The sequence below is a fragment of the Cognatundibacterium griseum genome (assembly GCF_014284195.1).
Taxonomy (GTDB): Bacteria; Pseudomonadota; Gammaproteobacteria; order Burkholderiales; family Burkholderiaceae_D; genus Undibacterium; species Undibacterium griseum.
The window spans coordinates 1-115,343 of the sequence record NZ_JACOGC010000003.1; the positions used below are offsets into that span (position 1 = coordinate 1).

Sequence of the window (115,343 nt, forward strand, 5' to 3'; positions counted from 1 at the left end):
GATTTCGACGAGTTTGGTTCCTAGTCCATTGACCAGGGCGTACACCAGTACGACGTGAAAGGCTATGACCAGCCCTATCCCCAGAAATTTCTTTCCGGGTTCTTGCTGGCGATCTGAAAAATCCATTCCGGCTGTCTCCTGTTACATTGAATACGGTAAAGCACGGCATGACGGGCACTGCCGGTCACACCGTTGTGTTGCATCGCTGATGCACAAAACTGATGTCATCCATGCTGCCTGTGTGGCTTCGCATTGCAGGGATGAGATCAATTCTGAATAAAAAAATGGCGGAGCAGAGGGCGCTCCGCCATATCAAGGCTCACTCACAAGAAGCCGTTAAGACACAGGTTTAAACAACTCAGATTTTTGCGCGGATACCAAAATAAATCTGGCGGCCGTTTTTATAGAATGCACGAGGCTGATCCGGCGTTGTGGCATAAGACTTGAGCATAGGATTATTCAGGTCTTTTCCTTCCAGAGTCAGGCTGATGTTATCAGTCAGGTTGTATCCCAGCGATGCGGATACGGTACCGACGGCATCCTGATAGATCGCAGAATTACGATCGAGACCATTCAGGAAAGCAGAGCGGTAGTTGTACTGAATACGCGCATTGAATTTGCTGTTTTCAAAATACGTACCGAGGTTGTATGAGTTTTTAGATGTGCCGACCATGCTGCAATCACCGGTTGTCGCGCAGGCAGATCCCGGTGCTTTGCCGGTTTCTTTGCCATCCGCGTAAGTGTAGTTAGCAGTCACACCAAAACCGTTACCGAAATCCTGGGTGTAGGCAAGTTCAAGACCCTTGACTTCTGCGGTCGTGTTCAGCGCTGCACTCATCTTGTAATCGGTATTGGCTTTCTGTGCGTAGTTATAGAAAGACTGTACGTAAGAACCATAAGTCACGTAGGAGTCCATCGACATATTGAATACACCGAGGGACAACATGGACTTAGGTGCAAAGTACCATTCAACACCAGCGTCAAAGTTGTTGGAACGGATTGGCTTCAGGTTAGGGTTACCACCGGAACCGGTCATCTGCGTATCGAGCAGACTCAGCGCTGCCAGCTGACCGAAGTCAGGACGCGCCATAGTACGGCTGACTGCAAAACGGCCGACCACTTTGTCAGAGATATCCACACGGAAGTTCGCGCTTGGCAGGAAATCTGTGTAGGTATTTTCTGTCACGATCGGTGCCCAGACTGCATTCTGGGAACCGTTCTCGACGTGCTCTTTGGTGCTGACAACCCGCACACCGAAATTGCCGGATACCCGCTCAGCATTGAAGTTAGCCATCGCATAGGCAGCCTGCACATCTTCCTTCACGCGGAATTCAGACTGATAAGCATGCGTATTGAAAGTCACATACTGATTTGCCCATGCTGTCACAGAGTCGCCAGTCAATGTCCAGGTGCCGTTCAGCACATTTGGCAGGCTGGAATTGAGTGTCGTCACTCCGTTCGGCGCGCTGGATGTCAGCGTACCGGCAGGGGCGACGGTACCCGCCAGGTTAGTCAGGTTACGTTCGTGCGAGGCAAAGCGCGCGCCGAACTTGATACTGTGCAGCACGTCATTACCGGTTTTGAACAAACCATCAAACTGACCGTAGGATTCTTTATCAGTCGCCGTCACGTCCGACGCCCAGCCACCGATAGGATTATTCGGACGGAAGGTCAGCTGATTAGAACCCGGCACGATGATCTGCGCAGGCTGGCTCAGGCCATACACGGAAATGCTGCCGCCAGAGTAAGCGTTCCAGACTTCATAACCGATATCGCGTGTATAACCGGTGCCTTTTGTCTGCCCCACTTTACCGGTGAAGGACAGGTCTTTGTTTGCCTTGTAAGAGACATCCAGATTGACGAAACGGGAATCACTGTAAGAGCCTGGGCGGACAGCAATATCCTGTACCGTCGTGGACATCGAAGAGCAATCCAGTCCGGTCGGGCAGGTGTTCGGCAGCGTCAGGGATGTGATGGTGTTGCCAACAATAGTCCAGGCAGATGGTGCCACGCCGTTTTTACCCGACCAGCCATTCGTCATTGCCGAATATGGCGCAAACATCATGTTGCGGTTAACGTTCGATGCTTCCAGCTTGGAATAAAAACCGCTCAGATCAAACATCAGATCCGGGTTGACCTTGTACTGCAGGTCCATCATGCCGCCCTTGGTTTCGCGTTCTTGCGAGAACTGGGCAGTACCGGTCAGCAGAGAGATATTCTTGCCGACCACTTCCGGATGCGCCTGCACCCAGCCTGAGCCATCATAGCCAGGCACCATTTTGTCCCACCACAGGAATTCCTGGCCATCGCGCAGCAGCGAACGCTTCTGGTCGAATGCCTGCACCATGATGCCCATGCTGTTGTCGTCATTTTTCCAGTTCACCAGACCACTGAGTTGCGCATTGTTTTTACCGGACAGGCTGGAACGCACGCCTTCCACGGAACCCATGGCAGACAATTGCTGCTTGAAGTCCAGCGGTTTGCGGGATTCAATGTCCACGCTACCGGCAGCACCACCTTCAATCAGATCGGCCTGAGAAGATTTATGCACCGTCACGCGGCCAATCAGTTCAGAAGGAAACAACGAGTAGCTGACGCTGCGGCCACCGCCGGAGATATTGGCCGCATACCAGTCACCGCTGGATACGGTATGGCCATTGAAGGTAGTCAGCGTCAGTGCAGATGGCGTGCCGCGCAGGGAAACACGGTCGTTTTCACCGAATCCGCCTTCGGTACCGCCGGCTGTCGCAACGTTGACGCCGGGAATGCGCTGCAGCGAATCTGCCACGTTTTTATCAGGCATCTTGCCCACGTCTTCTGCCGTGATCACCTCAACCAGCGACTCCGCATTCCGCTTCTGATTGATCGATTGTTGCAGCGATGCACGGATACCGGTCACGACCACTTCCTGCGGCTTGGACTGATCCGCCTGCTGCGCCTGCGCCGACATGGATGCGCCCAGAACCAACAGCGCCACTGCTGACGCAATGGGCGTCAAACCAGGTTTTGAATTACGTTTCATTTACTCCCCCAAGATTTTCTAAATCAATTTCAGTCTGCTGATAACCGATTGCAGCCAACATCAGAACTGATCTCTCACCGATTAAAAAACACCAACGCTTTACCACAAGACAAATCCACTTCAAATCCACTTTTGCTGAATATCCATGGTCTTACTTTTGCCGTCACTGACTTCCTGAGCATACTGAAGCAAGCGGATACAACGGGTACAGGTACTGCAAAATCCTCTTCAGAAAAGAGAACATCACAGCATCAGGCAGGTTATTTAATTATTGTCACTCCACCCTTCCCCTGTTTTCTGAGGCATCCCAGAATCATCGTGAAACTGACCGATGATGTTCAGAAAACATCGGATGAGGCTCACTTTAAGTAGCCCAAAAGTGGTTGTCAAGCGGTATCTACGTGGTATTAACAATGCCAATATTGGTATTAATTATATGTCTCAAATAATACCAATAACTCCTTGTTTTCATTTAATTATTTTGTAAATTTTTAATTTTCATTTTCAAAGTGGTCTGTTTAGTTTTCCCAACAGACGGATATGCACAGACATCCGCTGCATATCACCCGGCGGCATTTCTGCCGCATGTCCGGCGAACAGCAAAAACCTTGACTGCCACACGAATAGCGGTGCGCCTGAAGGCAGCATGCAAGTCGGCGCCAGAGCGGTCTGCGCACCGTGCCGGCCAGTATCCGGACGCATATCATGAGAAAATTTTTGCAGTGAAACAGGACTGCGCCACACCCTATCAGGAAAGCTTCATCGCACCTATATGACATTGATATTTCAAGTGGCATTAATGTGTTCTTGCAGATTAACTACAAATCAATCTGACAGAATCTGCATCGTGAATGCGCTCTCGGTTACACTGAAACTGAAACAAGACTTTTATCAGAGACCACATCATGCCCATTCACTATCTGGCGAAACTGACTTCTCCGAAACGCACCCCGCAATCCAATATGCATCTGGGCATTACGCTCGCATTTGTTGCCGGTGCCATGAATGCCGGTGGTTTTCTGGCTGTCGGGCAATACACTTCCCACATGACCGGCATGCTTTCCAGTGCAGCGGACGATCTGGTGCTGGGCAGGCTGATGCCGGCGTTTGCCGCCCTGTTCCTGCTGGTGGCCTTTGCATGGGGTGCTGCCTGCACGGCCCTGATGGTGAATTACGCCAGACGCAACCACCTGCGCTATCTGTACACACCGGTACTGTTGCTGGAAGCGACACTGCTGCTGATTTTCGGTCTGGTCGGCACGCGCCTGCAGGAACATGCCGTGGTCACCGTTTCATTCACCGCAGTCTTGCTGAGCTATCTGATGGGTTTGCAAAATGCGCTGATCACGAAAATCTCCAGCGCCGAAATACGCACCACGCACGTGACAGGTCTGGTAACGGATATCGGGATCGAACTGGGAAAACTGATTTACTGGAACAAGAACAAAGATGAATTTCATCCTGAACAGGAAATCGGCGCCAATATGCAAAAGCTGCGTTTGCATCTTCGCCTGGTCGTCGCCTTTTTTTCAGGCGGCGTACTGGGAGCGACCGGGTTCAAGCATCTGGGATTTATCTCCACGCTGCCATTAGCCATCGCGCTGATTATTCTGTCGCTGGCACCAAGTATCAAGAAGCAGCTCTATACCTGAAGCAACAAACAGGCGATCCAGCGCCAGCCTATGATACTGCGCCAAAACACCCATAAAAAAACGCCTGCATTCCGGCAGGCGTTCAGTTAGTGGCAGCAGGCTGACAAGCGCGTCGCCCGGCCTTCGTTTCAGAAGGAAGGCAAATCAGCCAGACGCGGAGTACGGCCATCTGCCGGTTCCAGATCTAGCCCCTGCATTCCGTCGGCATACCGCACTCCTGTGACTTTGGGTCCCAGTACAATGCCCTGATCGCCATTCAGTTTGATAATGACTTCATCGCCGTTCGCAATGGTATTAAGCACAGTCCCGACATCCACTTCCTGCGGCTCATCCACCATCGCAGGCGGCATCACCTGCCCGCCTTTACTGCGCCCCCAGCGTACTCTGGCAACACGTTCACCACTCTCATCAAACCGGACTGCCTCAATAAAAAATAATGCCATGATGAACCTCCTTGCCTGTTTTCAGAAAAAGCACCCAAAGCGGATTGGTATGAAATAGCCTGCTGCGGAAATATGACCTGGCTATGACATGCAAACAGCAGAAAAACTGCGTCGCACTCAATGCATAGTAGCAAAGAAAAACAGATTTTGAAGCGCGATCTACAAACTCATTTTCAAGCCCAGTCAGCAAGCGGCCCACAGCGAAGAACTCCTCTGCGGGCCGCATGGAAAGCCGCAGATGCTGCGGCAGATTGTCAGGGTTATGCCAGTTTTGCCGCGTGTTCCCGCGTCGCGTGGAACACCACGCCGGGCCAGCGTTCCTGAGTCAGTTTCAGATTGACGCCAGACGTCGCCAGATACGCCATATTGCCCGCCGCATCGTAAGCAAGATTGGCACCGGCGCTGGATTTCTCGAAGTCCGCCAGCATCTTCTTATCATCACAAGTGATCCAGCGGGCACTGGAAATGCTGGTGCCTTCAAACACTGCGTCGACGCCGTATTCATTCTTAAGACGACTGGCAACCACTTCAAACTGCAACACGCCGACCGCTCCCAGAATCAAATCACTGCTGACCACCGGTTTGAAAACCTGTACCGCCCCTTCCTCACCCAGCTGCTGCAAGCCTTTTTGCAATTGTTTGATCTTCAGCGGATTGAGAATGCGTGCAATCCGGAAAAAATCCGGGGCAAAGTAAGGAATGCCGGTAAATTGCAACATCTCGCCTTCTGAAAAACTGTCGCCGATCTGCATGTTGCCATGATTCGGCAAACCGATGATGTCGCCGGCATACGCCTCTTCCACCTGTTCGCGGGAAGACGCCATGAACGTCACCACCGATGAGACCTTAATATCGCGGTTCAGACGCAGATGTTTCAGCTTCATGCCACGCTCAAAGCGACCGGAACAGACGCGCAGAAAGGCAATACGGTCACGGTGCGCCGGGTCCATATTGGCCTGGATTTTAAACACAAAACCAGAAAAAGCCTGCTCATTCGGCTCGACTGCCCGCACTGTCGCATCGCGGTCGCGCGGCGGCGGTGCCCAGTCCAGCAGCGCATTCAGAATTTCACGCACACCGAAATTGTTAATCGCCGATCCGAAAAATACCGGCGTCTGGACACCTGCCAAAAAGTCTTCCAGGCTGAACGGATGTGACGCACCATGCACCAGTTCCACTTCCATTTTCAGTTGATCCATTTCCAGCGGGAACATTTCCTGCAAGCGTGGATTATCAATCCCTTTGATGACTTCAAATTCCTGATCGGCGCGTTCGCTGCCCGGTGTGAACAACAGGATTTCGTCTTTCAGAATGTGGTACACACCACGGAAATTCTTGCCCATGCCGATCGGCCAGGTCACTGGTGCGCACTGAATCTTCAGCACAGATTCCAGCTCATCGAGCAACTCCAGCGGATCGCGGGTTTCACGGTCCATTTTGTTGACGAAAGTGATGATCGGTGTGTTACGCATGCGGCAGACGTTCAGCAGCTTGATGGTCTGCTCTTCCACACCCTTGGCGGCATCAATCACCATCAGCGCCGAGTCCACGGCAGTCAGCACGCGGTAGGTGTCTTCCGAGAAATCCTGGTGGCCCGGCGTATCGAGCAGGTTCACCACGTGATCGCGGTATTCAAACTGCATAACCGACGATGCAACCGAAATGCCGCGCTGCTTTTCAATCTCCATCCAGTCTGATGTGGCATGGCGTCCGCTTTTACGCGCCTTCACGGTTCCCGCCAGCTGAATCGCGCCGGAAAACATCAGGAGCTTTTCTGTCAGGGTGGTTTTACCCGCATCCGGGTGGGAAATGATGCCGAAAGTACGGCGCCTTGCCACCTCGCGACGGATCAGGTCTTTCGACGGTGCATGGGAAGGCGCGGAAGGCGCAACTGTCTCCGCTGCAGATTCAGGAGTATCATCAGGAGATTCGTGAGTGGTGTTCATTGCAGATGCCGCAAAAATGGGAGAAAAACGTACAAGTTTAGCGTTTATTGGAAGGGAAGTCGAATTACCATTACAATAATGACATGTTCGCTGGAACCAAGCCGGGAAATGTCGATCAGAACATCGCCTGCCCCTGCCTCTGGCACGGGGGGTATCGTTACCGCCCATCCATAGTATTGTCATGTGGCACGACTAACATGGTCATTTTCTCAGCTCATTAATCAATTATGAAAAAGCTTTTCATCTCCCTTGTCATGACAGCTGTTGCTGCTGTCCCTGAAACCGGTTTTGCCTGGGGCGCAGACGGCCACCAGTCGGTCGGCGCGATTGCCGACACATTGCTATCCGGCACCATAGCGGGAGCCCAGGTCAAGGCCTTGCTGGGTGAGCAGACGCTGGAAAAAATGTCGGTCTGGGGGGATTGCGTCAAAGGGATTGCGCCGGAAAAAGATTTTGCCTACACCTCGGCTGGCCGTTACCCCGAATGCGCGCCGTTTGAAACCTCAAACGGTATTGCCGCTATGGCAGATTACGTCCGGCGCAATAACACCGCATGCAACCCGGCAGCCGACGAAGAAACCTGCCACAAGCAATATCACTACGCTGACGTCGCCCTGCAGCATGAGCATTACAAAACCGGTTATGCCGGCACCAGTGACCACGATATAGTTCATGCGATCCGCGCTGCAGCGCTGGTACTGCAGGGGAAACAAGCGCCAGCTCCGTTCTCCTTCAAGGACAAGCAGGAAGCGCTGGCTTTGCTGACGCATTACATCGGTGACATTCATCAACCGCTGCACGTCGGCTCCGTGTTTCTGGACGCCAGTGGCAATCTGGTTAATCCTGATGATACTGGTTATGACCATAGCAGCAATACCGTTGGCGGCAACGCGCTGCAATGTCCATGCGGGAATCTGCATTCATTGTGGGACGACCTGCCGCTGCCATACAAACGCGGCCGCATGAACGAAGCACTGGTCAAAAAAGCGCGCCTGGTTCCGCTGACACAGGGATCCCCGGAACAGTTACCGGCAGCGTGGGCTGATGATGCCATTCGTGACGCCAGAAAACTGTTTGCCGGCACGCAATTCAGCAAAAGCACACCCAATTCGCGCGGCAGCAACTGGTCCATCGCCCTGCCGCTGGAATATGAAAAAACCATGTTCTCCATGAAAGAAGACGCACTGGCCCGCGCCGGTGCGCATCTGGCGCAGATTCTGCAGGCAATCTGGCCGGAATAATTCCGCCCGCAACCGTTTAACTCATCAAGGAAAGCTATGCGTTTTACTCCATTTCGCTGGATAGGCCAAGGTTTCAGATTTCTCTGGCGCGCCCTCGATTTCAGCCGGCGGGTGTTTTTCAATCTGCTGATCCTGCTTGTACTGATCGGTGTCATCGCAGGCATGCTGACTGGCGGCACCAAAAAACTGGACGACAAGACCGCACTGATCCTGGACCTGAAAGGCACGCTGGTCGAGCAGCACTCTGGCAATGCGCGGGAAGCCCTGCTGGCAGAGGCGCAGGGCAACGCCAAGAAGACGACGCAATTGCGCGATATCCTGAGCGTGCTGGAAAGTGCTGCCAGGGATAACAAGATCAACAGTGCCGTGCTGTTGCTGGATGACATGGGCGGTGCCGGTTTGCCGATGCTGCGCGAAGTGGCCGCTGCGATAGACCGTTTCAAGGCAAGCGGAAAGACAGTGGTGGCGTGGGGTTCCAGCTTTGATCAGAAACAATATTTTCTGGCAGCGCATGCCAATGAAGTTTATCTGCATCCGATGGGCAATGTGCTGCTGACCGGATTTGGCCGCTACCGGAATTACTACCGTGATGCACTCGATAAAGTCGGCGTGACGGTAAATCTGCTGAAGGTCGGCACCTACAAGAGCTTTGCCGAGCCTTACGTGGCAAACGAACCCTCTGCCGCGGCACTGGAAGCGGAGAGTTTCCTGTACAACGGTATGTGGAAAACCTACACGGACAACGTCGAAAAAGCCCGTAAACTGCCTGCCGGCAGCATCATGCAGGGCATTAACCAGTTGCCGGAACTGATGAAGGCTGCCGGTGATGACAGCGCCAGACTGGCACTCAACCTGAAGCTGGTCGACGGCCTCAAGACGCGCGATGAACTGCGCGAGCTGATGCTCAAACGTGCAGGCAGGGATGAGCAAAACAAGACCTTCCGCCAGGTGGCGTTTGACGAATATCTGGCACGCGTCAAGCCGCGCCTGTTTGGCGATGCAGTCGGCGTGGTGGTGGCAGCCGGTGAAATCAGCGAAGGCATTGCGCCACCAGGCGCCATCGGCGGCTTATCCACCGCCAAGCTGATCCGCAAAGCACGCGAAGATGACAATATCAAAGCCGTCGTGCTGCGGGTTGATTCGCCCGGCGGCAGCGCTTTCGGCTCGGAACTGATACGGCGTGAACTGGAACTGACGCGTCAGGCTGGCAAGCCTGTCGTGGTTTCCATGGGTGACGTTGCTGCTTCCGGCGGCTACTGGATTTCCATGTCGGCGGACGAAGTGATTGCCGACGAAGCGACCGTCACCGGCTCTATCGGCGTGTTTGCGATTTTACCGACAGCGGAAAAAGCCATCGACAAACTGGGCATCCATACCGGCGGCACCACCACCACCTGGCTGAGCGATCCTTACAATCCTCTGCGTCCGCTGAACCCGCAATTTGGTGCGCTGGTACAAAGTAGCATCAATCATATTTATGCAGAATTCACCGGCAAGGCCGCTGCTGCCCGCAAAACAACAGCGGACAAAATCGATCAGGTGGCGCAGGGCCGCGTCTGGACCGGCGCACAGGCCAAAGAACGGAATCTGGTCGATACCGTCGGCACCTATCAGGATGCCCTGAAGTCTGCAGCTACCCGGGCGCATCTGGGCAATGATTACCGGGTCAGCTATATCGAGCCGGAGCCGTCAAAATTTGACCGGCTGTTTGATCTGTTCGGTGCGCAGGTTGCGCAGGTGCTGCGCGAGCAGTTTCAGGTCGCGCTGGTACCGTCCGGCATCCCGCCTGCTGCGGCGACACAGATGGCTTTCGATCTGCGCTGGCTGGCAGAGTTGAATACGCAGGGTAAGGGCTATGCAGCCATCACGCATTGCCTGTGCCGCATTAACCCCTAGCATGCATCCGGTGCATCGCGCCGTTCTGAGTCAAATAAAAACGGGGAGCCGCAGCTCCCCGTTTTTATTTACGCGCATCCGTCACGTTCAGGCAGAAACCGCCTGACGCTTTCTGGCTTCCTCATCGTACAACTCTTTTTTGGACAGTTTCCCGACCGGCGTCTTGGGTAGTTCGGCGCGGATTTCCATCGCCTGCGGCATCTCATGTTTGCCGAGTTTATCGCGTAAAAAATCTTTCAGTTCATCAAAGCTGAAAGGCGCATGTCCGGCCTTGAGTTTGATAAACGCCTTGGCGGCCTGACCCCGATAATCATCATGAATGCCGATCACGCTGACCTCTGCCACGGCAGGATGCTGGTACACCGCTTCTTCGATATTCCTCGGATACACGTTATAGCCGCCGGACAGGATCATGTCCTTGGTGCGGTCAACGATATAGACGAACCCATCCGCATCCATGTAGCCGACATCACCGGTACGGAAAAAGCCTTCCTCCGTAAAGGCATCGCGCGTGGCTTCCGGCTTATTCCAGTAGCCTTTCATGATATTCGGCCCCGACACGCAGATTTCGCCGCGCTCGCCGATGCCGGCATATTTACCTGGCTCGTCGATGCTAGCAAAGCGGAACCGGATACCCGGTGCAGGCAGGCCGCAGGAACCGGCTTTGCGTACACCGGAGACCGGCGTGAATGTGCCGGTTGGCGAGGTTTCTGTCATGCCCCATCCTTCCAGCAAGGTGCAACCTGTCAGATTCTGGAATTGCTGCAGGACTTCTGCCGGTAACGGTGCGCCGCCGGAGTTGCAGAATTTCAGCGCGCTCAGATCATATTGGCGAATGTCGGGATGATGAATAATCGCGGTGTACATAGTCGGCACACCGGGAAAAACCGTGATTTTTTTCGCCGCCAGATCCTTGACGACCGCATCCACATCGAAGCGGGTATGCAACACGATTTCCGCGCCGATATGAATCCCGAACAGCATATCCACCGTCAGCGCATAGATATGAAACAGCGGCAGCACGGCGAGCAGGCGCTCCTGTCCCGGCTCCAGCAAAGGCGGCACGGTATGGGTGGTTTCTATGATCTGGCTGCAGGCCGCTGTGAGGTTGGCGTGCGTCAGCATGGCGCCCTTAGGCAGGCCAGTGGTGCCGCCGGTATATTGCAACACGGCGATCGTCTCTGCCGGATCATCAACCGTCACGGGTGTATAGCGGCCATCGTTTGCCATCAGTTGCGCAAACGACAGGTGCTGTGCGTCGTCAGGTATCGCGCAAAGCTGTCCGGCTTTGTCCAGATTGGCACGCACAGCCTCCGGATACGGAGACATCTCTGCAATATTACCGATAATCAGTTTCTGCAGGCGGGTATGGCCGAGCATCTTTGCCATTTGCGGATACAGCATCACCATGTCGAGTGTGACCAGAAAATCGGTATGGCTGTCTTCGATTTTATGTTCCAGCACTTTTTCCGCATCCAGCGGAGAGTAATTCACCACGGTGCCGCCTGCCTGCAAAATCGCAAAAAAACTGATCACGTAATGCGGCGTATTCGGCAAAAACAGCCCCACATGCACGCCGGGCTTCACCCCCAGCTGCTGCAAGCCCGCTGTCGCACGGTCTACCAGTGTTTGCAGTTCACGGTAGCTGATGCGTTTTCCCATGAATTCCAGCGCAGGCAAATCCGGCCACTGCTGCACCGCCCGGTGCAGTAATTCCGGCAAGGAAGTGATAGGTAACGGCGCATCCCAATGCACGCCGGCGGGATAGGATAAGGTCCATGGTGTGTTGCTCATTTTGTCTCCTGATTTTTATGATTCGGAAAATAAAGCGCAATGGAACAATACTGCTGTTATATACCTTAAATATACTCAGGGGGAGTATTTTTTAAAGCCATTTATTTACTTAGTCAACCGGCCAGTTTTTCTACATACTCCCTGATTATTGAATAATTGAAGCAATTTTTCCCTGTCTGCAGAAGCCTTCGCGGCAAAGGCGAAAAGCCGGCAATCTGCCGGCTCTCCTGCACTGAAATCTTGTCTGTCAGACCCGGACATTTAACGGGGTGGCAGATATTTTTTCAGTTCCATCTTGCCGATCTGGTTTCTGTGCACTTCATCCGGACCGTCTGCCAGGCGCAGGGTGCGCGCCTGGGCGTACGCATACGCAACGCCGAAATCATCCGACACCCCGCCGCCGCCGTGCGCCTGAATCGCCCAGTCGATGACCTGGCACGCCATATTCGGGGCTGCCACCTTGATCATAGCAATTTCTTTGGCGGCGGCTTTGTTGCCAACCGTATCCATCATCTGCGCCGCATTCAGCACCAGGAAGCGCGCCTGATCGATCAGGATGCGGGCATTCGCAATCCGCTCCAGCGTCACGCCCTGCTCGGCAACGCGCTTGCCAAATGCGACACGGCTCAGCGAGCGTTTGCACATATCTTCCAGCGAGCGCTCCGCCAGACCGATGAGCCGCATGCAGTGATGAATCCGGCCAGGCCCCAGACGACCCTGCGCAATTTCAAAACCACGGCCTTCGCCGAGCAGCATGTTGGCAGCCGGAACCCGGACATTCTCAAACAGCACCTCGCCATGCCCATGCGGTGCATCGTCATAGCCGAATACCGGCAAGGCGCGCAGCACGGTCACGCCCGGCGTATCACGCGGCACGATGATCATGGATTGCTGCTTGTGACGGTTCTCATTCTGCGGATCGCTTTTACCCATGAAGATGAAAACCTTGCAGCGCGGATCATTGGCGCCGGACGACCACCATTTGCGGCCATTGATCACATAATCATCGCCATCCCGCACGATCGAGGCTTCGATGTTGGTCGCATCAGACGATGCGACTGCCGGCTCCGTCATAGCAAAGCAGGAACGGATCTCGCCGTTCAGCAAAGGAGTCAGCCATTGCGCCTGCTGCTCCGGTGTGCCATAACGCGCCAGAACTTCCATATTGCCGGTGTCCGGTGCAGAACAGTTAAACACTTCGGCAGACCACAGCGCACGCCCCATGATTTCACACAACGGCGCATATTCCAGATTGGTCAGTCCGGCGCCCTGATCCGACTCGGGCAGGAACAGATTCCACAATCCGGCTTCGCGCGCCTTCGCCTTCAGCTGCTCGACGATGCGGGTTGATTTCCAGGCATCTCCTGCCTGGCGGTTAGCGGCAATTTCTCCGAAAAATATCTTTTCGTTCGGATAAATATGTTCATCCATGAAAGCAAGCAAACGTGCCTGCAATGCCTGGACTTTAGGGCTGTATTGAAAATCCATGATCTTTCCTTTTTGGTGAAATCCGGAACGTGAAAGCAGCGCCGGTCTGCGTATTCAAAATCATTCAGCTGACCAGATAACCGCCGTCAACATTGATACAGGCTCCGGTGGTATAGCTGGATGCGGACGATGCCAGATACAGCACCGTGCCTGCCATTTCTTCCGGTTCGGCAATGCGCTTCATCGGGATTCTGGTCAGTGCTTTTTCCAGAATCACCGGATTGTGAAACAGTGCGGAAGCAAACTTGGTATCGGTGGCGCCGGGCAGCAGCGCATTGACCCGCACGCCCATTGCCGCACACTCCTGTGCGAAGGATTTTGTCATCGCAATGACTGCCGCTTTGGTGATCGAATAAATGCCCTGCAGTGCGCCGGGAATCACGCCATTCACGGATGCCACATTGATGATGCTGCCGCCGCCATTTTTTGCCATCAGCTTTGCTCCGGCAGAGCACATGAAGAAATAGCCGCGGATATTCACATCCACCGTTTTCTGGAATGCACCGACATCGGTATCCGTGATATGACCGAAGTGCGGATTGGTGGCGGCATTATTCACCAGAATATCCAGCCGGCCATGCGCGGCGATGATATCGGCAAACAGCGCATCGATCTGCGCCATTTCACCGATATGGCAGGCGCGTGCTTCGGCCTTGCCACCGGCTGCGGTGATCGCATTCACGACCGCTTCGCAGGCATCGGCCTTGCGGCTCGATACGATCACATGCGCGCCGCGCGCCGCCAGGGTTCTGGCGATGGATTCACCGATGCCGCGGCTGGCACCGGTGACCAGAGCGATTTTTCCGCTTAAATCAAACATATCCTTCATTATTTTTTCCTCTTGCCGCTGCGGCTTGGTCAGACTTCCGTTAAACGTAGGTAATTGATTGTGGGTGATTCAATACTTCGAGATGCGCAAAATTATTCAGGTAAGCCAGCGCCAGCCGCGCCGGTTTGTCGGGGGTGGCTAGTTGCAGATGCAGGCGCGTGACCGCGCTGTTAACCAACGACCAGTTCAGCTCGGAAAATTTGGCATCGGGGTAACCCAGCACATGCTGGCAAATAGCTGAAATCGTTCCGCCGGACGTAAAGATAGCGATATTTTTTGCCCCATCGGCCAAGTCAATCTGGTGTTGCAGGGCGCGGACGCAGCGCTGCTGAAACCGGTGCCAGGTTTCCGTGTATTCCTGATCAAACACGCCGGACATCCAGCGCGTGATCGCTTCTGAAAAAATATCCTGAAATGCCTGCTTGCCGTTCGGGGTATGCATCAGAAAATGTTTGACTGCCGCCGGATCGTCAAAGGCCGGCACATGCCGCGCCAGCACTTCATGGTGGTTGTATTCGTTGAATCCGGTATCGGTATGCCAGTCTGCCGTCATCAGCTGATCCTCGGCCACTCCGGCACGCTGTGCCATGCATGCCAGCGCACTCTGACGGTGACGTTGCATGCCGCCGGTGACGACACGGTGAATCTGCAAACCACGCTCTGCCCACCAGCGTCCCAGCTGCTGTGCCTGAGTCTGTCCGAGGCCGGACAGCTGGTCGTAATTCTGACTGCCAAATGACGCCTGGCCATGCCGTACCAGATAAATCTGTGCCATATTTTTCCTGTTCCGCCTTCATCTTTGTCTGAAGTGTAAGACTGTGGCTATAATTGATCAAATGAATAGTTATTATCGGATATTATTAATTTCATGCATATATCAAGAGTTGATCTGAATCTGTTCACAGTATTCGAAGCCATCTACACCGAAGGCAGCGTTACCCGTGCCAGTCAGCAGCTGCATCTGACACAGCCCGCCATCAGCCATGCTTTAAACCGGCTGCGCCAGTTGTTTGATGATCCGCTGTTTATCCGGCAAGGGCAAAACATGGTCTCAACGCCATTGGCGCGCAGCATGATTGAACCGGTACGGCAGGCATTGCGCGGACTGGAAATCACTTTGAACGAAAGCGGTAAATTTGACCCGTCGCTGGCCAGCAAGCAGTTCAACCTGGCATTGCGGGACGTATTGGAATCCACCGTCCTGCCGCCGCTGCTGGAGAGCATCACCGGGCAGGCGCCACAGATCAACCTCGCGGCAATCCAGGTAGAGCGGCGGGAACTGGTCAGCGAACTGGCTGCCGGCACGCTGGATGTGGCGATTGATATGCTGCTGCCCTTACCCAGCGATATCCGGCGCCAGCAGATTTCACGTTACACGACGGTCGTACTGGCCAGGCGAGATCATCCGGTGGTGCAAGGCAAACTTGATCTGGCGACCTACCTGCAGGCGGAGCATATTCTCGCCAGCTCACGGCGCAAGGGAATGGGGCTGGAGGATTTTGAACTGAGCAGACTGGGGCTGCAAAGACGCGTCCGGCTGCGTTGCCAGCATTATTTTGCGGCTTGCCGGGTTGTCAGCCAGACCGACCTGCTGCTGACCATGCCGGAAGGATACGCCCGCATTGCCAATGAACAGTTTGACAATCAGATTTTACCGCTGCCAATCAGCATGCCTTCGTGGGACGTCTATCTGTACTGGCATCAGAATGTGGATAATGATCCGGCCAATCGCTGGTTGCGCGAGCAGATCATGCAGGCATTTGACACGGAACCGTCAGCAACACGGCCAGCAGAATCATCAGGCTGAGCACGGCTGGCAATGTAATGAAAGTGAATGGCAGCGGCGTCCCGCCGGTCAGGAGGTTTTCTTCTCAGGCGCGTCCGGCAACAGGCAGGCGTCGATAATTTGCAGGTTATTGTCTTTGGCGAAATTCAGGACGAAATGGTAGGCCAGCGGCTCGATATCGCGTATTGCCTCATTCACGACCACAGAGCGAACGCCGTTGAGCAAAATCGGCCGCACATAAGGCGAATATTGCAGATGCGAATGCCGTCCGCCATCCGGGCTGAAGCAGGACATCGCGCCGCAAAGACGCTCCGCCCAATCGCTGGGACGGAACTGCTTTCCATCGTTGGTCAGCCCCTGAATGAAAAACTCTTTGACTTGCTGAGGATGCGTTTTTTTGGAATCGGCCATGTGCTCGGCTCGCTATGAAGCAACATTGAAAAAAGCAGGGTGCCATTATGTGACGTCCAGCTTTCTAAATACCTCAGTATTATATCTTATAGAAGACTTGCCTGAACCCTGCGATGCAGATAAATCTCAGTCACCTCATCCATGAGGCTCAGATTATTAATACTTATCCAATATAGCGTATTTACCCGCATAGTAAAGCAGCTTCAGATTTCAAAAAAATATACTTTTAATGATATTTGAACGAAGTTATTAACAATAAAAAGAGAAATAACAAAGTTGCAAATTCCAGGCATCACTTCCTGTGCGGCAGCAGCATCGCCGACAACAGACCCGATCGCCTGCTCGCCGCCCAGAGCAACAACGGCAGCGCCACTCCCAGAATCAGGCCTGCCAAGGCATTACCGGCATTCCAGTGCACGTATTTTTCCAGCACCGTGAATACTTTCCACTCGATCCAGGAATGGAAAATCAAAATAAACAGGCTGCCCTGACCAATGTAGCCGACCATCGCGGCAACTGCCGGAAATGCAGACAAATACGCAGAGACTGAAAGAACGATGTATATGCCGGAAACAGCCTGTAATGTACAGATCAGCAGACTGCCATAGTGGCGCAGATGCAGGTCTATCGTTTCATCAAAAAAATAATGCAGGGTAATGAACAGACTGAGGGCAGCCATCAGTCTGCCAGACTGCCAGCGGCTGCCGGAGACTGCTCCCTGACAGGCATAACCGGCCAGAATAAAGGCGGTGCTGATGCCGATGACATCAAGACTCCAGGGCAATCCCGGAAATCCGGTCTGTGCGTCGTTCAAGTAGGTATTCATGGCCGACCAGTCGCGCTGATCCAGCAACGCTATCCACTGCAGCACTTGCCAGCCGGCCAGCAGCAACAGAATCGCCATCAGCCAGATGCCGGCAGTTTCATAGCGGATGAAACGCTGCAGCGACGGCAGGCGCAACAGCGCACCTGCCAGCAACAATGCCAGCAACAGATGCGGCAGATACCATAAGGGGACCCATTCAATCGTATTTCCTGTCGCATAGATCATGCCGCTGAAATAGCTCAGCCAGTCCGCCTTCCCCTGCACAATACGGGTCAGCCCCCATATGGTCAGTACGGACAGATACGGCTTCAGGAGAGCTTCACTGCGGGAAATGGCAAAAGACCGCCATGCGCCACGATTCTTCAGAACCACGCCTGAAAGAAAGAAAAAAAGCGGCATATGGAAGGAAAAGATCACCCGGTACAGCTCACCATGTTCGTGGGCGACCAGCCAGTTATGGCCGAGCACCACGCAGATGATGCCCAGACCTTTGGCAATATCAATCGCCGGAGAGCGCTCAGAGTGCATATCGCCCCGGCTGGCCGTTCACCGGCAACAGAAAAAAGCAGCGAAGGAAAAATACCGGACAGAAAGACATGGATTGCCAGGATTTGCCTGCCATAAACAGTGCTTAAATCCAGACAGCGAAGGACAGCAATAACAGCAGCAGCATCCACAACAGCAGAGCGCGCCAGACCAGCCCGACGGCACTCTGCAAAGCACGCGGCGAGGCTTCTCCGCCCGGCTGGCTTTCAAGGTCGAGACTGTCTACATCCACCGCACTGGCATCCGCCTGCAGGACCATCGCTTTTTCTTCCGGCTCGCCAAGGCGAACGCCCAGCGCACCTCCGCCGGCAGACAAAATAATGCCTACCGCCTCATCGCTCCAGCGATCCGCGTAATTACGCCATGAATATACGGCATCTTCAAAATTACCCACCACAGCGAAAGCGACAGCGGTCAGGCGTGCCGGAACCCAGTCGATCCAGTAAAAAATTCTGGCGGCATACATGCCGAATTCCTCATTCTGCATATGCTCCGGCTCAGTCCAGGCCCGGGCCAGATATTCGGCCACACGGTACATCACGGCACATGCGGGGCCAACCGGCATCAGGAACCAGAAAAACACGCCGAACACATTTCTGTGCGTGGCAATCAATGCGCGTTCGACTGCCAGCCGGGAAATTTCCGACACATCCATATCACTGGTATCGCGGTGTATCCATTCCGACAGATAGCGCCGCGCAGCATCTTCGTCGCCAGAACTCAGCGCCAGCTGAATGGAAGTGAAATAATGACTGTAACGACGAAAGCCCAGAGTGAGGTAAACAATCAGCACATTCCAGGCAAATGCGGCAAACGGACTCAGTCGCAGGCAAAGCCAGTAAATCAGCGCCACGGGAACCGACAGCAAACCAACAACCAGCCACCACCCCATTCTGCCGTGCTTCACTTTACCTGCATTGAACGATGCTTCAATTCTGTTTGCCAATGCCTGTATCTGCATGTAGATAGGATTATCTGCACGCAGTGGTTTGAGTTGTTCTATCAACAGGGCAAACAGAATGGATATAAATGTCATGATTAATCTGACGCACTTCGTTTCTGACAGTGGTCATGGAAGAATTTGCTAATGCGGCAAGTGTAAACCGATTTCCGCAGATTATGAAGCTTTGTTCACCCTGCAGGAGAAGCGGAACCCATTTCATCGACACAGCGGGGATGCATCGTCATCTCAGGCACGCAGGAAATGGAACAGATTGCGCAACATGCCGGCTGTTGCTCCCCAGATGAAATACGTGTCAAAAGGCATTGCATAGAACATGCGCTGGCCGCTGCCATCCGGCATCTGAAATACACGGCGCTGGTGATGGCGTCCATCCATCAGAAAGGACAACGGCACCTCAAACACAGACGCAACCTCACCCGGGTCTGTCATCACGTCAAAGCCCGGCGCAACCAGGGAAACGACCGGACTGACCTCATAACCCGTGCCCGTGCGGTAGTCAGGCAGTCGCCCCAGCACTTCTACATGCCTGCGGTGCAAACCCACTTCTTCTTCAGTTTCCCGCAATGCGGTTTCTACCGGACTCAGGTCAGATGACTCAACCCGGCCACCGGGAAAACTGATCTGCCCGCCATGATGCTGCAAATGCGCAGCTCGCTGCGTCAACAACAAAGTCGGCTCATCACTGCGCATGACAATCGGAATCAGCACCGACGCCGGGCGAAATACCTTATTCTGCGCCAACAGCTCTTCGTTATTGAATTCAGGCGTCCATACCGGGGGATGAGAAAACCGCTGCCGCAAAAAGTCAGGCGTCAGACGTTCGGGAACAACTGCCGGTTCATTGGCAATCGAATCAACCGGCAAAGATTCAGGATCAAAAATCAGCTTGCTCACGAATCAGGCACTCAGGCAAATAATCGGAAATCAACAATATAAAAAAAGGGACGCCGGAGCATCCCTTTTTTGATGGCAATAACAGATATTACTCTGCTTTTGCAGCAACAACCTTACGTGCTGGCAACTTCTCTTTAATACGAGCAGATTTACCGGAACGCTCACGCAGGTAGTACAGCTTAGCGCGACGTACATCACCGCGACGCTTGACTTCGATCGAAGCGATCAGTGGAGAGTACAACTGAAATGTACGCTCAACGCCTTCGCCGGAAGAAATCTTACGGACGATGAAGTTAGAATTCAAACCACGGTTACGACGGGAAATAACAACACCCTCGTAAGCCTGTGCACGTTTGCGGTTACCTTCAACAACGTTGACGTTAACAACAACTGTGTCACCTGGTGCGAATTCAGGGATATTTTTGCCGAGGCGAGCAATTTCTTCTTGCTCTAATTTTTGGATCAAATCCATTTTTATACTCCGATAACCATCTTGCCGACGCTGCAGAAATCTCTGACTGATGCCCGGTAGAGGATGGGACTAAACATGCGTATGCCAGACCAGCCGGATACGCGCTTTGATTCCTGAATCAACAGGAAAACCTACAAACTGCTTAAAAACTTTTCATCGGCACGGGTAAGCAATCCCGCTGACCGCGCCGCCTGAATCAGGTCAGGACGCTTGCGCAAGCTGGCTTCCAGTGAACGCTGCCGACGCCATTTCTGAATTTCCGCATGATTCCCGCCCATCAGAACAGCCGGAACCGGCTGCCCCTCAAACACATCGGGCCGGGTATAGTGCGGACAATCCAGCAAGCCATTGACAAAACTGTCTTCCACTGCAGAAGCATCATCATGCAACACGCCGGGGAGCTGTCTGATGACAGCATCCATCAGCGCCATCGCCGGCAACTCACCGCCGGAGAGGACAAAGTCCCCCAGACTGACTTCTTCATCAACACAGCTATCCAGCAAGCGCTGATCAATCGCCTCATAACGCCCGCACAGCAATATCAGGCTGGGCATGGCGGAAAACTCCATAACCCGCTGATGCGTCAGAGGACGTCCTTGCGGCGACAGATAAACAACTCTGGACGGACTGGCGTGACGCTGTTTTGCTGCCTGAATCGCAGCCTGCAGGGGCTTTGCCAGCATGACCATGCCCGGACCACCACCGTACGGACGATCATCTACAGTACGATGACGATCCGTTGTGAAATCACGCGGATTCCACAATTGCAGCCCGCATTTATGCTGCTCAAATGCACGTCGCGTCACACCCGACTGGGTAATGGCAACGAACATCTCGGGAAACAGCGTGACAACATCAAACTGCATATCTGCCTTCTGACTTCACCGGCTTAATAATCAACACCCCAGTCAACCTGAATGGTGCGGGCAACCTGATCCACATGTTTCACAAAGTGATCCACGAAAGGAATCAGGATTTCATGTTTATGCAACTCGGTTTCAGGCACGTCGTGGGCAGCAACACGCAGAATCGGGTGCGCACCGTTGTCCATCAGATCCCGGACGATGCCGAGAGGCTGGCCTTCCAGGTTTTCTACCGACAAACCCAGCAGATCAACCCAGTAAAACTCATCTTTGCCCAGAGCAGGAAAGAGTTTGCGGGAAATACTGACTACCGCACCCTTTAATGCTTCAGCGGCACTCCTGTCAGCAACGCCAACCAGGCAGGCAACCACATCCTCGCCATGATTTTTTGCTTCGAGACGCTCTATGCTCCGCAATTCCGGCTTATTGATCCACCAGTTTTTAGCGGACAACATTGCATCTGCATCACGCGAGTAGGGACGGATTTTCACCCATCCACGAACACCAAACGCTCCTGAGATATGCCCGACAAGGACTAAATCATCAGGAACAGGCAGTTCTACCGACATCAGCGACAACGCAATTACGCTGCTGCTTTACCAGCCTGAGCAACCAGACGGGCAACTGCTGGCGACAACTGTGCGCCAACGCCTTGCCAGTAAGCCAGACGGTCTGCTGCAACACGCACTTCTTCAGCATTGCCGGAAGCGATCGGGTTGTAAAAACCGATACGCTCAATAAAACGACCATCGCGACGATTGCGGGAATCAGTTGCAACGATATTGTAGAAAGGGCGCTTTTTTGCACCACCACGAGCTAAACGAATAACGACCATAATATTTCCAAAAAATGTTCTAAACGCGGAAAAAGCTGTAGATTATAGCCCGCTTCAGAAGAAACAAGCAAGGAATATCCCACCGTAGCCCATAAAACGTGTGCATCTCAACACAAACACCCTGATTCAACTACAATCCTCGGACTGCCGATTGCAACAATTGACTTGAAATGACTCACAAAAATAAAACATTAGCAACATTTTTAGCTGTCATAACTGGCAGCCTCGGCGTTCATCGTTTTTACCTTGGAGGCAAACGCGACCCATGGGCCTGGCTGCACCTCGCCAGCTTGCCACTATCCCTGCTATGGAGCCATTATTTTTTTGGATGGCCCACCCTGCTGACCTACAGCCCGCTGCTACTCTCTTTTTTTGCCGCCCTTCTGGAAGCACTGGTGACCGGCCTCACACCTGATGAAAAATGGGATCACCGTCACAATCCGGCATCCGACCGAACCAACAACTCCTCCTGGCCGCTGGCCTTGCTACTGGTACTGACAACCGGTCTGGGCGCCACGGCACTGATTGCTGTCATAGCCCGCGCTTTCGATTTGCTTTACACAGGCGGCGCTTACGGCTGAACCGCGACAGGCAATACCTGCCAGCGAGTAATATTAAATAAAAAAATGAAAAAAATGGCCCGGCAAATTACCGGGCCATTTCACTAGGCTTCAGCTTCAGAACATATCTTCCGGCAAAGCCAGCACACCGGCACTGCCATCAACGATTGCAGAACGCAGTCCTTGCGCTGCAGACAGGATATGGTCAGCAAAAAAACGGGCTGTCGTAATTTTTGCCTGATAAAAGGCTTTATCACTGTCGCCCGATTGCAGTTTTTGTTGTGCAATCAATGCGGCACGCGCCATCTGCCAGCCACCCAGCACAATGCCTGCCAGTTTCAGGTACGGCACACTGCCCGCAAATACACCCTTGATGTCTTGCTTGAAATTCGCAACCACATAAGCCACGACATCTTCCAGCGCAGTAGAACCCGCCGCCAGTTGCTTCTGGATAGCCAGTAATTCAGGCTGATTCGTTGCTGTCAGTGCAGCTTCTGTTTCACGGATATGCGCAATCAATGCCCTTGCCGTCGCGCCGCCATCCCGTGCTGTTTTACGCCCGACCAGATCGTTGGCCTGAATTGCCGTTGTGCCTTCGTAAATTGTGAGGATTTTGGCATCGCGGTAATGCTGTGCCGCACCGGTTTCTTCGATGAAACCCATCCCGCCATGCACTTGTACGCCTGTCGATGTCACATCCAGCGACATTTCAGTCGACCAGCCCTTGACGATAGGAACCAGATATTCATACACAGCCTGATTCGCTTTGCGTGTCGCTTCATCCGCATGATGATGCGCAATATCGCTCAGTCCGGCAGCCACATACGCCAGTGCACGCGCTCCTTCTGTTTGCGCGCGCATGGACATCAGCATACGGCGCACATCGGGATGATTGATGATCGCCACAGGACCGGCGGAGCCAGCCAGATCACGCGACTGGATGCGGTCTTTGGCATACTGCACGGCTTTTTGATACGCGCGCTCTGCCACACCGATGCCTTGCATACCCACACCGAAACGGGCTGCATTCATCATGATGAACATGTATTCCAGACCACGGTTTTCTTCACCGACCAGCGTGCCTATCGCGCCGCCATGGTCACCGAATTGCAGCACCGCAGTCGGACTGGCTTTGATACCCAGCTTATGCTCAATCGATACACAGTGTGCGTCATTGCGCGCACCCAGACTGCCATCGGCATTGACCAGGAATTTCGGTACGATAAACAGGGAAATACCCTTCACACCTTCCGGCGCATCCGGTGTGCGTGCCAGCACCAGATGCACGATATTTTCCGCCATATCGTGTTCACCATAAGTGATGAAAATCTTGGTGCCAAAAATTTTGTATGTACCGTCACCCTGAGGAACGGCGCGGCTGCGCACCATCGCCAGGTCGGAACCCGCCTGTGGCTCCGTCAGATTCATGGTGCCGGTCCATTTACCGGAAATCAGATTTTCCAGATACATCGCCTTCTGCTCATCACTACCGGCTGTGAGCAAAGCCTCAATAGCGCCATCAGTCAGTAATGGGCACAGTGCGAATGAAATACTGGCTGAGTTCAGCATTTCTATGCACGGTGTCGCGACCAGCTTCGGCAAACCCTGCCCGCCAAACTCCTGCGGATGCTGCACACCCTGCCAGCCGGCCTCGCCGAACATCTTAAATGCTTCCTTGAAGCCTTTGGTGGTAAACACCTGCCCGTCCTGCCAGTAACTCGGTGCTTTATCGCCTTCCCAATTCAGCGGCGCGACCACTTCGCCAGCAAATTTGGCATTTTCTTCCAGCACCGCCTCAACCGTTTCAGGCGTGGCGTCTTCACAACCGGGTAAAGCATTCACTTCCGACAAACCGGCGAGTTCATTGATCGCGAACAGCATGTCTTTCACAGGTGCGACATATGTCATGGCATTTCCTAAAAATAGAAAAGAAAAAGGACAGAATCAGCAATGTGTCACAACAACAAAAACACTGCTGTCAATGGCGCGACAAACCACTCATTCTGTCCAGTCAGGGCCGGATAGCGGCCCGAAAGTTCACTGAAATCAGCCTAATTCAGCAACCAGCTGTGGCACGATTTCAAACAGATCACCAACGATACCGTAATCAGCAACGGAGAAAATCGGCGCTTCCGGATCTTTGTTAATCGCTACAATCGTTTTGGAGTCTTTCATACCTGCCAGATGCTGAATCGCGCCGGAAATACCAACCGCGATATACAGTTGCGGAGCAACGATCTTACCGGTCTGACCAACTTGCCAGTCATTCGGTACAAAACCTGCATCGACCGCTGCACGGGATGCACCCATCGCTGCACCGAGCTTGTCTGCCAGAGGTTCCAGCACTTTGAACGCATCTGCAGAACCCATACCGCGACCACCGGAAACGATGATTTTTGCAGCGGTCAGCTCTGGACGATCAGACTTGGCAACTTCACGCGAAACGAACGCTGATTTACCGGAATCAGCAACAGCAGCAATGACTTCAACAGCCGCAGAACCACCTGTAGCAACAGCAGCATCAAAGCCTGTTGTACGGACAGTAATTACTTTCACTGCATCGGTGGATTGCACGGTTGCAATCGCATTACCGGCATAAATCGGACGCTCGAAAGTATCTGGAGCATCGATTTTAGTGATTTCAGAAATTTGAGAAACGTCGAGTTTGGCTGCGACGCGTGGCAGGATATTTTTGCCGTAGGCAGTTGCCGGCGCCAGGATATGGCTGTAACCAGCAGCCACAGCCAGTACCTGTTCAGCCACGTTTTCTGCCAGGCCATCCGCAAAATGTGCTGCGTCGGCATGCAATACCTTACTCACGCCAGCGATCTGTGCCGCTGCTGCCGCTGCTGCGCCCGCATTCGAGCCGGCAACCAGTACGTGCACATCACCGCCGCATTGAGTCGCGGCAGTAACGGTATTTAAAGTGCTGCCCTTGAGGCCAGCATTGTCGTGTTCAGCGATGACGAGTGTAGTCATGATGTTTTCCACTTAATAAATCACCAGCTTGCGATCTGGTGAAGAAATTTGTCAATAAGATGTGATCAAGCAATCCGTGAGTGAATCAGCTGCAGTCAGCTATCAGCCAATTACTTTTGCTTCGTTCTTCAGCTTGGAAACCAGCGTTGCCACGTCAGGAACCATGATCCCTGCGCTGCGTTTTGCTGGTTCTGCAACCTTCAGTGTTTTAACACGGGAAGCAACGTCCACGCCCAGATCGGCTGGCTTGACGTTATCCAGCTGCTTTTTCTTCGCTTTCATGATGTTAGGCAGAGTCACGTAGCGTGGCTCATTCAGACGCAAATCCGTTGTCACGATCGCAGGCAAAGTCAGTGCAACGGTTTCCAGACCGCCATCCACTTCGCGCGTGACGGTTGCTTTGCCGTCAGCGACAGTCACTTTGGATGCGAAAGTCGCCTGTGGCCAGCCCAGCAATGCCGCCAGCATCTGACCCGTCTGATTGCAGTCATCATCAATCGCCTGCTTGCCCAGAATGATCAGTTGCGGTTGCTCTTTGTCAGCCAGTGCCTTAAGCAATTTCGCTACAGCCAGCGGTTGCAGCTCAGCATCAGTTTCAACCAGAATGCCGCGATCCGCGCCAATGGCCATTGCAGTACGCAATGTTTCCTGACATTGCGCCACACCGCAAGACACAGCAACGACTTCAGTCACGACACCAGCTTCTTTCAGGCGCGTTGCTTCTTCCACGGCGATTTCATCGAAAGGATTCATCGACATTTTGACGTTAGCGATATCCACGCCTGTGCCATCGGATTTGACACGCACTTTGACGTTGTAATCAACTACTCGTTTGACTGGTACCAGGACTTTCATAGTTCTGCCTTTATGAGCTAATGAGGGAATACAGTTGGTGTTGCGGAATATATTTCAATGCTTGTTCAATTTGTTGCGACACGCCGTCACGGTGCATCCGGCCGGACAAGCTGAACCGGTTACACCATACAGCCTGATCTGCCCCGTCAATCAGACAAACTCAGACCTTGTGGGCATCGTTGCGGAAATTGACGTATACGTAAATCTTAGTGATTATAAATCGAAATGAAGCGGTTTCTATATAATTTAGCACGATCGTTCCTTTTTTATCGGCATTCTGTGTAGAACTGAATACCTAATCGACACGGATTACGACACAAATTGCGACACACAATGCTTTGATGTTCCGGGGTAAATCGCAGCTTACGACCTGAAACGGAAAATAAAAAAACCCGCCAGAGCGGGTTTTTTTATTTCTCAGCCAAGTCAGCGCCGGACAATTCCGGAATTTTACTTGCGCTTGATGAAGTATTCAAATTCGTTACTGCTTTCAAGGTGGGACAATAATTCATTGCCGGTCTGTTTGGAAAACGCCTTGAAGTCTCTGACTGAACCCGGGTCGGTGGCCAGCACATGCAAAACTTCACCGGTAATCATTTCTGCCAGGGCTTTTTTGGTTTTCAGAATAGGCAATGGACAATTCAGTCCACGGGCGTCCAGTTCTTTATTGAATTGCATGATTTTTCCTGTAGCAGCAGAGAGCATAAGACCATCCGCAAAAACATCGATGCACCAATTCTACCGGAAATTTCATTGGGATGGTGCAATGCAACACACTAACAACACTTCGTTATTTTTCCGATAATTTTTTGCACAGCAATAGGGCAAAACACCCGGTTTTCCTGCGTTCAACAGATCACTCCGTGGAGCCCCAGCTCATCATTTCAGGTTCCAGACCACGGGAACGCATCCAGTCTGCCATGGCATATCCGGTCCCGGCATTCCAGGGGCGAAGTTTCTCCGGCTCAATCAGGCGATATTCCACCAACTCCTCAGACAGTCGAATCTCACCATCGGCTCTGACATGATAGGCGATAATCACTTCGTTTTTTTTAATGAACTCATAAACGCCAATCAGGTTGATGTGCTGCGCATCAAGATTGGTTTCTTCTTTTAGTTCACGCGCGATTCCCTGCTCCGGCGTTTCACCGCGTTCCATAAATCCGGTAATAAGTGCAAACGTTTTTTCTGGCCAGGCCGCATTGCGTGCCAGCAGAATTCTGCCGTCAATTTCCACCAGCGCAGCAAGCACAGGCAGAGGATTATCCCAATGCGTCCAATGTCCATCAGGGCATGCCAGCCGCAGCCTGCCCATGTCGGCGTGATCCGGACGCTGAATCAGCTCCGTAGCGCAGACCGGGCAAAAGCGGAACTCCATCAGCAGCCGCCCTGCGTAATCGCCGGCGGATTCGGATGCAGTCTGGCCATGGAGTATGTATCTGCAAAAACGCCGTGCCGCAAGGCATGGGCGCGGTGCGTTCCCTCGATCTGAAAACCGAATTTCTGATACAGATGGATCGCTGCTGCGTTGTCACAAAAAACGATCAGCTCAATCCTGAGAATGTTCAGCCACAGGTCAGCCAGCTGAATCAGCTCTTGCAACAAAGCGCTTCCGACGCCACGCCCTGCAAACGCATCGGCAACCCCCATGCCCAGCGTTGCCACATGCGCCCGCCGCTGTTTCTGTTCCAGATACAAGACCGCATTACCGGCAATCGCGCCGTCGCACAGTGCCACCAGCATGACATCTTTTGCATCCAGATTTTTCAGCCGCTCCTGCCACATGTCGACAGAAGGGTGCGGCAGCTGCAAGGTTCCGCCATACGCGCCGGAACTTGCATAGACCCGCTGAATCTGGGCCGCATCAGAAACTTCTGCGCGACGGATGTGGATCATACCCTGCCGTGAACCCAGTCAGTCACACCGGCCAATGCCGCCGCAAGGCCGGATGGATCGGTACCGCCAGCCTGCGCCATATCAGGACGTCCGCCGCCTTTACCGCCAACCTGCTGCGCCACGAAATTCACCAGATCACCAGCTTTCAGGCGGGAAGTGCTGTCAGCGGTAACGCCGGCGATCAGACTGACCTTGCCATCATTAACTGCCGCCAGAACGATCGCTGCGGTTTTCAGTTTATCTTTGAGCTTGTCCATCGTCTCGCGCAACGCAGTCACATCCGCACCGTCCAGCATTGCCGCCAGTACCTTGATGCCCTTGACATCGACGGCCTGAGCAAGCAACTCGTCACCCTGATTCGATGCCAGCCGGGATTTCAGTGCGGCCAGTTCTTTCTCAAGCGACTTCACGTGTTCCTGTACCTGGACAATACGCTGGGTCAGCTCTTCCGGCTGCGCTTTCAGCGCCGCAGCAGCCTCATTGATGCGATGACTCTGCGTCTGCACCAGCGTCAGCGCCACTTCGCCTGTCACTGCCTCTACCCGGCGGATGCCTGCTGCAACACCGCTCTCAGCCACAATTTTGAAAAGACCGATATCACCGGTGCGGGCCACATGGGTGCCGCCGCACAGCTCGCGCGAAGAGCCGATATCCAGCACACGGACTTCGTCGCCGTATTTTTCGCCGAACAATGCCATCGCGCCATGCTTGACCGCATCATCAAAGGCCATCAGCTGCGCAGAGGTCGCGGCATTTGCCAGAATTTCACGGTTCACGATCTGCTCCACCTGACGGATTTCACCAGCGGTCATCGGTGCCGTGTGACTAAAGTCGAAACGGGTTTTATCCGCATCCACCAGCGAACCTTTCTGGGCAACGTGGCTGCCCAGCACTTCGCGTAAGGCTTTATGCATCAGATGCGTGGCAGAGTGATTGCGCATTGTTTGTGCGCGCACTTCACCGGCGACTTCTGCTTTCACGTTTTGCACAATGGTCAGCTTGCCGGATCGCAGAACGCCATGATGACCGAAAACATCGGCCTGGATTTTCTGGGTATCACTGACTTCAAAAACCGCGCCATCAGTACCGGTCAGCAGACCGGAGTCGCCACACTGGCCGCCGGATTCGGCGTAAAACGGCGTCGTATCCAGCACCACAATCGCATGCTGGCCTGCCTGGACTTCATTCACCGGGCTGCCTTCGACATACAGGGCAACGATTTTCGCCTCATGCTGCAACTGCTCGTAGCCGACAAAGCGGGTCTTGTCACCGCTGTATTCAATGGCTGCTGCCATTTTGAATTTGCCGCCTTCACGCGCTTTTTTACGCTGCAATTCCATTGCCGCGTTAAAACCGGCTTCATCCAGTGTGACATTACGCTCGCGGCAGATGTCTGCTGTCAGGTCAAGCGGGAAACCATAGGTGTCGTACAGTGTGAAAGCGGTGTCGCCATCCAGATTTTTTCCGTCTTTTGCCAGCGCAGCTTCCAAAATTTTCATGCCGTTTTCCAGCGTCTCGCCAAAGCGCTCTTCTTCCTGACGGATCACCTGTGCAACGCGTTCTGCGGCTTCGGCCAGTTCAGGATAAGCGCCGCCCATTTCGCGAACCAGATCAGCCACCAGCCTGAAGAAAAACGGCTGGCTCTGTCCCAGCTTATGGCCATGGCGCAACGCACGGCGGGTAATACGGCGCAGCACATAACCGCGCCCCTCATTGCCGGGAATCACGCCGTCCACGATCAGGAAACCTGCGCAGCGGATATGATCGGCAATCACTTTCAATGAGTTGTTACCCAGATCGGTGCAGCCGGTCTCACGGGCGGCGGCCTTGATCAGATTCTGGAAAGTATCGATCTCGTAGTTGGAATGCACATGCTGCAGCACGGCCGACAAACGCTCCAGGCCCATGCCGGTATCGACGCATGGCTTAGGCAACGGATGCAGCACGCCCGCTTCATCCTTGTTGAACTGCATGAATACCAGATTCCAGATTTCGATGAAACGGTCGCCATCTTCTTCTGCTGATCCCGGAGGGCCACCCCAGATTTCCGGACCGTGATCGTAGAAAATTTCGGTACAAGGACCGCAAGGCCCCGTATCGGCCATCTGCCAGAAATTGTCGGAAGCGTAGCGCGCGCCCTTGTTGTCGCCGATACGGATGATGCGTTCTGCCGGCACACCGATTTCGTTTTTCCAGATATCGTAGGCTTCGTCATCTTCCTGATACACGGTGACTGTGAGTTTATCCGCCGGTAATTTATAAACCGTCGTCAGCAATTCCCATGCGTAATGGATCGCATCTTTTTTGAAATAATCGCCGAACGAGAAATTACCCAGCATTTCAAAGAACGTGTGGTGACGCGCGGTATAGCCGACGTTTTCCAGATCGTTATGCTTGCCGCCGGCACGCACACTGCGCTGCGCCGTGGTGGCGCGGGTATACGCACGCTTGTCCTGACCGAGAAATACATCTTTAAACTGCACCATGCCTGAGTTGGTGAACAGCAAAGTCGGGTCATTACCGGGAATCAGGCTGGACGAACGCACGCGCGTATGGCCTTTGGATTCGAAAAAGCTGAGGAATTTATCGCGGATTTCGGACGAGTTCATAGAAGATAGATCAGAGCTTAAAAAGATAACTTCTGATTATACGGTATAAAACCTGCGCGACAGCAGCCCGTATCAGGCGCTTGCTGCGAATGGAGACATTGATTGCAAAAACAGCAAAATCTCCTGTCACAGCTGATCAGAAATCTGCAGGAATCAGATCCAGCCGGTCGGTACAGAATGCATCCACACCCCAGCGCAACAGTTCCAAGGCTCTTTGCGGGTCGTTGACGGTATAACAGAACAATCCATAACCGGCATCCTTGACCTGCCGCACCAGCTCCGGCGTCAGCGATTCATGATTCGTATGCAGGGCACGGACGCCCAGTTCCTGGCACTGGCTTTTCCAGTCCGGAGTGATGCGCTCCGTCAGCCAGCCGCGTGGCAAAACGGGTGCTGCGGATTTTGCTGCTTTGAGTGCAGTGACAGAGAAGGAAGACAGCAGAGGCAGATGCCCGGCATCGCTGACCGCCACATCCGCAAACAAGGATGCGCAACAGGCGGCAACCACTTCCCCGGTCAGCGCCTCCATGCCGGGTACCGGTTTGATTTCCACATTCATCCAGATGTCGTGGTGCCGGCAAAATGCGACAGCATCTTCAAACAGCGGCACCGGCTCTCCTGAGAATTCGGCGCCAAACCAGCTGCCTGCATCCATTGCCGTCAACGCTTCTGCAGTGCTGCCTGCAACACTGCCGGTTCCGGCCAGCGTGCGGCCAAATTCATAATCATGCATCAGCACAGGAACCGCATCCTTTGATAACATGACATCAAATTCCACAGCATGAAACCCCTGCGCCAGACCGCAACGCAGCGCCGCGATGGTATTTTCCGGCGCCAGTATGCCGCCGCCGCGGTGTGCAAGAACTTTAGGATAAGGCCACATCATGCTCTCTCTGATCACAATCAATTCAAAGGATTACCGAAGATGGGTACAGCGACATCTCAGAAAACTGCTTTAGGGCATCTCCGCATACTCGATCTGACACGCGTGCTGGCAGGTCCCTGGTGCGCGCAGAATCTGGCCGATCTGGGAGCGGAAGTCATCAAAGTCGAACGCCCCGGCTGCGGCGACGACACCCGCAGCTGGGGACCGCCCTACCTGCGCGATACTGACGGTAACGATACCACGGAAGCGGCGTATTATCTGGCCGCCAACCGCAATAAGCGCTCGGTCACCGTCGACATCGCAAGCCCGGAAGGGCAGCAGATTATCCGCGAGCTGGCGATGCAATCCGATATCGTGCTCGAAAATTATAAAGTCGGCCAGCTCAAAAAATACGGCCTCGATTACGCATCGCTGAAACAGCTGAAACCGGATCTGATTTACTGCTCGATCACCGGTTTTGGCCAGGACGGCCCCTACGCCCACCGTGCCGGCTACGACTTCATCGTGCAGGGCATGGGCGGCTTCATGTCGCTGACCGGCGAACGCGACGACCTGCCCGGCGGCGGCCCGCAAAAAGCCGGGGTGGCGATTGCCGATCTGATGACCGGTATGTATGCCACCATTGCAGTCCTGACCGCACTGACCCACCGCGACCGTACTGGTGAAGGCCAGTACATCGACATGGCACTGCTGGATGTGCAGGTCGCGATGCTGGCGAACATGAACATGAATTACCTGTGCAATGGAAAGGTGCCTCCGCGCTGGGGTAATGCGCATGCCAACATCGTGCCTTACCAGACCTTCGCCACGTGTGACGGTCATATCATCGTCGCTGCCGGAAATGATGGTCAGTACAGAAAATTCGTGCAGGCAGGCGGACAACCCGAGCTGGCCGACGATCCGCGCTTCAATACCAATCCGCAACGGGTGCAGAACCGCGACACGCTGGTACCCTTGCTGGCAGAGATGGTCAAAAAGAAAAGCAAACAGGAATGGATTGCATTACTGGAAGCGGCAGGTGTTCCCTGCGGTCCGATCAACCGCTTAAACGAGGTGTTTGAAGATCCGCAGGTACAGGCGCGCGGCATGAAGATCAATCTGCCACATCCGGAAGCAACGTCCGTGAATCTGGTTGCCAGCCCCATGAAATTATCCGCGACCCCGGTCAGCTATCGCGATGCCCCTCCGTTGCTGGGTCAGCATACGGATGAGGTATTGCATCAGCTGCTGGCTTACGATGACGCCAAACTGGATGAACTCAGGTCGAAAAAAATCATCTGAGCCGCCTGCAATTGCGTGCCGGCGGGCGCATAAGCGCGGCACAGCCCGGGCAACTCGCGCCATTTCCCGGCGGGCTGGCGACACGATGACGTGTTTTATCGCATCCGGCTTGGTATGGCTGCCGCAGCCCGCTACCATCCGGAGATGACTGAATTGTGGAAGTTATCTTATGTACGGAAATACACCTTTTTTTCAACACCTGCGGGCGTTTTATCTTCGGCATACCAACAGTGCCTGGCGAACCATACTCGGCGAGATGCCCCGCTTGCTGCTGATTAATCAGCTGTGTGCCATCGTCATCATCCTGCTCGTGCGGCCTGACGGTTCGGTGTTTGAGAATATCGTGTTTTCCAACCTGATCGGCTTTTGCTGCTATGTACTGATACGTACTGGCCGGCATCTGATCTGGCCGGACAAAGAACCCGGTATGCTGGCTTTTTATCTGCTGTGCATTGTTGTGTCGCCGTTCGGTTTTATTGCCGGCGTCGCTATTTCAGCCACTATTTTTTCCTATCCGCTGGAAGAGGTGTTTTCGCTGCAGGGAAACTATGTCATCACCTTCGTATCGATGACCTGCATCATCAGCACCATCGTCGCCTGGCTATTCTGGAACCGCGCCAAGATCAATGCCTTGCATGCTCAGGCAGAGGCAGAAAAAACCCGCTATGCCTTAATTGAACGGCAGGCGATGCAGACCCAGTTACAGTTGCTGCAAGCGCAGATTGAACCGCACATGCTGTTTAACACCCTCGCCAACCTGCAGGGTCTGATTGCGATCGATGCCACCCGGGCGCAGCATATGCTGACACAGCTGATCGTGTACCTGCGTGCCACGCTATGCGCATCCCGTGCGGAAACCACCACGCTGGGACAAGAATTCACGCTGATCCGGGCTTATCTGGATTTACTGGCGATACGGATGGGAAGCCGGCTCAGCTACACACTGGATCTGCCACCTGACCTGGCAGCATTTCCCCTCCCGCCGATGTTGTTGCAGCCATTGGTGGAAAATGCCATCCGGCACGGGCTGGAACCCAAAATTGAGGGCGGTCATATTCTGGTTCAGGCCAGCAAAACAACTGGATTTCTGCGCCTGAAAATTGCCGATACCGGACTCGGTCTGCCATTCGGCTATGACGAACAGCCAGCGCCCTCTGCCGACGGTCACCATGTCGGCAATGCCAATATCCGGGAACGTCTGCAAGCCATTTTCGGCGCGAGCGCCTCGCTGACCTTAACGCCGAACCATCCCGAAGGCGTCATTGCTGAGCTGACGATTCCTTACTCCGGTTATCCTGACCCAACTTTTCACTGATGCTGATGATGAATGTCCCCAAACGCGCCCTGATCGCTGAAGATGAACCGGTATTGTCGCTGACTCTGCAGCATATGCTGCGCAGGCTCTGGCCTGAGCTGGAACTGTGCGCCGTGGTTGAAAACGGTGTTGCGGCTATTGATGCAGCGCTCAACACCACGCCGGACATCCTGTTTCTCGATATTAAAATGCCCGGCAAATCCGGGCTGGAGGTCGCTCAGGAACTGGCCGAGGAATGGCCCGAAGACCGCCCCTTTCCACTGATCGTGTATGTCACGGCTTATGACGAATTTGCGGTGGAGGCTTTTGAGCATTCGGCATCGGACTATGTGCTGAAACCGGTCACCGAAGAACGCCTGCACAAGACCATACAACGTTTGCAGGCACGTCTCGGCAACCAGCTACAACGCGCCGGTGAGCTCGACCGGGTGCTGGCACAATTGCGCCAGCTCATGCCCGGACATCTGTTGCCCGGTGTGCCGGCCAGCCCTGAAAAGCTGCGCATGATCCGCGCAGCCGTCGGTAACCATATCCGGATGATTCAGGTTGACGATGTCTTGTATTTCGAGGCAACCGACAAATACGTCAACGTCGTGACCCGTGAGCATTCTTCCCTGATCCGCAGCAGCCTGCGCGATTTACTGCCGCAGCTCGACAGCGATATTTTCTGGCAGGTACACCGCAGCACCGTGGTGAACATCCGGCAGGTGCACCTTGCCCACAAAGACGATAACGGCAAAATCACGCTGAAACTGCGTGACAGCGATGAACGGCTCACCGTCAGCAGAGTGTATGCCCACTTGTTTAAACAAATGTGATTTTCAACCAGGACTTTTTATGTCAGATACCACCGCCCTGCATTGGCAATGCGCCCGTTTCGATGAACTCAGCAATTTCCAGCTGCATCAGATTTACCAGGCGCGCAATGCCGTATTTATCGTGGAACAAAATTGCCCGTATCAGGATATCGACGGCAAAGACCCGCATTCCCATCACCTGATCGCCTGGGGCAGCGACCATCAGCTGGCCGCCTATCTGCGCATTGTTCCCGCCGGCATCAGCTTTGCCGAAGCTTCTCTGGGACGGGTTTTAAGCACGCAGGCATGGCGCGGCACAGGGATCGGTAAGGCACTGATCGCCAATGGTATCGCTGCTTTGCACAGACTGTATCCGGCAGCGCCGGTAAGAATCGGCGCCCAGGCCTATCTGGAAAAATTCTATGCCGGCTTCGGCTTTCAGACGGTGTCCGGTATCTATCTGGAAGACGATATCCCGCACATAGAAATGCTGCTGACACCCGCCGCATAAAACTGCCGGGAGCGCGCACCCGGCTTTTCCACTATAATTCTGACAAATCAATGACTTACTGAATTTTTACTATGCCGGTCGCAACACTCTCCCCTGAAACACCTTTCGTTAATATCTCGGCCTACAAATTTATCACCTTCGACGATACCGCGGAAAAACGCCAGGCCTTCATCGATAAATGCAAAGAATTAAACCTGAAAGGCACAGTCCTGCTGACCCCGGAAGGCATCAATATGTTCCTCGCCGGTTTGCGTCATGAAATTGATGCCTACATGGACTGGCTGCATCAGGACCCGCGCTTTGCCGATGTGGTGGCGAAAGAGAGTTTTTCGGACCGCCAGCCTTTCACAAAACTGCTGGTCAAGCTGAAAGCCGAAATCATCACCATGCGCATGCCGCTGATCAAGCCGGAAGAAGGCCGCGCGCCAGCCGTGGATGCGCAGACGCTCAAACGCTGGCTGGATCAGGGACATGACGACAACGGCAAGCCTGTCGTTATGGTCGATACCCGTAACGACTTTGAAGTCGACGTGGGCAGTTTCGATAACACGATTGATTACCGTATTGCGAAGTTCACCGAGTTTCCGAAGGTCATCGAAGAGCATCGCGACGAGCTCAACGACAAAACCGTGGTGACCTTCTGCACCGGCGGCATACGCTGTGAAAAAGCGGCAATCCACATGCAGAATGTCGGCTTCCAGAGCGTCTACCAGCTTGAAGGCGGCATCCTCAAATATTTTGAAGAAGTCGGCGGCGACCATTATCACGGCGACTGCTTCGTTTTCGACTACCGCACCGCACTGAATCCGCAACTCGAAGCAACCGACACCAAACAGTGTTTCGCCTGCCGCGCGGTAGTGACGCCACGCGAACAATTGTCACCGTGGTATATCCCCGGTGAATCCTGCCCGCATTGCAAAAAAGCCAGCCAGGAAAGCCACACCTGATCTGTACCTGATCACTGTGCCCATATGTTCTTAAAAAAAACACCGCAAAAAATGCGGTGTTTTTTTTACTCAAGACAAAGTCCTTTGCCGGAGACGGATACCCCGGCAAAAGCGGTGGCGATCAATCAGCGGAATTTCTGTGCCACTTCAGCGATGCGCTTGCCAAACAGTTTGGCCGTTTCCAGATCGCCGGGCAGCGGGCCTTCTTCCGGTGTGGAATCGGAAGGAGACTGCGTCATCAGGCCGCTGAAGCTGCCGACATAGTTGATGTCGTTGCGCTGGGCCGCCTTGCTGTTGGCTGGCATCAGACCGGTGCCAACCCAGATCATGGAATGCTGCTGGGACAAGGTGAACAGATAATGCAGTGTGGTCAGTTTGTCGCCGTTCATGGTCGCCGAGTTGGTAAAACCGGCGGCGATCTTGTCTTTCCATTGCTGGCTGAACCAGGGCTTGGACGAGGCATCGGCAAATTTTTTGAATTGCCAGGAAACCGTTCCCATGTAAGTCGGCGAACCGAACACGATGGCATCGGCGGCAGCCAGGCTGGCCCATTGCGCGTCGCTGATATTGCCTTCCGCGTTAATTGCAATCATTTCTGTTGTGACTCCCGCTGCGGCTGCACCGGCCTGCACTGCTTCGGCCGCCTTGGCGGTATGACCATAACCAGAGTGGTACACAATTGCTACTGTTGTCATTTCATGCTCCTAGTTGAAAGGCGGACTTGCCGCCATTAGTGAGGTAAATCAAAAACCAGCACTTCTGCCTGCTTGCCAGCAGACAAGTGCAAACTGCTTTCATCCTGTAATTTCACGGCATCGCCTTCCTGCAATGGCACACCGTTGACACTCAGTTCGCCGCGCGCCAGATGCACATACGTCAGCCGCTGCGGCGACAAACTGATGTCGGCCTGCTGATCGCCGTTGAACTGGCCGATGTAGAGCCGTGCATTCTGGCGGATAGCGACCGAATCCTGCTCTCCGTCGGGTGAAGCCACCAGCCGCAACTGTCCGTTTTTCTCAGCGGCACTGAAGGTTTTTTCGCTGTAACGTGGCGCCTTGCCCGGCACATCCGGCTCAATCCAGATTTGCAGCAGCCGGGTATGCTCTGAGGGGGAGGGGTTAAACTCCGAATGGCGCACCCCGGTGCCTGCGCTCATGTATTGCACGTTACCGGGCCGGATAGTGCTGCCATTGCCCATGCTGTCCTGATGCGCTATCGCTCCTTCCAGCACATAGGTGATGATTTCCATATTCTGGTGCGGATGGGTGCCGAATCCCATGCCCGGCGCAATCCGGTCATCGTTAATCACCCGCAGGGGGCCAAAGCCCATGTGCTGCGGATCGTAATAATCGGCAAATGAAAAACTGTGATACGACTTCAGCCAGCCATGTTCGGCATAACCGCGTTCGTGGGCGCGTCTGAAACTGATCATGATGTAATCCATTCAAAATATTTGACTTATGAACTCCAATATATACAATCACATTGGATGATATAAGGGCATTTTTTACAATGACTCATTCAAATTTATTGAATACATGAACCTGACACTGGAAGCGTTGCAGATTCTGGATGCGATTGACCGCAAAGGCAGCTTTGCTGGTGCGGCGGCGGCGCTGGATAAAGTGCCGTCAGCAATCACTTACAGCATCCGCAAGCTGGAAGAAGATCTGGATGTGCTGCTGTATGACCGCCGCGGTCACAAGGCCAAGCTGACGATTGCCGGCGAAGAGCTGCTGATGCAAGGCAGGCATCTGCTGAGTGCTGCACAGGAACTGGAAAATCACGTCAAACGCGCTGCCAGCGGGTGGGAAGCCGAGCTCAGGATCGTGCTGGATGGCGTGATCCGTTTTGATGATCTGATTCCCCTGATTCAGGAATTTGAACAACATGGCTGCGGCACGCGCATCCGGATCTCGCAAGAGGTGTTGTCCGGTGTCTGGGAAAGCATGGTGTCAGGCCGGGCCGACCTTGCCATCGGCGCTGCCCATGACGGCCCTGATGCTATCCGCATGCGCGGCGATTTTCAGTCGCGGGTGCTGGGTAATATCGACTGGGTGTTTGCCGTCGCGCCACAGCATCCGCTCGCCAGCGCAGCCGAGCCGCTGACGCCTGCCCTGCTGCAGGCGCACCGTGCCGTCGCGGTCGGGGATACCGGGCTGACTCTTCCCAGCATGACCGCCGGCCTGCTGACCGGGCAGGATACGCTGACGGTACCATCGATACAGGCCAAGCTGTCAGCACAGCTGGCAGGTCTTGGTTGCGGACATCTGCCGCGCCGCATTGCGCAGCCGCATCTGGATGCCGGAACGCTGATCGAAAAGCAGACCACCAACAGCCGGCCTGCCGGCAATAACCGCATCGTCTGGCGTACAGGCAACAAGGGAAAAGCACTGAAATGGTTTGTGCAGAAACTCAGCGACCCGATGGTACAGAAAATGCTGCTCGGCGCATAAGAGCCGGGCTATTTCACGAACGTTGAACAGTTTGATACGGATGCAGGTAACCAATCATTTTTCCCCGGCGGCAAACTACACCGGCCGGTTTGCCCCCTCGCCAACCGGCCCTTTGCACATGGGCTCGCTGGTGGCGGCGATGGCCAGTTATCTGGATGCAAAGGCACAGCACGGACGCTGGCTGGTGCGGATCGAGGATCTGGACTTTGACCGCAATGTTGCCGGAGCCGATCAGCAGATATTGCATTCGCTGCAACGTTGCGGCATGCAGTGGGATGGCGAGGTGGTCTGGCAAAGCCGTCGTCAGGCATTGTATGCCGCAGCGCTGGAGCAGCTCGGCACGCAGGTCTATCCCTGCGCCTGCTCACGCAAGGAAATTGCCGACTCCCTCCTGCGCAGCGGCGCAACGGCAGGAACAGCCGCCAGCCAGATTTATCCGGGCACATGCCGTCACGGTCTGGCCACCGGAAAAACACCGCGTGCCTGGCGTCTGCGTGTGCCGGATGGCGATGCCGCCGTATTTCGCTTTATTGACCGTCTGTGCGGACCGCAAGTGCAGAATCTGGCGAGCGAGGTCGGTGATTTTGTCCTGAAGCGCGCCGATGGCTTCTGGGCGTATCAGCTCGCGGTGGTGGTGGACGATGCCGCGCAGGGCATCACGCATGTGGTGCGCGGCGCGGACTTGCTGGATTCGACAGCGCGGCAGATGTATCTGCAGCAGTTGCTGGGGTTGCCGGTTCCCCGTTATTTGCATGTGCCCGTAGTCACCAACGCCGATGGTGAAAAGCTGTCCAAACAAACCGGTGCACTGGCCTTTGACCGCGGCGACAACGACCTGCTGCACGAAGCACTGATACCGGCAGCCCACTTCCTGGGCTTGGTCATTGGCGACCACATCGCCACCATTCCGGCATTCTGGCATGCTGCGACCTTCGCCTGGCAACGCAAGCTGGCGCAGGCCGGGCAGCCAGACCCGCACCTCGCGCCGCACGGGTCTGCCTGATACGGTCAGCAGCCAGGGCTCACTCAGTGCCCGCTGTGATGCTGCGGTTTAACGACCTGCACTTCTACTGCCGGATGCTGGTGCATTTCATGTCCGGCATGTTGCGCCTGAGCATCCGGGGTAGCGGCGCTGTCTGCGCGCACCGGCTCGCCGGGGTTGCCGTGATACTCATATGCCGCTGTTCCCGCAGGCTGGCGATACCAGCCCGGGTCCCGGTAGTCGCCCGGCTTCTGATTTTTACGGACTTTCATCACGCTGAACATTCCGCCCATTTCAAGACTGCCGAACGGTCCCTCGCCCGTCATCATCGGCAAGGTATTTTCCGGCAAAGGCATGGACATCATACCCATTTCTGCCATCCCGTTTTCCCCCATCGCCATGTAAGAAGGAATCAGCTTGCTGATTTTTTCCGCCACATCCTGCTGCTGTACACCAAGCATGGTCGGTACGCTGTGGCCCATCGCATTCATGGTGTGATGGCTCTTATGGCAGTGCAGCGCCCAGTCGCCTTCCTCGTCGGCGATCAGTTCAATCTGCCGCATCTGGCCGACACCAATATCGGTCGTCACTTCCGGCCAGCGCGCCGTTTTCGGTATGGCGCCGCCATCGGTTCCGGTGACCATAAATTCATGACCGTGCAGGTGAATCGGGTGATTGGTCATCGTCAGATTACCGACCCGGATCCGGACCCGGTCATTTTGCCGCACATTCAGGCTGTCAATGCCCGGAAAAACGCGGCTGTTCCACGACCACAGATTGAATTCGGTCATGGTGGCGATATTCGGCCGGGAAGCCCCGGGCTCAATATCGTAGGCATTGATCAGGAAGGCGAAATCGCGGTCCACTTCGGCAATCAGCGGATGCCTGCCTTTCGGATGCGTGATCCACAAACCCATCATCCCCATCGCCATCTGCGTCATTTCGTCAGCATGCGGGTGATACATGAAGGTCCCGGGACGGCGCGCCACGAATTCATAGACATAGGTTTTTCCCGGCGCTACCGGTGGCTGGGTCAGGCCGGACACGCCATCCATGCCATTCGGCAGACGCTGGCCGTGCCAGTGCATACTGGTATGTTCCGGCAGCCGGTTGGTCAGAAAAATCCTGACCCGGTCGCCCTCCACCACCTCGATCGTCGGCCCCGGACTCTGGCCGTTATATCCCCAGAGGTGGGCAATCATGCCGGGAGCCATCTCGCGTGCGACGGGTTCTGCCACCAGATGAAACTCCTTCACCCCCTGTCGCATGCGCCACGGCAGCGTCCAGCCATTCAGCGTGACAACCGGCTGGTACGGCCGCCCGGTCTCCGGCATCAGCGGCGGCATGGTATCCGGGCTTTGCCGGGTCACGGCCTCCGGTAATGCTGCCAGCGCCACCCGGCTCACGGCACCGGCCGCCAGCGCGCCGCCTGCGATTCCTGCCGTCTTAAAAAAATCTCTTCTTGAATTCATCGTTATCTTTCCTGTATCGGTATCCGCTGCGCCGGAACCATCAATGTGCGTTGTCTGATGCAGCAGCGGTGCCAGTGGCATTCACCGCCAGATTGGCCGGCGTGCCGGTCAGCTCCGCCTGCAGTGCGGCATCGGCCAGCCAGAACTGCTGTCCGGCATTGATGGCTGCGATGACGCTGGCAATTTGCTCCCGCGCATCACCCAGCAGATCAAAGACGCCGATCAGCATGCCGTTATAGCGCAGCTGATTTTCATCAGCGATGCGCTGCCGGAGCGGCAGGATTTCCTGTCGATAATGCTGCGCAATATCGTAGCTGCGCAAATAAGCGGAATACGCTTCACGCAGGCTGGATGCGGCATTGCGGGTGGTTTGCTCCAGCCGGTAACTGGCTGCCAGCGTTTGTGCATTCATCGCTTCGCGCTGCAATTGTCCGGAGTCAAAAACCGGCAGACGCACGGCCACTTCAACGCCGCGCCGGGTTTCGCCGCCAGCAGATGAAGCCGCAAATACCGTGTCGCGTTTGACTGTCAGCTCCAGGTCGGTCAGGCTGGTGATACTGTTTAAGCCTTGCTGCCGCATGGCGTTTTCAAACTGTGCCTGCGCCAGCCGCACATCGAGCCGGGTCTGCGGCGCCGTTGCTGCCAATTCTCCGGCAGCCACTGGTACGGCGGGCAACTCGGGCAAATGCGATGGCAAACGCAATTGCTGTTGCTGTGTCTCGTCCAGTCCCAGCAAGCGCACCAGCACTTCCCGAGTAGCAAGCTGCCGGTGCCGGGCGGCGGCGAGCTGGGTGACAGCATCGGCGTGAAATGCCTGCTGCCTGGCGGCCTGCAAGGCACTGAAATTGCCTGCCTTGCGCATACGTTGCGCCAGCTCCGAACCGGCTTCTGCCAGTTCACTGACTTGCTGTGCGTACAGCAAAGCCTGCTGCGCGGCGACGGCCCTCACCCACGCAGCACGGACCTGCGCCAGCCGGTCCACGACATCCATGCTGAGTTGCAGCCGGGTCTGCTGCAGACGGCTTTGGGCGACCGATTTTCGCTGCGGCAGCGTCAGCAGATCAAGCAGACCGACGCTGATCGCTCTGGCAATATCGAGCTCATCCAACAAACGGCTGCGCTCAAAGCGAAACCAGGGATTCACCGGATTGCCGCCCTGAACCGCCGCAGCGCCATCGGCCCAGTATTGCGCCAGCATAGCCTGCATGGCAGGACTGTTTGCAAGCGCCACCGACACCGCTGCCGGCTGCGTCAACTCCTGTTGCAGCAATTCGTCTGCGCTGGTGCGTAACTGCGCCATCTGGCCGGGATATTGCGCCAGCCGGAGCCGGGATTGCGTCATGGCGGCCAGATCCTGATTGATCTGGCCGATCGCCTGTTCCGGCTGAAAACTGCTGCAGGCCGTCAATAGCCAGGCAGCGGGAAGAAACCACACGGCAGAACGCCGGGTTAATGAAAACATACATCCTCGTCATAGAAAGTCCGACCTGCCTGCGACAGATCATTCAGATACTGTGTGGCGTGTCATGTTGTCACACGCCACCGTTACTCCACCGTCATTCCGTCGTTGCGGAATGGCAGTCAGAGAAGAATGATCGTGCGCAGTCTGGGCGGGCGCTCCGGCAACCGTGCCAGAGCCGGGGAAAATGCGGGAAACGCCGCACCATTCATCGCTGCCGCCAGCGAGTGCTGTGGCATGAAAAGGAGGACGCTCGTGATTGCCAGTCCGGTACAGCAGGCAGAAGACAGGTCTTTGCAATGATCTGACAAACCGGATTTCTGGTGGTGACCTTGCGTGTCTGACGGGAGGTCGCCCGAAACCAGCTGACGGTCAGATGCGGTGACGGGATGGGATGCGCCGGCGGTCTGTGACGCTTCTGCACAATGCGCCTCTGCCGCGACTGACAAGCTGCCGGCAGGAAACGACATACCGATTGCAGCAAAGCCCCGAACGGGCAGCAGCAGTATCAGCACAATCAGCAGGAGTCGCCATGGTTCTCGTTTCATGCGACGAAACTTACCATAAATCGGCGCCCCATTCCATGCACCGGATCAAACGGCAGCGCATGGCCTGCGCAACCTCAAGCAGCCACTAATCCCCAGGCCAGCATCAGCATAATGCCGCCGATCAGGCTGTCCAGTACCCGCCAGGCCTGTGGTCTGGCAAATACGGGAGCCAGCAGCCGCGCCCCGAAACCCAGTGCGGTAAACCAGATGACCGCGTTGGCGATCGCACCGCCGGCAAACCAGTATTTACCCGGACCCGGCATCTGGCCGCCGATCGCGCCCAGCAAAATGACCGTATCCAGATACACATGCGGATTCAGCAAAGTCACCGCCAGCACAGAACCGGCAGCCTGACGTCCGGTCAGCGCAACGCCGCCCCGCTCTGCCCGCAGGCTTTCCCCGCGCCATGCCGCCTGCCAGGAGCGAAGCCCATACCAGCTGAGAAACAACGCACCGCCCCAGCGGGCTGCTGTCAGCAATAACGGGCTGGCGGCCACCAGCCGTCCCATTCCAGCCACGCCCGTCAGTATCAGCAATGCTTCACAGACAATACAGATCAACACTGTCAGCGCCACATGCTCGCGCCGCAGCCCCATGCGCAGCACATGGGCATTTTGGAAGCCGATGGAAACGATCATGCCTGCGCTGAGACTCAGGCCCTTTATGAAAAAAGTCAGCACGCCTGGATTCCTTTCCTCCCTTATAGGGAGATGTTTGTCAGATGCACATTGTGGTGTCGCGATCGTTAAATTTGAAGTAAATTTAAAATATTTTCAGATTCATTAATTTTTCTTAATTTAAATACCGATGAACTCTCTGCCCCGGCTCGACAGCAAGCAATGCGAAGCCTTTCTGACCGTCATTGACCGCGGCAGCTTTGAGCAGGCTGCGCTGACCCTGCACCTGACGGCCTCCGCGGTCTCGCAACGGGTAAAAGCACTGGAAACACAGTCTGGCACGACGCTGCTGGTGCGCAGCCGCCCCTGCCGTGCCACGCCGGCAGGTCAGAAATTACTGCAGCATCTGCGCCGCATTGCGGAAATGGAACGTGATCTGCAGCATGAACTGAGCGGCGCCAGCCATGCCCCGGTCAGCATCGCGCTGGCCGTGAATGCCGACAGCCTCGACAGCTGGACGCTGCCCGCCCTGTCGGACTTATTAACCGGGGAACGGATTCTGCTCGATCTGACCATCGATGACCAGGAGCATACCGATGCGCTGCTTTCCAGCGGCATGGTACTGGGCTGCATTTCCGCCAAAAACGATGCCATGCGCGGCTGCGTCGCAGAACCGCTGGGCGTGATGCGTTATCACGCGGTGGCGGCACCGGCATTCTGTGATCGCTGGTTCCCGCAGGGCATGACACGCAGTGCGGCCTGCGATGCGCCGGTACTGAATTTCAACCGCAAAGACCGGCTGCAGGCCGATTTTCTGATGCAGCACTTTGGCCTGCATGAAACCGCCTGTCCGGCGCATTTCATCCCGGCGGCCAGCGCCTATCTCCGCGCGGTCTGTCTGGGGCTGGGCTGGGGGATGATCCCCGGTCTGATGCTCGATCAGCTGCCTGCCGGAACAACGCTGGTCCAGCTGATGCCGGCGCACCCGGTCGATGTGGCGCTGTACTGGCATCACTGGAAAATACAGACACCTCGTCTCGCCCGTCTGTCTGCGGCACTGGTGAGCAACGCGCGGAAAATATTATTGCAGCGATAACCGCCTGCATCCTGTCAGTCTGTCAGTTCGCAATGATCGTTGCTGCTGAATAATCTTCCGCCGGCTGCACCTGATTGCGGCCATGATGCTTGGCAAAATACAGCCATTCATCCGCACGCTGTATCAACATCTCCGGCGTATCATTCTGCGCTTTTTCGGCAACGCCAAAACTGGCCGTGATATTCAGCACGCGGCCATCGCTGATCTGGATTTTCAAGTGCTGTTCCACCTGCAGACGCATCCGTTCCGCGGCTTCAATCGCAGCGGACAAGCTTGTCTCCGGTAACACCACAATGAATTCCTCGCCACCATAGCGCACCAGCCAGTCCACATCGGCGCGCAGTTCCGACTGCAGGCATTCTGCAAAGGCCACCAGCACCTGATCCCCGGCAGCATGTCCGTACAGATCATTGACCGATTTAAAAAAATCGATATCGCAAAAAATCAGCGCCAGCGCCCGGTCATAACGCACAGCCCGCTGCATTTCTCCCGGCATCCTTTCGTTGAGCATCATCCGGTTGTAACAACCGGTCAGGCCATCCGTCATCGACAGCTGGCGCAGCTTTGCCAGAGCGCGTTCCAGCTTCCGGGTGCGGTCGGCCACCACGGCATCCTGATTGTCGATATGCTTCTGTATGCTGTCCTGCATAACGCGGAAACCGTCGACCACCAGATCAATTTCGTTATACCGGTGACCCGGCGGCATGCTTAATTCCAGCCGGGTGGACAAGCGGTTGGCCTGCAGGTTTTTCACAAAATCCGCCAGCTGGTGCATCGGTTTTTCGAGATCCCGCCGCAATATCGAAATCAGCGCCACCAGGATAAAAATTGCCAGCAGCACCACTTCAATCAGGACGATCAGCAAACTCCGGATCAGTTCGCCGCGCAGTTCAGCGCGGTTAATCACCAGCTCCATAGTACCGACTTCACGCCCGTCACCAGTGGGGGACGGAATCGAAAACAACAGGCGCTCGCTGCTCGTCTCAGGTATGACCGTACCGGCGGCAAACTGCTGGCCGGTGCTGACCCTGATCTGCACGTGGGCTATATGCGGATTCTGCACCAGCAAAGCCATTTGTTTGCGTATCGTTTCCGGCTCAATATCCCAGATCGCCAGCGCCAGCAAAGGTAAATGCGTATGCGCGACGTCCTGAATGGTCATATTGAAATTACGCTCGATGGCGCTGTAATTCAGCCAGGCCTGCAGGCTGCTGAAACCAAAAATACAGAGGATCACCCATTTGAAAACACTGCGGACAAGCTGACTGGCGATCGGCTGGAAAAGTCTGGGTTTCATTTTCGGGAAACGGCCTGAGGTGTCTGTATGAGTAATTGCCGGAAACTGAAATCATATTTTTTCAGCAAAGGATTGAGTACCTTGCTGAATTTCCTGAAATTGACTTTATCGAAATTCATTTGTCCGAACAGCATCTGAAAATGCCGGGCTTCTTCTTTATTCAGCAAGATGAACATCGGACGGTTCAGCTCCAGCCCTTCATCAATGAAGTCGCGTCCGTGATGGTAGTCATACAGCATCACCAGACCGAATGCCCCGGCAATAAAATGACCGCCAGCCAGTGCCGTCATGCTGCCGTCCTCTACCGCGGCAATCGCTTCCTGCGAAGTGTTGATGCCGCTGAAAAGCGCATCGGTTCCCGGTTTTCCGCCCTGCGCGCGCCAGCTGTCCATCGCGCCGAACGCCATCAGGTCATTTCCCGCCCAGATCAGCCGCGCCTGCGGATGGCGCTTGTATAACCATTCGCTCTGCTCCCTGGCTTTGGCGCGATTCCATTCGCCATAGATTTCCTGATCGATCACGACATTTTTTGCCTCGGCCACAGCCTGCCGCATTCCTTCATTGCGGCGCAACGAGGTCGGCGTGGAGCGGTCTCCGGCAATCACCAGCATATGCAGCTTGCCGTCAGGCGCTGCCAGATGTTCTGCCATACCCCGTTCAAACAAGGCACGTGCAGTCAGATAGCCGGCATCCGTGGCACGCGGTTCCAGCGAACCGAGCCAGCCCTTGAATTGCTGGCGGGGTTGCGGCATCGGCACCTTGTCGGCAGTGTCATGCATGCCGCTGAAAGCGAGGAAGGTTTTGATATTCGCCGTGTCCAGCGTGCGGATCACCTCCAGACCGGTCGAGTAATCGTTCGACAGAATCACATAGTCAGGCCGCTGCGCCGCCGGTCTGGCCGCGATTTGCCGTGCAAATTCCAGTGCCCGCAGGTGATTGCGCTCGGCGTACATGATTTCCAGGTCGATGCCGAGATTTTTGGCTGCGGCCGACATGCTGTTAGCCGCGGTCTGCCAGTAGATTTCATCATGCTTTCCCGGATTCAGAAAAATCACGGACATCGCCATGACGCGCAGCGGCAGCAGCACGGCAATCAGCATCAGAACAAGCGTTGACAAACGCATTCGGGACAACATCGGGAACTCCTCCTGATCCGGCCATTCTCGGTAAAACATGGCGGTGTAAGCACAGCGCTGCAAGGTGCGTTGTTCCGCAACACCGTGATTGGATTCAATATTTTCTGTCAGCCAGCCTCCTGAAGCCACTCCGGGAGTGGCGCAAAAAGCAGGGTAATCAATTTATACCGCTATTTTCCCTGTTTTTCCGGCAATAAAATCTTGCTTCACAAAAACTCACATTGTGTGTTCGGGATAAAACTGTTTTTGCATCAATACGGATGATTTTTTATTCATACAATGCGATGGAAATATCTTATTATCAGCCATCAGAACCGTGACCGGCAAAACATGCGGCGTCACTGCCACGACTATGCCAAAAGAGATGCGAAAAACAGGAGAAAAGATATTCGCCAGCCGGTGCGCCAGCAGAATCAGTCGGCATCTGCGCGCGCTGCGCCAAACAGGGCAGCCTGTTGCTGTGATTGCTGCGACAGTTTATCGCAGGCCAGCGTGCATAAAAGATACACCGAGCTGTCAATGACTTTGTAGTAAACGGTATTGCCACGCGCTTCACGCCGCAACATGCCATGCTGAGTCAGCGCATGCAGATGCCGTGAAATATTTGCCTGCGAGCAATGACATTGTTGCGCCAGCATGCCGACATTCAGCTCCTGATCACGCAGCAGATGCAGGATGCGCAGGCGGGTCGGCTCTGCCAGCATGGCGAAGTGTTGCGCCAATGCAGCATAGGCCCGGCCGGAATCATCCTGCTCAGAATGACACATTTTCAGATCAGCCATCGTTCTGGACTTTTTAAAAATTTATGAAGATCAGCATTTTGGGAAAAACATGAAATAATTATTTGCGCATTCATGCAAATAACTATATAATGATTTTACTTTGAGCGCAATCTTATTCTTGCAACCCGCTATTCAGGAGATCCGACCATGACCCGCACTGCCATCCGCCTTGCTGCGCTGACGTTTGCAGGCACTTTGCTAAGCCACCTCCCGCTTGCCCAGGCCGCGGGTCTTGCCGTAGCGCCAGTGCGTTCCAGTCAGGAGGGGCAGCGCTATCAGGCAGACGGCGTCGTCGAGGCCGTGCGGCAGAGCGTGATTTCGGCGCAGATTTCCGGCGCCATCGTGCAATTGCCGGTGAAAGCCGGCGATGCTGTGAAAGCCGGGCAGGTACTGGTGCGGATTGATGCCCGCGCCGCCAATCAGGAAGCCAGCGCCAGCCGCGCCCAGGTCGATGCGGCACGGGCTGCGCTGCAGGTCGCGAGCAAGGATTTTGAACGCCAGAAACAGCTGTTCGCCAAAAACTACATCAGCCAGGCACAGTTAGACCGTGCCGAGTCGCAGTACCAGAGCGCCAGCGCTCAGGCCAATGCGCAACTGGCGCAGGCGGCTGCCGTGCAGACCCAGTCGGGCTTTTACACGCTCACCGCGCCTTACAACGGCTTGCTGACCGAGGTGCCGGTCACGATGGGCGATATGGCGATGCCGGGTCGCCCATTGATGACGGTCTACGATCCGTCAGCGATGCGGGTCAGCGTCACCGTGCCACAGGAAAAAGCTCCCCAGCTGGCAACAGGTCAGGCAGTACAGGTTTCTGTCGCCGGTTTGCCCGAAGCACAGCGCTGGATCACCGCGACAAAAGTCACCGTATTGCCCGCTGCTGATGCAGCAACCCATACCGTGCAGGTCAGACTGGATTTACCCGCCAATCTGAACGGTCTTGCCCCCGGCATGTTTGCCCGCGCCAGCCTGCCGGTAAATGCCCCGCTCAAAACCAGTGAAGCGGCCCGGCTGTTTGTTCCTGCCAAAGCCGTGTTCCGGCGTGCTGAACTGTATGCCGTGTATGTGGTCAATGCGCAGGGTCAGCCCTTGCTGCGCCAGGTCAGACCCGGTGCCGTCAACGGCGGTGAACAGGAAATCCTGAGCGGTGTGGCTGCCGGTGAACAGATCGCCACCGACCCGCTGGCTGCCGCCGCTGTTTCTGCCGGAAAATAAGGAGCCGCCGATGAAAACCACTCTGGGTATTTCTGGCCGTATCGCCGCGTTTTTCCAGTCGGCGCAGATCACGCCGCTGCTGGCGCTGGTCGCCTTTTTGCTGGGTCTGTTTGCGATACTGGTAACACCGCGCGAAGAAGAGCCGCAGATCAATGTCACGATGGCGAACGTGCTGATTCCGTCTCCCGGCGCTTCGGTAGCCGACGTGGAGCAGATGGTCAGCATTCCTGCCGAACAGGTATTGAGCCAGATTAACAATGTCGAGCATGTGACGTCGGTATCCCGCCCCGGGCTGGCAGTCATCACGGTTCAGTTTGAAGTCGGCGTTCCCCGCACCGAGGCGCTGGTGCGCCTGTATAACACGGTACACAGCAACCGTGACTGGCTGCCCGCCAATCTGGGTACGCAAGAACCGCTGATCAAACCCAAAGGTATTGATGATGTGCCCATCGTTTCACTCACGCTGTGGAGCAAAAACCCGCAGACCGGCGCGTTTGACCTGGAACAGATCGCCCACAGTATCGAAGCCGATCTGAAACGGGTGCCCGGCACACGCGAAGTCATGACGACCGGCGGCCCCGGCCGCGCCATCAATATTGAACTCGATCCGCAGCGACTGGCCGCCAGCGGTCTGACTATCAGCGACCTGCGCAACAGTCTGCAGGCGGCCAATCTGGGCTTGCCTGCGGGCGAACTGCTGGCGGGAAATCAGTCGGTATCGATCGAATCCGGCCCCTTCCTGAGCAGCGCACAGCAGGTCGGTGAGCTGGTGGTGGGCGTCAGCGCGGGCAAACCCGTATTCCTGCAGGATGTCGCTGCAGTCAGCGATGGCGCCTTGCCCGCTGCACGCTATGTCTGGCATGGCACTGCCGGAAAAAGCGGCGCGGAATATCCGGCCGTCACCATCGCCGTTACCAAAAAACCGGGCCAGAATGCCGTTGATGTCGCCAATGCCGTCATCGCACGGGCCGGCAATCTGCGCAATAGCGTGATTCCTGCCGGTGTGGAAGTCAGCACCACCCGCAACTACGGCCAGACCGCTGACGACAAGGCCAAAAAGCTGATTCAGAAACTGCTGTTTGCCACCGCTTCGGTAGTCGCACTGGTGTTTCTGGCGCTGGGCCGGCGCGAGGCAGCCATCGTTGGTACAGCCGTCATCCTGACGCTGACTGTGACGCTGTTTGCATCCTGGGCATGGGGCTTTACCCTGAACCGGGTGTCGTTGTTTGCGCTGATCTTTTCGATCGGTATTCTGGTCGATGACGCGATTGTCGTGGTCGAAAACATCCACCGGCATCAGGCGCTGTTTCCTGACAAAACACTGCGGCAGATCATTCCCGGCGCAGTCGATGAAGTCGGCGGTCCGACCATTCTGGCAACGCTGACCGTCATTGCTGCCCTGCTGCCGATGGCATTTGTCAGCGGCCTCATGGGCCCGTACATGAGCCCGATTCCGATCAATGCCAGCATGGGTATGCTGCTGTCGCTCGCGATTGCCTTCATCGTCACGCCCTGGCTTGCCAGTCTGTGGATGAAAGAAGGTCATCATGCGGCTGGCGGCATGGCCGACAAACTGCGCCCGCTGTTCACCCGCGTATTCCGGCCGTTTCTGGATGACCGCACCGGCACCGGTAACCGCCGTAAGCTGGGACTGGGTGTTGCCGTGCTGATTGCACTGTCCGTCGCACTGCCGGTCATCGGACTGGTGCAGTTAAAAATGCTCCCGTTTGACAATAAATCTGAATTTCAGGTCATGGTCGATATGCCCGCAGGAACGCCGGTTGAACAAACCGCTGCCGTACTGCATGAGCTCGGTGCCTATCTGCAGACCGTACCGGAAGTCAGTGACTATCAGGCGTATGCCGGCACCTCCGGTCCGATCAATTTCAACGGACTGGTACGCCAGTACTATCTGCGTGCCGGCGGTGAAGTCGGCGACATTCAGGTGAATCTGGTCGACAAGCATCATCGCAGCGACCAGAGCCATGCGATTGCCACCAGAGTACGTCCGGCCTTGCAAAAAATTGCCCGCGCTTATGCGGCGAATGTAAAAATCGTCGAAGTGCCGCCTGGTCCGCCAGTGCTGTCACCGATTGTGGCAGAAATTTACGGCCCGACGCCGGAAGGCCGCCGCCAGCTTGCCAAGTCAGTACGCGGCGTGTTTGAAAAAACTGCCGGTATTGTCGATGTGGACGACAACAGCATTGCCAACGCCCCGCGCAAAGTATTGCTGGTCGATCGTCGCAAAGCGGCGCAGCTCGGTATTTCCCAGGCGGCGATTGTCAGCACACTGCGTGCCGGACTGGCAGGTGAAGCCACCAGTTATCTGCATGACGAAACCAAGTATCCGGCATCGCTGAATCTGCATCTGCCACCCGCACAGCAAGGCAGCCTGGACACGCTGCTGGCGCTCGGCGTCAGAAATGCCAAAGGCGGGATTGTTCCGGTCCGTGAACTGGTCAGCATCAGCGATGAATTGCGTGAGCAGCCCCGTTACCATAAAGACGGACTGGGCGTGAATTTCGTGGTTGCCGACATGGCAGGAAAAATCGACAGCCCCTTGTACGGCATGTTTGGCATGCGTCATGCCATCGGTCAGCTGACCGCGCCTGACGGCGGCCGCATTGAAGAATACTTCATCCATCAGCCAGCCGATCCGTATCGTGGATTCAGCCTGAAATGGGATGGCGAATGGCAGGTCACTTATGAAACATTCCGCGACATGGGGGCGGCCTATGGCGTCGGCCTGATCCTGATTTATCTGCTGGTGGTGGCGCAGTTTGGCTCTTATCTGACACCACTGATCATCATGGCGCCGATCCCGCTGACCATCATTGGCGTGATGCCGGGACATGCCCTGCTCGGCGCGCAATACACCGCCACCAGCATGATCGGCATGATTGCGCTGGCCGGCATCATCGTGCGCAATTCGATTTTGCTGGTTGACTTTATCCATGTGCAGCTTGCTGACGGCATGGCGTTCAAAGACGCAGTAGTGAATTCCGCCATCACCCGTGCCCAGCCGATTGCACTGACCGGTCTGGCAGCGATGATGGGCGCCTTTTTCATCCTCGATGATCCGATCTTTAACGGTCTCGCTATTTCACTGATATTCGGAATTTTCGTATCCACCGTGCTGACGCTGGTGGTGATTCCCCTGCTGTATTACACAGCTTATCAGCGCCGTTACAGCGCAGCGGCTTAAGCGTTTTTATCGCTGTTTGATGTTTGTTATTGGTATGTTTTTTAATCGTTTGTTTTACACTGAAGGAGTCTGATCATGACCAGCTGGCAAGTCGTCCGTATCGTTGCAGGATTTTTTATCTTACTGAGCCTGGCGCTCGGCATTCCGGAAAGCCCGGTTTTTGTCAACCAGTGGTGGCTGGGTTTCACCGCGTTTGTCGGCATCAACCTGTTCCAGAGCGGCTTCACCAAGTGGTGCCTGATGGAAAATATCCTGCGCAAACTCGGCATCCGTCCCGGCTGCTGATTTTCATACTGAGTCTTATGTAAGGAGCGATCATGCACCTCGTCTGCCCGCATTGCACAGCCACCAACCGGATTCCTGATGAACGTCTGTCTGATCAGCCCGTCTGCGGTCAGTGCGGGCACGCACTGATGGCCGCCGAACCGGTCGCCATCAGCGATCAGGCGCTGCCCAAATTCCTGGCAAAAACCGAATTGCCGGTGCTGATCGACTTCTGGGCAGAGTGGTGCGGCCCCTGCCGCGCCATGGCGCCCCAGTTTGCCGAAGCCGCACGCCAGATGCCCGGAATCCGTTTCGTCAAAGTCGATAGCGACGCCGCCCCTGCCGCCAGCCAGCAATTTGCCATCCGCAGCATCCCGACGCTGGTGCTGATGCACCACGGCCGCGAACTCGGCCGCCAGAGTGGCACCATGCCAGCCTCGCAACTGCTGGCATGGGCACGCCAGTTGCTGGGACAATAACCCAAACTTCCCGTCTGCCACCGGTAACAGGGTTCAACAACACTACGCCCTGTTCGCCCACGCACATCAATATTTCCAAAAAGAAATTTTAAAAAAATCAAAACGATATCCCGTTCATAACGGCAATACATCACCCTAATTCTTTGATTTTTAAAACTATTTTCAAATTCTTCACTTTTCTTTCTTGAAAAGCAGCTACCCCGCCCATATAATTAGCACTCGTTGGGATAGAGTGCTAACAACGCCATTCCCCACCTCTGAATGAACATTTTAGCAATTACTCGCAAATTTAAAGGAGCTTGTATGAACCTTCGTCCTCTGCACGATCGTCTGATCGTTAAACGTCTGGATCAGGAAACCAAAACCGCTTCCGGTATCGTTCTGCCTGACGCTGCAGCTGAGAAACCAGACCAGGGTGAAGTATTGGCCGTTGGTGCTGGCAAACAATTGGATAACGGCACAGTACGTGCGCTGGAAGTAAAAGTCGGCGACCGCGTATTGTTCGGCAAATATTCCGGTCAGGCTGTCAAAGTTGACGGTCAGGAAGTTCTGGTAATGCGTGAAGAAGACATCTTCGCGATCGTACAGAAATAATTCATATTCCTAAGCACTTAGATATTCCCAAGATTCTGGAGAAAATAACATGGCAGCTAAACAAGTTGTATTTGGCGATGACGCACGCGCGAAGATCGTTAATGGCGTCAACATTCTGGCGAACGCAGTAAAAGTCACTCTGGGCCCTAAAGGTCGTAACGTGGTTCTGGAACGCTCTTTCGGCGCGCCTACTGTGACTAAAGACGGTGTTTCCGTTGCTAAAGAAATCGAACTGAAAGACAAGCTGGAAAACATGGGCGCTCAGCTCGTGAAGGAAGTTGCTTCCAAAACCTCCGACAACGCAGGTGACGGCACAACAACAGCAACCGTACTGGCTCAGGCGATCGTACGCGAAGGCTTCAAATACGTCGCCGCCGGTTACAACCCGACCGACCTGAAGCGCGGTATCGACAAGGCAGTGACAGCACTGGTGGCTGAAGTTAAAACACTGTCCCGCCCAACAACGACCAACAAGGAAATCGCGCAGGTTGGTTCCATCTCTGCCAACTCTGACGCAGACATCGGCGACATCATTGCTAACGCGATGGACAAAGTCGGTAAAGAAGGCGTGATCACTGTAGAAGACGGCAAGTCCCTGAACAACGAACTCGACATCGTTGAAGGTATGCAGTTTGACCGTGGCTATCTGTCACCATACTTCATCAACAACCCAGAAAAACAATCCGTGATTCTGGAAAATCCATTCATCCTGCTGTTCGACAAAAAAATCTCGAACATCCGTGATCTGCTGCCAGTACTGGAACAAGTGGCTAAATCCGGCCGTCCACTGCTGATCATCGCGGAAGACGTCGATGGCGAAGCGCTGGCAACTCTGGTTGTCAACAACATCCGTGGCATCCTGAAAACTGCTGCTGTTAAGGCTCCAGGCTTTGGTGATCGTCGTAAAGCGATGCTGGAAGATATCGCTATTCTGACTGGTGGTAACGTGATCGCTGAAGAAGTCGGTCTGACACTGGAAAAAGCAACTCTGACAGATTTGGGTCAGGCTAAACGTGTTGAAATCGGCAAGGAAAACACCACTGTGATCGACGGTGCTGGCCAGGCTATCGCTATCGAAGCACGTGTAAAACAAATCCGCGCTCAGATCGAAGAAGCAACTTCTGACTACGACCGTGAAAAACTGCAGGAACGCGTTGCCAAGCTGGCAGGCGGTGTTGCCGTGATCAAGGTTGGCGCTGCAACTGAAGTTGAAATGAAAGAGAAAAAAGCGCGCGTTGAAGATGCACTGCACGCAACACGCGCAGCGGTTGAAGAAGGCGTGGTTCCTGGCGGTGGCGTTGCTCTGCTGCGCGCACGCTCTGCAGCTGGCGAAATCAAAGGCGACAACCACGATCAGGATGCCGGTATCAAGCTGGTCTTGAAAGCGATTGAAGCACCGCTGCGCGAAATCGTAGCCAATGCTGGCGGCGAGCCAAGCGTTGTTGTGAACGCCGTTGTAAACGGTTCCGGCAACTACGGCTTCAATGCTGCAAACGATACCTACGGCGACATGATCGAAATGGGTATTCTGGATCCGGCAAAAGTCACCCGTTCCGCTCTGCAGAACGCGGCTTCCGTTGCTGGCCTGATCCTGACAACTGACGCACTGGTTGCTGAACTGGCAGAAGACAAGCCAGCAGCAGGCATGGGCGACATGGGTGGTATGGGCGGCATGGGTGGTATGGGCGGCATGATGTAATTGCCGCTTGTACGCGCAGTTTTCCTGCGTCGCACAAAAAAGCCTTGCATGTATTTGCAAGGCTTTTTTATTTTTTACGCCCCGTCTTTGATATCCCGCACATATTCTTTATATCGCTCTGACCGGCTCAGAACGATTGATTATTTTCTGTCCTGACACGGCAAATCCAACGAAAATGCGGATTTCAAGCCCGCCATCTTGACACTGTCTGACAGGGCTTGGATACTGCCGCACCTGAACAGATTTTCAGGCTTGATGAATCTGCTTGCGGCCCGTCTGACCCGGACTCACCGCCAACAGATGTATCCGATATTTTCCTCTGGAGACGCAATGGCGCTGCAACAATTATCCGAACAGCAGATCCGCACCTGGACCCGGTCCCAAAAGGACGAATGGTGGTTTAACAATATCTATCGCGGCGACATGGCGCAGCTCACTTTGCGCTCTGCTCTGACGGGCTTTCTGCTCGGTGGCATCCTCGCCGCCACGGCTTTATATATCGGCGGCAAAACCGGTGTGGCCATTGGCGTGAATCTGATCAGCGTCATTCTTGCTTTTGCCATCTTCAGGGCGCTGCACAATGCCGGCATTGCCAAAGACTTTACCATTCTTGAAAATAACTGCACGCAATCCATCGCCACTTCCGCTGGCTATATGATCACCCCGATGATTGCCAGTCTGCCGGCGTATATGCTGGTCACCGGCGTCATCATCCCCTGGTGGCAGATGCTGATCTGGATCGTGATCACATCGATACTCGGCGTGCTGGTGGCATTCCCGATGAAGCGGCGTTTCATCAATGAAGATCAGCTGCCATTTCCGGAAGGCGGCGCCTGCGGCGTGGTGCTCGATGCGCTGTATTCTTCCGACGGCAAACAAGGCATGTTCCAGGCCAAACAACTGGCTGTCACTGGTTTGCTGAGCGCAGCCTACCAATTGCTGATCAGCGACGGCTGGATGAAACTGATACAGATTCGCCTGCTCGCGATGGACAAATGGACCGGTATACAAGAAGCGTGGACCATACACGAACGCTTCGATGATTATTACTACGCTGCAATGGCCAAATATGATCTGTGGGTACCGAAAATCCTGGGAGTCGATTTTCGCACACTGGGTCTGCGCTTCACGGTTGACGCAGCCATGCTGGGTGTGGGCGGACTGATGGGTATACGCGTTGCCAGCAGCGTTCTGCTTGGCAATCTGCTCAATTTCGCGATTCTGGCGCCGTGGATGATACAACGCGGCGATATCGCCGAACGGGTATCGGCTGCCGGCAAAACCGTCCCTGTATCGCGTATTGAAATCCTGAACCAGTGGGGTTTGTGGTGGGCCGTTGCCATGATGGTTGCAGGCTCTCTGGTCGGATTACTGGCCAAACCGGAAATTTTTACCAATGTCTTCAAAAATTTTGGCCGCAAAAAAAGCGCTGAAGAAAAAGTCGATCTGCTGGCGGATATTGAAGTACCGCTGTGGATTTCCTACGTCGGCGTACCGGTGTTCAGCGTACTGGCGGCATGGACTACTCATGCCTTCTTTGGCGTTCCGTGGCTGCTCGCTTTTATTTCATTACCGATGATTTTTGTGCTGACCGTGATCTGCACCAATGCGATGGCGCTCACTTCCTGGATGCCGACCGGCGCATTGTCGAAAATCACCCAGTTCACCATCGGTGCCATCGACCGCAGCAATCCGGCCAGCAATCTGCTGCCGGCAGCGATCACCGCCGAGGTGTCGCAAAATGCTTCCAGCCTGCTGTCAGACATTAAACCGGGTTATATGCTGGGCGCCCGTCCGCGCCAGCAGGCTATCGGCCATCTGATCGGCATTATCTCTGGCGCACTGGCTTGCATTCCACTGTATTTCCTGCTGTTTCTGCCGCCAGACAGCCACGGTGTCCGCAGCACCTCCACGCTGGTCTCTGAACAGTTTTCCATGCCGGCTGCGATGCAGTGGAAAGGGGTCGCCGACCTGATTGCACACGGTGTCAGCAGCCTGCCTGCCAGCGCCGTGACGGCGATGATCGTTGCCGCTGTATTTGCCGTTATTTTTGAAATCGCCGGAATAAAGAGTAAAGGCCGCTTCCCGCTCTCTTCCGTGTCGATTGGCCTCGGCGTGGTTTTACCGACCGATGCCTGCATCATGATGTGGCTCGGCGCCTTTGGATTCTGGCTCATGGAAAAACGTCATCCCGTTCCCGGCACCAGCGGCAACCGGTTCTGGGTAGATGGCTGCGAAGCGATTTCCGCCGGTTTGATTGCCGGTTCCGCGCTGATCGGCATCGGCAATGCGATTATCAATGTGCTGATTTGATTCAACAGCTCAGTAATACCGCAACCGCTATTGAGCCCCGCCACTGTGCGGGGCTTTTTGTTCTGAATTGATTGAAAGACCGGGCATTCTCTGCATTTGCAAACTGATGAAAGCATCAAACGCCTGCAACAGGGGCTGGAATTTTTGTTCGTTCTGTTCAATCCGCATCAGCGCATAGGCGCAGGCTTCGAGGCTGGAGAGCTGATCGGGCTGATGCGCCCGGCGTATCCGGTAATACGAAGCGGGCATGTGCTCCAGGCTGACGCGGGGCAAGCGCTGCAGAGCCGGGTTCAGATACAGCATCTTGCGGCTTTTGCGCCAGGTAGCGTCGAGCACAATCAGGCGTAGGCCGGTGAGTTCGGCAGGCAGCGGACAGGCTGCGGCATCCCACGGCATCAGGTCTGCCGCCTGATTCTGACTGGTATCCGGATACAGCAATACCGGCTTGCGCTGTAAGAGGCGATGTTGCTGATGATGCGGGTGATCACTGCTGTCCACCCCATACAAGGCCTGCTCCAGCAGGTCCGGCGCAAACTGTTCACCACAGATGATCCGGGAATGATCCAGGCATAAATGCAGCAGACGCGCGCTGCCCTTGGCATGATGTACTTCGAGCGGATGCTGCAATATTAATACGTCGGTCTGGTTGGCAACGCGTTGAATACAGGCACAGATACACGCTGTCTGTGCGCGGTCACAACGATCACAGACAAGACGCCGGCAGTGCGCCGAACCAGCATCAGAAGCAGTATCCGGCTGATTCATGCAAAGCCCGGCTCACATAGCATCCTGGTCTGTTTCATCTGATTAATCCGGCACATGCCATAAGTGCTCCAATGCGGCAGCCAGTTCCGGATAGCGAAAGACAAAGCCCCGCGCCAGCGCCTGCGCCGGACGCACGCGTTGCCCGCCCGTCAGCAAGAAGGCCCGTTCTCCCAACATCAGGCGGAGCACCGCAGCGGGCATCTTCAGCCATGCAGGGCGGTGCAACTGGTGCGCTAATGCCGCAGTCCATCCGGCGTTCTGGACCGGATTGGGTGCGACCATATTAAACCGGCCAGCCGCATTGGCATCTATCAGCAGGCTGTAGAGCAGCGCAATATAATCGTCGATATGAATCCAGCTCATCCACTGTCTGCCGTCACCGATTTGCATCCCTAAACCCAGCAGGAAAGGAAGACGCATTTTCTGTAACACGCCGCCCGCTGCATCCAGTACCAAACCGGTCCGCAGCAGACAAAGCCTTATTCCCATTGCTTCGGCCGGCAATGCAGTAGCCTCCCATTCGGCGCACAGCAATGCGCCAAAATCCTGCCCGGCTGAGGCGGACTCATCCTGCCAGTCGTCACCACGGTCGCCGTAGTATCCAATTGCCGAGCCACTCAGGAAAACACCGGGTTTGTGATGCGCATCCGCGATACGGCGCAGCAGTACCGCTGTCAGCGCTATCCGGCTGTTTCGCAATACCTGTTGACGTGAAGCAGTCCAGCGCCGGTCGGCAATCGGCTCACCCGCCAGATTGATCACGGCATCAAACACGGTATCGGCACGGTATTCCTCCAGCGCACGCATCGGTATCACGTTCGCACCGCATAATGCCTTGACCATGCTGGCATGCTGTCTGCTCAATACCGTCAGGGTATGTCCCTGCGCCGTCAGGAAGGCGCATAAGCGGCGGCCAATCAATCCCGTCCCGCCAGTGATCAGAATACGCATCATTTTCCTTTCGCTTTTACGACAAAAATAAGTTCAGGCTGGCTGAACTCAGCGCAGCTCTTCAAGTATTTTTAGGCCTTCATCAAAATTCCAGATACGCCGGATTTCAATCACATCATACTGCGCCGCAATGGCAGGCGGAAACGCTGCATATCTGGCATTAATCCGCACGATGTTCCGCACCGCCTGATCCAGATCGGCCCTGCCGCTGGAACGGTGGATAGTGATTTCCTCGACGCTGCCATCGCTGCGGATCGCGACTGTCACCAGCGGATCGCCGCGGGCCTTATCTTTGGAAGTCTGAGAGTAATTCAGATTACCATTGCGCTCTACTTTCTGCTTCCAGCTGTCGACATACATGCGAAGCTGCACATCTTTTTCTGAGCTGCCGAAAACGCTGTGGCGGCGCGGCTTTTCCTCGGTGCTATTGCGCGGCAGCGGCGGGGTGCCGCTCAGCAAATCCAGCCCGCGCGCCTGTTCTCTGGCGCGGTTCGCCAGATCGCTGCTGTACAGATTGCGCGGCAATAACGCCAGCGATTTCTGATCGCCCGCCCCTTCCTGTCCCTGCCCGGCGGCACCTGCGCTGCCAGCACTGCCGGCAGTACCGGCATCACGGTTCACAAAGGCAGCCCGGCCTTGTTGTGCCGTACCTGACACCCCGCCCGGCGCATTCTGGGAAACCTGCCCAGACTGGGCAGTACTGCTGCCGCGCTGTTCCAATGCAGCGGCGGCCTCCTGTTCGCGCTGCTGCATGGCCTGCTGCTCGGCACGGTGCCGGGCAGCTTCTGCCTGTTGCTGCGCCTGCTCTGCCCGCTGTTGTAATTGTTCCTGTTCACGGCGACGTGACTCGGCCACACGCTGCTGCTCTGCTGCTTCCTCGCGCTGCTCCGCCAGTTCCCGGTTGACGCGCAATGTCTGCACCCGCTCGCGGCGCTGCTGTTCCCGCTCTGCCGATTCTGCCTGCAGCTGTTGCTGCAAGCGTGCATCGTCCAGCCGGACCGGATTTGCCGACTGCGCCGCCGCCAGTGCCGCGGCGTTGGCGCGTAATGCTTCCTGCATCAGCCGGTGTTGTTCAGCGTCCTGTTCCAGTTGCAGCGCCATGGCCTGCGCCCGCGCTGCATCCGCCATACGGCGGCGGGCATCGTCATCGATTGCCTGCAAGGTCTGTTGCGCCTCCGCAGATAAGCCGGCTTTCTGCGGAGTCAGCTCTTCGGGTCGCACCAGCCGTTCAGCTTCCCTGCGCTGCCGCTGGGCTGCGTCTGGTTCGAACCGGGTAACAGGTTCCGCAATCGCCACGGCATCTGCCACCGGCTCCGATACCGGTTTGGTATCGGTTTCCGGCTCCGGAGTCTGCTGCGCCATGGAAGCGCTCACCGGATCGGCAAACTGCCTGGGCGCCAGTGCTGCATCGGTAGTTTTTTTAATGTCGTCCGGATGCGGCACGGCCACCACAAAGCTGTCATTGAAAATACTGTCCTGCGCGATGATGTCCGGTACTGCCGTTGCCTCATGTCTGGGCTCATGGATCAGAGGTTTGACGGAGCCGGTCTTTGACCTGATGCTTGCAGCTGCTTGTTTTTTCTTGTGCGGCAGTGGCGCAGAGGGTGCCAGACGGGCGCGGGCTGCCGGGGCAATAAGTTCGATCGCATTGGCAGGAGCGGATATCGTCGTGGCTTGTCTGACTGACGGGGGCAGCTGCGCGGGTGCAGCGACAGACTCATGCAACGGCGCTGACATTGACGCCGGTGTTGGTACGGACGTCGCCGCCGGCTGCGCCGCAGGTGCTGGTGCCAGCGTAATCTGCAGTGCCTGATCGGCTTCAGTGCTGCGCCGTTTGCTCCAGGGCTTTTCGATGCCCGGCAATCCCAATCCCGGCAGACCAAACTGCAACGAGAGAATCAGCCCATGAACCAATAACGACAGCAGCAGGCCGGCAGTCAGACGTTTTTTAATCGCAGGCGGTAGTCGGGATGCGTTAGTCACTGGAAACAAATTCATGCCACTGGCTGAGGTTGAGCAAGGTTGTCGGAGAAATATCCTGCGCTCAATAACAGGCACAGTCATCACCGGTGCTACTTTACCATTGGGAAGCAAAATTTCCTGCGCATTTTTGCACTTGCTCAGTAGTGCTTACTGGCGTCAAGCCCTGCCCGGACTATGCCGATTTCACCGCAAAAACCCGGCGGATGCCACAAGACCATCCAACCCGGTTTCGATTATGCTGTGATCATGGCGCAGTTCCGGTATTTTCAGCTTTTCCAGTCTCTCCTGTATTTCTCGTATTTCCGAAAAGGACAACATGACGCACGATACGATTTCGATTATTGACTCCCACACCGGCGGTGAGCCGACCCGGGTAGTGATCGCTGGCGGCCCTGATCTGGGCGATGGCCCGCTGCCGGCACGGCTGACGTTGTTCCGTGAAAAATTTGACCACTACCGCAGCGCGATTGTCTGCGAGCCGCGCGGCTCGGATGTGCTGGTCGGGGCGCTGAGCTGCGAACCCTCGGACCCCGCTTGTGTTGCCGGCGTCATTTTTTTCAATAATGTCGATTATCTGGGAATGTGCGGTCACGGCATGATCGGTCTGATCGCCACACTGGCGCATCAGGGGAAAATCGGCCCCGGCAGGCACCGCATTGAAACGCCGGTCGGCGTGGTCGAGACCGAACTGCATGCCGATCACTCGGTCACGGTGCACAATGTCCCGGCTTACCGTTACCGTGCAGCGGTCGCGGTCGACGTTCCCGGCATCGGCACCATCAGCGGAGATATCGCCTGGGGCGGAAACTGGTTTTTCCTGATCAACGACCACGGACAGAATCTGGCGCTGACACAGGTCGAATCATTAACGCATTACTGCTGGCAGGTGCGACAGGCATTGGAATCACAAGGCATCACCGGTGAAAACGGCGCACTGATTGATCACATCGAACTGTTCGGGCCACCGGTTTCCGGGAAAAATCACAACCGGAATTTTGTGCTGTGCCCCGGCAAGGCATACGACCGCTCCCCTTGCGGCACCGGCACCAGCGCCAAACTCGCCTGTCTGGCGGCGGACCACAAACTGGCGCCGGGCCAGATCTGGCGCCAGGAAAGCATCATCGGCAGCGTGTTTGAAGCATCCTACGAAGCGCATGCCGATGGCCGGCGCATTCTGCCGGCATTGCGCGGCACAGCGCATGTGACGGCAGAAGCGAAATTATTGCTGCATGCCGGTGATCCGTTCTGCTGGGGCATCCGCAGCGAATCGCTTCAGACCGGCTGACACAGATCGCGGTAATCGCTGGGCGTCATGCCGACCGTCGCCTTAAATACCCGGGAAAAAGCGCTGTGATCCTGATAGCCGCAGGCCAGCGCAATGGCAGTGATGCTGTCGCGGCTGTCAGTCAGCAAAGCCGAAGCCGCATCGAGCCTGATTTTGACCATCATCTGTCGCGGTGTGAGGGAAAAAATTTTATGAAAATTCCGCTCCAGCTGCGCGACCGATAATCCGGTCAGCGCCACCAGTTCCGTCATGCTGACAGGGCGCGAAAAATGTTGCCGGATATGCTGCACCGCCACGGCAATCCGGGCATAGACCGGATGCTCCTGATCGGGTGCCGCCAGATCGCGGGAAATGCCGGTCATACCGATGATCTGCTGGCTGCGGTTCCGCAGCGGAAATTTCTGCGTCAGGCACCAGCCCCTGGAACGATTGGGGTACAGATGCAGTTCCAGCTGATCGCGCAGCTCGCGCCAGCCCTGCAGCACGATCGCATCCTGCGCCGCATAACTGGCAGCCAGCGCCGCCGGAAACACATCGGCCGCACGGCAGCCAAGCAGCTCCGCCTTGCTGCGCCGTCCGCAACGGCGCACCAGCGTGTGATTGACCACCAGATAACGGCCATCTTTGTCTTTGACAAAAAAAACGATATCCGGCATCACGTCAAACAGATTTTCGGCAAAAAACGGGTCATCAAGACTGAAGGCGATTTGCTCTCGGGGCGTCATGGCAAGGCTGGCGGAACCGGATTCCGGCACAAAATTGATCACGCTAATATATTAATATGAAAACCAATACCAGAATCCACCGGAATCACTCAAAAATAAGCTCAAATACCGTTTTTTCTTTGTGGAGATCGCGTTTCTTCAACGCCAAAACTGGCAATGGTGTCGCTTCAAGACATGGAAGTGGCGAATTTAAAGTTTGTTCCAATCAATTTTAACAAGGTAAAATTCGAAGAAAGAGGGATTAGTCTCATATAAATTAAATCAATACCACCAGCATCCGTTTTAAAAGGAACCCCATGTCCGCCATTCTGAATGAGCAAGCACCGCAGGCGCCAAAACAGCGTGCCGCCAATATTGCTTATGATGCGATAGAAAACATGATCGTCACCCTGCAGCTGAAACCGGGAGCGCCGATTATCGAAGCGGAATTGCTGGAAAAAACCGGGCTGGGCCGCACACCGATGCGCGAAGCGCTGATGCGCATGTCCTCCAATGGGCTGATCCGGCCGATGCCGCGCCGCGGACTGGTGGTCAGCCAGATTCTGGCAGCCGAACACCTGCAACTGATCGAAACCCGGCGCGTGCTGGAAAACCTGATCGTCACCAGCGCCGCGCAGCGGGCGGATGCAATCCAGAAACAGGAGATCATGCAATCGGCAGAAAAAATGCTGGCGGCCGCGAAGCGGCACGATCTGAATGCGTTCATGGAAGCCGATCAGAGCTTTGACCACACTCTGCATACAGCCTGCGGCAATGCTTCTGCAGTGGCGGCAGTGGTGCCGCTGGTGATTCAGTGCCGCCGTTTCTGGTATGCCTATCAGCATGAAGGCGATATTGAGGAAGGTGCGCGCTGCCATCTGCTGGTCGCCAAGGCCGTCGCGCGTGGCCATGTGGAGCAGGCCCTGAAGTCGTCAAATGGACTGATGGATTATCTGGAATCGTTCACCCGCAAAGCGATCCCCTCCGCGGCATCAGGCAACTGACGTCGCAGAGCGTGGCAGCCGCCTGACATTCGGCAATGCCTCGCTCTCCAGCCAGCGCCTGAAACGCACCATCTGATGCGTGGCGCGCCGGTGCGCAGTGCGGTTTTTCAGCAAGATCATCACTCCCGCCTCGCTGACCGCCCAGATTTTTCCATGCGGCAGATAAGAATACGACGCGCCGATCATCCGCAGCTCCTGCTGACTGAGTTCCGGTACCAGCAATGCCTGTAAGTCCTGTTCCGGAATCCAGATCTGTTCCTGATCCAGATAAAAGCGCAGGTGATGACCGTCGAAACTGTAATAACAGCCGTTCCACGGCTCCAGCACATCGCGCTCCGCACGACGCCGGATTGCAGGAATCAGACCGATTAATTCCGGGCTGAACAAGTGCGCCCATAACCAGGCACTGACCAGCAGGCTCATCGGCGCAGCGCGCGGATGCAGCGCCGCAAAATAGCGCCATGTCATCCATGTAACGACCGCGCAGAACAGCAAACGGGCCATGAAGCTGATCAGCGCAGACATATCCTGCTTTCAGGCCCAGTCAGGCGGACGTTTTTCGATGAATGCCTGCACACCTTCCTGTGCCGAGGCGTCCATCATGTTGCAGGCCATGGTCTGTCCGGCCAGCTGATAGGCGGCTTCGATACCCATTTCCGCCTGCTTGTAAAACAGTTGCTTGCCGATCCGGATCGCGGCTGCCGGTTTAGCCAGGATACTTTCGCACAGCGCAGAGATCGTGTCATCGAGTTGCGCTTCCGGCACCACGCGGTTCACCAGCCCGCGCTGCAAGGCCGTCTGTGCGTCAATGAATTCGCCGGTCAGCAGCATTTCCATTGCCTGCTTGCGCGAGAGATTGCGCGACAGGGCAACTGCCGGGGTGGAGCAGAACAGGCCGATATTCACCCCGGAAACGGCAAAGCGGGCATGGTCGGCAGCCACCGCCAGATCGCACATGGCAACCAGCTGGCAGCCCGCCGCTGTCGCCAGACCGTGCACCCGTGCGATCACCGGCTGCGGCAGTTTCTGGATCGCCAGCATCAGCTTGCTGCACTGGGCAAATAAGTTCTGGTAATACTTCATGTCAGGACTGGCCTGCATTTCCCTCAGGTCGTGTCCGGCGCAAAATGCTTTTCCGGCAGCCGCCAGGACCACAACCCGCACCGAAGGATCGGCAGCGATTGTCCTGAGCTGCCCGCTGAGTTCGTCCAGCACCTGTTCCGACAACACATTAAAACGTTCACCACGATTCAGCGTCAGCGTGGTCACGCCCGCGCGGTCACTGCGCAAAACGCCAGGTAATGCGGTATCGCTGCTGCTCATGATTTATTCTTCCTCGTCAGTTTCCATACCGGTCTGCACGCTCTTGCCCTGCCCCAGCAACACCGGCGGCACATAGGTCGCCAGCAGATGCTCCCGGCTGGCCGGCGTTTCCAGGCTGACGCGGCCCAATGCGCCGCTGCGGTAATCAATCAGCAAAGTATGCGCCGCTTTTTCAAAATCCCAGTCGCCACCCTTGAGCCGGAAACCGCGCTTTTTCGCAATGCCTTCCACCACGGCGACCCCATCCATCGCCGTCAGATCAAAACCGTAACGCGCCGCCAGCGACTGTGGATAATGCGCGATCAGCTGCTCGGCCAGAAAGACCGCGATTTCCTCTTCGATGAGGGCGTTAATGCCGATAGCGTGGCTGGCAGCCAGCATCAGGCCATCGGTCGGGTGTTCGATCTTGGGCCACAACATGCCGGGCGTGTCGGTCAGGATCATGTTCTTGCCCAGATACAGCCGCTGCTGGGTCTTGGTCACGGCAGGTTCGTCGCCCACATTGGCGACCCGTTTTTTCAGCAGGGCATTCATCAGCGTCGATTTACCGACATTCGGAATCCCCATGATCATCATGCGCAAGGGCTTGGTCGGCACGCCGCGATGCGGTGCGATTTTGAGCGCCAGCGCCGGAATACGCGCCACATCGGCAGGCTTTTTGCAGCTCAGCGCCACTGCGTGGACATTTTTCTGGCTGTTGTAGTAATCAAGCCAGAGACGGGTCGCGTTCGGATCGGCGAGATCGGTTTTATTCAGGATTTTGAGGCAAGGACGCTGACGGAAAATGCGCAATTGCTCGACCATGGGATTGCAACTGGCTTGCGGAATGCGGGCATCCAGCACCTCAATCACCAGATCGGTGTTTTCCATGGTTTCCGCCGCTTTCTTGCGGGCGGCGTTCATGTGGCCGGGGAACCATTGTATGGACATGCTTATTCTTCTTTTTACTTAATCAAAGCGATATTGTACGGAACTCTGTGCAGCGGGGGCAGAAGTTTATCCGCTCATCCTGATTTTTCAGGATTAACGGGGAGTATCCTGATTTTCCAGCTGATTATCTTAGTAAAATATGGGTCTTTTTATATACTCCCCCTGAGTATATTCAGACATCATTTCTCCGGAACAGCGCTTTCGCAACCGTCGGTCATGCGCTTTCCGGACATCCGGCGGTGGCTGGCGTACACAGATCACGGGTTACGGATAAACGCGCAGGATTCTGCGGGCTGCGGGAACTTGCGATTGCCGCCTGCCAAGGCCGTTCTCAGTTTTTTGACAATGACGCACCTGTGTCCGGCCACTGGGATTCACCGAAGCGGCGAAGATCTCTTGATGAATCCGTGGCAGGCCGCAGCGTGCTTTTAGTGCATGCGCAACCAAAAATAACAGGCAATGGCCTGTCATTCTCGTTGCAATCACTCCAGATCCGCCAGCACCTTCAGATGTGCCGTGACGCTGCGTGCCAGCGCCGATAAGTTGTAGCCGCCTTCAAGACAGCTGACGATGCGGCCCTGCGCATGTTCCCGGGCGATCTGCATGATCTGGCGCGTCAGCCAGGCGTAATCGGTTTCCACCAGTCCGAGCTGTCCCATGTCGTCTTCGCGGTGCGCATCAAATCCGGCCGAAACAAACAGCATCTGCGGACGGAACGCATGCAGCGCCGGCAGCCACTGCTGCGTCACCAGTTCACGGATCACGTCGCCATAGCTGTGCGCCGGCACCGGCACATTCACCATATTGTCTGCCTTTTGTTCCGTACCTGAATACGGATAATACGGATGCTGGAAAAAGCTGACCATCAGCACACGCTCATCGTTGCGGAAAATATCCTCCGTGCCATTGCCGTGATGGACGTCAAAATCAATAATCGCCACACGCTCCAGGCCACGCACCTCCAGCGCATGCTTTGCCGCCACCGCCACATTATTGAACATGCAGAAACCCATCGACTCTTTGCGGGTGGCATGATGCCCCGGCGGGCGGACGGCACAAAAGGCATTTTCGATCTCGGCATCAATCACCGCGTCGGTCGCCGCAATCGCCGCGCCGGCTGCACGCAGGGATGCCTGCCAGGTATGGGCATTGAGCGAAGTATCGGCATCCAGCGGAAAATGCTGGTATTCGGAACGTTCGGTCGGGCAGTTTTCGCGGATGCGGTAAATGGCGTCGGCGGAATGCACGCGCGCCAGATCCACTTCCTGCGCCAGAGGCGCATCGCGGTGATCCAGCAAGGTGCTGATGCGGCTGGCAATCAGTTGGTCTTCAATCGCCTGCAGACGTTCAGGAGACTCGGGATGCCAGGCGCCCATTTCATGACGCTTGCAATCGGCATGGGTGTAATACGCGGTAGTCATGTCTCATATTGATTTTGATTTGCCTCCCAGTGTCACTCTATTTGCAGGCTTTTGCAAATGCGCTTTTTTCACTGGTGCAGGGATTGCAACAATCTGCGGCAATTCCGATTACACTGTGCGCTGCTTCTGACGCGAGGAAAAGATGTTTGTCAATATTCACAAAGTAGCGACACAGGTCAACGAAATCATTATCGGTAAGCAATTGCAGGTCAGGCAGGCGCTGGTCTGCCTGCTCGCAGGCGGTCACCTGCTGATCGAAGACCTGCCCGGTGTCGGCAAGACCACGCTGGCGCATGCGCTGGCGATTTCTCTGGGGCTGAAATTTAACCGCCTGCAGTTCACCAGTGACCTGCTGCCGGCCGATGTGGCCGGAATTTCGATTTTTGATCGGGAAAAAAATCAATTCGTCTTCCATCCCGGCCCGGTCTTTGCGCAAGTATTGCTGGCGGATGAAATTAACCGCGCCACCCCGAAAACCCAGTCCGCCCTGTTGGAAGCGATGGAGGAAAAACAGGTTTCGGTGGAGGGGCAGACCCGCAACCTGCCGACACCATTTTTCGTGATTGCAACTCAGAATCCCTCCCATCAGGTTGGCACATTTCCGTTACCGGAATCGCAGCTGGACCGTTTTCTGATGTGCCTGTCACTGGGCTATCCGGACCCGGTCGCAGAACGCGCCCTGCTCGCAGGCGACGACCGCCGGCAATTGCTGGCCAGACTGCATCCGGTCATGCAGGCAACCGAATTGCTGGCGGCGCAGCAGGAACTGAAGCAGATTCATGTCTCGGCTTCACTGCTGGATTATGTGCAGGCGCTGGCGCAGGCAACCCGTAACGGCGACGTATTCGCCGAAGGCATGAGTCCGCGGGCGTCACTGGCGCTGCTGCAGGCAGCCCGCGCCTGGGCGGCACTGGAAGGGCGCAATCATGTCTTGCCCGAAGATGTGCAGGCAGTGCTGATTCCGGTCGTGGCACACCGGCTGCGGCCTTTAAAGTCGGTCAGCGGCAAAGTCAGCGCCAGCAGTGACTTGTTGCTGCAGCTGATGAAACAGATTCCGGTATAAACGCAGCGCCATGTCCTCCGCTTTGCCTCCGCTTCAGCCGCCGTCCCCGCGCTTCCTGGCGCGCTGGCGTCAACAATGGCGCAAGATGGTCTTTCTGGAAAAAATGCCGGAAAGCGGTGAAGTGCTGCTGACGCAAAGACGGGTATTCACTTTACCAAGTAAAGCAGGCTGGATGTTTTTACTGCTGCTCCTGATCCTGTTTATCAGCGCCACCAACTACAACCTGAGCCTGGGTTTCGCCCTGACTTTCGTACTGGCGGCGAGCGCCATCGTGAATGTATTTCTGGGTTTCCGCAATCTGGCTTACCTGCATCTGGCCAGCGGGCCGGTCACCTCGGTATTCGCCGGAGAAGAAGCGCAGTTGACCGTTTATCTCATCAATCGCCGCGCCCACCAGCGTTTTGCGATCTGGGCCGGCTGGCAAAACCAGCCTGAGACAGCCAGAGCAGCCGATATCGCGCCCCACAGCCAGACCGCATTGCAACTGCATTTCCACACCAGCCAGCGCGGCTGGCAACAGGTGCCGCGCATAGCGCTGCATACCTGGTTTCCGCTGGGCTTATTGCGTGCCTGGAGCACCTGGCTGCCGGATGCCCGGGCGCTGGTGTATCCTGAGCCGGAAGCACTGGCGCCGCCGCTGCCGATGATCAGCAAGGCAGGAAACGAAATCAGCGACCAGTCCGGCACAGAAGATTTTTCCGGTGTGCGGGCCTATCAGCCCGGCGACCCCTTAAAACATCTGGCATGGAAGCATATTGCCCGCGTGGATCCGGCGGCCGGCGGGCAACTGGTCAGCAAACAGTTTTCCGGCGGGACGGGTTCTGAAGTCATGCTTGATTTCAGCCGCCTGCCGCATCACATGGATCTGGAGCTGAAATTATCGCGGATGACGCGCTGGGTCATCGATGCCGATCTGAGCGATATTCCTTACGGTTTCCGGCTGGGTGCCGATAACCTCGCTCCGTCGCAAGGGCCGGCACACCGGGAAGCCTGCCTGCGGGCACTGGCCCTGTATCAGCTTCCCGGCGCATGAACAGACAAAACCGTATGCGCCTGCCACGCTTTTCCTTCCCTGTCCTGAGCCGCGATAAAGCCGATACCCTGCTGCTGCTCGCCGCCTGCATCAGTATCCTGCTGCCGCATTTCCAACATGTCAGCTGGTGGGTGACCGCCAGCTGCACCGCATTGCTGGGCTGGCGCACCTGGCTGACTCTGCAAGGTCTTCGCCTGCCGCCGGCCTGGGTACTGCTGCCGGTGTCGGCACTGACCATGCTCGGGGTATATCTGCAATATCATTCTTTTTTCGGACGCGAAGCCGGCGTCACCATGCTGATGCTGCTGCTGACCAGCAAGCTGCTGGAAATGCATGCCAGACGGGATTTGTTTGTCGTTCTGTTTCTGAGTTTTTTCCTGATGCTGACCAGTTATTTTTATCAGCAAAACATTGGCAGCGCCTTGCAAAGCCTGACCGGCCTCAGCCTCTTATTGACGGCACAGCTGTCATTTCAATATACAGGTCTCTATCCGTCGCTCTGGCAACGATTCAAACTCAGCCTCAGCATTTTAGGGCTGGCGATTCCACTGACGCTGGCAGCATTCTTCCTGTTTCCGCGGGTACAGGGGCCGTTGTGGGGTTTGCCGGGAGATGCGCGCAGCGGCCGTTCAGGCTTGTCGGAGAGCATGGCGCCGGGCGGCATCAGCGAGATGGTGCTGTCTGAAGACATCGTTTTCCGCGTGCAATTCGGCGGCACAGTTCCGAACAAATCCCTGCTGTACTGGCGTGGCATCGTGATGGATCAGTTTGACGGCAAAACCTGGACGCACAGTCCCGGTTCGCAGCCGCTTACCCATTTACCGGCGAGTTATTCCGGTCCGGCCATCGCACAGACTATTCTGCTCGAACCACAGCGCCAGCGCTGGCTGTTTGCACTCGACCTGCCTGCCAGTCTGCCGCCGCCCCAGACGGGTCTGACAGCCAGCCTCAATCAGCAGATGGAATTACGCAACAGCGAAAGCATCAGCCAGCGTTTGCGCTATGAGATCACGTCTTCTCCGCAATATCGTTACCAGACTGCGCTCACCGCTGAGGAGCGGGAACAAGCCTTGCAACTGCCTGCCGGATTCAATCCGCGAACCGCCAATTTTGCAAGCACCCTGCGTCAGCGTTACCCGGAAGATGCTGATCTGATCAATGCGATCCTGCAATTTTTCCGCCAGCAGTCGTTCAGTTACACACTGGAGCCGCCGCTGCTCGGCACGCACACGATTGATGATTTTTTGTTTGAAAGCCGTGCCGGATTCTGCGAGCACTACGCCAGCACCTTTACCAATATCATGCGCTTTGCCGGGATCCCGGCCCGTATCGTCACCGGTTACCAGGGTGGCAATGTCAATACTGTGGACGGTTATTTTGAAGTCAGACAGTCCGATGCCCATGCCTGGAGCGAGGTCTGGCTCAAAGAACGGGGCTGGGTGCGGATTGACCCGACCGCCGCAGTCGCACCCGAGCGCGTCATGCAAAACCTGGACCGTGCGATTCCAAAACGCGGTTTCGCAGGATTGATGAGCTTCGCCTTGTCCGGTAATTCCTGGAGTCAGAATCTGCGTATGCGATGGGATGCGGTCAATAACTCCTGGAACCAGTGGGTACTGAACTACAACCGCCAGACACAGTTGAGCCTGTTCAAATCATTCGGTCTGAAAGAGATAGACTGGGCGCAGCTCAGTCTGATTTTTTTTATCGCCGGCAGCCTGATTCTGGCGCTGATTGCACTACCTTTAATGTGGCACAGCACACCTCTGCCGCCAGTGGATAGAGTATACTTTTTATTTTGTAAAAAAATGACAAGAAAACAGCTGCCAAAAATGCCGGAAGAAGGGCCGCTGCACTATCTGCAAAGATTGCGCCAAACGCTTCCCGCCAAAGAATTTCAGGCAGCCGAGCAATTCTTGAATCTGTATATCGCTGCCAAATACGGAAAACACGATTTTTCCGAATTCACTCTGATTAGCCGACTAAAGAAATTATTAGCCGCCTGCCCGTAACCATCATTTTCTTCACCGTTCAGCATGACTGCATCGTTCCCGCATTTGAAATCCGCTTCCGCAGAGCTCGCCAGACTGACCTGCTCGCTACTTTTAGCACTGTTGCTCTTGCCCGGCCTGACTGTTGCAGCCACCAGTAAGAAAAAAACTAAAAAACTCCCTGCACAGGAAACCGTGCAGGCGGACAATGTGCATTTTGCGCAATGGAAAGAAGTTGGCCTGTTTATCCGGCAAATGGAAACCCGGCATCAATTCGATGCCGGACAACTGGAAACCCTGTTTGAACAGGTGCGCTATGTGGATACAACACGGCAGTTGGTGAAACCGGCCCCGGCCGGCAAACCCAAAAACTGGAAAGCCTACCGCGCCCGCTTTATCGAACCTTACCGGATCGAGGCAGGTGTCGCTTTCTGGAATCAATATGCCGACACACTCGAGCGCGCGCAGCGGCAGTATGGCGTTCCCCCGGAAATCATTGTCGGCCTGATCGGTGTCGAAACAATTTTCGGCAAACATACCGGGAAATTCCGCGTCATGGATACGCTGACCACGCTGGCATTTGATTACCCGGACACGCCCAACCGGGAAGCCAGAATGCAGTTTTTCAGGAAAGAGCTGGAGAACATGCTGCTGCTGGCCAGAGACGCCGGCGTTGATCCTCTGTTGTTCAAAGGTTCTTATGCCGGTGCCATCGGCTGGTCACAATTCATGCCTGGCAGTATTCGTCAGTATGCCGTTGATTTTGACGGCGATGGCCGGATTAATCTGACCGATTCTCCGGTTGATGCCATTGGCAGCGTCGCCAATTACCTGGCGCAGCACGGCTGGAAACAGCAGTTGCCCGTTGCTTTTCCCGCCACGTTGCTGACGGAGAGCAGCCATCCCCTACTGGTCGAAGCGCTCAGTCGTGGCTTACGCGCCACGTATTCCAGGCAGGACCTGAAAGACGTCCTCAGCACCGCCAGTACCGAAGCGCCGGAAAATATCCTGTACGGAGTGATTGATTTGCAAAACGGTGAAGATGCGCCGGAATACTGGCTGGGCACCGATAACTTCTACGCTATCACCCAATACAATCGCAGTTATTTCTACGCTATGTCCGTTTTTGAACTGGGACGCATCATCAAACTTGCCCGGGAAAAATAAAAACGAGATATAAAGCAAAAATTTTTTAACAATATGTTTCGTTTTCACCAATTGATTTCAGGAACTTTTTGCTCAATACTGTTCATGCAAGCAATTGCACACATGCAAATAAAAGAATTAACTCACGACATTCTTTTTTTCAAACAAGTATTGCGATTCATTATGAATTAAACTACAGTGATGTTATCTTATTGATATAAAAGCATTATCAGCATCAGACATGTCAATAGATTTAACAATGTTTTGCTATTTTTCTCGTAAGCAAATCTCATTTTAAAGATACAATATTACCGTTTGATTAATTCTCATTGAAGCAATTAATTCAGCATCAATAGACTAGACAGCGAGGTAATTATGGCCAATCTGACCCAGCTTGAATCAGATGAAATCGACTACGATCCAAATAATCTTTTGGACACTCTGATTAAACAATTGCACCTGAAAAATGACGCAGCGTTGTCCCGTGCGTTGGAAGTTGCTCCACCTGTTATCAGTAAAATCAGACACCGCCGCTTGCCGGTTGGCGCTTCCCTGCTGATTCGTATGCACGAAATCAGCGATGTCAGCATCAAAGAATTACGTGAATTAATGGGTGACCGTCGCGCGAAATTCCGCATCAGCGACAAACAATTCAAACCCAAAGATGCTGCATAAGTTTTGAACAAATGAACATATGCACGGGAGCCGTTGAAACTACATGACTCCGGGCAAAATACCGAAACCGTTTATTCAGACAGTTTCGGTATTTTTTTATCCCGATCAACAAATTTTTCAGGCTGGAAAGACACCCGTTGACAGGTAACGGTCTCCACGGTCACAGACGATAAAGACAATCGTTGCATTCTCCACAGTCTCAGCAACCCGCAGGGCAATTTCACACGCACCGGCTGCTGAAATACCGCAAAAAATTCCCTCTTCCGCAGCCAGGCGACGCGCCATATGTTCGGCATCGGACTGACTGACCGATTCAGTCCTGTCAATTCTGGCCTTGTCATAGATTTTCGGCATATAAGCTTCCGGCCATTTGCGAATGCCCGGAATCTGCGATCCATCCTCCGGCTGCGCGCCAACAATCTGTATCTGTGAATTTTGCTGCTTCAAATAAGCGGAGACACCCATGATCGTGCCGGTCGTTCCCATCGCGCTCACGAAATGCGTTACACGTCCCCCCGTATCACGCCAGATCTCGGGGCCGGTTCCCTCAAAATGCGCCAAAGGATTATCAGGATTTGCAAACTGATCGAGGATCACTCCTTTGCCTTCTTTCTGCATCTGTTCCGCCAGATCGCGGGCATATTCCATGCCACCGGTCTTCGGTGTCAGAATAATTTTAGCGCCATAAGCAGCCATACTCTGACGACGTTCTATGCTCAGGTTTTCAGGCATCAGCAGCAGCATCTTGTATCCCCGCATCGCCGCTGCCATCGCCAGGGCAATGCCGGTATTGCCGCTGGTCGCCTCGATCAGGGTATCACCCGGCTTGATCTGCCCGCGTTCTTCTGCGCGCTTGATCATGGACAGCGCTGGTCTGTCTTTGACGGAACCGGCAGGATTGTTTCCTTCCAGCTTCCCTAAAATGATGTTATTGCGACGTGCATTTTCAGCACCGGGGATACGCTGCAATCTTACCAGCGGCGTGTTTCCTATCGTGTCTTCAATGGTCAGGTAAGGCATATCTTTCATAATCACTCATAGTTTCCTGAAACAGAACCCCATTCTAAACGCAGACGCACTGTTGCGCTGTCTCATCCGCAGCCCGGAATCCGGAACCCGGATGCCGTATAAGCCGGAAAACTCTTGTACGCAGAGGGAAAAGCAAACAATCTGCTCCGGAAATCGGGAAAAAATTTTCTTATATACATTTTGCATAAGCTAATAAAAAAAGCCTCTGACAGGTTCATCAGAGGCTTCTCTTGATACTGGTCAAGGTAAACCAGTTATTCGGCGGGGGAACGATCTCCCTGAATCTGCTTATTTCGTTTTGCCTTCTTTCGCACTGACAGCTGCTTTGGAAGCGCTGGCTGCAGCGGCATCGGCTTTCATTGCCTTTTTAGAGGCTTTATCCGCTTTTTCAGCAGCTTTGTCTGCAGTTTTTTCTGCTTTAGCAGGAGCAGCGTCTGGCATCGGGTCGGCTTTCGCGGCTTTGTCAGCCTTTGCCGCCTTTGCCGGTTTGGCATCCGCCGCTGGTTTTGCTGCCGGTGCACCGGATTTAGCCTGTCCGTTCACGGTCAGGCCAGCTTCCGATAACTTCACGGAGTTTTTGTCACCAATGCCTTTAACACGGGTCTGAAAATCAGCCCAGTCTTTAAAGCTGCCATTTTTTGTACGCTCTTCGATAATCGCCTTCGCTTTGACCGGGCCGATTCCTTTGACGCCATCCAGTGCAGCCTGGTCTGCCTTATTCACATCCACATCAGCAAATGCAAAATTCATCGTTGCCATCAAGGCGATCAGGGCGAGCAATAATTTCTTCAACATAGAAAACTCCTTGAATAATAAGTAATCAGTCGTGATGATGCTTAAGCTTGGTATTACCGAAAGAAGGCTGGTGCCGTTCTGTCATCTTTAACGATACCATACAAAAAAGGTTGACCGAATTTTACTTTTCAGGAAACCTCATGTTCTCCGAATAATTCTGCTCTGGAAACAGTTGCAGTACCAAGCTTACCCACCACGATGCCGCCAGCCCGGTTAGCAATCGCCACCGCATCCTGCATCGACATGCCGTTTGCCATCATGACCGCCATAGTCGCAATCACCGTGTCCCCTGCGCCGGACACATCGAAAACCTCTCTTGCCATCGCAGGTACATGCGTCACATCAGCCTCGGTGAACAGCGTCATCCCCTCTTCTGAACGGGTCAGCAGCAAGCCCTGCAGCCCCAGTTCACGCCGCAGATTCTGGGCTTTCTCCGTCAACATGGCTTCGCCAGACCATTCGCCGATGATCTGACGCAATTCAGCCTTGTTCGGTGTCAATAGCGTGGCACCAGCATACCGGCTGAAATCACTCCCTTTCGGGTCCACCAGCACCGGTTTTTCTGCAGCCACCGCAGCTTGTATCATCATGCTGACATTTGTGAGTCCGCCTTTGGCATAGTCTGACAAAACCACCAGATCGGAAGCACTGAGCAATGCGTTAAAACGATTGAGTTTATCGCGCAGAATATGCTCGGTCGGCCGCTCTTCAAAGTCGATACGGATCAGTTGCTGCTGCCTGCCGATCACACGGAGTTTGATGATGGTTGAAATCTGCCGGTCCCGGCTCAGATAACTGTCAATGCCGGATTTTTTCAGCAGCTGCTCAATGGTTTCGCCGGCTTCATCGTCACCAATCACCCCCATCAGACCTGCGCTGACACCAAGAGCGACCGCATTCAACGCCACGTTCGCCGCACCTCCCAGGCGTTCTTGGCGGCGCTCGACGCGCACAATCGGGACAGGTGCTTCCGGCGAAATCCGGTTAACTTCGCCAAACCAGTAACGATCCAGCATCACATCACCGGCAATCAGGATGCGTTTTTTCAACGATTGATTCACTGCATGACCCCGATTCTTGTTATTTATGTGTCAGAACCGAGCGGCCAATACCGTGATATTCGATTCCCAGTTCATTCATGACTGTCGGGTCAAACAAATTGCGGCCATCGAAAATCACAGGCTGCTTCAGGCGTGCCTTAAGCTGATCAAAATCAGGACTGCGAAATGCTTTCCACTCCGTCACAATCGCAAGTGCATCAGCCTGATCCAGCGCATCCATCGGGCTGGAAGCGTAACGGATTGCGTCGAGCAATTCCGGTGCGTCGTAAAAATCGAGTTCAAACACCCTTCTTGCCTCGGCCATGGATACCGGATCGTAAACAGCGACAGTTGCACCGCTGCGCAGCAATTCTCCCAGCAACACACGGGAAGACGCGGCGCGCATATCATCCGTATTCGGCTTGAATGCGAGTCCCCAGATGGCAAAATGTTTGCCGACCAGTTTGTTATCAAAACGCTTCAGAATTTTATTTCCGAGAATCTGTTTTTGCCTTGCATTCACCGCCTCAACCGCATTCAGAATCAGTAAATTCAGCCCGTAATCCTGTGCTGTGCGCTCCAGCGCCTGTACATCTTTGGGAAAGCAAGAGCCGCCGTAACCGCAGCCGGCGTATAAAAAACTGTGTCCGATGCGTGGGTCAGAGCCAATCCCATGACGCACGGCCTCGATATCGGCACCGACATGATCAGCCAGATTCGCCAGCTCATTCATGAAGGAAATTCGGGTTGCCAGCATTGCATTGGCGGCATATTTGGTGAATTCAGCTGAACGCACATCCATCCAGAAAGTCCGTTCATGATTCCGGTTAAAAGGCGCATAGAGTTTTTTCATCATGTTGCGCGCTTTATCGCCCTGCGCAGAAGAATCGCAGCCAATCACAATACGATCCGGACGCATGAAATCTTCTACTGCGGCGCCTTCTTTCAGAAATTCCGGATTGGAAACCACTGAGAAATCCGCATGACTCTGGCGTACTGCCAGTTCCTCACGCAATGCCGCACTGACACGGTCTGCGGTACCGACCGGAACCGTCGATTTATCGACGACGACTTTAAAACCCGTCATGTATTTGCCAATGTTCCGCGCTGCTGCCAGCACATACTTGAGGTCGGCAGAACCATCCTCATCCGGTGGTGTGCCGACGGCAATAAACTGAACATCGCCATGCGTCACGCTGGCCTCAATATCTGTGGAAAAACGTATCCGGCCGGCTGCACGATTCCGCGCAACGATTTCTTCCAGACCGGGTTCATGAATCGGGATGCCGCCATTATTCAGAATATCGATCTTGCTCTGATCCACGTCCAGGCAAAATACGTCGTTTCCCAGCTCAGCCAGACAGGCTCCCGTCACGAGCCCCACATAACCGGTACCAATAATAGTAATTTTCATTTTGCGATCACAATCTTAAAAAATCCATCATGCCGGAGCGGCAGAAAGCATATCCTTGCGCCACCCGGCATCATCGGTTAATTCATCACATTCAATTCTTCTGTACGGCGCGGAGGATAAGTTTCCCAGCGGCTGCAACCGGGGCAATGCCAGTAAAACTGACGTGCCTTGAAGCCGCAATGCGAACACTGGTAACGAGCCAGTTTCTGTGCATAACCGTGCACCAGATTTTTGACCATTCCCAGCTCAGGCCGGACTTCCGGCGGTGCCGTCATTAAGCGCGCGTCCAGCAATTTATCCAGACCCAGCAATGTCGGCGTGCGGCGTAATTCATCACTGACCAGCTGATTCGCGGCATCCACCCCATCCAGCTCCACCATCGCCTTGAATACGACTTCCAGCAGATCAATCGAGGGCGCTTCTTCCAGATAAGTCTTCAGCAGATTCAGCCCTTCCTGTGGCCGCTCCAGCTTGCGGTAACCATCCATCAGGCGTTGCGCCACCAGGGCGACATGCGGCACGCTTTGCTGTTCCACACGACGCCAGGTCGTGACTGCTTTTTCAGTATCGCCGGTAGATTGATAGACATCGCCAGTGAGAATCACGGCTCGGACACTATGGCGGTCTGTCGCCAGTGCCTTATCCAGCATCGTCAAGGCTTGTTCGGTATTGGCGCGAACCAGTTCGTCCTGCGCAATCTCACAATAAAACTGCGCAATTTCCTTCTGACGTCCGCCGGCACCTGCCTCTTGCAACGCATAAGCAGCATCAATCGCACGGGCCCACTCCTTTTCACGCTGATAGATTTCCAGGAGTGCTCGCCGTGCCGGAGCTTCATGCGGACCGGAAATTAACTGATGGAAAGTTTCCTCTGCCCGATCCAGTAATCCTGCTTTCAGGTAGTCCTGCCCCAGTTCAAACATGGCCTGGGTTTTCTGGTCAGCAGGCAAATCAGGGCGCGACAGCAAATTCTGATGCACCCGGATCGCACGTTCGGTCTCACCTCGGCGGCGAAACAGGTTGCCCAGTGCAAAATGCAATTCAACAGCTTCCGGGTCGAGCCTGACAATATCGATGAAGGCATCAATCGCCTTGTCCGGCTGCTCATTGAGCAGGAAATTCAATCCTTTGAAGTAACCTCGCGGCAAACTTCTGGATTCCGAGAGAAGTTGCCGGATATCGATCCGCGCAGCCATCCAGCCCAGTGTAAAAAACAGGGGAATCCCCAGCAGCCACCAAATTTCAAATTCCATTTTTTCTTATATTCTTTCGCAACCCAACTCTGGGCATGGGACTGACAACAGAGTTTTATTCTTATCACCTGAACTGGTCCGGCAGATACCGGCCTGGTTCATCAACATTTTGCATTATTGCTGAATGTTATCAGGCTGTGGCGCCTGTGTCCCCGCTTGCTGCACTGCATCTCGTTCTTTCTGGATTTCTGCCAGTGTTTTCTTATGCCGGGACAAATCCCGGCGATGCCTGAAAATCATGGGCACCATTGCCAGTGCTCCCAACACTGCGCCACCGACAAAAAATGCGAGCAGCATAATCACCAGCGGGGCAGATTGCTGGTAACCGAAGAAATACTGCAAAGTCACGATCTGATCATTTTTCAGGGCAAAACCAAAAAAGATAATGAACAATATTGCGGCAATCAGTCTGGAGAGGTATTTCATGGGGCATCCTTATCGTGTAACAGCGTATACGCGGCTAACTTAGCATTAAGTCACGCTTCCGGCAAACGATACATTGTACTGAAAAAAAACGGCATACCGGGGAAACCGGTATACCGTTTTTATGGTGCGTCAATCACGAGGCGCGATGCCTCGTCTAATCATCGTGTATAGGCTGCCCAACCATCGCATCCACCCGTTCCCGCAATTCTTTGCCCGGCTTAAAATGCGGCACCCGCTTTTCAGGCACCATCACTTTATCCCCGGACTTAGGATTGCGGCCAATACGTGGCGGACGACTGTTGAGAGCAAAACTGCCAAAACCGCGAATTTCAATGCGCTGCCCTGTTGCCAGTGCATCCGACATCGCATCCAGAATGGTTTTGACAGCGATATCCACATCTTTCGCAACCAGTTGTGGATAGCGCTCCGCCAGACGAGCTATCAGCTCCGACTTCGTCATATTTTATAAAACCTGATGACTGAGATTGAGCTTAGTTTTTGTTGTCGAGCTTCGCCTTCAACAATGCGCCCAGGCTGGTTGTGCCGGATGCAGCGTTAGCGTCGGTAGACATTTTTTGCATGGCTTCCTGTGTATCGGCAGAATCTTTTGCCTTGACAGACAACTGGATAGAACGTGCCTTGCGGTCAATGTTCAATACCAGCGCTTCAACGCTGTCGCCGACTTTCAGGTGAGTACCGGCATCTTCCACGCGATCGCGAGAGATTTCGGATGCACGCAGATAGCCTTCAACGTCGTCAGCCAGCTGAATCACTGCGCCTTTTGGCTCAACAGATTTCACTGTACCTGTCACCACTGCACCTTTGTCGTTCATTGCGCAGTAGTTGTTGAATGGGTCGCCTTCCAATTGCTTAACGCCCAGGGAAACGCGCTCACGCTCAACGTCGATGGCCAGAACAACCGCTTCCAGTTCGTCACCTTTCTTGAACTTGCGAACTGCTTCTTCGCCAGTTTCGTTCCAGGACAGGTCAGACAAATGAACCAGACCGTCGATGTTGCCAGACAAACCGATAAATACGCCAAAATCAGTGATGGACTTGATCGCGCCGCGAACTTTGTCACCCTTCTTGTGGTTGATCGCGAAATCATCCCAAGGATTGGCTTTGCACTGTTTCATGCCCAGGCTGATACGACGACGTTCTTCGTCGATTTCCAGAACCATGACTTCCACTTCGTCGCCCAATTGAACAACTTTGTTTGGTGCAACGTTTTTGTTCGTCCAGTCCATTTCGGAAACGTGAACCAGACCTTCGATACCTTGTTCAACTTCAACGAATGCGCCGTAGTCGGTCAGGTTCGTTACTTTACCGAACAGACGTGTGTTCGCTGGGTAACGACGGGACAAACCTGTCCATGGGTCGTCGCCCAGTTGTTTTACGCCCAGGGAAACACGGTTTTTCTCTTGGTCGAATTTCAATACTTTTGCAGTGATTTCCTGACCAACTGTCAACACCTCGGAAGGGTGACGTACACGACGCCATGCCAGATCAGTGATGTGCAACAAGCCATCGATACCGCCCAGATCAACGAACGCGCCGTAGTCAGTGATGTTTTTAACAACACCAGTAACCACTGTACCTTCTTTCAGGGTTTCCATCAGCTTCTGACGCTCTTCGCCCATGGACGCTTCAACCACAGCGCGACGGGACAGCACAACGTTGTTACGCTTACGATCGAGCTTGATAACCTTGAATTCCATGGTTTTGCCTTCGTAAGGAGTTGTATCCTTCACTGGGCGTGTGTCAACCAAAGAACCTGGCAGGAAAGCGCGGATGCCGTTCGTCAGAACAGTCAGACCACCTTTAACTTTGCCATTAACTGTACCAGTGACGATCTCGCCAGACTCCAGCGCTTTTTCCAGCGCGAGCCAGGATGCCAGACGTTTTGCTTTGTCACGGGACAGGATGGTGTCGCCGAAACCGTTTTCCAGCGAGTCAATCGCTACGGAAACGAAATCGCCGATATTCACTTCCAGGTCGCCCTGGTCGTTTTTGAATTCTTCAACAGGGATGAAGGCTTCAGACTTCAAGCCTGCGTTCACGATCACGAAGTTGTGGTCGATACGAACGACTTCAGCAGAAATCACTTCACCGGAACGCATATCCTGACGTGACAGGGACTCTTCGAACAAAGCTGCGAAGCTGTCTGCACCGGTTGCGAAATCTTGGGACATGAATACAGTAGACATAATATTTACGAGTTAGCCGGAACGGTGCAAAGGCGCCATTTACCGGGTTAGGTTGAACAACCCCTGAATAAACTTGCTTTATTCAAGGGACTTACCTGCACAAAAGACCGGATACTGTCTGTGAATGAATCAGCCAGTCACGAATCAGCTTCAGGTTTTCTGTGCATTTGCATACCATTCCAGCACTTGCTGCACCGCCTGATCTGCGGTCATTTCAGAAGTATCCAGAATCTGTGCATCTGGCGCAGGTTTGAGGGGAGCGGTTGCGCGGGCACTGTCCCTTGCATCACGTTCCGTCAAATCTTTTACCAAGTCTTCCATATTAGCAGGAATTCCCTTTTCAATCAATTGCTTATATCGGCGCTGCGCCCTGGCTTCGGCGCTGGCGGTCAGAAATATTTTTAAATTAGCATCAGGAAAGATCACAGTACCCATATCGCGCCCGTCCGCCACCAGTCCGGGGGGCTGGCGGAATGAGACTTGCAGGTCAGTCAGTGCCTGACGCACAGCGGGCAACACTGCAATACGCGACGCCGCCACACCAATGGCCTCCGCTCGCACGGCGTCGGTCACATCTTGCCCATCCAGCAACACATGGCCGTGTTGAAAACGGCACGGCAAGCTTCTTGCGAGTGCAGCAACGGCAGACTCGTCTTCCAGGTCGACTTGACGCCAGATCGCCAGCAAGGCGGTCAAACGGTACAGCGCACCGGAATCCAGATACTGAAAGCCCAGATGCTTTGCCACCCGATGCGCAACCGTTCCCTTGCCGGACGCTGTTGGTCCATCAATCGTAATTACTATAGGATTTTGGTTCATTTCAGGGAGTATCCTCAAAATTGCGGCTCTCGCCTATATCAATAAAGGGCTGCAAAATATACTGGGAGGAGTATTAAAACAGCTCACGGTGGTCAATTTGAGCAAATACGTCAAAATAATCCGGGAAAGTTTTCGCCACGCACTGAGGGTCATTGATCCGCATCACAGCACCACGTCGTGCTTTGCCATCCAGACTGGCGAGCGAAAAGCACATCGCCATGCGGTGATCATCATAGGTCGCAATACTGGCAGGCAAAATCTGCTCCGGCGGCGTGACGACCATGTAATCCGCCCCTTCCTCCACTGTAGCACCCACTTTGCGCAACTCGGTTGCCATCGCCGACAAACGGTCGGTTTCCTTCACGCGCCAGCTGGCAATATTGCGCAGCGTGGTCGGGCCATTGGCGTACAAAGCAGCGACCGCAATCGTCATGGCCGCATCCGGAATATGATTGAAATCCATGTCGATGGCCTGCAACACCCCGCCGGAACGGGCTTCGATCCAGTTATCGCCACGGGTAATGATCGCGCCCATTTTTTCCAGCGCTTCGGCAAAACGCACATCACCCTGAATGCTGTCACGTCCGACGCCCTCCACACGCACTGGGCCGCCTGCAATCGCGCCGGCTGCCAGGAAATACGACGCCGACGAGGCATCTCCCTCGACATGAATCACGCCCGGCGACACATAATGCTGACCGGCTTTGATGGTGAATGCCTGCCAGCCGTCGCGCTCCACCGTCACACCAAAGCGCGCCATCAGGTTCAGCGTGATTTCGATATAGGGCTTGGAAATCAGCTCGCCAATCACCTGAATGCGCACATCATGCGTGACGGCCATCAGCGGTGCCGCCATCAGCAAAGCGGTCAGAAACTGGCTGGAAACATTGCCCTTGACCTGCAATTCCTGCGCATGCAGATGACCACGATGAATATGTAACGGTGGATACCCAGGATTGCCGGTGTAATCGATCTGCGCACCCGCCGCATTCAGCGCATCCACCAGATCACCGATAGGACGCTCATGCATGCGGGGTACGCCATGCACCGTGTAATCGCCGCCCAGCACCGCCAGCGCAGCGACCAGCGGACGAATGGCAGTACCCGCGTTGCCCATAAACAGATCGGCATGCTGCTGCGGAAAATGACCTTTCACGCCATGCACACGATAATTCTGCGTATCACCTTCCTGCTCCCAGTGCACGCCGAGTTTTTGCAAGGCATTCAGCATCACCAGCGTATCGTCAGAAGCCAGCAAGTCTTTGATTTCAGTCACGCCTTCCGATAAGGCCGCCAACAGCAGCGTGCGGTTTGAGATACTTTTGGAACCGGGCAACCGCACCGTTCCCTGCACCTGCATGACCGGTTGCAGATCGAGGTAATGCGGATAATGTTTGCTGTGTTTTGTCATGGTCATCTGATCTTGAATAAGATACTAAATCGGATATTACGTCTTGATACCGGAGTGGCAACTGCATCGGCAACAACCCTGGATACTTCTGTCATCCAGAGCGGTGATGCCGGATGCGCCCTATTTTGCTCAGTCACCGCCCTCGCGCTGCTGTTTTTCAGCTGCTTCAATCGCGCTGATCCAGTTATGCCGTGCCTTCTGTGCATTGGCATAAATACCTTCAATACCCGTCGCATCCGCAGTCAGCAGGCATTCGCGCAACACCTGCAAACGCGCAGTGTAGGAATCGAGTTCCTGCAGCATCGCCTGCCGGTTTGCCAACGTGATATCACGCCACATTTCGGGCGACGATCCGGCAATCCGCGTGAAGTCACGAAAACCGCTGGCAGCATACTGGAACAACAAGTCGGCATGGGGTTTACGCGCAATATCATCGACCAGCGCATACGCCAGCAAATGCGGCAAATGGCTGACTGCGGCAAACACGGCGTCGTGCCGCTCCGGCTCCAGATAATGGATGATGGCACCGCATTGCTCCCAGGCCCAGGCAACACGCGCGACATCGGCATCGCTGTTTTCCGGCAAACGGGTAATCACCGTTTTTTTACCTGCGTATAAATCGGTCAGCGCCGCTTCCGGCCCATTCAGCTCACGTCCCGCAATCGGATGCGCAGGCACAAACTGGGCAAGCCTGGCACCGAGTGCGGCACGGGCGGCCAGCACTACATCCGACTTGGTGCTACCGGCATCAGTGACAATCGTCACAGGCTGTAAATGCGGCTGTATCGCACTCAGTATCGCCTGCGTCTGCGCGACCGGCGCGGCAATCAATATCAGATCAGCGTCTTTGACTGCCGCTTCCGCAGACGTCGCAATACTGTCAATGATACCGAGCTGCAAAGCGCGTTCCAGCGAAGCCTGGCTGCGTCCTACACCAACAATATGCTCTGCAGCGCCAGCTTTTTTCAAGGCCAGCGCAAACGAGCCGCCGATCAGACCAACGCCAAAAATCGCAACACGTTTAAAAACATTCGACACGTTCGGCATCACGATCTCACAACGTGCAGGGATAGGAACCCAGGACTTTGAAGAAAGCCGCCTTCGCATTGAGTTCGGACATGGCAGCGGCAACCTTTTCATCCATGACATGCCCTTCGACATCGACATAGAAATAATATTCCCAGTTACCGGTGCGTGCCGGACGCGATTCAAATCGGGTCATCGAAACGCCATGCTTGGATAAGGGTGCCAGCAGATCGTACACAGCACCCGCCTTGTTCGGCGTCGCCAGCACGATGGAGGTCTGGTCTTTGCCGCTCGGCGTGGTGTGCAGACGGCCAATCACCGCAAAGCGTGTGCGGTTATGCGGATCATCCTGAATATGCGCGCTGACGATGCCGAGGTTATATTGGGTACCGGCGATTTCACTGGCAATCGCAGCAACGGTATAGTCGCCGCTTGCCATGCGCGCAGCTTCGGCATTGGATGCCACGGCCTGACGTTCGATGTGCGGATAATGCTGATTCAGCCAGGCCTGACACTGCGCCAGTGCTTGCGAATGCGCGCAGATGCGGCTGACGCCTTCCATGTTGCCGGATTTGCTCATCAGACTGTGCTGGACCGGAATCGCCAGTTCACCACTGATCGCCAGACTGGTTTGCAGCAGCAGATCCAGCGTGCGGTTAATCGCACCTTCGGATGAATTTTCAATCGGCACGACGCCGAAATCTGCCGTGCCCGCTTCGGTTGCACGAAATACCTCATCAATCGAAACGCAAGGCAAAGCCTGAATCGCATGACCAAACTGCTTGTACACGGCCTGTTCGCTGAAGGTCCCGACCGGACCTAAAAATGCCACCACCACGCGCCGTTCCAGCGCGCGACAGGCGGACATGATTTCGCGGAAAATCAGCTGGATATCTTCATTCAGCAAAGGGCCGGGATTGCGCTCAGCCACGCCGCGCAATACCTGTGCCTCGCGCTCAGGACGAAACACTGGTGCATTAGTTTCTGCTTTCACATGGCCGACTTCTTCGGCGACGCGGGCGCGCTGGTTCAGCAAATCGAGAATCTGGGCATCAATCGCATCAATCTTGATGCGCAGGGGGAGTAATTTATTGTCGCTCATACTTTACCTAAAAACCGTGTTTGTTTGGATAGCGCAAGGCGTTACAAAAAAGAGCGATATGCGTCGCCGCACATTGCAACGCCTGAGCCATAGGCTGCTGTATGCTTACTGCCGGGCTTGTGATCCGGTCCGTCAGCGCCACGGTTTCCAGGTGATGGTGTTGTGCCATGCTCAGAAAGGGCTGACGGAGAAGCAAGCAGAAATCAGGAATGCTGGCGGGCAAATTCCTGCATAAAACTGACTAACGCCTGTACGCCTTCAATTGGCATAGCGTTATAAATCGAAGCGCGCATACCACCGACCGATTTATGCCCTTTTAACTGCAACAAACCGCTGGCTTTGGCTTGCGCCAGAAAAGCAGCGTTCAGACTTTCGTCTTTCAGGAAAAACGGCACATTCATCCGCGAACGGCTGTTTTTCTCTACCCGGTTTTCATAGAAATCCGTGGAGTCGAGATAATCGTAAAGCAGCTTCGCTTTCGCGATATTTTTCTGCTCCATCGCGGCGACACCGCCCTGACGCTTCAGCCATTGGAACACCAGACCGGCGATATAAATTGCATACGTCGGTGGCGTGTTGTACATAGAACCGTTGTCGGCGATGATTTTCCAGTCAAAGGCGGACGGACAGACCGGCAAACTGTGACCCAGCAAATCCTCGCGCACAATCGCAATCGTGAGACCGGCAGGTCCGATATTTTTCTGTGCACCGCCAAAGATCACATCGTATTTCGATACATCAATTTCACGCGACAGGATATGCGAAGACATATCCACCACTAACGGCGCACCATTTGTATCCGCCGCGATCTCAGGCGCAAACTGAAATTCAACGCCATCGATGGTTTCATTGGTGCAGATATGCACATATGCCGCATCCGGCGTCAGGTTCCAGTCAGCACGCGGTGGAATCGTGGTAAATCCGCTGGCAGCGGCAGATGCAGCCACATTCACTTTGCCGTATTTTTGCGCTTCCTTGATCGACTTCCCGCTCCATGAGCCGGTGTGAATAAAATCAATGGTCGCATCAGGACGCTTGCCCATCAGATTCATCGGCACAATGGCGTTTTCACCCAAGCCGCCGCCCTGTAAAAACAGGATTTGATAATTTGCCGGAATCGCCAGCAGATCACGCAGGTCGCGCTGAGCAGCGTCCATAATGGACATGAATTCGGCGCCGCGGTGACTCATTTCCATCACCGACATGCCGCTGCCATGCCAATCCAGCATTTCAGCAGCAGCCTGTTGCAATACTTCTTTTGGCAATACCGCCGGACCTGCGGAAAAATTATAAATCGTCGTCATGACGTCACTCCGGAACACCGGCTTCCAGTGTGCCGGCATCGCCATCTTCAGCAGTTTCAGTGTTGTCGGGATCGGCATCGGTTTCGACAATGCGCTGCAAGCCGGACAACTTGGTGCCATCTTCCACAGCGATCAGCGTCACGCCTTGCGTTGCGCGGCCCATTTCGCGAATCTCGGAAACACGGGTGCGGATCAGCACGCCGCCAGTCGTAATCAGCATGATTTCATCGCTGGTTTCCACCAGTGTCGCCGCGACAACCTTACCATTGCGCTCAGAAGTCTGGATTGCAATCATGCCCTTGGTGCCGCGACCATGGCGGGTATATTCGGTGATCGGCGTCCGTTTGCCGAAGCCGTTTTCAGTAGCGGTCAGGACAGACTGTTGTTCATTTTCTGCCACCAGCAAGGCGATGACCTGTTGCCCCTCATCCAGATTCATACCGCGCACGCCACGGGCAGTACGCCCCATAGGACGCACATCATTTTCATCAAAACGCACGGCTTTACCGGCGTCAGAGAACAGCATCACGTCGTGCTGCCCATCGGTCAGCGCGGCACCAATCAGGAAATCGCCCTCATCCAGATCGACCGCAATGATGCCTGCTTTACGCGGATTGCTGAAATCGGTCAGCGGTGTTTTCTTGACCGTGCCGAGACTGGTCGCCATGAACACGTAATGATCTTCCGGGAAGCTGCGGTTGTCGCCGGACAAAGGCAGGATCACCGTGATTTTTTCGCCATCCTGCAACGGGAACATATTCACAATCGGCTTGCCGCGTGAGGTACGTGAGCCTTGCGGCACTTCCCAGACTTTCAGCCAGTACAGACGTCCGCGATTGCTGAAGCAGAGGATGTAATCATGTGTATTGGCGACGAATAATTGTTCAATCCAGTCGTCATCTTTGGTTGCCGTTGCCTGCTTGCCGCGGCCACCGCGCTTTTGCGCCCGGTATTCGGACAAAGGCTGGGACTTCATATAGCCGGTGTGCGACAAGGTCACCACCATATCCTGCGGCGTGATCAGGTCTTCGGTTTCCAGATCGGTCGCATTGTGCGAGATCTCGGAACGACGCACGTCTTTATTACCCTCGCCGTACTCATTGCGCGCCAGTGTCAGTTCGTCGGTAATGATCACGGTCACGCGCTCAGGCTTGGCCAGAATATCGAGCAGATCAGCAATTTCCGCCATTACATCTTTGTATTCGTTGACGATCTTATCCTGTTCCAGACCAGTCAGACGCTGCAGACGCATCTGCAGAATTTCCTGCGCCTGATCATCCGACAACTTATACATGCCATCAGCCTGAATACCGTAATGCTTAGGCAGATTTTCAGGGCGGAATGCTTCGATGCCGCCAGGATTATCTGCTGCTGTACGCGTCAGCATTTCACGCACCATCGAGCTGTCCCAGGCACGGGTCATCAATTCCTGTTTCGCAATCGGCGGCGTCGGTGCGGCCTTGATGATCGCGATGAAATCATCGATATTCGCCAGTGCAACCGCCAGACCTTCGAGTACGTGACCACGTTCACGCGCCTTGCGCAATTCGAACACAGTACGGCGCGTGACCACTTCCCGGCGATGCGACAGGAAGCAGGACAGCATTTCTTTCAGGTTCAGCAGCTTGGGCTGGCCGTTGACCAGTGCCACCATGTTCATACCGAAGGTGTCTTGCAATTGCGTTTGCTTGTACAGATTGTTCAGCACCACGTCCGGTACTTCGCCGCGCTTGAGTTCAATCACGACGCGCATGCCGGATTTGTCGGATTCATCGCGGATGTCGGAAATACCGTCAAGCTTTTTGTCGCGCACCAGCTCCGCAATCCGTTCCAGCAAGGATTTCTTATTGACCTGATATGGCAGTTCATCAATGATCAGCGCGGTACGGTTGTCTTTACCAAATTCTTCAAAGTGCGTTTTTGCGCGCATGACCACGCGACCACGGCCGGTACGATAGCCGTCGCGCACACCGGATACGCCGTAAATGATGCCACCGGTCGGGAAATCCGGTGCGGGAATCAGTTCAATCAGTTCATCGACCGAGCAATCCTGATTGCGCAGCAAATGCAGCGCGCCGTTGATGATTTCTGTAATGTTGTGCGGAGGAATATTGGTCGCCATCCCTACAGCAATACCGGATGCGCCGTTGATCAGCAGGTTCGGAATCCGGGTGGGCAGCACGGAAGGTTCTTTTTCCTTGCCATCATAGTTAGGAACAAAATCAACGGTTTCTTTTTCGATATCGGCCAGAATTTCATTCGCAATTTTGTCGAGACGACACTCGGTATAACGCATCGCCGCCGCGTTATCGCCATCAATCGAACCAAAGTTACCCTGACCGTCGACCAGCGTATAACGCAGCGAGAAATCCTGCGCCATGCGCACCAGCGTATCGTAAATCGATGCATCGCCATGCGGGTGATATTTACCCATAACTTCACCGACCACGCGTGCGCATTTGACGAATGGCCGGTTATACACGTTGTTCATTTCGTGCATGGCAAACAAAACACGACGATGCACAGGCTTTAGTCCATCACGCACGTCCGGCAAGGCACGTCCAACGATGACGCTCATCGCGTAATCGAGGTAGCTCTTGCGCATTTCTTCTTCTAGGGAAATCGGGAGTGTTTCTTTGGCGAATTGATCCATTGGCAGACTGGCAAATTAAAGCTTGGTTGAATGATAACGCGACCATGACCGGACTCAGAGGAAAACTCTCCCAATCCTGGATAAGCGGGCACAGCCGGATGCGACTGGCAGTCCCCTGTTTTTCATCCTGAACTCCGGAATGTTTCGGGCGTTTAACGTTTGATTCTAGCATGCCGTGATGTGCTTCAGCGCCATTCCCGGTAAAACACTGTACAGAATGCAACTTACCTTCCGGGCAGCATTGCCAAATCTCTGCCTGACTGTCGTCAGGATGACAACCGGCAGGCAATACCCATGATTTAATCAATATTCACGACAACAACAAAGGGGGACTTATCATGACAAAACTGATCTTATCCGCTTTGGCAGCCTGCCTGACCGGCAGCGTCTGGGCTCAGAGCGACATTTCTCTTAGCCGGCAGGATGGCGCCTATGCCCAAGACAGCAGGACAACCGTCGTCCGGAGCGGCAGCGGTCTGTGCTGGCATACAGGCAGCTGGACAACACCGGCTGCCGTGGCCGGCTGCGACGGTCCTTTGACCCCACCCGTCAGCTCCCCTGAAAAACCTGCGGTTGTCATACCAGCAGCCGCAGTCACTGCGCCGGTGGTCGCGGCCAGCGCGCCAGCGCCAAAGCGTTGCGATTTCAGTATTACCCTGCAAAATGACGAGAGCTTTGATTTCAATCAGTACGTACTGAAAACAGGTGCAAGACAGCGCATTGACAAGGATGTCATCGGCAAGATCGCTCAGTGCGCACAACTGGATATCATCATCGTGACCGGCCATACCGATCTGATCGGGAATCAGCAATATAACCAGAAACTATCTGAAAAAAGAGCTGATGCTGTTGCCAGTTATCTCACCAGCCGGGGAGTCAAGACCACGATCGACACCATGGGCATGGGCAAAACACAACAAATTAAAGCCTGCGACGAGCATCTTCCGGCAAAACAATTGCAGGCATGTCTGGCACCGAACCGGCGCGTTGTCATTGAAGTTAAAGGACTGCAAAAATAACAATTACGTAAAGGACTCAAACTGGCATGGTTAAACTGCTTCAAATGCTTTTCTTTTAAGAAAAATCTGCAATTCCGTTGCCGTCACACGACATTATTGGGAAACAGGGTATTAAGCGAATTGGCAATGCGTCTGGCACAATTGTAATTTATGGCACAATGTTGATTTATAGCAGTTCACTGTTTGACGAAATAGTAATGTCATCAACCACGTGGTATCATCTGGTTTTATGCAGTCATTTGCGCAGTTTATCTGCGGTAATTCAATCTCAGTCGAGAGGATAATATGAAAAATTTAGTTAAACTCGTTATCGCAGCGTCCGCAGTGGCATCCTTTTCCGCTTCTGCACAACAAGATATCAAAGCAAACACACCTACCAGCGGTTACGTACAAGATGGCCGTGGCGTGATTGCACGCGACCCATTCGGTCTGTGCTGGCGTACAGGCTACTGGACACCTGCTGACGCAGTGGCCGGTTGCGATGCTCCTCTGGTCAAAGAAGCTGCTCCAGCTCCTGCCCCAGCTCCTGCACCAGTTGCTGCTCCAGCACCTGTTAAACCAGCAGCTCCGGTAGCACCAACTTCCGAAAAAGTGACTTTCGCTGCCAGCGCACTGTTCGACTTCGACAAGTCTGTTCTGAAGCCAGAAGGCAAAGCACAACTGGATGACATGGCGTCCAAGCTCAAAGCAATCAACCTGGAAGTTGTTATTGCTGTTGGTCATACTGACTCTGTCGGTACAGATGCATACAACCAGAAACTGTCTGTACGCCGTGCAGAAGCAGTTAAAGCATATCTGGTCAGCAAAGGCATCGATGCCAACCGTGTTTACACTGAAGGCAAGGGCAAGAAACAGCCAGTTGCTGACAACAAAACTTCCGAAGGCCGCGCTAAAAATCGCCGCGTTGAAATCGAAGTGGTTGGTACACGCAATGTCGCTAAGTAATCAGACCTGATTGCTTACACAAACCCCGCTGCGGCGGGGTTTCTTGTTTTTAGGCCATACTTTGACACCGGGTAATGCCTCCGGCCAGTCCTTCGCCTACAATACGGTTTTACTCTTTTGCGTTTCACGCACTCTCCGATTAAATACATCATGTCCACATTGAATGCAGATCCGGCAGAAATCCAGAAATTCAGCGAACTGGCTCACCGCTGGTGGGATCCCAGCTCAGAATTCCGACCCTTGCACGAAATTAATCCGCTGCGGCTTGAGTGGATCAATCAGCGCATCCCGTTGCATGGCAAAAAGGTGATTGATGTCGGCTGTGGCGGCGGTATTCTGGCTGAATCCATGGCAAAAAAAGGCGCTACGGTAACCGGTATTGATTTATCGGAAAAAGCATTAAAAGTCGCGGATCTGCACAGCCTGGAATCCGGAGTGAATATCCGCTATCAAAAAATCTCTGCGGAAGAAATGGCGCAAGCGGAACCGGCACAGTTTGATGTCGTCACTTGCATGGAAATGCTGGAGCATGTTCCCGATCCGGCCTCCGTGATCCGCGCCTGTGCGCAGATGGTCAAGCCTGGTGGAAGCGTCTTTTTCTCAACGCTCAACAGGAATCCGAAGTCCTACCTGTTCGCTGTTATCGGAGCAGAATACTTGCTGCAGCTATTACCAAAAGGAACGCATGATTACGCCAAATTCATCACTCCGGCCGAGCTATCTCAGGACGTACGCAATGCCGGTCTGGAATTGCAGGCGATGAAAGGATTGAGCTATAACCCGCTCACCAAAATTTACTCACTGAACAATGACACCAGTGTGAACTACATGATTGCCTGCCAGCGTCCCGGCTGATCATTGTCCACATTACTTTCTGTTTTTTATGTATATCCCACAAGCAATCTTATTTGATCTGGACGGCACACTGGCAGATACCGCACCGGATCTGGCCGCAGCAATCAATGCCATGCGCAGCAAAAGAAATCTTCCTGCAGTGAACTACCACAGCCTGCGACCGTTTGCCTCTGCCGGAGCAAGAGGATTGCTCGGTGCCGGTTTTAATATCAGCCAGGAAGATGAAACTTACGAGCCCATGCGGATTGAATTTTTAAATCAGTACGAATCTGCGCTCGCCATCCATAGCCGTCTGTTCGATCATGTCCGGACGCTGCTCAGAGGGCTGGATGATCTGGGCATCAGCTGGGGCATTGTGACCAACAAAGCCATGCGCTTCACCAATCCACTGATTCCTTTGCTCGATTTGCAAGAAGCGCGCTGCGTCGTATCCGGCGACACCACTCCCCATGCGAAACCGCATCCGGCACCGCTGCTGGAAGCGGCGCGAAGGTTAGGAATACGCTCAGAATACTGCTGGTATATCGGAGATGATTTGCGCGATATACAGGCGGCGGAAGCCGCCGGCATGACCAGCGTTGCTGCGGCCTGGGGCTATTGCGGCGCAGTGGAACCCAAAAACTGGAAGGCCACTGCGATCGTGGACAGCCCGCTGGAACTGCTGGAACTGATCCGCGCCAAACATTTGCAAGCCGCACACTCTTGATTTTTGCAGCACCACCCCGATATCGGGTATACTTGAGCAAGCTTTGGGGTCGACCTGGTTTCGACAGGGGTTGCAAAGCAGCGCAGGGCATACCGAGGCCAGACTACCTCGTAAATACAATCTGAACTATATAACTGCAAACGATAACTCGTACGCATTAGCCGCTTAATACCGGCTAACCTTACACCACCTCTTCCCTAGGGTGGGCTGGCAACAGCAGTAAGGACATTCATAGGGAATCGTTCTGAACCGGGTTACTTGGCGCAGAATTAAACTTAAGGTAACTCGTCCTGCCGCAGCGTGTGCGTCCGCGTCGTCAGGATTAAATCAAATGGCAGCACTAAGTATGTAGAACTGTCTGTAGAGTGCTTCTGGACGCGGGTTCGATTCCCGCCGACTCCACCAATATCCATGCCCAACTGCGTATACAGTTGGGCATTTTTCTTGCCCCCGTATGTTTGCGAGGGTTTCTGCGGACTTCGAGGTTCGGCTGGGTGACCAGAAAAAGCCTGTTTTGACTTTCTCCAGGCCATTATTCTCTCCACCACCGCCATGTTGAAGTTGCCCGAAGTCCGCAAAGGCCGCACCGTGCGTCGTTATAAATCAACGTGTTACGCGCGGACGAATCAAGCGGTTTGTTTTCGGCATCGGTAGGCTGCGGAGAAAGGTGACCATGAAATGCTGGATTTGTGGTGCGGAAGAGGCTGCGACGCGCGAGCACCTCACCAAAGCATCTGACCTGAAGGCTCTGTTCGGAAAGCCCTCTCAGCGCAACCCGCTCTATTTCCACGCCAGTGACCTCACCGGTATATCCAGACGTCGCAATATCCGTGTTGGCCGCCTGAAGTCAGACACGCTGAAATTCGCGCATCGCATCTGCCTGACCTGCAACAGCGCGCGCACACAGCCGTATGACTACGCCTGGGAGCTTTGTTCGCGCGATTTGCGCGCGGCAGTGCCAAGGTTGCTGGCCAAGGGCTCTTTCCGAGCCAACTCGCTATTCCACTACGATACGCGGCGCTCCATGCGCTTCGTGCACCTGTACTTCACGAAGCTGTTCGGTTGTGCAGTGATCGAGGGCGGATTGCCCATTGACATCGAGCCTTTCAGTGAAGCTATTATGAGCGGTCGTCCGCATCCGCACCTTTACCTTGCCTTTGGCCATCTGCCATTGCCGGTTGTGATGGCAGGCGGGTCCGACGTTCATACGGCGCAGTTGGAGGGCAAGGTAGCGTTTGCCACGTGGCTATACCACGTGGGCGACTTGGCGGTGAATGTGATGTATGCCCTGTCGGGACAAGATCGCGAAAGACTCAAGGTTGCTTGGCATCCCTACATGGGAGCCCAGCGACTTAGCTTCACGCAATTTAGTGGGAACACAGACTAAGCGCAAGGATATTAGTCATTCAACGGCTCTGAGCGGCTTTCGTTAGTGAAGAAATCAGCGCGCAATGGAATAAGCGAGAACCGTTTTCAGAAACTACTGACTAGTCGGTGCGCTGGACATCAGCTCAAGGATCGGTTCCTTTCCACCCGAGAAATCCGGCAGCAATTCATGTTCACTCAAAACAAAGCGTCCACAGATGCGCTAGAGATATTTGCAATCTCCCAGACGTTCGCCAGCGTCTGAGGGATGCCGATATTCAGATTACAATTAACTATCCATCAAACCGGCATTCCTGCGCATCATTTCCCGTTCAATCGTCTGCATGACAGAAACCTGAAACGACTCCTCTTTCAATGTGAAGGGATTCCAAAGCGAACGCGCCGGATTAGCCAGAGACCCGCCATATACATGAATACTGTAGGATGCCTGCGGCAGTGGGTTAGAAATGCTGTGAATCACATCCGGCGCAAGCATCATCACGTCAGGTGCGGCCATATTCTGCCGATGCGTTTCCGCGAGCTGCCCGCCCTCCCGACGATAAAAGACGTTATTCTCGCAACCTCGGTATAAACCAATCACCGCCCAAGTCAGGTGATTGTGCGGCGGACTCAACAGCCGGCTCGCCATGCTGACCTGAAGAATTGTCAAATCAGGAGATTGGTGTAAAAACACATATCGGGCAGATTCTTCCGGTTTCAGTTCCTCTACTTTCAGGGTGGCTTCGATCGCTATTGGGTCTGCGACGATGGCAGACAAGATTTCCTCAACCGCGTGCGCCGGGCGCGGCAGCGCAAGTGCTCTGCGACAAGAGTCGATGAATAACGGGATATTCAGCATAAGAAAACCTCCAACTCAACACGTGCTCAGCTGATATTTTGTGATTGGGCAAAACAAAGGATTAATGTTGACGACTGAATACCGATTCTTCCTACGACCAACTACGGTTGTAACGATTTGAGGTATTTCCGACACCCGGATTAACGTTATTCCCTGCACTCCCTCAGCTAAAACCAATCAGTTTTGTCCTGATGAGACATGTATCACTCGGCTTCATATTCGGCAGAGTGTTCGCAAGCCGGATGCAATCTGTCAGTTTGAACGAGGTAACTTGCGTAGCCAGGCATCGACTACGGCAGTAACCGGATAATCTGCATTGCCAAGTGAACGGTTAATCGCCATGTGCCCGCGTAAACCTGTATCGTCAAAACCATGCACTTCGACTGTTGTACCGGCCTGTACCAATGCCCTGGCCAGTGCCTCAGACTGATTTTTTCCATCTGCCCGGTTGATATGGGCAATCAGAAGTCTCGGCGCATTTGGAGCTGCAGCCTGCCATGTCGGTGATAAAGCACGCTGGCGTACCGGGTCGGTTCCGAATGTTTGCACATACGTATCCTGCATAAAGCGGCCGCCTTCCCGAATCTGGCGCGGAACGTCATAACACGCGCCGTCCAGTGCAATAATGCCTTGAATATCTTCTAAAGAAAGGCCTGCCCGGTTCAGATACTGAGGGTCAGTACCAACCAATGCCACCAAATGTGCTCCGGCACTATGTCCCATTAAAACGATACGGGATGCATCAACTCCCAGGGTGGCAGCATTACTCCTGATCCAGGAGAATGCCGCGGCAACATCCGCCGCCTGCTGTTCCACGGTTGCATCGGGCACCAGCCGATAATTGATCGACGCAAAGGCATAGCCATCATTTGTAAAGTGTTCTACCTTTTCAAGCCCGGTGGCATTTCTTTTGTCACCGTGCATCCAGCCTCCTCCATGAACAAAGAGAATCAGCGGCGCTGGTTTCGTATTCTTGGTATGCCAGAAATCAAGCTTCTGTAAAGACTCCCGTCCGTAGGCATATTCTGTCCGCTCAAAGGATAATGCTCCTGTCGTTGCGGGCGCCATTTCCGAAGACAGTCTGTCCTGATAGGGCGTGACAGGCGTGGCAGCCAGAGATGAATGCAGGAATGCGAGAAAAAAGCTGCCGGCAACAAGTTTTTGTATAGTGTTGGGAGTCATTTGGACCTTCCGATACATATGCATGCACGTGACTGACACAATTTATCTGGATTTTTATGGTTCCGCCAGCACTGATGCAATATGCATTCAACGTTTCTCGTATGTTCAGCCCCATCAAATTCAAATCTCCCCGCTACTCCATTTCTGACAGTATTTTTTGACATATTTATTTTTGGGAAAGTCGAAAATATTTCCATTATGCTATGATGGCAATTCATCTATTTTCTGTCGGGAGCAGACCCTATATGCTGTATCGCGGTTTAAAAGTTGCACTGATTGTTCCCTGCTATAACGAAGAAATTGCAATTGCAAAAGTAATACGGGATTTCCGGCATGCAATGCCGGCAATCGAAATTTTTGTCTTTGATAACAACTCCAATGATCGAACTTCGCAGGTAGCCCGCTCGGAAAACGCGCGGGTGATTCATGTTTCCCTGCGCGGAAAAGGTAATGTGGTACGCCGCATGTTTTCTGATGTCGATGCCGACGTTTTTGTCATGGTTGACGGCGATGCGACCTATGATGCGAGCGCATTGACCACCATGGTCGATAAGCTGATTGATGAACGTCTTGACATGGTAGTCGGTTGTCGTAAAACCCCGGAGGAATCCGCCAGTGACGCTTATCGGCGGGGTCATCAATGGGGTAATAAAATGCTGACGCAAAGCGTGGTTCAGATTTTTGGCGGTGAATTCAGCGACATGCTGTCCGGCTATCGGGTATTCAGCCGACGTTATGCAAAATCATTTCCGGCTTTATCAAAAGGATTTGAGATTGAGACTGAACTGACGATACATGCCCTTGAGCTTCGCATGCCGTACGGTGAAGTGATCACCTCATATGGTGTCCGGCCCGAAGGCTCCGAAAGCAAACTGGCCACATACCGGGATGGCTGGCGTATTCTGAAAACGATTCTCCGGCTATATATGTGCGAGCGTCCATTGGCATTTTTTGGCATTTGCGCAGCAGTCATGGCAATGCTGTCGATACTGGTAGCCATTCCCCTGTTTGTCGAATACCTGGAAATCGGTCTGGTGCCACGTCTCCCCACCGCCGTCTTATGCGCGTCGATCATGGTCTGCGCCTTGCTGTCATTTTTTTGCGGCCTGATACTCGACAATGTCACCCGCGGAAGGCATGAAATTAAGCGTCTTGCGTATCTCGGGTTTCCGCTCGCCTCTCCTTCAGGAGACAATGAGTGAAATCCCCGTATCAGCTGTTGTGGTTCCTTGTGGCGGGAAGTCTGGGTTTTTGTGTTGATACCGGGGTGCTGTATCTGTTGAAAAATGCCATCGGCCTGTACGAAGCACGGCTGGTTTCTTTTTTATGCGCAGTTTTTTCAACCTGGCTGATTAACCGCACAATGACTTTTCAGGGCAGCAAGTCAGGGTTGACTGTCAGAAAAGAGTTTCTTGTTTATTTGTTGCTGATGGTAATTGGTGGGGGATTTAATTATGGTACGTATGCATTCCTGGTCCACACCTATCGTCAGATCGCTGAATATCCGGTGCTGGCGGTTGCTGCAGGCAGCATTGCGGGCATGACCATCAATTTATTGACCTCAAAATATCTTTTATTCCGTTTCCACCGTTAGTACGCTGCTTCAATCTCAGCTTGTCGGATTAACTTTGATTGCCGATCCCTTAAGTCAGATTTCTCCGGCGGACGGCCGCTCCGGACCACCTTGATATACCTATGAAATTCAGCACACCTTCCGGTTACCGCATCCTGTTTTCAACGCTCTTTTTAATTACGGTATCAGTATTCTGGTACGGAGTTTTCCGCGATATAACATTACCCGGACTTTATATGGATGGCGTCAATCCTGACTACATTGCCGCAAGTCTGTTGCACCCGGAAATGAAAAATCCAGCCTGGACTTTACCAACAACCTGTTTCCCGATTCTTGGCAGTCTGTATCACGGAGTACAAAATATCTACGCGGGTCTGCCACTGTTTTATTTATTTGGAACCAATATTATTACCCTCAGAATTGCCCAGTCTTTATTCGGCGCAATGATTGTTGGGTTGGTATATCTGATTGCACACCGGATGACTCAGAACCTGCTGCTCAGTTTTATTGCGGCGCTTTGCCTGGCAACCGATATCGCACTGATCGCTTCTTTCCGCACGCAAAACTATATTATTCTCGGCGGCATGATGTGGCTCTTGCTGGCCGTATTCCCATTATCGAAAACACACGAGGATCAATATTCAGTCAAACAATTATTCAGCTCAGGTATTTTTTACGGCTTATCGATATACGGGTATTTCGTTTTCGCTTTCTTTTTTCCCGTGTTTCTTTTTTATACGGTCCGTATTTCCACTCAACAGCGAAAATACCGCAATAGCCTCATCTGGTGTGCCGGTGTCGCGACAGGTCTGCTGCCATATGTTCTTGGCTATCTGTCGATGGGCATCGCATTGGGCAGCATTCAGGGATTTATCAATTTCCTGATCGGCACGACAAAAAGTCTGAACCCGCTATCATCCACGCTTTCATTACCGCTTGCGTATTTGTACAGCTTTGATATGGCGCACCTCGCGGTGACGAATGGCGGAAATGAGCTGATGATTCTGGGACAGACCGTCACTATGAATCCATTGGTGAATGCCAAATTCAGCGCATTGCTCATTTCGGTTTCGGCGCTGCTTTTCCTGTCCTTGTTCCGTTATTTCCGGGGCAGCAAGTTAAGGCAAGAAAGCTTCTTTCCTCTGGAATTATTACCCTGCAGTTATCTGTTAGTTGCAGGGCTGCTCGGGCAGCGCTTGTGGGCTCACCACTTTTCCGTCATCACGCCTTTGCTATATCTACTTAGCGCGCAGCTTATCGCCCAGCTTTGTTTCAAATTTGAAGCTCCCCGTTCTGCAGGGAGATGGTCGAAACTTGCGAACGTCGTGATTCTGCTGCTAGGTATATGCGTTATCAGCGGAAACCTCTATCAGCAAAATCATTTTTTTGCGAAGCTGGAAGAAACCGGTGGAACCGGAAAAATGCCTGTTGCGATAAATGAGATGGCAAGCGAAGCGCTGACACAACACAGGAATGAATTTTATATCTTCCCGGAATGGGGATTTATGATGCCTTTTGCATTCCTCACCGGGAATCAGATTGCGTATGCAGTTGATGTTAATGAATTCACAAAAAATCCCGACAAGACAAACTTTAAACGCGTCAATGTCCCTTATTGGGATCAGAAAGATACTGAAAAATACCAGGCGCAATTAACTTCACTCGGCGCCCTGAATACGGAAGTTAAAACTTATATGAGGAAAGACGGACAACCCGCATTCTATTTGCTCTCCGCAACCTTGCCTTGACATGACATTGACGCTGCGTCGTCTTGCATAAATACACAATAGCAACGATGAACGCCCCACGAATAAACTGTCAGGAAAAGTTCCGGAGCGGTCATCATTATCGGGAACGTTATTCAGTATCGGCAAGGTGATATGTCAGTCTGACCGATCGAAGAAGTTTTATGCTGCAGCCACAGCTTGGCCGGCATTTTGCTGCAGATAATCCAGAAATCCCCTGGCGACAGGCGACAGCCGTTTTCCCTGCAAATGCACCGCAAACCAGTTTTCCTGCAATGGAAAATCCTGTACATCCAGTATCGCCAGTGCATGGTCTTGCAGGTTTGTATTCAGCGCGTGGCGGGACAACACGCTCAGTCCCATATCGCCGGCCACTGTTTGTTTGATAGCTTCGTTACTACCCAGCTCCATCCGGGTCTGAGGTAAAAAATCATGGCTGGCAAAATGCCGGTCACAGGCAAGCCGTGTGCAAGAACCTGCTTCGCGCAGGATAAACCTTTCCCCGCAGAATTGTTCCAGCCGCAGCCCCTGTTGCCCTGCAAAAGCATGGGTCTGCGATGCGACCATGACCAGCGGGTTGGGCATCAGCGTATGCCGCACGATATCAATGTCGTCCGGCGGTATCGACATAATGCAGAAATCATCGCGATTTTCTCGCAAGCGCCGCAAAATTCCTTCGCGATTCTGTACCTCCAGTGCGATATCCACTTCAGGATACATCTTACTGAAAGCACCCAGCAGACGAGGCATGAAATATTTGGCGGTACTGACAACGGCGATACTGAGCTGCCCGCAGGTCAGCCCTTTCATTCCGGCGATACACTGCTCATAAGCCTGCCATTCATCTTCCATCACCTGCGCTGCCCTGGCCAACTCCTGTCCGGCAGAAGTCAGGTATAAACGCTTCCCGATCACCTCATACAACGGCAAACCCACTTCGTCGCTGAGTTCGCGCATTTGCATCGATACCGTCGGTTGCGTCACCTGAAAATGGCGCGCAACACCGCTGATACTGCGCTGATTTGCCAACTCAAGGAATAAGCGTAATTGTCGGAAGGTTACATTCATAAATCGGCCTGAGATGGCATGGGTGGCACGGCGCCGATGAGACTGCGCTGACATCGCTCAACGGCAAATATCCGTCAGAACTGCATGGTAATGCCCTTCCCGATGCCAGCACATTGTCGCCGCTCAGTGCGTCTGCGGCCTTGACATCCCTCAAATGAAATCTCGCTAGTTCTGAAACCCTTTGCACGATGATGCAGGCGGCATCAGCAACACATCAGTCTCCGCAAGCCGTTTTCAGACAGAAACCTCATTTACAATAATGATCATTTTCAATCAGACAAGAGGCCTCATGCTTCCCGCAGACCGCAGTCAACATCCGCGCCAGAACATTCTGCCCGTCATCCTGCTAATGAGCGGCTTTCTGCTGGTGGGTGATGCCATCCTGGTGAGCCTGTCGGAACCTGTCGGTTTCGGCATTCTGTTTCCGGCGATGCTGGGAATTGCGTTCGGCTATTGCGGCTGGCGCTGGCCTGCCTTGCAACAATGGCGCCGGCGCAGCGGCATCCATGCCCGGCTATGGTTCTGGGGCTGGACGCTGTTCATGCTCTGGTTACTGAGTCTGGTGATATTTTTCTGTGCCATACCATACCGTGAAGAAACCCTGGCGGCCGCATCAAAACCAGCGCCTGCGGCAATCATCATTCTCGGTGCAGGCCCCAAGGACTGCACGCCATCCCCGGTCTTAACGGAAAGGCTCAACAAAGGATTGCAGGCAGCGCATATCTTTCCGGCAGCTGCAATCGTGGTCAGCGGCGGTAAGTTGCGTCATCATGCCTGCACGGAAGCACAGATCATGAGCGACTATCTGCGTGCGAAAGGTGTGGCGCCATCACGCATTCTGACGGAAGACCGCAGCACCAGCACCTATGAAAATTTTAAGTTCAGCCTGCCGGTTTTATCTCAGCACGGAATTTCCCCTGAATCTGCCGTACTCATTGTCAGCAGTGATTTTCATGTATTACGTGCCAGCTACATTGCCCATCGGGCAGGCTTCCCGAATACCCGGCTGGCTGGTGCAGAAACACCGCTGCTCGTCCGTTACAATGCCCGGCTAAGGGAATATTTTGCCTTTATCAGCGGATTCATCTTGCGGGAATATTAAAATTTTCATCTTTCGGCAGCCATCAGATACTCGTTTTTCTGTGGCACATCGGTTAATCTGTCCTCATGGAAAATTTTCTTTCTGACGACGATCATCGAACGGAATAAGAGACTGCAATCATGACAAACCAACGTTTTCATCCGGTTTCCGCCATCATGCACTGGGTGATGTTTGTACTCATTGCCGCCGCACTGGCCGCCATTGAAATTCGCGGCGATATCCCGAAAGGTGATCCGCTGCGCGACACGCTGAGAAACTGGCATATGCTGGCAGGACAGCTGGTGTTTTTATGTTTGTTGGTGAGGATTGCTGCCAGAATCCGTTATCCGGCTCCGCCGGCCTTGCCTGCGCCACGCTGGCAGACGGGCAGCGCTCATCTGGTGCACGGCGTGCTGTATCTGCTGATGCTGGCCATTCCTGTAACCGGAGTGCTGTTTTATCAGGCCGGGGGGCGGGAAGTCAGTTTCTTCGGAATGGTTCTGCCAGTCTTGATTGCCCCCAATCCAGACCTGAAACAAAACATCAGAGAATTTCATGAATTGATGGGCAATGCCGTCTATGTGGTAGTCGGCATCCACATTCTGGGAGCGCTGTATCACCAGTTCATACAAAAGGACGGCACACTGCTGCGCATGCTGCCCTGGAAAAAATAATTTTCGCCCACACCGGCAGCCCGGCGTCTGCTGCCGGTAGCCGGGTCGGCGACTTACTGCACTGCCGGCCTGGTTTTGTGAAATACCAGCGGGCTGTACGGCACGGAAGATGGCGGCGGTGATTGCAGGATATGCTTTTTCATCGCACCGATAATGTGCATCTCACACGGTTTGCAATCAAATTTCAGCGTATAGGTCTCGCTGCCACTGACCAGCGTCATCGGCTCAGCCCTGACCTGCCCCTGCACACCTTTCACTCCTTTTGCCTGTTTCGGGCACAGGTTGAATGAAAAACGCAGGCAATGCTTGGTAATCATCAGGGGCACTTCACCGGCTTCCTCATGCGCCTCGTAAGCCGCCGCGATCAGTTGCACACCATGTTTGTGATAAAACGCCCGCGCCTTGCTGTTGTACACATTTGCCAGATAACTCAGCGTGGTTTCCGGATAAGGAACCGGCGGCTCGACGGCTGGCGTGCGGGCCGGACGCTGCCATGCAGCAATGCGAGCCGCCTCGTGCGCTGTTACAGCATCCCGGCGCAGTGCATTGATCACCGATGCCGGAACAAACCACGGCTGGCTGAGACGTAATTCAATCTGCGCTGACTGGAACATGGTACCGCCCAGTTTTGCCAGGCTGTCATGCAAAGCGGCTTCGGCTTTCTCAGCCTGTTGCGCCGCCTCCAGCGGAAGGTCTGCGCTGACCTGAGACTGCACACCGTCTTCATCCATCAGCGACAAGCGCAGCCCCTGTTCGGTATCCGTCAGCGTCATCCAGAGCGGGATTCTGCGCTCGGCTGATTTTTTGGTCAGCGCCTGCTCCCAACGCTGATCACGGTTACGATTAACCGGCATACCGGGTTTCAGGCCGGGCAAATCCGTGATTTTTTCATTTGGCACGATGCGCCAGATTTCGCCATGCTCGTTGCTGCCGGTACGCTCAGCCGTGTTCGCCTGAATCCCGATGACTTCCCGCTTGTGCATGTAATTCAGGCCATCGCCGTTTGCCATTGCTTCCGTGGTTTCCAGCTCCAGCCAGTTGGTGCCGATCCGGCTGATGTAGCCGAGATGCAGTCCTACATACTTCGGCGAATCAAATGCACCGATATTATCAAGCCGCCCATTGGCAAAATAATCGGTATGACCACGATGAAAATTTTTATCCACGTCCGGTGTGAAGGCAATCTGACTTTGCCCGCTGGAAGCCCGGGTGAATTCAGGGCGTTTTTCCAGAATCTCGTCCAGCAACAAGCGGTAATGGGCCGTGATATTTTTGACATAGCCCATGTCTTTATAGCGTCCCTCAATTTTCAACGACTGCACACCGGCATCCAGCAAAGCCTCCAGATTACGGCTCTGGTCATTATCTTTCATTGACAGCAAATGTTTTTCGTAAGCGACCACCCGGCCTTCACCGTCAGTCAGCGTATAAGGCAGGCGGCAAGCCTGCGAACAATCACCGCGATTGGCACTGCGTCCATTGTCGGCATGAGAAATGTAGCACTGACCGGAGAAGGCCACGCACAGAGCACCGTGTACAAAATATTCCAGCGGGGTACGGGTTTCTGCCTTGATCGCGCGAATCTGCTCGATGGTCAGCTCACGCGCCAGCACCAGCTGGGAAAATCCGACGCCATCCAGAAAACGTGCTTTTTCGATGGTGCGGATATCGCATTGCGTGCTGGCATGCAGCTGAATCGGCGGAATATCCAGCTCCAGAATTCCCATGTCCTGCACAATCAGCGCATCCACACCGGCCTCGTACAGCTGAGCAATCTGGCGACGCGCCGGCTCCAGTTCGGATTCATGCAGTATCGTGTTCATCGTCACAAAAATCCTGGCGTGATAGCGATGCGCAAACTGCACCAGCTCCGCAATCTCGCTGATTTCATTGCTCGCGTTATGCCGTGCGCCAAACGAAGGGCCGCCAATGTAGACGGCATCTGCGCCATGCAGGATCGCCTCCTTACCGATGGCGATATTCTTGGCGGGAGAGAGTAATTCAATTTGGCGGGTCAGCAAACTCATAGCACTGCAGGAAAAGCAGAAAAAAGGAAATTATAACGAAAAGGCTGATGCTATAGCTCTCGCAACCTTTCACTCAGCATCAGCAGAAAGCTTCGCACCAATACAACAACAGGAGACAATATTCTGTTCAGCAGCTATATGCCGTATTTTATGCACTTTTAGTGATAAATCTCACGCGTGAATTGGTTTCCCCAAAGTCATTTTTGAATTTATTGTTTAATGGTAACGCCATAGCGCCCATCAAGATATGTTAACTGCAACATCTGCAAATGATGTCACAAGGAAAATACTCTGCATACATAGCAGGCAGCACACCTGTATGTAGTACGGCAAAGCTAAACGACAAAACCTGAGTAGTTTTCATCGACCAAAAAGCAAAGACAGTTCAATCTCACTCCAATAAAGATATTTAAAACTGTTTTATTTTAAATATCTTAATTAATTTTGATTAATTTTTATTGATTTTGATTGATTTTAATAAAAATTAATTCATTAGCGAGACTCACCCGCATTCGCCAATCATTAAATCTGGCGCACGGTCTATTTTGCATTCTCGCGAAATTTCATGCTACAGTAATGCAAACGCAAATCATTATCATTTGAAATAAATCTCATTCCTTTGCTCCAACATTCAGCAGATCTGGTGGCATCGGAAATCTTTTACAACATTTTTTATATGGAAAAAGAAAAATGCGAAATTTTGTCCGCCGTCCGATTCTGATCGCTATCCAATTAATGCTTGGTTCTATTGGGGCAACTGCAGCGGCAGAAAATGCCGAAACTGTACCGGAAACCGCGTCTTCAACAACGTTGCCAACAGTGATCGTTACGAGTGACTGGTTAGAAAATTCCAGTCCCCGTTCTGCAAAAAAACACCCTGGTGCCCGCACCGTCATCAGCGAAGATGACCTGGCAAATATCGGCGCCCGCACTCTGGATGAAACACTCCGGCAAGTACCGGGAATAACTGTTCTGGACGAGACAGGCTCCGGCATTCTTCCTAATATCGGTGTGCGAGGGCTCAATCCACTGCGCAGCGAGCAAGTTCTGCTTTTGCAAGATGGCATTCCAATGACGCTCGCCCCTTATAGTCAAACCGGTGCCTCATTATTTCCTCTGACACTCCAGGCAGTCGAATCGGTAGACGTTGCGCGCGGTGGCGTAGCCGTACACTATGGCCCCAATAATGTCGGCGGGGTGATCAATTTTGTGACTAAGCGTATCCCTGAAAAAGTTTCCACCACACTCAGCGAATCACTCTCGGTTGCCAAGAATGGCCGGGTGCAAAGCGACAGCTATGTACGTGCCGGTGGCTTCGTGAATGACCATCTCGGGTTACAAGTGCAGGCGAATGCCATTGATGGACAGGGAGAACGCGCGCACTCCAATACCTCGACTCGCAACCTGATGCTCGATGCCGACTGGTTGCTCAGTAATGCAACGGAACTGAAAGCGGGCGTGCAACGATACACCACAAGCAACGAACTGCCGGGAGCGCTGACGCCATCCACCTATGATCGGGATCGTACGCTGTCAACTCGTCCGAATGACCGCTTTGATGGCGATACCACGCGTGCCCACCTGACCTTCACACATCAATTCAATGGCGGCACCGAATTCAACTGGAGCAATTTCGGTCACCGCAGCACCCGCACCTTTGTATTTGGCAACGCCAGTAATGCCGACACAACATCCACGCTGCGGCAATCATCACCACGGGAATACTTAGTCTACGGCACTGAACCGAGAGTCAGTTTTGATGTTGACAAGCTGATTAAACAAAAAATCATGCTCGGCATGCGTTATATACGCGAAGAAGTGGATTACAAGGTTGACAGCCGCAATCTGGCCAGCGGTGCTTACAGCGTCACCCGAGACTGGCGTTTCGAAAACGATGCATATGCGACCTATGTCAGCGATACATTTTCCTTGCTTGACGGAAAACTCAAAGTGACCCCTGGTGTGCGGCGCGAGGAGGTCAAACTTGTTTACCGCAATAACGTCACCAGTGCCCAGACCCGCAATCCCACCACGGATTGGTTGCCTGGCATCGATGTAGGTTACCAAGTTAGTAATGACGTATTTTTATTTGCCAATACGCACAAATCGTTGCGCCCGGTTCAATTTACTCAAATCACCTACGGTGGTGATCTGGCGGCAGAACATGCGAAAAATTATGAAGCTGGCGCACGCTGGGCAGCGACACCCGAACTGGATTTGGCATTGACAGCATTTCGCTTTCAGTTCGACAACAAACTTGAGTTCGTCAACGCCAACGTCGGCTTCCGCAACCTCGGTCAAGCACGTCATCAGGGTACTGAAATGGAGCTGAAATGGCGACCACAGGCATTACGCGGACTCGAGCTGAAAACTGCGTACACGTTTGTTGATACCGAACAACAGTCTGGTGCCTTTAAGGGTAATCAATTGCCTTATGCTCCGCACCATCAGCTTGCCCTGGACGGCACTTACCGAAACAACGACTGGGTCTGGAATTTAAACGGGCACTACCAAAGCACCATGTTCAGTGACGGTGCCAATACGGTCGTCGAAAGCGCGAGTGGATCGGTAGGCAGAATTGCCTCTTACTGGCTGTGGAATGCTCAGGCCGGATACACCTTCAGCTGGAACGGAAAGCGCATGAAAGCAGGCCTTGCGGTTAACAATCTGTTTAACCGGGATTATTACTTCCGTGGTGTGGATTACAGCCAAGGACGTATGCCGCAACCGGGTCGTGCGCTTCTGTTGAGCCTGCAAGCAAATCTGTAAAAAAGGAGCTGTCATGCAACATCTGATCGTGCTCACGCACGTGCCAACCGATTCAGTGAATGAAGGATTTCTGCCAGCGGCAAAATCATTGGGACTGGCAGTAACCCTACTAACGGATTGCGCCGATGCGCACCGCGCGCATTTCTCCAGGAGCGGGCTGCCCGCCTATCCTGACGAAATTCTGTCATGCGACGTGTTTAACCCGTTGGCGGTAATCGATACATTAACGCATCGCACGGCACTCCCGAATGCGATTTTTTCAAACAGCGATCATCTGCAGACCAGCACTTCTGTGGCAGCAGACTATTTCGGGCTGCCACGCAAAGACTGGCACACTACCTACCGCGCCAAGAACAAGGCGGAGATGCGTACACACTTGCAAACACTGGGAATAGATACATTGTGGCACGCAACAGTTTGTGACCAGACCATGTTGTCAGCACTTCCTCAAATCCCCTTCCCGGTGGTAGTCAAGCCGCGCGAGGGTGTTGCCAGCTTACAAGTCAGTTTGGCCTGCAATCACGCTGAATTACAGATGCAATGCACTGCCGTATGGGCCGATCATCCAGGTCGTCCACTGCTGATCGAAGAATACATTGATGGTCCGCTGTACACACTGGAAACTCTGGGAGATGGAATCAACCTGATGGCGCTAGGCAGTTTCCAGGTACGGCTATCATCGCCGCCGCATTTCATTGAACATGAGGCCGTGTGGGTACCCGGATTACCGCAAGGCGAAGCAGCCAGAGTGCTTGACATCGTGCGTACTTTTGGGGTCGGTTTCGGTGCCTGTCACACCGAATTTGTGATGAGCGCACAAGGCCCGCGTCTGATTGAGATCAACTATCGTAATATCGGCGACTACCGAGAATTCCTGTTACAGGAAACACTGGGGATACCGCTGTTTGAAACCGTATTACGACTTTACCTGGGGCAGGCGCTGCCCGCCTTGCAATTAAACGATCATGCTGCTCACATCCGCTATTTTGTTGCGTCAGAGGCTGGAACCGTACTACGTGCTCCGGAAACCTTCAGTGAGCGCAGCGATACGGTCCGATTAACCTACCAGCCACTGCGCGCAATTGGCGACACGATAGCATTGAGCCACTCGAATAAGGATTATCTGGGCGTATTGCGCGGTGCTGGAACTGACGCCAGTACACTGGCTGCCGCCATCGACAATGCCGCACAACGTCTCTCGTGGGAGATCAAGGTATGAACCACCGTACATCGGAAGAACATTTACAGCCAGACTTAGATGCCGTCTATGTCTGTACCCGTGTGATTGATGCCTTACTACGCGAGGATGTGCGTGCCTGCGTCACTCGTGCCCGCCTGATAAGCAGTGAAGATTTACCGGTCAGAGAAACTGGATTTCCTTTGGCGCAGCGCTGGTTGGAAATTAGCCACTTTGGAACCGGACGTATCTGGATTCCGGTATCGCCGGAAAAATTTATGCAAAGCTGGCGTCTGACTCGCTTGCCGTTACTGGCTGAGGATGGTGGTCAAGTACAATCTTTGTTTCAGGTAGAAGATATTCTGACACACTTCAGCGTTGGAGCAGACGACGATACCTGTGCACGGTTTACCGATTTCAAAAAAGAATGCATCACTGCGGTCGGACACCGTCGTGCAGCTCAAATAGCACAACGCGACTGGTTTGCAGCTGGAACTGAAAATACGCTTCATCACTGGCATGAACATATGCTGCATCATGACCGGCTGGCATCGTACCTCGATCATCCGCTCTATCCGACAGCACGCGCCAAACTGGGTTTTGAAATTGACCATCTGCGCAGCTATGCGCCGGAATTTTCTTGCCGTTTTAAGTTAAATTGGCTGGCTGTACCGCGCACATTACATCAGTCCAGTGGAAACCGTCTGCCGCCGGGCTGGCCCTGTTTCACCGACGTCGGGTTGCCTGAAACACTGGCGGAAGATCATGCACTGGTGCCTGTGCATCCTTTTGTCTGGAACGGTGAATTGAATACTCTTCTGACCGGTGCAAATCTGCAGGAAAAAGTGATTCGCGCTCCTCATACCTATATGTCCGTAACACCTACCTTATCGGTACGTTCGCTGGTACTGAACGACAACCCGGCATGGCATCTCAAATTGCCACTGACCATACGTACGCTAGGCGCAAAAAATATTCGTACCATTAAACCCAGCACGATTCGCGACGGGCAACGCGTGCAAAACCTGCTGGCTGCGATCGCCGAACGTGAACCGGCCATCCGCGGACGCCTGCTGTTGACCGCTGAAGATACTGGCGCGCACGTCGATGGCAAGACTTTTCTCGGCTACATCGTGCGCCATTATCCCGACGCCGCCTTGCAACACTCCACACCGGTGCCGGTAGCTGGTCTACTGGCATCTACCCCACTCGGTGGTTGCGTTGCAGAAGAACTGGCAGCCCGCTTTTATGACGGCGATACGGTGGCGTTCTTCGACGACTATCTCGAACTGACCTTGCGTCTGCACCTGACTTTATGGGTGCGTTACGGCATCGCCCTGGAATCGAATCAGCAAAATTCGGTCTTAGTGCTGTCTGAGCAAGCACCACGAATGCGGTTGATGCTCAAGGATAACGATGCGGCACGCCTGCACCGTACCCGGTTGGAAGAAACGTTCCCCACACTGGCGACACACATTGACTCGCTGGAAGACGCACGTCTGATTGTCGATCACGAACTGCCGCTGGCGCAGATGTTTACCACCATCACTTTGCAGTTAAATCTGGCGGTACCCACTGAAGGGCTGGCCGAACAAGTAGCCGGATTCAGCCGGACACGAACCTATGTCCGCCTGCGCGAACGTACGGCCGCCATTCTGAACGAATTGGCGGCAGAAGGTGAAAATGTCACTCTGGCGCGCCAGACCCTGCTGGACGACGACTGGCTGTACATCAAATACCTGTTGACGGCGGCGACACTACTCGACAAAGGCACAACCGGAGCCGCAGACGTGAATAAATTTTACGGCAGAAGTGCGCCCAACTTCCTGAAAGTCTCGTCATGACCGCTTCACCGATGCCGCGCATCATTGTGCTGGCGGTCATGGCGGGACATTTCGTGGCGGCTTTCGCTGCACTCGGTATGCCGCCGTTTTTTTCACTCATCCTGGAGCGCTCGCTGTACAACGAGGCACGTTATCTGGCCGGCTGGTTCTACGTAGTGCCGACCGCATTCGCCGCGATCAGCAGTCCCTGGTGGGGCAAGCTGGCGGATCGCTATGGCAAAAAGCAATTGCTGATTCGCGCCCAACTCGGACTGGCTGCCAGCTTCCTGCTGGCAGGCTTTGCGACCAATACCTGGGTATTTTTTGTAGCATTGGCACTGCAAGGTATTCTCGGCGGTACTTTTGCAGCCTCCAATGCCTATCTGGCGACCGTCACCAGCGGTTCAACCCTGGCGCGCAGTCTGACTGCAATGCAATGGTCGGCGCGCGCGGCTCTGGTGGCAGCACCACTAACGCTGGGACTAGTGCTGCAGATGGATATTCATTCTCCAATTGAAATGTATCGCGCACTGGCACTGCTACCACTGATCGCCGCTGCGCTGGCCGCCTTTCTGCCTGCGGGGGCGCCCCCTCAAAAAACAGTCTCTGTGCACGAAACACAGATTGTCGCAGAGGCCACGCCCTTGCAGGTCTACGCTTTGCAATTCGTTTTCGTGTTCGCCACGGTAGTGACCTTTCCTTACTTTGCACCGCACGTACAACAACGTTTTGCTGGAGTGTCCGTCGGCATGTCTGGTCTATTGTTCGGTCTGCCACATGCCGTCTACCTGTTAGCAGCATTACCATTAACCAGTTGGCTTACCCACAACCGGCGCAACCCGATACTGGCTGCCGCATTTGCCGTGTTAGCGCTGTCTTTGGTTGGTCAGGCTCTGACCGAATCACTTGCCGTGCTAATCGTCTGGCGCTTACTGATGGGATTGGCAATGACGACTGGCTTCATTGCGTTACACGGACTGATCGCAGGCATCGTCCGCAGTGGCAATGCTGGGCGCGCCTTTGGTTGGTTTGAAAGCAGCTCTAAGTGGGGGGCCGTTGCAGCTGGCCTGGCAGCCGGGTTCACGGCTCAGGCATTCGGTCTGAACGCACCATTTTTAATGGGAGCCGCTCTCGTGTTCTGCGTATTCATTTACTTGATGCTGGCACCATACCATCGACTGCGTGCCAGTATCTGACCATTTATCCCAAGGAAAATCATGCAAATCACATCCAATGCTCAACTCCTTGATTCGACGACTCCGGCAGCATACGAAGCTGGTCGACGCAGTCAGGAGACACTACTGAATTGCTATTGCCGTGAAGTGGCAGGTCCCGCTGGCGAATTAAGCGTCGGACCGCTGTTTTGGCAAAATGACTGGCCAGCAGCGATCAAGATGGCATTACAGCGCGACGAAGGCGGACAGGTGCTGCACGTACAACTGCCATTCACTGGCGAACGACTGCTCGTAGTGGTCGCAGCAGCCTCAATCACGGGCAACTATCGCTATCGCTCGCCATTTTTTCATAAGGCGTCCGGCAAACCCTGGGCTCTGCTCGACTGGGAAGCGCAGGCAGCATTACTGCTGCGCGAAATGGCACTCAAACACAAATTGCCACATAACTCCGAACTGATGGAACAGGTTCGCAACAGCGTGGCAATGACCACGCTGGCGCTGTCGTGCCCGCCCGCCGCACACTTTCCCGCCGACCCGATCGACGCCTATATCGACTCCGAACAGTCGCTGGTATTCGGTCATCCTTTTCACCCCGCGCCGAAGAGCCGACAAGGTTTTTCTGAGGACGATCTTGCGCGTTACTCGCCTGAGCTGGGTGCGCGTTTTGCATTACATTATTTTGCCGTACGCACTGAAGACATCGTGCAACAATCGTTACTCGGACAGCGCTGCGAAGAGATTGTCGCCGCCTATGCGCCGCATGTCGATCCTGGTTTTGTCGCAGTTCCGGTACACCCTTGGCAAGCAGATCACTTGCTAACGCATCCTCTGGTCAGACAAGCCATGTCCGAAGGACGTCTGCGCCATCTCGGCGCGCATGGCGCTCCGTTTTTCGCCACATCGTCGGTGCGCTCGCTGTACCAGATTGGCAATCCCTATTTTTACAAATTCTCGCTGAACGTGCGGCTCACCAACTGTGTACGCAAAAATGCCTGGTACGAACTGGAGGGCGCGATTCAAGTAAGTCGTCTAATGCGTGATCTTCTACCTGGCCTGCAACGTGAATTTCCAGGTCTGGAAGTGTTAGAAGAACCGGCATTCATGTCGGTCGACCTGCACGACGCCGACCCGGTGCGCAACCGCGAAGTGATCGAGGGATTCGGCATGATCCTGCGCCGCAACGTCGAAGCCCTGCTGCGGCCCGGCGCCACGCCCCTGCTGGCCGGTGCGCTGTTTGGTAACCACATATATGGCGAGATGCGCATGCGCCAGTTGCTCGGCGACATCGCCGCGCGCGATGGCAGCCCGCTCGCCAGCGTGACCGAACGCTGGTTCTCAGACTATGTAGAACAACTCATGCACCCGGTGCTGCACTGCTATTTCGCACATGGAATCGTATTCGAGCCGCACCTGCAGAACGTGGTGATCGGATTGCAAGACGGCTGGCCCAGCCAGTTGTTCCTGCGTGATTTTGAAGGAGTGAAATTGCTGCCCGGACACTACCCAGAGCAGAAATTACAAGAGATCAGCGCGCGGGCGCGGGAAGCGCTCTGGTATGACGATGAACAGGGTTGGAAGCGCATTTCCTACTGCCTGTTCGTCAACAACTTCGCTGAGGCCATCTGTCAGCTCGCCGCTGAACAGCCGGCCTTGCAGCAAAGGCTGTGGTCGGTGGTCCGTCACCAGTTGCACCGCTATCAGGTGCAATGGGGCAGTCCGGTGTCCGCGCGACGCATCAACGCCGTATTGGCAGGCGAAGCCTTTCCGGGCAAGACCAATCTGAGCAACCGCTTTTTCCAGCGTGCCGACCGCGCCTCCACCTATGTACCAATCGGTAACCCGATTGCCGCCGCGGGAGAGCTTGCTCCATGGAACTGAGACTGGATGCCGTAGAACGTCACCTGCGAACGGCGCTGGATAACGCTACTGAACCTTTATGTGCCTATGTGTATGACCTCGAAGCGCTGCGCCGTCATAGTGAGACTGTAGTCGCTGCCTTACCCGAAGGATGCGAGTTGTTTTACGCGATCAAGGCCAATTCCGATCTGCCCATCCTACGCGCGCTGGCGCCGCGCGTGGCCGGCTTCGAGGTGTCCTCGGGCGGTGAACTGGCCTGGGTGCGCGCGCATTTTCCTGACACCGCGCTGATATTCAGCGGCCCCGGCAAGACCGACGCCGAGCTCAGGCTGGCGCTGGACAGCAACATCGAGGCGATCCATGTGGAAAGTCAGCACGAACTACAACGGCTCGCATGGCTGTCCGAGTCCGCGGGAAAAGTCGCACCCGTGCTGCTACGCGTCAACCTGTCATTGCCAGGGCTGGCTGCGACCACGTTGATGATGGGGGGCAAGCCGACGCCGTTCGGCATCGCGGCCGACCAGCTGCCGGCCTG

The 115,343-nt window shown here is 54.3% G+C and carries 101 protein-coding genes and 1 other RNA gene (1 of these 102 running past the window's edge); 44 read left to right on the forward strand and 58 right to left on the reverse strand.

Features of this window, described 5'->3' with window-relative positions:
• Positions 1-358: 358 nt before the first annotated feature.
• Entirely contained in the window at positions 359-3,022 is a 2,664-nt protein-coding gene (locus H8K27_RS08300) for a TonB-dependent receptor (RefSeq protein WP_186862738.1), read from the reverse strand.
• 905 nt (positions 3,023-3,927) lie between these two features.
• Here H8K27_RS08300 and H8K27_RS08305 point away from each other — a divergent pair.
• Positions 3,928-4,674, forward strand: coding sequence for a YoaK family protein (locus H8K27_RS08305; protein WP_186862739.1), 747 nt, complete (start codon positions 3,928-3,930; stop codon positions 4,672-4,674).
• 128 nt (positions 4,675-4,802) lie between these two features.
• Here the strand turns inward: H8K27_RS08305 and H8K27_RS08310 are convergent, their stop codons facing one another.
• Together H8K27_RS08310 and H8K27_RS08315 are read right to left on the reverse strand one after the other, a co-directional pair.
• Positions 4,803-5,117, reverse strand: coding sequence for a hypothetical protein (locus H8K27_RS08310; protein ID WP_186862740.1), 315 nt, complete (start codon positions 5,115-5,117; stop codon positions 4,803-4,805).
• Between the two features lie 260 nt (positions 5,118-5,377).
• Entirely contained in the window at positions 5,378-7,063 is a 1,686-nt protein-coding gene (locus H8K27_RS08315; protein WP_186862741.1) for a peptide chain release factor 3, read from the reverse strand.
• A gap of 227 nt (positions 7,064-7,290) precedes the next feature.
• On the opposite strand from H8K27_RS08315, the gene H8K27_RS08320 reads away from it, so the two are divergent.
• Both H8K27_RS08320 and sppA read left to right on the forward strand, forming a co-directional pair.
• Positions 7,291-8,304 (forward strand): S1/P1 nuclease, encoded by a 1,014-nt coding sequence (locus H8K27_RS08320; protein ID WP_186862742.1) that lies wholly within the window; start codon positions 7,291-7,293, stop codon positions 8,302-8,304.
• Between the two features lie 36 nt (positions 8,305-8,340).
• Positions 8,341-10,200: a signal peptide peptidase SppA gene (sppA, locus tag H8K27_RS08325; RefSeq protein WP_186862743.1), complete on the forward strand. Its 1,860-nt coding sequence runs from the start codon at positions 8,341-8,343 to the stop codon at positions 10,198-10,200.
• Positions 10,201-10,287: 87 nt separating this feature from the next.
• On the opposite strand, the gene H8K27_RS08330 is transcribed toward sppA, so the two are convergent.
• The 4 genes from H8K27_RS08330 to H8K27_RS08345 all read right to left on the reverse strand — a co-directional run bounded on the left by H8K27_RS08330 (position 10,288) and on the right by H8K27_RS08345 (position 15,086).
• Positions 10,288-11,994 carry a long-chain-fatty-acid--CoA ligase gene (locus H8K27_RS08330; RefSeq protein ID WP_186862744.1) on the reverse strand — a complete coding sequence of 569 codons (1,707 nt, stop codon included), beginning with the start codon at positions 11,992-11,994 and terminating at the stop codon, positions 10,288-10,290.
• A gap of 261 nt (positions 11,995-12,255) precedes the next feature.
• Entirely contained in the window at positions 12,256-13,482 is a 1,227-nt protein-coding gene (locus H8K27_RS08335; protein WP_186862745.1) for an acyl-CoA dehydrogenase family protein, read from the reverse strand.
• A gap of 64 nt (positions 13,483-13,546) precedes the next feature.
• A complete protein-coding gene (locus H8K27_RS08340) occupies positions 13,547-14,314 on the reverse strand; it encodes an SDR family oxidoreductase (protein ID WP_329604383.1) in 768 nt (255 codons plus the stop codon).
• A 37-nt stretch (positions 14,315-14,351) separates the two neighbouring features.
• Positions 14,352-15,086: a histidine phosphatase family protein gene (locus H8K27_RS08345; RefSeq protein WP_186862747.1), complete on the reverse strand. Its 735-nt coding sequence runs from the start codon at positions 15,084-15,086 to the stop codon at positions 14,352-14,354.
• A gap of 93 nt (positions 15,087-15,179) precedes the next feature.
• Between H8K27_RS08345 and H8K27_RS08350 the strand changes: the two genes are divergently transcribed.
• Complete coding sequence (locus H8K27_RS08350; protein ID WP_186862748.1) at positions 15,180-16,118, forward strand: LysR family transcriptional regulator; 939 nt, start codon at positions 15,180-15,182, stop codon at positions 16,116-16,118.
• A 48-nt stretch (positions 16,119-16,166) separates the two neighbouring features.
• Here the strand turns inward: H8K27_RS08350 and H8K27_RS08355 are convergent, their stop codons facing one another.
• The 8 genes from H8K27_RS08355 to rpsP form a co-directional block, all read right to left on the reverse strand.
• The gene (locus tag H8K27_RS08355; RefSeq protein WP_186862749.1) at positions 16,167-16,508 is read right to left on the reverse strand and encodes a DUF3579 domain-containing protein; all 342 of its coding nucleotides are present in this window, start codon (positions 16,506-16,508) and stop codon (positions 16,167-16,169) included.
• Between the two features lie 292 nt (positions 16,509-16,800).
• Entirely contained in the window at positions 16,801-17,862 is a 1,062-nt protein-coding gene (locus tag H8K27_RS08360; RefSeq protein WP_186862750.1) for an acyltransferase family protein, read from the reverse strand.
• A gap of 103 nt (positions 17,863-17,965) precedes the next feature.
• Positions 17,966-18,916, reverse strand: a complete 951-nt coding sequence (locus tag H8K27_RS08365; RefSeq protein WP_186862751.1) for a CobD/CbiB family protein — start codon at positions 18,914-18,916, stop codon at positions 17,966-17,968.
• Between the two features lie 153 nt (positions 18,917-19,069).
• Complete coding sequence (locus H8K27_RS08370) at positions 19,070-19,738, reverse strand: CoA pyrophosphatase (protein WP_186862752.1); 669 nt, start codon at positions 19,736-19,738, stop codon at positions 19,070-19,072.
• Between the two features lie 88 nt (positions 19,739-19,826).
• Positions 19,827-20,210, reverse strand: a complete 384-nt coding sequence (rplS, locus tag H8K27_RS08375; RefSeq protein ID WP_186862753.1) for a 50S ribosomal protein L19 — start codon at positions 20,208-20,210, stop codon at positions 19,827-19,829.
• 131 nt (positions 20,211-20,341) lie between these two features.
• Positions 20,342-21,076 carry a tRNA (guanosine(37)-N1)-methyltransferase TrmD gene (gene trmD / locus H8K27_RS08380; protein WP_186862754.1) on the reverse strand — a complete coding sequence of 245 codons (735 nt, stop codon included), beginning with the start codon at positions 21,074-21,076 and terminating at the stop codon, positions 20,342-20,344.
• Between the two features lie 23 nt (positions 21,077-21,099).
• On the reverse strand, positions 21,100-21,642 hold the full coding sequence (gene rimM / locus H8K27_RS08385; protein WP_329604367.1) for a ribosome maturation factor RimM: 543 nt from the start codon (positions 21,640-21,642) through the stop codon (positions 21,100-21,102).
• Between the two features lie 14 nt (positions 21,643-21,656).
• Positions 21,657-21,908 carry a 30S ribosomal protein S16 gene (rpsP, locus tag H8K27_RS08390; protein WP_176802558.1) on the reverse strand — a complete coding sequence of 84 codons (252 nt, stop codon included), beginning with the start codon at positions 21,906-21,908 and terminating at the stop codon, positions 21,657-21,659.
• A 170-nt stretch (positions 21,909-22,078) separates the two neighbouring features.
• On the opposite strand from rpsP, the gene H8K27_RS08395 reads away from it, so the two are divergent.
• Positions 22,079-22,489: an NINE protein gene (locus H8K27_RS08395; protein ID WP_186862755.1), complete on the forward strand. Its 411-nt coding sequence runs from the start codon at positions 22,079-22,081 to the stop codon at positions 22,487-22,489.
• Positions 22,490-22,585: 96 nt separating this feature from the next.
• Here H8K27_RS08395 and H8K27_RS08400 read toward each other — a convergent pair whose 3' ends face one another.
• The 8 genes from H8K27_RS08400 to ugpQ all read right to left on the reverse strand — a co-directional run bounded on the left by H8K27_RS08400 (position 22,586) and on the right by ugpQ (position 31,690).
• Positions 22,586-24,376, reverse strand: coding sequence for an acyl-CoA dehydrogenase (locus H8K27_RS08400; RefSeq protein ID WP_186862756.1), 1,791 nt, complete (start codon positions 24,374-24,376; stop codon positions 22,586-22,588).
• Positions 24,377-24,514: 138 nt separating this feature from the next.
• Complete coding sequence (locus H8K27_RS08405) at positions 24,515-25,447, reverse strand: electron transfer flavoprotein subunit alpha/FixB family protein (RefSeq protein WP_186862757.1); 933 nt, start codon at positions 25,445-25,447, stop codon at positions 24,515-24,517.
• Between the two features lie 102 nt (positions 25,448-25,549).
• Positions 25,550-26,302, reverse strand: coding sequence for an electron transfer flavoprotein subunit beta/FixA family protein (locus tag H8K27_RS08410; RefSeq protein WP_186862758.1), 753 nt, complete (start codon positions 26,300-26,302; stop codon positions 25,550-25,552).
• A 450-nt stretch (positions 26,303-26,752) separates the two neighbouring features.
• On the reverse strand, positions 26,753-26,980 hold the full coding sequence (locus tag H8K27_RS08415; protein WP_176802563.1) for a sulfurtransferase TusA family protein: 228 nt from the start codon (positions 26,978-26,980) through the stop codon (positions 26,753-26,755).
• 178 nt (positions 26,981-27,158) lie between these two features.
• Positions 27,159-27,683 carry an NUDIX domain-containing protein gene (locus tag H8K27_RS08420; protein ID WP_186863090.1) on the reverse strand — a complete coding sequence of 175 codons (525 nt, stop codon included), beginning with the start codon at positions 27,681-27,683 and terminating at the stop codon, positions 27,159-27,161.
• Complete coding sequence (locus tag H8K27_RS08425) at positions 27,680-28,198, reverse strand: GNAT family N-acetyltransferase (protein ID WP_186862759.1); 519 nt, start codon at positions 28,196-28,198, stop codon at positions 27,680-27,682. The genes H8K27_RS08420 and H8K27_RS08425 overlap by 4 nt, the downstream gene beginning before the upstream one ends.
• A complete protein-coding gene (gene alaS, locus H8K27_RS08430) occupies positions 28,195-30,807 on the reverse strand; it encodes an alanine--tRNA ligase (protein ID WP_186862760.1) in 2,613 nt (870 codons plus the stop codon). The genes H8K27_RS08425 and alaS overlap by 4 nt, the downstream gene beginning before the upstream one ends.
• A gap of 136 nt (positions 30,808-30,943) precedes the next feature.
• Positions 30,944-31,690 (reverse strand): glycerophosphodiester phosphodiesterase, encoded by a 747-nt coding sequence (gene ugpQ, locus H8K27_RS08435; protein WP_186863091.1) that lies wholly within the window; start codon positions 31,688-31,690, stop codon positions 30,944-30,946.
• 42 nt (positions 31,691-31,732) lie between these two features.
• On the opposite strand from ugpQ, the gene H8K27_RS08440 reads away from it, so the two are divergent.
• The 5 genes from H8K27_RS08440 to H8K27_RS08460 all read left to right on the forward strand — a co-directional run bounded on the left by H8K27_RS08440 (position 31,733) and on the right by H8K27_RS08460 (position 36,544).
• Entirely contained in the window at positions 31,733-32,974 is a 1,242-nt protein-coding gene (locus H8K27_RS08440) for a CaiB/BaiF CoA transferase family protein (RefSeq protein WP_186862761.1), read from the forward strand.
• A 169-nt stretch (positions 32,975-33,143) separates the two neighbouring features.
• Entirely contained in the window at positions 33,144-34,289 is a 1,146-nt protein-coding gene (locus tag H8K27_RS08445; RefSeq protein WP_186862762.1) for a sensor histidine kinase, read from the forward strand.
• Between the two features lie 5 nt (positions 34,290-34,294).
• Complete coding sequence (locus H8K27_RS08450) at positions 34,295-35,107, forward strand: LytR/AlgR family response regulator transcription factor (protein ID WP_329604368.1); 813 nt, start codon at positions 34,295-34,297, stop codon at positions 35,105-35,107.
• A 19-nt stretch (positions 35,108-35,126) separates the two neighbouring features.
• Positions 35,127-35,597 (forward strand): GNAT family N-acetyltransferase, encoded by a 471-nt coding sequence (locus tag H8K27_RS08455; protein ID WP_186862763.1) that lies wholly within the window; start codon positions 35,127-35,129, stop codon positions 35,595-35,597.
• 71 nt (positions 35,598-35,668) lie between these two features.
• Positions 35,669-36,544, forward strand: a complete 876-nt coding sequence (locus tag H8K27_RS08460) for a sulfurtransferase (protein ID WP_186862764.1) — start codon at positions 35,669-35,671, stop codon at positions 36,542-36,544.
• 125 nt (positions 36,545-36,669) lie between these two features.
• On the opposite strand, the gene H8K27_RS08465 is transcribed toward H8K27_RS08460, so the two are convergent.
• Positions 36,670-37,239: a flavodoxin family protein gene (locus tag H8K27_RS08465; RefSeq protein ID WP_186862765.1), complete on the reverse strand. Its 570-nt coding sequence runs from the start codon at positions 37,237-37,239 to the stop codon at positions 36,670-36,672.
• A 35-nt stretch (positions 37,240-37,274) separates the two neighbouring features.
• Positions 37,275-37,976, reverse strand: a complete 702-nt coding sequence (locus H8K27_RS08470) for a pirin family protein (RefSeq protein WP_186862766.1) — start codon at positions 37,974-37,976, stop codon at positions 37,275-37,277.
• A gap of 106 nt (positions 37,977-38,082) precedes the next feature.
• Here H8K27_RS08470 and H8K27_RS08475 point away from each other — a divergent pair, with 106 nt between their 5' ends.
• Positions 38,083-39,000 carry a LysR family transcriptional regulator gene (locus tag H8K27_RS08475; protein ID WP_186862767.1) on the forward strand — a complete coding sequence of 306 codons (918 nt, stop codon included), beginning with the start codon at positions 38,083-38,085 and terminating at the stop codon, positions 38,998-39,000.
• Positions 39,001-39,040: 40 nt separating this feature from the next.
• Complete coding sequence (gene gluQRS / locus H8K27_RS08480; RefSeq protein WP_186862768.1) at positions 39,041-40,003, forward strand: tRNA glutamyl-Q(34) synthetase GluQRS; 963 nt, start codon at positions 39,041-39,043, stop codon at positions 40,001-40,003.
• Positions 40,004-40,026: 23 nt separating this feature from the next.
• Here gluQRS and H8K27_RS08485 read toward each other — a convergent pair whose 3' ends face one another.
• The 4 genes from H8K27_RS08485 to H8K27_RS08500 form a co-directional block, all read right to left on the reverse strand.
• Positions 40,027-41,454, reverse strand: a complete 1,428-nt coding sequence (locus H8K27_RS08485) for a multicopper oxidase family protein (RefSeq protein WP_186862769.1) — start codon at positions 41,452-41,454, stop codon at positions 40,027-40,029.
• Between the two features lie 40 nt (positions 41,455-41,494).
• Positions 41,495-42,916 carry a TolC family protein gene (locus H8K27_RS08490; protein WP_186862770.1) on the reverse strand — a complete coding sequence of 474 codons (1,422 nt, stop codon included), beginning with the start codon at positions 42,914-42,916 and terminating at the stop codon, positions 41,495-41,497.
• Between the two features lie 119 nt (positions 42,917-43,035).
• Complete coding sequence (locus tag H8K27_RS08495; RefSeq protein ID WP_186862771.1) at positions 43,036-43,461, reverse strand: hypothetical protein; 426 nt, start codon at positions 43,459-43,461, stop codon at positions 43,036-43,038.
• Positions 43,462-43,535: 74 nt separating this feature from the next.
• Positions 43,536-44,099: a LysE/ArgO family amino acid transporter gene (locus H8K27_RS08500; protein WP_186863093.1), complete on the reverse strand. Its 564-nt coding sequence runs from the start codon at positions 44,097-44,099 to the stop codon at positions 43,536-43,538.
• Positions 44,100-44,268: 169 nt separating this feature from the next.
• Here H8K27_RS08500 and argP point away from each other — a divergent pair, with 169 nt between their 5' ends.
• Positions 44,269-45,174 carry an HTH-type transcriptional regulator ArgP gene (gene argP, locus H8K27_RS08505; protein WP_186862772.1) on the forward strand — a complete coding sequence of 302 codons (906 nt, stop codon included), beginning with the start codon at positions 44,269-44,271 and terminating at the stop codon, positions 45,172-45,174.
• A gap of 22 nt (positions 45,175-45,196) precedes the next feature.
• Here the strand turns inward: argP and H8K27_RS08510 are convergent, their stop codons facing one another.
• From H8K27_RS08510 to H8K27_RS08520, 3 genes are all read right to left on the reverse strand, one after another.
• Entirely contained in the window at positions 45,197-46,471 is a 1,275-nt protein-coding gene (locus H8K27_RS08510) for a sensor domain-containing diguanylate cyclase (protein ID WP_186862773.1), read from the reverse strand.
• The gene (locus tag H8K27_RS08515; RefSeq protein ID WP_329604371.1) at positions 46,468-47,736 is read right to left on the reverse strand and encodes an ABC transporter substrate-binding protein; all 1,269 of its coding nucleotides are present in this window, start codon (positions 47,734-47,736) and stop codon (positions 46,468-46,470) included. Before H8K27_RS08515 ends, H8K27_RS08510 begins: the two co-directional genes overlap by 4 nt.
• 284 nt (positions 47,737-48,020) lie before the next feature.
• Positions 48,021-48,374: an ArsR/SmtB family transcription factor gene (locus tag H8K27_RS08520; RefSeq protein ID WP_186862774.1), complete on the reverse strand. Its 354-nt coding sequence runs from the start codon at positions 48,372-48,374 to the stop codon at positions 48,021-48,023.
• A 162-nt stretch (positions 48,375-48,536) separates the two neighbouring features.
• Here H8K27_RS08520 and H8K27_RS08525 point away from each other — a divergent pair, with 162 nt between their 5' ends.
• The 7 genes from H8K27_RS08525 (at position 48,537) to H8K27_RS08555 (ending at position 58,155) form a co-directional block, all read left to right on the forward strand.
• A complete protein-coding gene (locus H8K27_RS08525; protein ID WP_186862775.1) occupies positions 48,537-49,601 on the forward strand; it encodes an efflux RND transporter periplasmic adaptor subunit in 1,065 nt (354 codons plus the stop codon).
• 10 nt (positions 49,602-49,611) lie between these two features.
• Complete coding sequence (locus H8K27_RS08530; protein WP_186862776.1) at positions 49,612-52,806, forward strand: efflux RND transporter permease subunit; 3,195 nt, start codon at positions 49,612-49,614, stop codon at positions 52,804-52,806.
• Positions 52,807-52,881: 75 nt separating this feature from the next.
• The gene (locus tag H8K27_RS08535) at positions 52,882-53,091 is read left to right on the forward strand and encodes a YgaP family membrane protein (RefSeq protein WP_176802583.1); all 210 of its coding nucleotides are present in this window, start codon (positions 52,882-52,884) and stop codon (positions 53,089-53,091) included.
• 32 nt (positions 53,092-53,123) lie between these two features.
• Entirely contained in the window at positions 53,124-53,549 is a 426-nt protein-coding gene (trxC, locus tag H8K27_RS08540) for a thioredoxin TrxC (RefSeq protein WP_186862777.1), read from the forward strand.
• A gap of 303 nt (positions 53,550-53,852) precedes the next feature.
• On the forward strand, positions 53,853-54,143 hold the full coding sequence (gene groES, locus H8K27_RS08545; RefSeq protein ID WP_176802585.1) for a co-chaperone GroES: 291 nt from the start codon (positions 53,853-53,855) through the stop codon (positions 54,141-54,143).
• 49 nt (positions 54,144-54,192) lie between these two features.
• Positions 54,193-55,842 (forward strand): chaperonin GroEL, encoded by a 1,650-nt coding sequence (groL, locus tag H8K27_RS08550; protein ID WP_186862778.1) that lies wholly within the window; start codon positions 54,193-54,195, stop codon positions 55,840-55,842.
• A 330-nt stretch (positions 55,843-56,172) separates the two neighbouring features.
• Positions 56,173-58,155: an OPT family oligopeptide transporter gene (locus H8K27_RS08555; RefSeq protein ID WP_186862779.1), complete on the forward strand. Its 1,983-nt coding sequence runs from the start codon at positions 56,173-56,175 to the stop codon at positions 58,153-58,155.
• 27 nt (positions 58,156-58,182) lie between these two features.
• Here the strand turns inward: H8K27_RS08555 and H8K27_RS08560 are convergent, their stop codons facing one another.
• From H8K27_RS08560 to H8K27_RS08570, 3 genes are read right to left on the reverse strand one after another with little or no spacing between them, the layout of a single operon-like run.
• Complete coding sequence (locus tag H8K27_RS08560) at positions 58,183-58,920, reverse strand: tRNA-uridine aminocarboxypropyltransferase (RefSeq protein WP_186862780.1); 738 nt, start codon at positions 58,918-58,920, stop codon at positions 58,183-58,185.
• 42 nt (positions 58,921-58,962) lie between these two features.
• Positions 58,963-59,874 (reverse strand): TIGR01777 family oxidoreductase, encoded by a 912-nt coding sequence (locus H8K27_RS08565; protein ID WP_230419098.1) that lies wholly within the window; start codon positions 59,872-59,874, stop codon positions 58,963-58,965.
• 45 nt (positions 59,875-59,919) lie between these two features.
• Positions 59,920-61,869: a TonB family protein gene (locus tag H8K27_RS08570; protein ID WP_186862781.1), complete on the reverse strand. Its 1,950-nt coding sequence runs from the start codon at positions 61,867-61,869 to the stop codon at positions 59,920-59,922.
• Between the two features lie 301 nt (positions 61,870-62,170).
• On the opposite strand from H8K27_RS08570, the gene H8K27_RS08575 reads away from it, so the two are divergent.
• On the forward strand, positions 62,171-63,139 hold the full coding sequence (locus H8K27_RS08575) for a 4-hydroxyproline epimerase (RefSeq protein ID WP_186862782.1): 969 nt from the start codon (positions 62,171-62,173) through the stop codon (positions 63,137-63,139).
• Here the strand turns inward: H8K27_RS08575 and H8K27_RS08580 are convergent.
• On the reverse strand, positions 63,127-63,906 hold the full coding sequence (locus tag H8K27_RS08580; protein ID WP_329604372.1) for an AraC family transcriptional regulator: 780 nt from the start codon (positions 63,904-63,906) through the stop codon (positions 63,127-63,129). The genes H8K27_RS08575 and H8K27_RS08580 overlap by 13 nt on opposite strands.
• A gap of 254 nt (positions 63,907-64,160) precedes the next feature.
• On the opposite strand from H8K27_RS08580, the gene H8K27_RS08585 reads away from it, so the two are divergent.
• Entirely contained in the window at positions 64,161-64,847 is a 687-nt protein-coding gene (locus H8K27_RS08585; RefSeq protein WP_186862783.1) for a GntR family transcriptional regulator, read from the forward strand.
• Here H8K27_RS08585 and H8K27_RS08590 read toward each other — a convergent pair.
• The 4 genes from H8K27_RS08590 to H8K27_RS08605 all read right to left on the reverse strand — a co-directional run bounded on the left by H8K27_RS08590 (position 64,836) and on the right by H8K27_RS08605 (position 68,521).
• Complete coding sequence (locus H8K27_RS08590; protein ID WP_186862784.1) at positions 64,836-65,372, reverse strand: BRO-N domain-containing protein; 537 nt, start codon at positions 65,370-65,372, stop codon at positions 64,836-64,838. The genes H8K27_RS08585 and H8K27_RS08590 overlap by 12 nt on opposite strands.
• Before the next feature lie 9 nt (positions 65,373-65,381).
• The gene (locus tag H8K27_RS08595) at positions 65,382-66,170 is read right to left on the reverse strand and encodes an enoyl-CoA hydratase (RefSeq protein WP_186862785.1); all 789 of its coding nucleotides are present in this window, start codon (positions 66,168-66,170) and stop codon (positions 65,382-65,384) included.
• A 3-nt stretch (positions 66,171-66,173) separates the two neighbouring features.
• Positions 66,174-67,100, reverse strand: a complete 927-nt coding sequence (gene ylqF, locus H8K27_RS08600) for a ribosome biogenesis GTPase YlqF (protein ID WP_186862786.1) — start codon at positions 67,098-67,100, stop codon at positions 66,174-66,176.
• A 482-nt stretch (positions 67,101-67,582) separates the two neighbouring features.
• Positions 67,583-68,521: a histone deacetylase family protein gene (locus H8K27_RS08605; RefSeq protein WP_186862787.1), complete on the reverse strand. Its 939-nt coding sequence runs from the start codon at positions 68,519-68,521 to the stop codon at positions 67,583-67,585.
• Between the two features lie 142 nt (positions 68,522-68,663).
• On the opposite strand from H8K27_RS08605, the gene H8K27_RS08610 reads away from it, so the two are divergent.
• The 5 genes from H8K27_RS08610 to H8K27_RS08630 all read left to right on the forward strand — a co-directional run bounded on the left by H8K27_RS08610 (position 68,664) and on the right by H8K27_RS08630 (position 74,429).
• Complete coding sequence (locus H8K27_RS08610; RefSeq protein WP_186862788.1) at positions 68,664-69,584, forward strand: AAA family ATPase; 921 nt, start codon at positions 68,664-68,666, stop codon at positions 69,582-69,584.
• Between the two features lie 10 nt (positions 69,585-69,594).
• The gene (locus H8K27_RS08615) at positions 69,595-70,617 is read left to right on the forward strand and encodes a DUF58 domain-containing protein (protein ID WP_186862789.1); all 1,023 of its coding nucleotides are present in this window, start codon (positions 69,595-69,597) and stop codon (positions 70,615-70,617) included.
• Positions 70,614-72,629: a transglutaminase TgpA family protein gene (locus H8K27_RS08620; protein ID WP_186862790.1), complete on the forward strand. Its 2,016-nt coding sequence runs from the start codon at positions 70,614-70,616 to the stop codon at positions 72,627-72,629. Before H8K27_RS08615 ends, H8K27_RS08620 begins: the two co-directional genes overlap by 4 nt.
• 24 nt (positions 72,630-72,653) lie before the next feature.
• Positions 72,654-73,775 (forward strand): lytic murein transglycosylase B, encoded by a 1,122-nt coding sequence (gene mltB / locus H8K27_RS08625; protein ID WP_186862791.1) that lies wholly within the window; start codon positions 72,654-72,656, stop codon positions 73,773-73,775.
• Between the two features lie 354 nt (positions 73,776-74,129).
• On the forward strand, positions 74,130-74,429 hold the full coding sequence (locus tag H8K27_RS08630) for a hypothetical protein (protein ID WP_110257001.1): 300 nt from the start codon (positions 74,130-74,132) through the stop codon (positions 74,427-74,429).
• Positions 74,430-74,546: 117 nt separating this feature from the next.
• Here H8K27_RS08630 and cysM read toward each other — a convergent pair whose 3' ends face one another.
• The 14 genes from cysM to gyrA form a co-directional block, all read right to left on the reverse strand.
• A complete protein-coding gene (cysM, locus tag H8K27_RS08635) occupies positions 74,547-75,449 on the reverse strand; it encodes a cysteine synthase CysM (protein WP_186863097.1) in 903 nt (300 codons plus the stop codon).
• 297 nt (positions 75,450-75,746) lie between these two features.
• A complete protein-coding gene (locus H8K27_RS08640) occupies positions 75,747-76,253 on the reverse strand; it encodes a ComEA family DNA-binding protein (protein ID WP_186862792.1) in 507 nt (168 codons plus the stop codon).
• A 128-nt stretch (positions 76,254-76,381) separates the two neighbouring features.
• Positions 76,382-77,314 carry a D-glycero-beta-D-manno-heptose-7-phosphate kinase gene (gene rfaE1, locus H8K27_RS08645; RefSeq protein ID WP_329604373.1) on the reverse strand — a complete coding sequence of 311 codons (933 nt, stop codon included), beginning with the start codon at positions 77,312-77,314 and terminating at the stop codon, positions 76,382-76,384.
• A gap of 19 nt (positions 77,315-77,333) precedes the next feature.
• The gene (locus tag H8K27_RS08650; RefSeq protein ID WP_186862793.1) at positions 77,334-78,707 is read right to left on the reverse strand and encodes a UDP-glucose dehydrogenase family protein; all 1,374 of its coding nucleotides are present in this window, start codon (positions 78,705-78,707) and stop codon (positions 77,334-77,336) included.
• A 77-nt stretch (positions 78,708-78,784) separates the two neighbouring features.
• Positions 78,785-79,960, reverse strand: coding sequence for a lipopolysaccharide assembly protein LapB (lapB, locus tag H8K27_RS08655; RefSeq protein ID WP_186862794.1), 1,176 nt, complete (start codon positions 79,958-79,960; stop codon positions 78,785-78,787).
• Between the two features lie 114 nt (positions 79,961-80,074).
• The gene (locus H8K27_RS08660) at positions 80,075-80,386 is read right to left on the reverse strand and encodes a LapA family protein (RefSeq protein ID WP_176802602.1); all 312 of its coding nucleotides are present in this window, start codon (positions 80,384-80,386) and stop codon (positions 80,075-80,077) included.
• A 154-nt stretch (positions 80,387-80,540) separates the two neighbouring features.
• Positions 80,541-80,846: an integration host factor subunit beta gene (locus tag H8K27_RS08665; RefSeq protein WP_110256992.1), complete on the reverse strand. Its 306-nt coding sequence runs from the start codon at positions 80,844-80,846 to the stop codon at positions 80,541-80,543.
• 31 nt (positions 80,847-80,877) lie between these two features.
• Entirely contained in the window at positions 80,878-82,578 is a 1,701-nt protein-coding gene (rpsA, locus tag H8K27_RS08670) for a 30S ribosomal protein S1 (RefSeq protein ID WP_176802603.1), read from the reverse strand.
• A 165-nt stretch (positions 82,579-82,743) separates the two neighbouring features.
• Positions 82,744-83,412, reverse strand: a complete 669-nt coding sequence (gene cmk / locus H8K27_RS08675; RefSeq protein WP_186862795.1) for a (d)CMP kinase — start codon at positions 83,410-83,412, stop codon at positions 82,744-82,746.
• 73 nt (positions 83,413-83,485) lie between these two features.
• Entirely contained in the window at positions 83,486-84,823 is a 1,338-nt protein-coding gene (gene aroA / locus H8K27_RS08680; RefSeq protein WP_186862796.1) for a 3-phosphoshikimate 1-carboxyvinyltransferase, read from the reverse strand.
• A gap of 129 nt (positions 84,824-84,952) precedes the next feature.
• Positions 84,953-85,870, reverse strand: coding sequence for a prephenate dehydrogenase (locus tag H8K27_RS08685; RefSeq protein WP_186862797.1), 918 nt, complete (start codon positions 85,868-85,870; stop codon positions 84,953-84,955).
• Positions 85,871-85,877: 7 nt separating this feature from the next.
• Positions 85,878-86,951, reverse strand: a complete 1,074-nt coding sequence (gene pheA / locus H8K27_RS08690; protein ID WP_186862798.1) for a prephenate dehydratase — start codon at positions 86,949-86,951, stop codon at positions 85,878-85,880.
• Positions 86,952-87,154: 203 nt separating this feature from the next.
• Complete coding sequence (gene serC / locus H8K27_RS08695; protein ID WP_186862799.1) at positions 87,155-88,255, reverse strand: 3-phosphoserine/phosphohydroxythreonine transaminase; 1,101 nt, start codon at positions 88,253-88,255, stop codon at positions 87,155-87,157.
• Between the two features lie 4 nt (positions 88,256-88,259).
• Complete coding sequence (gene gyrA / locus H8K27_RS08700; RefSeq protein WP_186862800.1) at positions 88,260-90,908, reverse strand: DNA gyrase subunit A; 2,649 nt, start codon at positions 90,906-90,908, stop codon at positions 88,260-88,262.
• Between the two features lie 338 nt (positions 90,909-91,246).
• On the opposite strand from gyrA, the gene H8K27_RS08705 reads away from it, so the two are divergent.
• From H8K27_RS08705 to H8K27_RS08730, 6 genes are all read left to right on the forward strand, one after another.
• On the forward strand, positions 91,247-91,927 hold the full coding sequence (locus H8K27_RS08705) for an OmpA family protein (RefSeq protein ID WP_186862801.1): 681 nt from the start codon (positions 91,247-91,249) through the stop codon (positions 91,925-91,927).
• 285 nt (positions 91,928-92,212) lie between these two features.
• Entirely contained in the window at positions 92,213-92,872 is a 660-nt protein-coding gene (ompA, locus tag H8K27_RS08710; protein ID WP_186862802.1) for an outer membrane protein OmpA, read from the forward strand.
• Between the two features lie 150 nt (positions 92,873-93,022).
• Positions 93,023-93,727, forward strand: a complete 705-nt coding sequence (gene ubiG / locus H8K27_RS08715; RefSeq protein ID WP_186862803.1) for a bifunctional 2-polyprenyl-6-hydroxyphenol methylase/3-demethylubiquinol 3-O-methyltransferase UbiG — start codon at positions 93,023-93,025, stop codon at positions 93,725-93,727.
• A 28-nt stretch (positions 93,728-93,755) separates the two neighbouring features.
• A complete protein-coding gene (locus H8K27_RS08720) occupies positions 93,756-94,433 on the forward strand; it encodes an HAD family hydrolase (protein WP_186862804.1) in 678 nt (225 codons plus the stop codon).
• Between the two features lie 45 nt (positions 94,434-94,478).
• Positions 94,479-94,838, forward strand: a transfer-messenger RNA (tmRNA) gene (gene ssrA, locus H8K27_RS08725).
• A gap of 268 nt (positions 94,839-95,106) precedes the next feature.
• Entirely contained in the window at positions 95,107-95,820 is a 714-nt protein-coding gene (locus H8K27_RS08730) for a hypothetical protein (protein WP_186862805.1), read from the forward strand.
• Between the two features lie 267 nt (positions 95,821-96,087).
• Here H8K27_RS08730 and H8K27_RS08735 read toward each other — a convergent pair whose 3' ends face one another.
• Positions 96,088-96,657: a hypothetical protein gene (locus H8K27_RS08735; protein ID WP_186862806.1), complete on the reverse strand. Its 570-nt coding sequence runs from the start codon at positions 96,655-96,657 to the stop codon at positions 96,088-96,090.
• 252 nt (positions 96,658-96,909) lie between these two features.
• The gene (locus H8K27_RS08740; protein WP_186862807.1) at positions 96,910-97,839 is read right to left on the reverse strand and encodes an alpha/beta hydrolase; all 930 of its coding nucleotides are present in this window, start codon (positions 97,837-97,839) and stop codon (positions 96,910-96,912) included.
• A gap of 245 nt (positions 97,840-98,084) precedes the next feature.
• Here H8K27_RS08740 and H8K27_RS08745 point away from each other — a divergent pair, with 245 nt between their 5' ends.
• The 3 genes from H8K27_RS08745 to H8K27_RS08755 all read left to right on the forward strand — a co-directional run bounded on the left by H8K27_RS08745 (position 98,085) and on the right by H8K27_RS08755 (position 101,160).
• Positions 98,085-99,041, forward strand: coding sequence for a glycosyltransferase family 2 protein (locus H8K27_RS08745; RefSeq protein ID WP_186862808.1), 957 nt, complete (start codon positions 98,085-98,087; stop codon positions 99,039-99,041).
• Positions 99,042-99,070: 29 nt separating this feature from the next.
• Positions 99,071-99,433, forward strand: a complete 363-nt coding sequence (locus tag H8K27_RS08750; protein ID WP_329604384.1) for a GtrA family protein — start codon at positions 99,071-99,073, stop codon at positions 99,431-99,433.
• A gap of 101 nt (positions 99,434-99,534) precedes the next feature.
• Complete coding sequence (locus H8K27_RS08755; protein ID WP_186862810.1) at positions 99,535-101,160, forward strand: phospholipid carrier-dependent glycosyltransferase; 1,626 nt, start codon at positions 99,535-99,537, stop codon at positions 101,158-101,160.
• 159 nt (positions 101,161-101,319) lie between these two features.
• Here the strand turns inward: H8K27_RS08755 and H8K27_RS08760 are convergent, their stop codons facing one another.
• Positions 101,320-102,225 carry a LysR family transcriptional regulator gene (locus H8K27_RS08760; RefSeq protein ID WP_186862811.1) on the reverse strand — a complete coding sequence of 302 codons (906 nt, stop codon included), beginning with the start codon at positions 102,223-102,225 and terminating at the stop codon, positions 101,320-101,322.
• 289 nt (positions 102,226-102,514) lie between these two features.
• On the opposite strand from H8K27_RS08760, the gene H8K27_RS08765 reads away from it, so the two are divergent.
• Together H8K27_RS08765 and H8K27_RS08770 are read left to right on the forward strand one after the other, a co-directional pair.
• Positions 102,515-103,327, forward strand: coding sequence for a YdcF family protein (locus H8K27_RS08765; RefSeq protein WP_186862812.1), 813 nt, complete (start codon positions 102,515-102,517; stop codon positions 103,325-103,327).
• Positions 103,328-103,446: 119 nt separating this feature from the next.
• Positions 103,447-103,980, forward strand: a complete 534-nt coding sequence (locus H8K27_RS08770; RefSeq protein ID WP_186862813.1) for a cytochrome b — start codon at positions 103,447-103,449, stop codon at positions 103,978-103,980.
• Positions 103,981-104,033: 53 nt separating this feature from the next.
• Here the strand turns inward: H8K27_RS08770 and H8K27_RS08775 are convergent, their stop codons facing one another.
• Positions 104,034-106,007 (reverse strand): peptidase U32 family protein, encoded by a 1,974-nt coding sequence (locus H8K27_RS08775; protein WP_186862814.1) that lies wholly within the window; start codon positions 106,005-106,007, stop codon positions 104,034-104,036.
• A gap of 690 nt (positions 106,008-106,697) precedes the next feature.
• Between H8K27_RS08775 and H8K27_RS08780 the strand changes: the two genes are divergently transcribed.
• The 6 genes in view from H8K27_RS08780 to H8K27_RS08805 are tightly spaced (at most 21 nt apart) and all read left to right on the forward strand, a layout consistent with a single transcriptional unit that may run on beyond the window.
• Positions 106,698-108,776 carry a TonB-dependent receptor family protein gene (locus H8K27_RS08780; RefSeq protein ID WP_186862815.1) on the forward strand — a complete coding sequence of 693 codons (2,079 nt, stop codon included), beginning with the start codon at positions 106,698-106,700 and terminating at the stop codon, positions 108,774-108,776.
• 13 nt (positions 108,777-108,789) lie between these two features.
• Positions 108,790-109,995 (forward strand): ATP-grasp domain-containing protein, encoded by a 1,206-nt coding sequence (locus tag H8K27_RS08785; protein ID WP_186862816.1) that lies wholly within the window; start codon positions 108,790-108,792, stop codon positions 109,993-109,995.
• Positions 109,992-111,797 (forward strand): IucA/IucC family protein, encoded by a 1,806-nt coding sequence (locus H8K27_RS08790; RefSeq protein WP_186862817.1) that lies wholly within the window; start codon positions 109,992-109,994, stop codon positions 111,795-111,797. The genes H8K27_RS08785 and H8K27_RS08790 overlap by 4 nt, the downstream gene beginning before the upstream one ends.
• Entirely contained in the window at positions 111,794-112,972 is a 1,179-nt protein-coding gene (locus H8K27_RS08795; RefSeq protein ID WP_230419100.1) for an MFS transporter, read from the forward strand. Before H8K27_RS08790 ends, H8K27_RS08795 begins: the two co-directional genes overlap by 4 nt.
• A 21-nt stretch (positions 112,973-112,993) precedes the next feature.
• On the forward strand, positions 112,994-114,829 hold the full coding sequence (locus H8K27_RS08800) for an IucA/IucC family protein (protein ID WP_186862818.1): 1,836 nt from the start codon (positions 112,994-112,996) through the stop codon (positions 114,827-114,829).
• Positions 114,820-115,343 carry the 5' portion of a type III PLP-dependent enzyme gene (locus H8K27_RS08805; RefSeq protein WP_186862819.1) on the forward strand. The gene runs 703 nt beyond the window's last position, so only the first 524 of its 1,227 coding nucleotides appear in the window; it begins with the start codon at positions 114,820-114,822; its stop codon lies beyond the right edge, outside the window. Before H8K27_RS08800 ends, H8K27_RS08805 begins: the two co-directional genes overlap by 10 nt.

Excerpts from the sequence above, each read along its gene's own strand:
- rimM (WP_329604367.1), bottom strand. The coding sequence starts at position 21,642 with ATGTCGGTAGAACTGCCTGTTCCTGATGATTTAGTCCTTGTCGGGCAT.
- H8K27_RS08360 (WP_186862750.1), bottom strand. The coding sequence starts at position 17,862 with ATGCACTCTGAGCGCTCTCCGGCGATTGATATTGCCAAAGGTCTGGGC.
- H8K27_RS08770 (WP_186862813.1), top strand. The coding sequence starts at position 103,447 with ATGACAAACCAACGTTTTCATCCGGTTTCCGCCATCATGCACTGGGTG.
- H8K27_RS08555 (WP_186862779.1), top strand. The coding sequence starts at position 56,173 with ATGGCGCTGCAACAATTATCCGAACAGCAGATCCGCACCTGGACCCGG.
- H8K27_RS08595 (WP_186862785.1), bottom strand. The coding sequence starts at position 66,170 with ATGAGCAGCAGCGATACCGCATTACCTGGCGTTTTGCGCAGTGACCGC.
- cysM (WP_186863097.1), bottom strand. The coding sequence starts at position 75,449 with ATGCCTTACCTGACCATTGAAGACACGATAGGAAACACGCCGCTGGTA.
- H8K27_RS08665 (WP_110256992.1), bottom strand. The coding sequence starts at position 80,846 with ATGACGAAGTCGGAGCTGATAGCTCGTCTGGCGGAGCGCTATCCACAA.
- H8K27_RS08585 (WP_186862783.1), top strand. The coding sequence starts at position 64,161 with ATGTCCGCCATTCTGAATGAGCAAGCACCGCAGGCGCCAAAACAGCGT.
- groL (WP_186862778.1), top strand. The coding sequence starts at position 54,193 with ATGGCAGCTAAACAAGTTGTATTTGGCGATGACGCACGCGCGAAGATC.
- H8K27_RS08605 (WP_186862787.1), bottom strand. The coding sequence starts at position 68,521 with ATGACTACCGCGTATTACACCCATGCCGATTGCAAGCGTCATGAAATG.
- ylqF (WP_186862786.1), bottom strand. The coding sequence starts at position 67,100 with ATGTCCATACAATGGTTCCCCGGCCACATGAACGCCGCCCGCAAGAAA.
- H8K27_RS08520 (WP_186862774.1), bottom strand. The coding sequence starts at position 48,374 with ATGTGTCATTCTGAGCAGGATGATTCCGGCCGGGCCTATGCTGCATTG.
- sppA (WP_186862743.1), top strand. The coding sequence starts at position 8,341 with ATGCGTTTTACTCCATTTCGCTGGATAGGCCAAGGTTTCAGATTTCTC.
- rpsA (WP_176802603.1), bottom strand. The coding sequence starts at position 82,578 with ATGTCCCAAGATTTCGCAACCGGTGCAGACAGCTTCGCAGCTTTGTTC.
- H8K27_RS08660 (WP_176802602.1), bottom strand. The coding sequence starts at position 80,386 with ATGAAATACCTCTCCAGACTGATTGCCGCAATATTGTTCATTATCTTT.
- H8K27_RS08410 (WP_186862758.1), bottom strand. The coding sequence starts at position 26,302 with ATGAAAGTCCTGGTACCAGTCAAACGAGTAGTTGATTACAACGTCAAA.
- H8K27_RS08765 (WP_186862812.1), top strand. The coding sequence starts at position 102,515 with ATGCTTCCCGCAGACCGCAGTCAACATCCGCGCCAGAACATTCTGCCC.
- H8K27_RS08575 (WP_186862782.1), top strand. The coding sequence starts at position 62,171 with ATGACGCACGATACGATTTCGATTATTGACTCCCACACCGGCGGTGAG.
- H8K27_RS08490 (WP_186862770.1), bottom strand. The coding sequence starts at position 42,916 with ATGTTTTCATTAACCCGGCGTTCTGCCGTGTGGTTTCTTCCCGCTGCC.
- H8K27_RS08740 (WP_186862807.1), bottom strand. The coding sequence starts at position 97,839 with ATGACTCCCAACACTATACAAAAACTTGTTGCCGGCAGCTTTTTTCTC.
- cmk (WP_186862795.1), bottom strand. The coding sequence starts at position 83,412 with ATGAACCAAAATCCTATAGTAATTACGATTGATGGACCAACAGCGTCC.
- H8K27_RS08355 (WP_186862749.1), bottom strand. The coding sequence starts at position 16,508 with ATGGCCGATTCCAAAAAAACGCATCCTCAGCAAGTCAAAGAGTTTTTC.
- H8K27_RS08445 (WP_186862762.1), top strand. The coding sequence starts at position 33,144 with ATGTACGGAAATACACCTTTTTTTCAACACCTGCGGGCGTTTTATCTT.
- H8K27_RS08415 (WP_176802563.1), bottom strand. The coding sequence starts at position 26,980 with ATGCAATTCAATAAAGAACTGGACGCCCGTGGACTGAATTGTCCATTG.
- H8K27_RS08475 (WP_186862767.1), top strand. The coding sequence starts at position 38,083 with ATGAACCTGACACTGGAAGCGTTGCAGATTCTGGATGCGATTGACCGC.
- H8K27_RS08650 (WP_186862793.1), bottom strand. The coding sequence starts at position 78,707 with ATGAAAATTACTATTATTGGTACCGGTTATGTGGGGCTCGTGACGGGA.
- H8K27_RS08425 (WP_186862759.1), bottom strand. The coding sequence starts at position 28,198 with ATGATCCACATCCGTCGCGCAGAAGTTTCTGATGCGGCCCAGATTCAG.
- pheA (WP_186862798.1), bottom strand. The coding sequence starts at position 86,951 with ATGAGCGACAATAAATTACTCCCCCTGCGCATCAAGATTGATGCGATT.
- H8K27_RS08685 (WP_186862797.1), bottom strand. The coding sequence starts at position 85,870 with ATGCCGAACGTGTCGAATGTTTTTAAACGTGTTGCGATTTTTGGCGTT.
- serC (WP_186862799.1), bottom strand. The coding sequence starts at position 88,255 with ATGACGACGATTTATAATTTTTCCGCAGGTCCGGCGGTATTGCCAAAA.
- H8K27_RS08525 (WP_186862775.1), top strand. The coding sequence starts at position 48,537 with ATGACCCGCACTGCCATCCGCCTTGCTGCGCTGACGTTTGCAGGCACT.
- H8K27_RS08630 (WP_110257001.1), top strand. The coding sequence starts at position 74,130 with ATGGCCAATCTGACCCAGCTTGAATCAGATGAAATCGACTACGATCCA.
- rpsP (WP_176802558.1), bottom strand. The coding sequence starts at position 21,908 with ATGGTCGTTATTCGTTTAGCTCGTGGTGGTGCAAAAAAGCGCCCTTTC.
- H8K27_RS08745 (WP_186862808.1), top strand. The coding sequence starts at position 98,085 with ATGCTGTATCGCGGTTTAAAAGTTGCACTGATTGTTCCCTGCTATAAC.
- H8K27_RS08620 (WP_186862790.1), top strand. The coding sequence starts at position 70,614 with ATGAACAGACAAAACCGTATGCGCCTGCCACGCTTTTCCTTCCCTGTC.
- H8K27_RS08720 (WP_186862804.1), top strand. The coding sequence starts at position 93,756 with ATGTATATCCCACAAGCAATCTTATTTGATCTGGACGGCACACTGGCA.
- H8K27_RS08560 (WP_186862780.1), bottom strand. The coding sequence starts at position 58,920 with ATGAATCAGCCGGATACTGCTTCTGATGCTGGTTCGGCGCACTGCCGG.
- H8K27_RS08565 (WP_230419098.1), bottom strand. The coding sequence starts at position 59,874 with ATGATGCGTATTCTGATCACTGGCGGGACGGGATTGATTGGCCGCCGC.
- argP (WP_186862772.1), top strand. The coding sequence starts at position 44,269 with ATGAACTCTCTGCCCCGGCTCGACAGCAAGCAATGCGAAGCCTTTCTG.
- gyrA (WP_186862800.1), bottom strand. The coding sequence starts at position 90,908 with ATGGATCAATTCGCCAAAGAAACACTCCCGATTTCCCTAGAAGAAGAA.
- H8K27_RS08790 (WP_186862817.1), top strand. The coding sequence starts at position 109,992 with ATGAACCACCGTACATCGGAAGAACATTTACAGCCAGACTTAGATGCC.
- H8K27_RS08300 (WP_186862738.1), bottom strand. The coding sequence starts at position 3,022 with ATGAAACGTAATTCAAAACCTGGTTTGACGCCCATTGCGTCAGCAGTG.
- H8K27_RS08705 (WP_186862801.1), top strand. The coding sequence starts at position 91,247 with ATGACAAAACTGATCTTATCCGCTTTGGCAGCCTGCCTGACCGGCAGC.
- H8K27_RS08305 (WP_186862739.1), top strand. The coding sequence starts at position 3,928 with ATGCCCATTCACTATCTGGCGAAACTGACTTCTCCGAAACGCACCCCG.
- mltB (WP_186862791.1), top strand. The coding sequence starts at position 72,654 with ATGACTGCATCGTTCCCGCATTTGAAATCCGCTTCCGCAGAGCTCGCC.
- H8K27_RS08610 (WP_186862788.1), top strand. The coding sequence starts at position 68,664 with ATGTTTGTCAATATTCACAAAGTAGCGACACAGGTCAACGAAATCATT.
- H8K27_RS08460 (WP_186862764.1), top strand. The coding sequence starts at position 35,669 with ATGCCGGTCGCAACACTCTCCCCTGAAACACCTTTCGTTAATATCTCG.
- ugpQ (WP_186863091.1), bottom strand. The coding sequence starts at position 31,690 with ATGTGGCCTTATCCTAAAGTTCTTGCACACCGCGGCGGCGGCATACTG.
- H8K27_RS08530 (WP_186862776.1), top strand. The coding sequence starts at position 49,612 with ATGAAAACCACTCTGGGTATTTCTGGCCGTATCGCCGCGTTTTTCCAG.
- H8K27_RS08735 (WP_186862806.1), bottom strand. The coding sequence starts at position 96,657 with ATGCTGAATATCCCGTTATTCATCGACTCTTGTCGCAGAGCACTTGCG.
- aroA (WP_186862796.1), bottom strand. The coding sequence starts at position 84,823 with ATGACAAAACACAGCAAACATTATCCGCATTACCTCGATCTGCAACCG.
- H8K27_RS08615 (WP_186862789.1), top strand. The coding sequence starts at position 69,595 with ATGTCCTCCGCTTTGCCTCCGCTTCAGCCGCCGTCCCCGCGCTTCCTG.
- rplS (WP_186862753.1), bottom strand. The coding sequence starts at position 20,210 with ATGGATTTGATCCAAAAATTAGAGCAAGAAGAAATTGCTCGCCTCGGC.
- trmD (WP_186862754.1), bottom strand. The coding sequence starts at position 21,076 with ATGCAGTTTGATGTTGTCACGCTGTTTCCCGAGATGTTCGTTGCCATT.
- H8K27_RS08395 (WP_186862755.1), top strand. The coding sequence starts at position 22,079 with ATGACTCACAAAAATAAAACATTAGCAACATTTTTAGCTGTCATAACT.
- H8K27_RS08330 (WP_186862744.1), bottom strand. The coding sequence starts at position 11,994 with ATGAGCAACACACCATGGACCTTATCCTATCCCGCCGGCGTGCATTGG.
- H8K27_RS08510 (WP_186862773.1), bottom strand. The coding sequence starts at position 46,471 with ATGAAACCCAGACTTTTCCAGCCGATCGCCAGTCAGCTTGTCCGCAGT.
- H8K27_RS08315 (WP_186862741.1), bottom strand. The coding sequence starts at position 7,063 with ATGAACACCACTCACGAATCTCCTGATGATACTCCTGAATCTGCAGCG.
- H8K27_RS08320 (WP_186862742.1), top strand. The coding sequence starts at position 7,291 with ATGAAAAAGCTTTTCATCTCCCTTGTCATGACAGCTGTTGCTGCTGTC.
- H8K27_RS08455 (WP_186862763.1), top strand. The coding sequence starts at position 35,127 with ATGTCAGATACCACCGCCCTGCATTGGCAATGCGCCCGTTTCGATGAA.
- H8K27_RS08760 (WP_186862811.1), bottom strand. The coding sequence starts at position 102,225 with ATGAATGTAACCTTCCGACAATTACGCTTATTCCTTGAGTTGGCAAAT.
- trxC (WP_186862777.1), top strand. The coding sequence starts at position 53,124 with ATGCACCTCGTCTGCCCGCATTGCACAGCCACCAACCGGATTCCTGAT.
- H8K27_RS08570 (WP_186862781.1), bottom strand. The coding sequence starts at position 61,869 with ATGAATTTGTTTCCAGTGACTAACGCATCCCGACTACCGCCTGCGATT.
- H8K27_RS08785 (WP_186862816.1), top strand. The coding sequence starts at position 108,790 with ATGCAACATCTGATCGTGCTCACGCACGTGCCAACCGATTCAGTGAAT.
- H8K27_RS08335 (WP_186862745.1), bottom strand. The coding sequence starts at position 13,482 with ATGGATTTTCAATACAGCCCTAAAGTCCAGGCATTGCAGGCACGTTTG.
- H8K27_RS08440 (WP_186862761.1), top strand. The coding sequence starts at position 31,733 with ATGGGTACAGCGACATCTCAGAAAACTGCTTTAGGGCATCTCCGCATA.
- H8K27_RS08775 (WP_186862814.1), bottom strand. The coding sequence starts at position 106,007 with ATGAGTTTGCTGACCCGCCAAATTGAATTACTCTCTCCCGCCAAGAAT.
- H8K27_RS08500 (WP_186863093.1), bottom strand. The coding sequence starts at position 44,099 with ATGATCGTTTCCATCGGCTTCCAAAATGCCCATGTGCTGCGCATGGGG.
- H8K27_RS08400 (WP_186862756.1), bottom strand. The coding sequence starts at position 24,376 with ATGACATATGTCGCACCTGTGAAAGACATGCTGTTCGCGATCAATGAA.
- H8K27_RS08730 (WP_186862805.1), top strand. The coding sequence starts at position 95,107 with ATGAAATGCTGGATTTGTGGTGCGGAAGAGGCTGCGACGCGCGAGCAC.
- ompA (WP_186862802.1), top strand. The coding sequence starts at position 92,213 with ATGAAAAATTTAGTTAAACTCGTTATCGCAGCGTCCGCAGTGGCATCC.
- H8K27_RS08755 (WP_186862810.1), top strand. The coding sequence starts at position 99,535 with ATGAAATTCAGCACACCTTCCGGTTACCGCATCCTGTTTTCAACGCTC.
- H8K27_RS08450 (WP_329604368.1), top strand. The coding sequence starts at position 34,295 with ATGATGAATGTCCCCAAACGCGCCCTGATCGCTGAAGATGAACCGGTA.
- ubiG (WP_186862803.1), top strand. The coding sequence starts at position 93,023 with ATGTCCACATTGAATGCAGATCCGGCAGAAATCCAGAAATTCAGCGAA.
- H8K27_RS08470 (WP_186862766.1), bottom strand. The coding sequence starts at position 37,976 with ATGATCAGTTTCAGACGCGCCCACGAACGCGGTTATGCCGAACATGGC.
- H8K27_RS08535 (WP_176802583.1), top strand. The coding sequence starts at position 52,882 with ATGACCAGCTGGCAAGTCGTCCGTATCGTTGCAGGATTTTTTATCTTA.
- H8K27_RS08465 (WP_186862765.1), bottom strand. The coding sequence starts at position 37,239 with ATGACAACAGTAGCAATTGTGTACCACTCTGGTTATGGTCATACCGCC.
- groES (WP_176802585.1), top strand. The coding sequence starts at position 53,853 with ATGAACCTTCGTCCTCTGCACGATCGTCTGATCGTTAAACGTCTGGAT.
- H8K27_RS08350 (WP_186862748.1), top strand. The coding sequence starts at position 15,180 with ATGCATATATCAAGAGTTGATCTGAATCTGTTCACAGTATTCGAAGCC.
- gluQRS (WP_186862768.1), top strand. The coding sequence starts at position 39,041 with ATGCAGGTAACCAATCATTTTTCCCCGGCGGCAAACTACACCGGCCGG.
- H8K27_RS08640 (WP_186862792.1), bottom strand. The coding sequence starts at position 76,253 with ATGTTGAAGAAATTATTGCTCGCCCTGATCGCCTTGATGGCAACGATG.
- H8K27_RS08365 (WP_186862751.1), bottom strand. The coding sequence starts at position 18,916 with ATGACATTTATATCCATTCTGTTTGCCCTGTTGATAGAACAACTCAAA.
- H8K27_RS08310 (WP_186862740.1), bottom strand. The coding sequence starts at position 5,117 with ATGGCATTATTTTTTATTGAGGCAGTCCGGTTTGATGAGAGTGGTGAA.
- H8K27_RS08485 (WP_186862769.1), bottom strand. The coding sequence starts at position 41,454 with ATGAATTCAAGAAGAGATTTTTTTAAGACGGCAGGAATCGCAGGCGGC.
- alaS (WP_186862760.1), bottom strand. The coding sequence starts at position 30,807 with ATGAACTCGTCCGAAATCCGCGATAAATTCCTCAGCTTTTTCGAATCC.
- H8K27_RS08590 (WP_186862784.1), bottom strand. The coding sequence starts at position 65,372 with ATGTCTGCGCTGATCAGCTTCATGGCCCGTTTGCTGTTCTGCGCGGTC.
- H8K27_RS08495 (WP_186862771.1), bottom strand. The coding sequence starts at position 43,461 with ATGAAACGAGAACCATGGCGACTCCTGCTGATTGTGCTGATACTGCTG.
- H8K27_RS08795 (WP_230419100.1), top strand. The coding sequence starts at position 111,794 with ATGACCGCTTCACCGATGCCGCGCATCATTGTGCTGGCGGTCATGGCG.
- H8K27_RS08405 (WP_186862757.1), bottom strand. The coding sequence starts at position 25,447 with ATGACTACACTCGTCATCGCTGAACACGACAATGCTGGCCTCAAGGGC.
- H8K27_RS08780 (WP_186862815.1), top strand. The coding sequence starts at position 106,698 with ATGCGAAATTTTGTCCGCCGTCCGATTCTGATCGCTATCCAATTAATG.
- lapB (WP_186862794.1), bottom strand. The coding sequence starts at position 79,960 with ATGGAATTTGAAATTTGGTGGCTGCTGGGGATTCCCCTGTTTTTTACA.
- H8K27_RS08800 (WP_186862818.1), top strand. The coding sequence starts at position 112,994 with ATGCAAATCACATCCAATGCTCAACTCCTTGATTCGACGACTCCGGCA.
- H8K27_RS08345 (WP_186862747.1), bottom strand. The coding sequence starts at position 15,086 with ATGGCACAGATTTATCTGGTACGGCATGGCCAGGCGTCATTTGGCAGT.